The sequence below is a fragment of the Pseudomonas sp. B40(2017) genome (assembly GCF_002112855.1).
GTDB lineage: Bacteria > Pseudomonadota > Gammaproteobacteria > Pseudomonadales > Pseudomonadaceae > Aquipseudomonas > Aquipseudomonas pharyngis.
This window is the reverse complement of the sequence record NZ_NEIT01000008.1, coordinates 112541-227883: the sequence shown is the minus strand read 5'-3', so window position 1 is coordinate 227883 and position 115343 is coordinate 112541. Positions and strand designations below refer to the sequence as shown.

Below are 115343 nucleotides of genomic sequence, written 5' to 3'. Positions count from 1 at the left end.
CCATCGGCCGCGTGTTGCTGCGCCGGACGCCGAGCAGACACGTCAGGCACTGCACGCCCGGCGACTGGCCGAGAACACGCTGGTGCGGTTGGCTTGTCAGCATGCGCAGGCTGAAGATCTGAAGCGCCTGCGCGCCTTGATCGAAGGTGAGCGCCAGGCTGTGGATAAAGATCGACGCGGGGCGGCGATTCGCCTGTCCGGGGAGTTTCATTTGCAGCTGGCGAAAATGGCGCGGAATGCACCGTTGACGCATTTTCTCGGCACGCTGGTGCCGCTGACCTCACTGGCGATTGCGCGATGCGGTAAGCAGACGCACAGATGTTGCGCATGGGAGGAACACCTTGAAATTGTAGAGGCGGTGGAGCGCGGAGATATTTCAAAAGCCGGCATGCTGATGAATCGGCATCTGGAACATCTTGAGCAGACGTTGCTGGGTTCAGAATCTGAATATTGTGTTGCTGGTTAGAACGCCTTCGCGAGCAAGCCCGCTCCCACAATGAACTGCATTCTTCCTGACAGAATGCGATCTACTGTGGGAGCGGGCTTGCTCGCGAAGAGGCCCTTCGAGCCTCCACAAATTCAGTTTTGCTGTGCAGCCACCCTGGCAAACCCCGCCCGGATTTTCTCTTCCGGCAAATCGTCAGCGATAAACACGATCACGCTTTCCCGAGCCTCGCCCTCGGCCCACTCGGTGTCCCAGTCGAAGCCGTAGAGTTTCAGCACACCCTGAAACACCAGCCGCCGATCTTCGCCCGCGATGTTCAGCACGCCTTTGTAGCGCAGCAATTGCTTGCCGTGATCTTCCAGCAATTCATTCATGAATTCGCTGAGCTGATCGATATCCAGCGGCTGGTCGGTACGCAGCACCAGACTGGAAATCCGGTCGATGGACGGCGCCTTGCTGACCGGTCGCAGACTCACCCCGCCGCCGAGATCGGCGTTCAGATTGAAACCGCGCACATCGAGCAACTCGGCCAGATCGATGTTGCCGTGCTCTACCACGCGGATCGGCGCACGGCGGTTGATGCGGGTCAGGCGTTCCCTGAGCGCGGTGAACGCCGCCTCGTCCACCAGATCGGTCTTGCTCACCAGCAAGCGGTCGGCAAAACCGATCTGCGCTTGGGCGATGGTCTGGGTCAAGTGCAGCTCGGCGTGGGCCGCGTCGACGAGGGTGATGATGCCGTCGAGCAAATAGCGTTCGCGCAGTTCTTCGTCGATGAAAAAGGTCTGCGCCACCGGAGCCGGGTCGGCCAGGCCGGTGCATTCGATGACCAGCCGATCAAAGGCGATTTCGCCGCTGTCCAGCCGTTCGAGCAGCAGGTACAGGGCCTTGGTCAGGTCGGTGTGGATGGTGCAGCAGACGCAGCCGTTGGCCAGGGTCATGACTTGCACCGGCTCGTCGCCCAGCAATTGGGTGTCGATACCGGCATCGCTGAATTCGTTTTCGATCACGGCGATTTTCAGGCCGTGCTCAGCTTTCAACAGATGGCGCAGCAAGGTGGTCTTGCCGGCGCCGAGGAAACCGCTGAGCACCGTGACAGGTATTGGAGAAGACAACATCGATCCCCTTCACAAAATTGATGAACAACACAAAACAAATGTGGGAGCGGGCTTGCTCGCGAAGGGGGTCGTGTCAGTCGACATCATTGCTCAATGACACACCGCTTTCGCGAGCAAGCCCGCTCCCACAGTTGGGGACTGCATCAACCGAAGGCTGTCAGATCAACAGCACTTCGGCCCACCCTTGCCACCGTAACGGGCTTCCTGACGTTCACGAAAGAACATCTCGTAGCTCATCACCGGTTTGTCCGGGTGTTTGGTCTGCATATGCTCGACGTAGGTGTCGTAGTCGGGCATGCCGACCATCAGGCGCGCGGCCTGACCGAGGTATTTACCGAGGCGACTCAGGTCATTGAACATGCTGCAATCCTCTGGTTACGCGTCCGGCAGGGCCTGGAATGGCGATTCTTTGTCCGTACGCTCTTTTTTGCCCCAGGCGGCGATGCCGACCTTGAGCGCATAGAACAGGATGCTGAATACCACGAACAGGAACAGCGCGGTCAATGTGGCGTTGGTGTAGGCGTTGAAGATCACGTGCTGCATCTGCTCGACGTTCTTGGCCGGAGCGAGCACCTGACCCGCGGCCAGTGCGTCGTTGTATTTCTTGGCCAGCGACAGGAAGCCGATCGCCGGGTTGGCGTCGAACAGCTTGATGAAGCCTGCGGTCGTGGTGCAGATCAGCAGCCAGGTGGCCGGCAACAGGGTGACCCAGATGTAGCGCTGGCGCTTCATCTTGATCAGGACCACGGTGCCGAGCATCAGCGCGATACCGGCGAGCATCTGGTTGGAGATGCCGAACAGCGGCCACAGGGTGTTGATACCACCCAGCGGATCGATCACGCCCTGATACAGCAACCAGCCCCACATCGCCACACAACCGGCGGTGGCGATCAGGTTGGCGGTCCAGGATTCGGTACGTTTCAGTGCCGGTACGAAGGAGCCGAGCAGGTCCTGCAGCATGAAGCGCCCGGCACGGGTGCCGGCGTCCACAGCGGTCAGGATGAACAGCGCTTCGAACAGGATCGCGAAGTGGTACCAGAACGCCATGGTGTTTTCACCCGGCAGGACACTGTGCAGGATCTGCGCGATACCGACCGCCAGGGTCGGCGCACCACCGGCACGGGCCAGGATGGTGGTTTCGCCGATGTCATGCGCCACGGCTTGCAAGGCTTCCGGGGTAATTGCAAAGCCCCAGTTGCTGACTGCGGTTGCCACGGACACCACGTCACCGCCGACCACGGCGGCCGGACTGTTCATGGCGAAGTACACGCCCGGCTCAATTACCGAGGCAGCGACCATGGCCATGATGGCCACGAACGATTCCATCAGCATGCCGCCGTAACCGATGTAGCGGGCGTTGGTTTCGTTATCCAGCAGCTTCGGCGTGGTCCCGGAAGAGATCAGCGCGTGGAAGCCCGATACCGCACCGCAGGCAATGGTGATGAACAGGAACGGGAACAGACCGCCCTTCCACACCGGACCGGTGCCGTCGACGAACTGGGTCAGCGCCGGCATTTTCAGCTCGGGCATGGTCACCAGGATGCCGATCGCCAGAGCGACGATGGTACCGATCTTGAGGAAGGTGGAGAGGTAGTCACGCGGTGCAAGGATCAACCACACCGGGAGCACGGCGGCGACAAAGCCATAACCGATCAACATCCAGGTAATTTGCACACCGGTGAAGCTGAAGGCTTTGGCCCAGACCGGATCGGCGGCAATCTGCCCACCGAGCCAGATCGAACCCAGCAGCAGCAACACGCCGACTACCGAGATCTCGCCGATGCGGCCCGGACGGATGTAGCGCATGTAGATGCCCATGAACATCGCGATCGGGATGGTCGCCATCACGGTGAAGATGCCCCATGGGCTTTCAGCCAGGGCCTTCACCACGATCAGCGCCAGCACCGCGAGGATGATGATCATGATCAGGAAGCAGCCGAACAGGGCAATGGTGCCGGGGATGCGGCCCATTTCTTCACGCACCATGTCGCCCAGGGAACGGCCGTTGCGACGGGTGGACATGAACAGAACCATGAAGTCCTGCACCGCGCCCGCCAGCACCACGCCGGCGATCAGCCACAGCGTGCCGGGCAGATAGCCCATCTGCGCCGCCAGTACCGGGCCGACCAGCGGCCCCGCGCCGGCGATGGCTGCGAAGTGGTGACCGAAAAGAATGTGTTTGTTGGTTGGAACGTAGTCCAGACCGTCGTTGTTGAGCACGGCGGGGGTGGCCCGACGCGGATCGAGTTGCATCACATTGTTAGCGATGAACAGACTGTAGTAACGGTACGCAACCAGATAAATGGCCACGGCGGCGACCACAATCCACAAGGCGTTGATCGCCTCGCCTCGGCGCAATGCCACTACGCCCAGGGCGCACGCTCCTACGATTGCCAGCAGCAGCCAGGGTAAGTGGCGTAGCAGGCTATTATTATTTTTCATTTTATTATTCCAGCCAGGGTGGACAAGAAAGACAGCCACCCCGAGTTTAGCGCTGTTGGCGGCAAAGGCCATACCCCGACATTGGTCTAGACAGTCCATTCGTTGGCAACACCCCGCAGGTCGGGTCTATAGTCAGCTGACCTTCCTGAGGATTGCGCCATGAGCGAGCACCCGTCCGAGCGTCGCCGCTTCAAACGTATCGCTTTCGATGCCCGAACCGAATTGAGCCAGGGCGAGTACATCTGGCCGGTGAAGCTGATCGATCTGTCGCTCAAGGGGCTGTTGATCGAGCGGCCCGAGCCCTGGCTGGGCAATCCCGAGCAGGATTTTTTCGTCGACATTCATTTGAGCGAGGACGTACACATCGAGATGGATGTGCAACTGGCGCATGAAGATCACGGCCAGCTCGGTTTCGTGTGCCGGCATATCAGCCTGGAGTCGATTCAGCGCCTGCGCCGCCTGATCGAACTCAATCTGGCGGACGAAACCGAACTGGAGCGCGAGCTCGGGGCGCTGATCGACGTCTGATCACTCGAACAACGAGTCCAGCGCCTGCTCCAGGCGCGTCACCGCAATGATCTGCAAGCCTGGCGGCGCTTCCTTCGGCGCATTGCCCTTGGGCACAATCGCGCGCTTGAAACCGTGCTTGGCAGCTTCCTTCAACCGCTCCTGACCGCTCGGCACCGGGCGCACTTCGCCGGACAGGCCGACTTCGCCGAACACCAGCAAGTCATGGGGCAAAGGACGGTTGCGCAGGCTCGACATGACGGCGGCCATCAAGGCCAGGTCAGACGCGGTTTCCAGCACCTTCACCCCGCCGACCACGTTGAGGAACACGTCCTGATCGTGAGTCGGAATGCCGCCATGCCGGTGCAACACCGCCAACAGCATCGCCAGACGATTCTGGTCCAGACCCAGCGTGACCCGACGCGGGTTGGCCAGATGGCTGTCATCCACCAGCGCCTGAACTTCCACCAGCATCGGCCGGGTGCCTTCCCACGTCGCCATCACCACACTGCCCGGAACTTCTTCCTGAGCACGGGTAAGAAAAATCGCCGAAGGGTTGGAGACTTCCTTCAAGCCCTTGTCGGTCATGCCGAACACGCCCAGCTCGTTGACCGCGCCGAAACGGTTTTTCACCGCTCGCAGCAAACGCAACCGACCGTCGGACTCGCCTTCGAAATACAGCACGGTATCGACCATGTGCTCCAGAACCCGCGGCCCTGCGAGCGCGCCTTCCTTGGTCACGTGGCCGACCAGGAAAATCGCCGTGCCGCTTTGCTTGGCGTACCGCACCAGCAACGCCGCACTTTCGCGCACCTGGGATACGCCGCCCGGCGCCGATTGCAATTGTTCGGTGAAAATCGTCTGGATCGAGTCGATCACCATCACCTTGGGTTTTTCCTGGCGGGCGGTGGCGATGATGGTTTCGATACAGGTTTCGGTCATGACCCGCAGTTGATCCTGCGGCAGACCCAGACGACGTGCACGCATGGCGACCTGTTGCTGGGATTCCTCACCGGTAACGTAAAGCGCCGGCATGGTCTTGGCGAGGTTGCACAGGGTCTGCAGCAGAATCGTCGACTTGCCAATGCCCGGGTCGCCGCCGATCAGCACCACCGAACCGTCCACCAGACCACCGCCGAGCACGCGGTCGAGCTCGCCGGAGGCTGTGGAAAAACGTGGAATCTCTTCGATGCTGACTTCGGCCAGGGTCTTGATCTGCGCTTGCTGCCCGGCCCAACCGGTGCGCCCGCTCGGGGCGGCGGCAGCGCCGCTCTCGACCATGGTTTCGGTCAGGGTGTTCCAGGCGCCGCATTCGCCGCACTGCCCGGCCCACTTGGGAAAGGTTGCGCCGCACTCGGTGCAGCCGTACATGCGCTTGGCCTTGGCCATCTGAACCCCCGACAAAAACCGCGATGATAACGCAGCCATCGTCGATCAGCGCGGCGCAGCGGGATGGATTTCTCCGCTGGCCAGACGCGCGGCGCTGCTGTCGGTCAATCCCCGACAATTGCCGGGGCTTGAAAGGGTCGCTGTCAGTCGACCAGTTTGGCGGCCAGGGCCTTGACCCGCTCCAGGTCACCCTTGGCCACTTTGGTCACACCGGCGCCGTATTCCGGATCCGCCTTATAAAGGAAGGACAGCATGATGTGCTTGCTCTCGTCGTCGGTACCCGCCAGCGAACCGCCGAAGCTCTCGATCAGGTCCTGACGTTCCTTCTTGCTGAACGAGCGATACAGATCGCCAGCCTGCTTGAAGTTCTGCTCACGCTGGATCTTCGCCTGTTGCGTGCTGCCCTGCAGCGCGGTCTGGCTGTAGCGCGCACCTGGCGTCTCTTCACGTGATTGCAGACGGCTTGGCTGATAGTTGACGCCCGAGGTGCTCGCACCGGCATTCATCGCGCCATCCTGATTGCCATTGTTGACTGCAGTTTTGGCAGCATTGATCGGCAATTGCAGGGCATTGGCGCCGAGGCGATACATTTGCGTATCGGCATAGGCAAATATCCGACCCTGAAGTAAACGGTCTTCCGAGGGCTCGATGCCCGGAACAACATTTGAAGGCGCCATGGCCACTTGTTCGGTTTCCTGGAAGACATTAGAAGGATTGCGGTTCAAGACCATTTGTCCAACTTTTCGCTCTGGAATACCTGGCCAGATCTTGGTTGCATCAAGAGGATCGAAATCAAACTTGGACAAATCTTGCGGATTCAAGACCTGGATGTACAAGTCCCACTTAGGAAAGTTGCCGCTGTTAATATTTGTTACTAAATCGTGAGTCATGTGACTGTAATCACGGCCCTGAACTTGCGCAACTTGTTGCGGATCGAGATTCTTGATGCCCTGCAAACTTCTCCAATGGAACTTCACATAGTGCACATCGCCTTTGGCATTGATCAGTTTGTAGGCGTGCACACTGTTACCGTCCATCTCCCGATAACTGGCCGGAGTTCCCGAGTTGGAATACAACTCGGTCAATGTGCGGGTGGCTTCCGGTACATGGGAGAAGAAGTCGAAGCGGCGTGAATCATCGTCAAGGTTGGTACGCGGATCAGGCTTGAAGGCGTGCACCATGTCCGGAAACTTGATCGCATCGCGGATGAAAAACGTCGGGAAGTTGTTGCCCACCAGATCCCAGTTGCCGTCAGCGGTGTAGAACTTGGTGGCGAAACCCCGTGGGTCCCGCAGGGTTTCCGGTGAATGGTTGCCATGCACCACCGCGGAGAAACGCACGAACACCGGCGTGACCTGGCCGACAGCGAACACCTTGGCCTTGCTCAGATCACTCAGGTCATTGGTCGCGGTGAACGTGCCATGAGCCCCGGTGCCACGAGCATGCACGACGCGTTCGGGAATGCGTTCGCGGTCGAAGCGTTGCAGCTTCTGGATCAGTTGCACGTCCTGCAACAGTACCGGGCCGGTTGCGCCGGCAGTTTGTGAGTTCTGGTTGTCGCCGACCGCCGCACCGTTATCCCGGGTCAACGGCGCCGCACTCGCGGAAAGGGTCAGTAGGCCGGCAGTCAATAAACCGAAGGTATGACGAAGGGAAAAGGCCCTCAGGCCATGCATGGAATTCATTTCAGACTCCTCTGTTATTTTGAGGCGCATCCAGGTGCGCCTGCCAGAGGCTAGAAGCTCAGCTTGCCAAACATAAATAGAAAGTTCGTAACGCGACGATTGAGCATTTTTTCTTGAAGATCAGCACGTTGCAGCGTATTTCGCGCGCGATTAGTGGCACTTTGCAAACTAATTGCGAAATGGTGTGTCGATAAAAGCGGGCTTTGTAAGAAGGTGTTTCGCGCAGGACGCGTTATGCTGATTTACACTGCGTACACCAAACTCATCTGTAACAAGGAAATAACTATGGGCGTGCTCAGCGAGTTCAAGGCCTTCGCGGTCAAAGGCAATGTGGTCGACATGGCCGTCGGTATCATCATCGGCGCGGCCTTCGGCAAGATTGTTTCGTCATTTGTCGGCGACGTGATCATGCCGCCAATCGGCCTGCTGATCGGTGGGGTGGATTTCAGTGACCTGGCGATCACCCTCAAGGCTGCCCAGGGCGATGCCCCCGCCGTGATGCTGGCGTATGGCAAGTTCATCCAGAGTGTTCTGGATTTCGTGATCGTCGCCTTTGCGATTTTCATGGGTGTCAAAGCCATCAATCGCCTGAAGCGTGAAGAAGCCGTGGCTCCTTCCTTGCCACCGGTGCCGACCAAGGAAGAAGAACTGCTGGGCGAGATTCGCGATCTGCTCAAGGCCCGGAACAACCAGCCTTGAAGACTGAAACGGCGCCTTAGGGCGCCGTTTCCTTACCAGTAGTTTTCCACTGCCACCTGCCCCGGTCGCCGGGTCAGGCTCAAGGCCATACCGCGTTGCTTGAGCAAGGCCCGGGTGTCATCGATCATCTGCGGATTGCCGCAGAGCATCACCCGGGAATGCGCCGGCGTCAGCTCCACACCGGCCATCTTTTCCAGTTCGCCATTTTCGATCAGCGTAGTGATGCGTCCGTTGAGGGCGCCGGCATACGGCTCACGCGTGACCACCGGAATAAACTGGAACTTGTGGGCGTATTCCGCGAGGTAGTCGCGCTGTGTCAGTTCCGCGATCAGCTGTTGATAAGCCAGCTCCCGAGACTCTCGCACGCTGTAGACCAGGATGATTCGCTCAAACTTCTCCCAGACCTCGAAGTCCTGCAGGATCGAAAGAAAGGGCGCCACACCCGTGCCTGTGGATAACAGCCAGAGATCACGACCATCAATGAATCGATCCAGCGTCAGATAGCCAAAGGCCTGGCGCTCGATCAGCAAGCTGTCCCCCACCTTCAGGCGGCTCAGTTCGCTGGTGAACTCGCCCCCCGGCACCACAATGGAAAAGAACTCGAGAAATTCGTCGAACGGCGAAGACACCATCGAGTAGGCGCGCCACACCGTGCTGCCATCCTCACGGGTCACGCCAATCCGGGCGAATTGTCCGGCTCGGAAGCGAAAACCGGCATCCCGTGTGGTACGCAGGGTGAACAGACTGGGGGTCAGCGACTGTACATCGAGCAATGTCTGGCGGCTGAATTTTTCGCTGCTGGCGGTCATTGGGTCACTCCATCAACAAATGAATGAATTGTTACGCATTAATCCTCATTGGAACACCGACGGTTTGTAATGCTATTTCAATGTGCCATCACCCTGAGAAGGAGTAGTAGATAACATTCAAGCGATGCAATTCTTTAAATGATCCTCCGCATATAAATCGACATCTGATATTCCCGTTTCAAGCATCGCTCAAGAGCAAAACAATCCAACAGATTTTTGGGAATCCTCCTACACTTCCATCCGTGTCGGCGCCTTGGATCCAATCCAGCATTCTCACGAAATAGGAAGAGATGGAGAACTCTCGAAATGGAAAGGTGGAAGGAGTATCAAATAGAACAGCTTACGCGCGCGAAGAATATTGAAAACGCATTCCCGATCTTGAGAAATTTTGCCAACAACATCGGTTTTCAATTCTGCGGTATTACAATCTCGCGGCCTGACTCCCAGTCATTCAAACCGTTTTATATCAATAACTTCACAGAGGCGTGGAACGACGAATACGAAAAACAGTGCTGTGAAAGCGACCCGATTGCGGCTTTTTGCCATCAATCAATGTTGCCGTTTCTCTGGACCAGGAAAGCATTTTCCAAGACACCGAAAATGTGGAGTGCACTTCAGAACCACGGGATGGAACATGGCTGGTCACAGTCGTATCTCGACGAAGAGAACGACCTGTGCTGCACAATCAGTCTGGCGCGAACCTACTGCGAAATCTCTGCATTGGAGCTCTACGAACAATACGGTGTGATGCACTTCATCACGCAGCATTTGAGTGAAATGATCGTTCGCGCCCTCCCGCCAGCACAGGCCAAATCACCGCCCGTACGATTGTCTACCCGAGAGCTCGAAATCGTGAGGCTGTGCGCCTTGGGCAAGACCGCCTGGGAAATCGGTCAGATTCTGAATGTGGCCGAACGGACCGTGCACTATCACATCAAAAACCTGATTGTTAAGTTCAACGCCTGCAACAAGATGTCAGCCGTCATCGCCGCCACCAGGGCCGGGTTCATTCCCAATCACCCTTGCTGAAATCAGACGAGTATTGCCAATAAAAAAAACGTACCATTTGCAACCTTCCTGAGTGATGACGCGATCTTTTGCGCCGCTGTCCACTCGGACGGTTCCGCCGCACTACTCCTGGGCCGCGGGACACCCGTCGATTACCCAGAGTCCCCGCCCCATGCCTTTGCTCGATACGCCCTTCGCCCAGCTCGATCTGATCCGCCAGCCCGAACAGCAGAAGGAACCGCTGCAAGCCTTCGACGCAGCCGACGAATACCTGCTCAATCATCTGGCCGAACAGAACCTGCCGATCGAGACACGGGTTCTGGTACTTAACGACAGCTTCGGCGCCCTGGCCATCAGCCTCTCGGGCAAACTGCAGGTCAGCACCAGCGGTGATTCATTCCTGGCGTTTCAGGGGCTGGAAAAAAACCTGCTGCGCAACAGCAAGGCGTTCGATGCTGTGCGCGGTATTCCCGCCAGCGCGCCATTGGTCGGGCCGTTCGACCGGGTGCTGATCCGCGTTCCGAAAACCCTGGCACTGCTGGAAGAACAATTGATTCGCCTGCAAGGCCAATTGGCGCCCGGTGCGCAAGTGGTGGCAGCCGCGATGGTCAAGCATTTGCCCCGTGCCGCCGGTGATCTGCTGGAACGCTACATCGGCCCGGTTCAGGCTTCGCTGGCGGTGAAGAAGGCCCGACTGCTGATCGCCACGCCCGAGCCCAAGACACCGGCCGTCTCGCCCTACCCGACCCGCTATCACCTCGACGAGCCGGCCATCGAACTGCTCAACCACGCCAACGTGTTCTGCCGCGAAGGGCTGGACATCGGCACCCGTGCCTTCCTTGCGCACCTGCCGAAAAACCTCGGCTCGGCACGAGTCGCCGACCTCGGCTGCGGTAACGGCGTACTGGCCATCGCCAGCGCCCTGCAAAATCCTGAAGCGCATTACACGCTGGTGGACGAATCGTTCATGGCCGTGCAATCGGCAGCCGAGAACTGGCGCGCGGCGTTCGGTGAACGTGACGTGATCGTACGCGCCGGCGACGGTCTGGCCGGTCAGGAAGCGCAATCACTGGACGTAGTCCTGTGCAACCCGCCGTTCCACCAGCAACAGGTGGTCGGCGATTTCCTCGCCTGGCGCATGTTCCAGCAGGCCCGCGAAGCGCTGGTGGTCGGTGGCGCGCTGTACATCGTCGGCAACCGTCACCTGGGTTATCACAGCAAACTGGCGCGACTGTTCCGGGGTGTCGAGCAAGTCGCCGCGACTCCGAAATTCGTGATCCTCAAGGCGCGCAAATAATCCGGGCAAAAAAAACCCTCCGGTCGGAGGGTCAAAAATCCGTGCCGCAAGGCAGCGGGATGGGAAGTCTCAGTGCGTGGTCAGACCTGCGGCGTTCATGAACATGCGCATCAGGCTGGCGACGATGAACAGAGCACCGACGCTGCCGACCCAGATCATGGCCAACCAGCCGAGCCGCTGCCACAGCGGCTTTTTTTCGGCTTCTTCAATATCGTGCAGGGAATGTTTGCCGGTCATGCTTGCATCCTCCGGTTGCGGGAGATGGCGCCGCGCTCGGCGCCATCGTGATCACCATTAGTGATAACCGTCTTCGTGGGTGACCTTGCCGCGGAACACGTAATAGCTCCAGAAGGTGTAACCCAGGATGAACGGGATGATGAACAGCGTGCCCACCAGCATGAAGCCCTGGCTTTGCGGCGGCGCGGCGGCGTCCCAGATCGAGATCGACGGCGGCACGATGTTCGGCCACAGGCTGATGCCCAGACCGCTGTAGCCGAGGAAGATCAGCACCAGGGTCAGCAGGAACGGCATGTAGTTGGCGTTTCGCGCCACCGCACGGATCAGTGCGTACAGCGTCACCAACACCAGAATCGGCACCGGCAGGAACCAGAACAGATTGGGCAGGCTGAACCAGCGCTCGGCGATTTCCGGGTGAGAGAGCGGCGTCCACAGGCTGACGATGCCGATCACCGCCAGCAACACGAAGGCCAGCGGGCGCGCCAGGTCATGCATCTGCTCCTGAAGCTTGCCTTCGGTCTTCATGATCAGCCAGGTGCAACCGAGCAGCGCATACGCCACAACAAGCGCGGCGCCGCAGAACAGCGTGAACGGCGTCAGCCAGTCCAGTGAACCGCCGGCATATTGCCGGTTGACCACGGGCAAGCCGTCGATGAACGCACCGAGCGCCACGCCCTGGAAGAATGTCGCGGCAATCGAACCACCGATGAACGCCTTGTCCCACAGGTGACGCTTGTCATCCTTGGCCTTGAAGCGGAACTCGAACGCCACGCCACGGAAGATCAGTCCGATCAGCATGAATATCAATGGCAAGTAAAGCGCCGACAGCACGACCGAATAAGCCAGCGGGAACGCGCCGAACAACGCCGCGCCGCCCAGTACAAGCCAGGTTTCATTGCCGTCCCACACGGGGGCAACGGTGTTCATCATCACGTCGCGGTCGGTCTTGCCGGGGATGAACGGAAAGAGAATCCCGATCCCAAGGTCGAAACCGTCCATGACCACGTACATCATGATGCCGAAGATGATGATCACGGCCCAGATCAGCGGAAGATCAATACCCATGATTCAAATCTCCTTGGTCAGGCTGCGGTCGTGTTCGGCGCCATCGTCGTCGGCAGCGGACAACGGACGGGCCGGCGTACGTTTCTGGCCAGGACCACCTTCGTTGGTTTCCTTGCCTTCGTCGGTCTTCGGTCCTTTGCGCACCAGGCGCATCATGTAGCCCAGCCCCGCACCGAACAGCGCGAAATACACCACCACGAACATGATCAGCGTGATGCTCATCTGCATGAAACTGTGGTTGGAAGACGCATCGGCCGTGCGCATCAGCCCGTAGACCACCCATGGCTGACGACCGATTTCAGTGGTGAACCAGCCCGCCAGGATCGCGATCAGGCCGGACGGCCCCATCCACAGCGCCAGGTACAGGAACGGCCGCGAGGTGTAGAGCGTGTCGCGCTTGCGCAGCCAAAGGCTCCAGAGGCCGGTGAAGATCATCAGGAAGCCGAGGCCGACCATGATCCGGAACGACCAGAACACAATGGTCGAATTCGGCCGGTCTTCTGGCGGGAATTCCTTGAGCGCCGGGACTTGCTTGTCCAGCGAGTGGGTCAGGATCAGGCTGCCGAGGTACGGGATCTCGACGGCGTACTTGGTTTTCTCTTCCTTCATGTCCGGCCAGCCGAACAGGATCAGCGGCGTCGCTTCGTTGCCGACGTTTTCCCAGTGACCTTCGATCGCGGCGATCTTCGCCGGTTGGTGCTCAAGGGTATTGAGGCCATGGAAGTCGCCGATGACTGCCTGGATCGGCGCAACGATCAGCGCCATCCACATCGCCATCGACAGCATGGTGCGGATCGCCGGGTTGTCCTTGCCGCGCAGCAAGTGCCAGGCTGCCGACGAGCCGACGAAGAAAGCCGTCGCGACGAACGCCGCCGTCGCCATGTGCATCAGGCGATAGGGGAATGACGGGTTGAAGATGATTGCCAGCCAGTCGGTTGGAATGACCTGACCGTTGACGATCTCGAAGCCCTGCGGGGTCTGCATCCAACTGTTGGAGGCGAGAATCCAGAACGTGGAAATCAGCGTGCCGATGGCCACCATCACCGTGGAGAAAAAGTGCAGGCCGCGCCCGACCTTGTTCCAGCCGAACAGCATCACCCCGAGGAAACCGGCTTCGAGGAAGAACGCCGTGAGCACTTCATACGTCAGCAACGGGCCGGTGACTGAACCGGCGAAGTCCGAGAAGCGGCTCCAGTTGGTGCCGAACTGGTAGGCCATGACCAGCCCCGAGACCACGCCCATGCCGAAGTTCACGGCAAAGATCTTCGACCAGAAATGGTAGAGGTCACGGTAGGTGTCATTGCCGGTTTTCAGCCACAGGCCTTCCAGCACCGCGAGATAGCTCGCAAGACCGATGGTGATCGCCGGGAACAGGATGTGGAATGAGATGGTGAACGCGAACTGAATTCGGGCGAGATCCAGGGCCTCTAAACCGAACATAAGCTTTCCTCTATCAGATAACGGTTCCAGGACTGGCGGCCTTGAACCACTGCCCCCACGGGTATGGAGTGCGGCGAACTCGAATTCGTTCTTCTTTTTACAGGCATCGCGACGCAGGGAGTCTGCCGACGGGTCCGGGATCAGTTCCGCGATGGGTCTTGATCTGGATCAATCAACGTTGAAAGAGTAGTCCCATTTCCGAGGGAGAACCGCGTGGTCTTTTGCCGCGTGACAAGTTGCCTCACAGACCTGGCAACGCCCTGAAATACATCCGAGGCCGGGGTTCGCGCCACGGCGGGGAAAAATCGATGTCTGGCTAACTAAATTTTCTGTCATAGCAACTTCCTGTTACAGACTGGTGATAATCTCGCGGTTCCCCTCGATCAAGATCGGCCCGCAAATGCCCAGCCAAGAGCCCTTGCTGTTACGTCACCACCGTCCCTTCGTTGCGTTCTGGTTGGCCCGGATCTTCACCGCCAGCGGTTTTCAGATGCTCACCGTGGCGATCGGCTGGAACCTCTATCAACTGACCGGCAATGTGCTCGACCTGGGTCTGGTCGGGTTGGTGGAATTCGCGCCACGCGTATTGTTCATGTTGCACACCGGCCACGTTGCCGATCGCTACGACCGGCGCAAGGTCGCGGCGATCTGCCAGTCGCTGCAGGCCCTGATCGCCCTGGCACTGGCCATCGGCAGCGCCACTGACCATGTCACCCGGGAAATGATCTTTATCCTGGCGTTCCTGCTGGGCGCCGCACGCTCCTTCGAAATGCCGACCACCCAGGCGCTGCTGCCGAGCATCGTGCCCAGCGCGCTGTTTCCACGGGCGGTTGCCGCTGCGCAATCGGCGCAGCAATCGGCCACCATCGTCGCCCCGGCGCTCGGCGGTCTTCTTTATGCCTTCGGCAGCGTGTGGGTCTATGGCCCGACGGTCATTCTGTATGTCATCGCCTGCACGCTGATGCTCAACCTGCCCGCGCGGCAAACACCGCTGAACAAAGGCAAGGCGACGCTGGATTCGTTGCTGGCCGGAATTCGCTTTATCCGCAGCCGCCCGGACATTCTCGGGGCGATTTCGCTGGATCTGTTCGCCGTGTTGCTGGGTGGCGCCACGGCGCTGTTGCCGGTGTTTGCCAAGGACATCCTGCTGACCGGGCCGTGGGGCCTCGGGCTGCTGCGTTCGGCGCCGGCGGTCGGGGCGTTGATGATGTCGCTGTTCCTGGCGCGGTTTGCCGTTGAGCGAAACGTCGGCCGGGTGATGTTCACTGCCGTTGGCGTGTTCGGTGTTGCCACTATCGCCTTCGGCCTGTCGACCTCGTTCTGGTTCTCCCTGGCGGTGCTGGTGGTGCTCGGCGCGGCGGATATGATCAGCATGGTGATCCGCGCCTCGTTCGTGCAGCTGGAAACCCCGGACGAAATGCGCGGCCGGGTCAGCGCGGTGAACGGCCTGTTCATCGGTGCCTCCAACCAGCTGGGCGAATTCGAATCCGGCCTCACCGCCCACTGGTTCGGCACCGTGCCGGCGGTGGTGATGGGCGGCATCGGCACGCTGGTGGTGACCGGAACCTGGATCAAACTGTTCCCGACCCTGGCCAACCGCGACCGGATGCATGTGCCGGTGGAAGAGGTGAAGGCCTGACGCTCTCAGGCCAATAACTCCCCCGCCACCTTCGCTCTGACGGCCTTGCCCGCCAGTTGCTCGACCAGTGTCAGCGCAAATGCCAGCGCGGCGCCGGAGCCTTGGGCGGTGATGCAATTACCGTCGACCACTACGGGTTGATCAACAAAGGTGCAACCGGAAAGGTTATGACTGCTAAGGGGCAGGCAGGTCATCCGGCGTTGACGTAATACACCGAAGCTTTGCAGGGCGACCGCCGGGGCTTCGGCGATGGCGGCGAACAGGCGTCCGGCGCTGGCTTGGTCCTTGAGTAATTGTTGCAAGGGCTGATGAGCCGCCAGGTGTTGCGCGCCGACAGCGCCGCCGGGCAGGACAATCAGGTCGAAGGTCTGGGCCAGCACATCAATGAGCATGCCGTCGGCGGTCAATCGCGTGCCTCGGGCGCAGGTCAGCATGCGCCGGCCCTCGATGCTGGCCGCCACTACTTCGATGCCGGCGCGGCGCAGCACGTCGATCAGGGTCACGCATTGCAGATCATCGATGCCCTCGGCGAGGGTAATCAGGGCTCTAAAGGTCATGGGCGCCATCCGCTGGGTGATCCTTAAAGCGTAGTCAGCTTTGTCCTGCCCTGTTCGGCGACAGCCGTTACTTGATGTAAAGCTGGGTCGACAGCGTGTTGCGCGGGGCGTTGATCGAGGTATTGCTGAAGGTAAAGGTGCCTTCCTGACGGGCCGCCAGATCGAAGGTGTACAGCGAACCGACGGTTTTCGCGCCTGGCGTGCATTCGGTCAGGTTGCCGTTATCGAAAGCACAGACCGGGCTCCGGGTGCCGTTCACTTCAAAGCCGTCCAGCGCTGCCTGAGGCTGGCTCTGGCCGTAACCGATTTCCAGCACATACACCTTGATGCCCGGCGCGCTGTGATCGCAGCGGGTCTGCACCTGGCCATCGGTAATGTCTTCGAGCCCGCAGGACGATGACTGAACCTTGATGACTTTCACCTCGCTCAATGACGGTGCCGACGCCGCGAGTGCCGTCGGTACACCGGCCAGCAGCAAGGCCATCAGTCCAGCGGTCTTCATCCAACCCTTGTTCATGCGATCCATCCCCGAAAAAACAGCGCGCAGTATGGCGTACTTGGCCGTGGTGCAAAACTTCGCCGACGATCGACACCAACATCCGCCATCTTCCTCACGCTGCTGGTATGATGCGCGGCTTTTTCCGGCCCACCACAATTTTCCAGGCGCTTGCGACGGTCTGTGCTTTGCTGTTGAGGTCGATACATTCACGGCGCCACGCGCGCCACGGGGAGCAGACATGCTGGAAAGGCTGTTTCAACTCAAGGCACATAACACCAACGTGCGGACCGAGATTCTTGCGGGCGTCACGACCTTCTTGGCCATGGCCTACATTCTGTTCGTCAACCCGAGCATCCTCGGCGAGACCGGCATGGACAAAGGTGCGGTGTTCGTCGCCACGTGTCTGGCAGCCGCCATCGGCTCCACGGTCATGGGCCTGATCGCCAACTACCCGATCGCCCTCGCGCCGGGCATGGGGCTGAACGCCTTCTTTACCTACACCGTCGTGCTGCACATGGGCCACACCTGGCAAGTGGCGCTGGGCGCGGTGTTCATTTCGGCCGTGTGCTTCTTCCTGCTGTCGATCTTCCGCATCCGTGAATGGATCATCAACAGCATCCCGCTGCCACTGCGCTCGGCGATTGCCGCCGGTATCGGCCTGTTCCTGGCGCTGATCGCCCTGCACAACGCCGGCATTGTGGTCAGCAACCCGGCGACCATGGTCGGCCTCGGCGACCTGAAACAACCGGCGCCGATCCTCGCCACCCTCGGTTTCGCCCTGATCGTCGCCCTTGAGGCCCTGAAAGTACGCGGCGCGGTGCTGATCGGCATTCTCGCGGTGACCATCGTTTCGATCGTGATGGGCTTCACCCCGTTCGGCGGCGTGACCTCGATGCCACCTTCGCTGGCCCCGACCTTCCTGCAACTGGACATCAAGGGCGCGCTGGACATCGGTCTGGTCAGCGTGATCTTCGCTTTCCTGTTCGTCGACCTGTTCGACAACTCCGGCACCCTGATCGGCGTCGCCAAGCGCGCCGGCCTGATGGGCAAGGACGGCCACATGCCGAAAATGGGCCGTGCACTGATCGCTGACAGCACCGCGGCCATGGCCGGTTCGCTGCTGGGCACCTCGACCACCACCAGCTACATCGAATCCGCTGCGGGCGTGAGTGCCGGCGGCCGCACCGGCCTGACCGCCATCGTCGTCGCGATCCTGTTCCTGCTGGCGCTGTTCTTCTCGCCACTGGCTGCCAGCGTACCGGCGTTCGCCACCGCACCAGCGCTGCTGTTCGTCGCCGTGCTGATGACTTCGGGCCTGGCGGAAATAGACTGGGAAGACATCACCGTCGCCGCGCCGGTCGTGGTCACCGCTCTGGCGATGCCTTTCACCTATTCCATCGCCAACGGCATCGCCTTCGGCTTCATCGCCTGGACTGCGATCAAACTGCTGTCCGGCCGCGCCCGTGAGCTGAACCCGGCGCTGGTGATCCTGTCGATTCTGTTCGTGATCAAGCTGGGTTGGTTCAACGCATGACTTTTGATTCCCAGGCTTACGCCGCACAACTCGAAGACAAGGTCACGCGCCTGCGTGACCTGCTGGCCCCGTTCGATGCACCGGAGCCAACGGTGTTCGACTCGCCGTTGCAGAACTTCCGCCTGCGCGCCGAATTCCGCCTGTGGCGCGAGGCCGGCGAGCGGCATTACGCGATGTTTTCCCAGGACGACAAACGCACGCCGATCCTGATCGAAGAGTTCCCGATCGCCAGCCTGCGCATCAACCAGTTGATGCCGCAATTGAAAGCGGCCTGGCAGGCCAGCGCGGCGCTGAGCCACAAGCTGTTCCAGGTCGAGTTTCTGACCACCCTGGCCGGCGACGCGATGATCACCCTGTGCTATCACCGTCCGCTGGACGAACACTGGCACGCGGCGGCGACCCAACTGGCGACGGATCTGGGCGTCAGCATCATCGGTCGCTCCAAGGGCAAGCGCGAAGTGCTCGGCCTCGATTACGTGGTCGAGAAACTCGACGTCGGTGGTCGTACTTTCAGCTACCGCCAGCCGGAAGGCGCGTTCACCCAGCCCAACGGCACCGTGAACCAGAAGATGCTCAACTGGGCATACGAAGCACTGGGTGATCGCAGCGACGATCTGCTGGAGCTGTACTGCGGCAACGGCAACTTCACCCTGCCGCTGGCGACCCGCGTGCGCAAAGTGCTGGCCACCGAAATCAGCAAGACCTCGGTCAACGCCGCGTTGAGCAACCTGGCCGAAAACGCTGTGGATAACGTCACGCTGGTGCGCCTGTCCGCCGAAGAGCTGACTGAAGCACTGAACGAAGTTCGCCCGTTCCGTCGCCTGCACGGTATCGACCTGAAAAGCTACGAGTTCGGCAGCGTGTTCGTCGACCCGCCACGGGCCGGCATGGACCCGGACACCTGCGAGCTGACCCGTCGCTTCGACAACATCCTGTACATCTCCTGCAACCCGGAAACGCTGGCGGCCAACATCGCCCAACTGCACGACACGCACCGCATCACCCGCTGCGCGCTGTTCGACCAGTTCCCCTGGACTCACCACATGGAATCCGGCGTGCTATTGACCCGACGTTGATCGCAAGTGCCAGAAACAAGAAAGCCGTCCTCATCGACGGCTTTTTTGTGCCTGTTCATGGCACGGGATCGATCTTGCGCGGACGCCCGCCCTTCCTGCCGTTGGCCCGTGCAGCTTCAGCTTTCGCAGTGCTGCTCTGGCGGCCATTGCGCGAAGCGATCACCGAGGCAGCCATGGCCATCAGTGGCTGACTGGCGGAGATCATCCCGGCGATGGAAACCTGCAGGTCCTTGCCGTCGTGGCACAGCGCGGTGCCAGCGAAGCCGACGTTCAATCCGCTGAAGTCTTCCGGTTCGAAGTCATCGAATTCGCGGTAGAGATTCACTGGGAGCAGCACGCCGCTGTCGTCCTCGAAGTGAATCACCAGGCAGGGTTTCTGAAAGGCCACCGACACGGCTTGAAGGCTGCTGCGTCGGCGCACGCCACCACGGTCGACAGCTTCATCCAGACGTTTTTCCGTGACGGGCCGATCCGCGTGCAACGCGGCTTTGACTGTTTTCATAGTTCTATTTCCACTCCTTCGTGAGCGCCGACCAGGGCCAACAGGGTTTTGTTGACCTCCGGCTCGTAATACGCCGACCCAATCCTGAAACTCGTGCTGGTGACTTCCCGCAGCACCGCCACCTGATTCGACTGCCCGTCCCACCATTGATTGTCGAGACAGGCCGTTCGCAACCGAGTCCACCAGATCCAGCGCGCCCGCCGCAGATGTTCGGTTTCACGCAGCGACTGGCGCAGCCCTTCAAGCAGGCTGACCGGCGGTCGATGCGACAACGGCACCACATCCCACAGTTCAACGCCGTTGTGCCAGAAACTGAATTTGAAGCGGGCGCTCCAGGCGCCTGCATCCACATGTGCGTGGGGCGGACAATGTTCGTCATGCAACATGATCACCACTGACAGTCCTTTGTAACTGCATACTTTCATGCTACCCATCCGTTAGGTTTAAAGTTTCAACACTTGCCATTCCCTGGCAAATCCGACCATCGGCGCCAACGCATGCTGTGGCCGTTACCTTTCGAGCCTAGTGCGGGAGCCGTAAAAGCCCCGCGCAAAATGGTAAGCAGTTCTTTCGCAGCGGCCGCGCATTTGCTACATACGAAGACTCATTCCCCGGCGCAATCAATCATGCAGAGACACTTCGACGATCTTCAGCTGGGCAGCATCGAGCTGTTTTGCCTGGCCGCCGAGTGCGGCAGTTTCACCGGCGCGGCGCAGGCGGCTTCGGTGACGCCGGCAGCGGTGAGCCGCTCGGTATCCCGCATGGAGGAACGCCTGGGCGTGCGGCTGTTCGCGCGCACCACCCGCAGCGTGAAACTGACCGACAGCGGCCGGCGCTACTACGAAGAATGCAGGCAGGCGCTGGCGCAACTGGTCGAGGCGCAACGGGAAGTCATGGGCCAGCAGCAGGAACCGTCCGGCACCCTGCGTATCAGTATTCCTACAACCTACGCCCATCACCGGATCCTGCCGCTGTTGCCCGCGTTTCGTGCGCGCTTCCCGCAGGTGAAGGTCGACATGCACATCAGCAACCGCAACATCGACTTCGTCGGCGAGGGCTACGACATGGCGATCCGCGTGCGGGCGATTCCCGATTCCGGCCTGATCGCCAGACATCTGGAAGACGCGGCGCTGGTGATGGTCGCCAGCCCCGACTACCTCAAACGCGCCGGCACGCCGCAGACCCTCGAAGACCTCGAACAACACGAGTGTATTCAGTACGAATTGCCCAGCAGCGGGCGGCGGATCACTTGGCTGTTCTATGAGGAAGACGCGCCACGGGAAATCCTCGCCGAGGGCAACTTCTGCTGCTCCGATGACGTGCTCGGTGGCGTGACCCTGGCCAAACATGGCGCCGGGTTGTTCCAGACGTATCGCTTCATTGTCGAAAAAGAACTGGCCGACGGCTCGTTGGTGGAAGTGCTCCAGCCCTACAGCGGACGCTCGCGGCCGTTCACTTTGCTGTACCCGCAGAATCGCCACATGCCGCTGCGCGTCAGGGCTTTCATTGATTTTCTGGTCGAGCAGTTGCCGCATTGATTTCACCTGTGTGCGATCACCGCACACAAAACCGGGCTGTCGATGCAGAGCAATTGATTAAAGTAACCATCTAGTACAATTTAACTCCACAGGTCGAAACCCTCGGCCCAAGCCAAAAACAATAAGTGGAGTTTGCCCCCATGCCCCCTATCGTTCTGGTGCTCAACGGCCCGAACCTGAACCTGCTCGGTACCCGTGAACCGGCAACCTACGGTCACGAAACCCTGGCCGACATCTCTGCCCTGTGCGGGCGCGCCGCCGAAGAGTTCGGCCTGGCCGTGGAGTTTCGCCAGACCAACCACGAAGGCGAACTGCTCGACTGGATTCACGGCGCCCGCCAGCGCTGCGCCGGCATCGTGATCAACCCGGCCGCCTGGACCCACACTTCGGTAGCGATCCGCGACGCCCTCGTTGCCAGCGAATTGCCGGTGATCGAAGTACACCTGTCCAACGTCCATGCCCGCGAGCCGTTCCGTCATCACTCGTTCGTCTCGGCCATCGCCACCGCCGTAATGTGCGGCTTCGGCAGCCACGGTTATCGCCTGGCCCTGGAACATTTCAGCCAGCGGCTGAAGGGGCGAACCGCATGAATCGTAACAACGTGATACTCGCCGGGCTGATCGGCGCCGGCATCCAGGCCTCCCGCACCCCGGCGCTACACGAACACGAAGGCGACGAACAGGGCCTGCGCTACTTGTACCGGCTGATCGACCTCGATCAACTGCAATTGGACAGCAGCGCCCTGCCCGATCTGTTGCAGGCCGCCGAACGCATGAATTACACCGGGCTGAACATCACCTTCCCGTGCAAGCAGGCAATCATCCCGCTGCTCGATGAATTGTCCCCGGAAGCCCGAGGCATCGGCGCCGTGAACACGGTAGTACTGAAAGACGGTAAACGCGTCGGCCACAACACCGATTGCCTGGGTTTTGCCGAAGGTTTTCGTCGCGGCCTGCCAGACGTTACCCGCGAACGTGTAGTCCAGATGGGCGCCGGTGGCGCAGGCGCGGCAGTCGCCCACGCCTTGTTGAGCGAAGGCGTACGGCAACTGAGCATTTTTGATGTGGACGTGGAGCGCGCCGAAAGCCTGGCCAACAACCTCAACCAGCATTTCGGTGCCGGTCGGGCCGTGGCCGGACATGATCTGGCGAGCACGCTGAGTCAGGCCGATGGTCTGGTAAACACCACGCCGATGGGCATGGCCAAATTACCCGGCATGCCCGTGCCGGCGGCGTTGCTGCGGCCCGAGTTGTGGGTGGCGGAGATCGTGTATTTCCCGCTGGAAACCGAACTGCTGCGCAACGCCCGCGCCCTGGGTTGCCGAACCCTGGATGGCGGCAACATGGCGGTGTTTCAGGCAGTGAAGGCGTTTGAGCTGTTCAGCGGCAAGGTGCCCGATGCGCAACGAATGCTCGCGCATTTTCAAAGCATGAATGGATAAAACAGTGAGGGGGCCTGGCCCCCTCGACTTCGGTCACGCCTGCAAGTAGCGCAGTACCGACTCACAAATCATCTCGCGATGACGTTGCTTGATGCTTTCGTCCGGCAGGTCGATCTGGAAGATCTCACCGAAGGTATGGCGGTTCGATACGCGATAGAAGCAGAACGAACTGATCAACAGATGCACGTCCAGCGCGTCGAGCCCGGCGCGGAACACGCCTTCTTCAGCACCCCGACGCAGAATCTCGCCCAGGGAATCGAGGATGGTGTTGTTCATCGCCTTGATCGCATCGGAACGCTTCACGTACTCGGCGTTGTGGATGTTTTCGATGCTGACGATCCGCACGAAATCGACGTTGCGGTCGTGGTGATCGAAGGTGAATTCCACCAGACGCCGGATCGCTTCCACCGGCGGCAATTCAGCCAGGTGCAGGCGGTTTTCGGTGCTGCGGATATCACCGTAGAGCTTCTCCAGCACCTCGACGTACAACTGCTCCTTGCTGCCGAAGTAGTAATAGATCATGCGTTTGGAGGTGTGGATACGCTCGGCGATCGCATCGACGCGAGCACCGGACAGCCCCTGCTGGACGAACTCGACGATCGCCTCCTGCAGGATGTTCTCGCGGGTCTTTTCCGGGTTGTTCTTACGACTTTTGCGCGGCTCTACCGCGGGTAGAACGGGAGCTGCGGAAAGTTCTGAAGTCATTGTCATTGCGGGCTCACGGCCATCACTGCACAGGCTGGCGATTATGGGCCGCGCGACCCAGTGAAGGAAGCCGCGCGACCGGTGTTTAATCCCGCGTTTACGAATTTCCTACAACTTCGCCTGGCGAACCGCGCCACTGCGTGATTTGGCCATCGCCGCCAGCCGCACCGCGACGTTGGCGGCGCCATAACCGGCGTAACCGTTCTTGCGCTGGATGATCTCGAAGAAGAAGCGCCCCTCGAACGGCTCGGTATAGACGTGAAACAACTCGCCGCCCTGCGCATCGCGGTCGTACAGCACGTTGTAGTACGCCAGTTCGCTGAGGAATTCGTCATCGAAATCGAAACGCGCCGCGAGGTCATCGTAATAGTTCAGCGGGATGTCCAGCAGCGGCACGCCTGCCTCTTTCGCCCGGCTGACTTCGGCGAAGATATCGTCGCAATCGAAGGCGATGTGATGCACCCCGGAACCGCGATAACTCGACAGCGCGTGTGAGATCGCGGTGTTGCGGTTCTCGGAAATGTTCAGCGGCAGACGGATCGAACTGTCGCGGCTACGCAGGGCGCGGCTCTTCACCAGCCCGTACGGATCGGGCAGCACCACTTCATCGTCAGCCTCGAAATCCAGCAGGCTCTTGTAGAACAACACCCAGCTGTCGAGGCTGTCTGCCGGCAGCGCCATGGCCATGTGGTCGATGCGCTTGAGGCCGCCGCGCGCCACCGCGTCCGGCAGCAGATTGAAGTCGGTGCCGTAGACATCCGCCTCCTGATCCACCAGATAAATCAGGCTGCCGTCCGGTGCACGCACCGCCGCCAGTTCCAGTTCATTGGGGCCGACCAGTCCGCGATACGGCTGACCTTTATAGGCGACGGCGCGGGCCAGCGCGCTGGCGCTGTCCTTGACCCGCACGGCAGTAGCGCACAGTGACGGGCCGTGGGCCTCGAAAAAGCTGTGGCCGAACGAATAGGGTTCAGAGTTGAGGATCAGGTTGATATCGCCCTGGCGCAACAGGCTGACGCTCTTGGAGCGATGCTGGCCGGCCTTGACGAAACCCAGCCGTTCCAGCCAATTCGACAGCTTGGCACCCAGGCTTTCATCCACGGCGAACTCAAGAAACTCGATGCCGTTGTATTCACTGGCCTTCGGCGTTTCGAAGAGGATTTCGCGGTTATCCACAGGACGGATTTCCTGCTCCAGACGCTGGCGGGTTTTCTCCTCCAGATAAAGGAGCGAACGCAGACCATCGGCGGCATTGGCCCGAGGCGGCGCGGCGCGGAAGCCGTCGTTGAAGATTTCCAGCGACAGCGGCCCGGTGTAGCCGCTCTGGATGATCGGAGCGAGGAAGCCCGGCAGATCGAATTCGCCCTGCCCCGGGAAGCAGCGGAAATGCCGGCTCCACTCCAGCACGTCCATCGCCAGGATCGGCGCGTCGGCCATCTGTACGAAGAAAATCTTGTCGCCGGGAATCTCGGCAATCGCCCGTGGATCGCCCTTGAGCGACAAGGTGTGGAAGCTGTCGAGCAACACGCCGAGGGCCGGGTGATCGGCCTGACGCACGATGTCCCAGACCTGTTGATAAGTGTTCACATGACGGCCCCAGGCCAGCGCCTCATAACCGATGCGCAGGCCACGGGCACCAGCGCGCTCGGCCAGCAGGCGCAGGTCGTCGATGAGGATCTGCTGATCGCCGAGACTGTCGGGGGAGGCGTTGCTGCAGACCAGCACCAGGTCGGTGCCCAGTTCCTGCATCAGGTCGAACTTGCGCTCGGCCCGCTCCAGATTGCGCTCCAGACGATCACGGCGGCAGCCTTCGAAATCGCGGAACGGCTGAAACAGGGTGATGGCAATCCCGAGGTCGGCGCACATCTGCCGGATTTCCCGGGGGCTGCCGTCGTAATACAGAAGATCGTTCTCGAAAATCTCCACCCCGTCGAACCCGGCGGCGGCAATGGCTTCGAGTTTTTCCGGCAGGGTTCCGCTCAAGGAGACGGTGGCAATGGATCGCTGCATGTTTCAACTCCCGGTGGAGACGTCGGCTACGGAAATTGCGCCGCTTTTATAGGGTGAGCGAATTATTGGTCCCGGTTTTTCATTGAGCAATTTAAACTGTACTACCCGGTTAGTTTTGCGTGCGATTATCGAACAGAATGCCGGTTTGGCGAATTGACGATTTTTCGTCCACTGCCCAACATCCGTCTCACCTTGAGTCCGGAACTGAACCACCGGTCGCAGCGTGCACAAGAAAAGCACACCAAATAACAAATCCAAAAACGGGTGGAACACATGATTCCTTCACAGACTTCCCGCATGGCTCCGGCCATGAGCACTGCCACGGGTGGCATCGGCGACAAGATCCGCGGCGCCATGGCCGTCGGCAAGACCCGTTGGGGCATGCTGGCGCTGGTGTTTTTTGCCACCACCCTGAACTACATCGACCGCGCCGCCCTCGGCGTCATGCAGCCGATCCTCGCCAAGGAAATGAGCTGGACGGCGATGGACTACGCCAACATCAACTTCTGGTTTCAGGTCGGCTACGCGATCGGTTTCGTGCTGCAAGGACGGCTGATCGATCGGGTCGGCGTCAAGCGCGTGTTCTTCTGCGCGGTGCTGCTCTGGAGCCTGGCCACCGGCGCCCACGGTCTGGCGACCTCGGCGGTGGGCTTCATGGTCTGCCGATTCATCCTCGGTCTGACTGAAGCGGCCAACTACCCGGCCTGCGTGAAGACCACGCGCCTGTGGTTCCCGGCCGGCGAGCGCGCCGTGGCCACCGGCATCTTCAACGCCGGCACCAACGTCGGCGCGATGTTCACCCCGATGCTGCTGCCGCTGATCCTTCACGTGTGGGGCTGGCAGGCTGCGTTCCTGTGCATGTCGGCACTGGGCGGGATCTGGCTGCTGTTCTGGGGCCTGAAGTATTTCAACCCGGAAGATCACCCAAACGTTAAGCAGTCGGAGCTGGAATACATCCAGAAAGAAGTCGAACCGGAACAGGCCCGCGTGCCGTTCTCGAAAATCCTGCGGATGCGCGGCACCTGGGCCTTCGCCCTCGCCTACTCGCTGACCGCGCCGGTGTTCTGGTTCTACCTGTACTGGCTGCCGCCGTTTCTCAATCAGCAATACAACCTGGGCATCAACGTCACCCAGATGGGCATTCCGCTGATCATCATCTATGTCACCGCTGATTTCGGCAGCGTGGGCGGCGGGATTCTGTCTTCGTTCCTGATCGGTCGCGGCATGAACTCGATCAAGGCGCGGCTGCTGTCGATGTTCCTGTTCGCCTGCTGCATCATCGGCGTGGTCATGGCCGCCGGTTCCGCCAACCTGTGGATTGCCGTCGCCGCCATCTCCCTGGCCATCGGCGCGCATCAGGCCTGGACCGCCAACATCTGGAGCCTGGTGATGGACTACACGCCCAAGCACATGATGAGCACGGTGTTCGGTTTCGGCGGCATGTGCGCGGCGATCGGCGGGATGTTCATGACCCAGATCGTCGGCCACATCCTGACCGTCACCAACAACAATTACACCGTGCTGTTCACCCTGATCCCGGCGATGTACTTCATCGCGCTGACCTGGATGTACTTCATGGCACCGCGCAAGATTCCTACCGTCACCGAGTAGCCCTTCAATACTGAGAAGCCGTCCTGCACCGACCGGCCTGATTTCAGGCCGGTTTTTCTTTCAGCGCCGGCTCTGCTGCCACGCTGCCGCCAGCCCGCTGCAACAGATCACTACGATCCCGATCACCGTCATCAGGGTTGGCGTGTGCGCAAACAGCAACCAGCCCAACAACCCCGCGAACACGATCTGGCAATAGCCGAACGGCGCCAGCAGTGCTGGTGCGGCATGGCGGAACGCCTGGGTCAGAAACAGATGCGCGGTCATTCCGCAACTGCCCAGCGCCAGCATCAACAACGCATGGCCCAGGCTCGGCACTTGCCAGAAGAACGGCACCAGCGCACTCATCACCAGCGTGTTGCACAGCCCGGCGAAAAAGTTGCTGGTGGTCGGGCTGTCGACTTCGGCGAGCTTGCGGGTGAGCAATTGATAGAAGCAGAAAAACAGCGCCGAACAGAATGGCAGGAGAATCGCCGGGGTGAACAGGTCACCGCCCGGATGGACGATGATCAGCACCCCGATGAACCCGCACACCACCGCGATCCACTGACCGCGCGTCACCCGCTCCTTGAGCAGCGGCACCGACAGCGCCGTCACCAGCACCGGCGCAAGAAAGTTGACCGCCGTGGCTTCGGCCAGCGGGATGTACAGCAACGCCGTGGTGAAAAACAGGCTGGTGCCCAACAGGCACAACGCCCGCGCCAACTGCCACAACGGGCGTTTGGTGCGCAGCACACGCAGCCCGGACTGCGGCAGGAAAATCCCCGCCATCAGCAACGTGTGCACCAGATACCGTGCCCACACCACCATGACGATCGGATAAAAACCCGAGAGGTATTTCGACAGCGCGTCGTGACTGGAAAACAGGAAGGTTGCCACGACAATCAGCAAGATCCCCTTGAAGGGTTGGTTGACGCCGGAAAGCGGAGTGCTGACGGTCATGGGCTCTCTCTGAATGAAAAATAAACGGTGACGAGGTCGCGTGCGCCCTCGCCCCTTGAAGCAGACTTAAAGCCGGGCCAACAATTCCCGCGTCCGGTCGATTGCCATTTGCGCCCGCTGCAATCCACTCACGCCTTGCTCCAGCAATTTGACCGTGGGAATTTCCAGACTCAGGGGAAGGTTAGCCGGAAGACTGCGCAACAAGCCGCTCAAGTCACAATCGCCCTCGCCGGGAAACCGTCGTTCATTGCGGGCCTGACGCAAGATCTCGGCCATGTCCGTCGGCCTCGGCCCGGCAACATCGCACAACTGTGCATAGCGCAGCCGTGAGGGCGGCACGCCATCCAGATCTTCCAGCCGCGATCCGGAACGGTCGAAGTGAAACGCATCGACCAGCACCGCACCGTTTTCGCGCCCGGCGTTGGCGACGATGCGCAACGCCTGCTCAAGATTGCGTGCATCGGTCCAGGGCATGAACTCCAGATGCGGATGCAAACCGTAACGCGCCGCCAGATCGCAGAGTGCCGCAAAATTATCGGTGAGCCGCTGCTCGTCAGGATCGTTACCGGCGACCAACAACTCACTGGCACCGAACTGCGCGCCGACGCTGAGCAGTGGCTCGAAATCCGCGACCACTGTCTGCGGCTTCAATCGAAGGATTTCCACGTCGAGCACGCCGACTCCGGTGTCACGCAAACGCGCCAGTGTCTGACGCCGCAAATCGCCATCGGCTACCAACGGAAAGTGATATTCCTCGGGCGTCGCCGGCTCCAGACGCAGGCCGACATGGCTGTAACCGGCACGGGCGGCAACCTCGACCATCTCGGGTGGCGACAACTCCAGCACGGTCAGGCTGGCCAGGGACAGAATTCGTTCGCTCATGTTCAGGCCTCGATCTGCGCGGGTTCGGTGGCGCGACCGCTGGCCGCCGCTTCACGGATGGCCTCGACCAGCGCCAGCGTGCGGGCGGCGTCGGCGGCACTCACCAATGGTTCGACTTCCCGCCGTACCACGCGGACGAAATGCTGCAACTGCAACCGGAGGGCTTCGTCCGGTGTGAACGGTTCATCAACGGACAGCAACGGCTCATGCCAACCGGCATCCACCTGCTCGGCGCGGTAATGCCAGCGCTTGAGTTGCGGAATGCTCAAGGCCCCGGCCGTTCCCGCCAGTAAATAGCACGGCTGATCCGCCTGACGTGGATAGACCGGGTTCTCACCGGAGTTCAACTCCCAGCTCCATGGAGCCGCCACCGCATCGGAACCGGTCAGCGTGCCCAGCGCTCCCCCGGCAAATTGCAGCAGAATCGCCGCGCTGTCTTCATTGGCAAAACCGCGCACCGAACGGTCGGTGATCGCCTGCACCGAACGCACTTCACCACACAGGTGACGCAGCAGATCGAGGTCGTGAATCAGATTGGTCAGCAGCATGCCCGCACCTGCTTCGCGCCGCCACGCGGTTTCGAAATACTGGTCAGGCTTACGCAGCTGGAACAACGCAGTCACCAGCGTCAGCCGTCCCAACGCCCCATCCTTGACCAGCTCATGAGCACGCACGATCAATGGATTGTGCCGCCGATGATGGCCGACCAGCACCGGTACGCCGCTGCGCTTCACCGCCGCCACCAATTCCCGCGCTTCATCCAGGTTTACGCCCACCGGCTTTTCCAGCAACACCGGAACGCCTGCAGCCAGGCAGTCCAGCGCGGTGCTGACGTGCTGATCATTCGGATTGGCGACGATCACTGCATCAGGCCGATTCTGCTCCAGCATCTGACGGTGATCGGCGAAATGCGCCACACCCCACTCCGCCGCCAGGGCCGGTGCCTGAGGGCCGGGGTCGGCCACGGCGCATAACGTGGCCTCAGTGAGATTCTTCAAGTGCCGGTAATGTTGCTGGCCCATGTTGCCGGCGCCGATCAGGGCAATTCGAAGGGGCGGGTTCAAGGTGCGATCCTTTTGTGATTGTTGTGGGAAAACTCACTCCATCAACAATTTAGAACCGGGTTCCAGATTCTCACACCCACCCGACCGAAAAGTGGGCGAACAGCGCACAGCTTTGCTTAAACGAACAATTCCGAGGCCAGGCTGGCCGCCGACAGCTCCTCGGTAAACGTCAGCAGCAACGGCGCGAGTTCATGCAATCGCGCCGCCGACATCCGTGCGCTTGGCCCAGCAATGCTGAGCACGCCAATCACCCGACCATCGGCGGGATGTTTCACCACGGCAGCAATCGCCGAAGTGCCCACCGCCGAGCTTTCTTCCACACAGGCATAGCCCTGTTCCCGGGCCACGCGCAGGCGTTCGAGCAGTTCAATGTTGGAGCGCGGCGCATTGGGCCCGATATCCGCCGGCACCTCCGCGCCCTGGCGCTCGACCAGCGACAACGCCTCGGCGTCGCTCATGCACGCCAGCCACGCATGGCCCGACGCGGTGTAGAACAGCGGCGCGTCGCGGCCCATGTCCGGGTCGTAACGCAGACCGCTGCGAGCGCCCTGGGCCTTGGCGATCCAGGTCTGGCGCTCGCCGTCGATCACCCCCAGACGCACCAGCTCACCGGTCTCCTGGGCCAGTCGATCGAGCACCGGCTGCACAATGTCGGCACCGCTGCTCGACAGATATTGAAAGCCCATCGCCACCAGTTTGGTCGACAGGTGATAACGCAACGTCTCCGGGTTCTGCCGCACATAACCCAGGCGGATCAGCTCGGCGAGCAGGCGGTGCGTCGCGCTCTTCGGAATGTCCAGTTGCTCGGCCAGGGTCTGCATCGGCAGCCCGCGCGGATCACTGGTGAGGCTTTCCAGCACGCTGAAAACCCGTTCGATTTGACTGCCAGCCATGGTGCGCTCTCGGTGAAATTTCGCCGATTCTAGAAGACATCCCGAGGAATGCGAAATCTGGAACCCGACGTCCGATAACCGCCCACTTTGCGCGTCAGTCGGTTGATCTGCTTCGCCCGCACTGGTTATTTTCTGGAACATGATTCTAAAAACAATTGATTGCTGGAGCCCTTGCTGATGTCTGCCCTTCCCGATATCGACTGCGACGTTCTGGTGGTCGGCTCCGGCGCCGCCGGTTTGTCGGCCGCCGTCACCGCCGCCTGGCATGGCTTGAAGGTCATCGTGGTGGAAAAGGATCCGGTGTTCGGCGGCGCCTCCGCGTGGTCCGGCGGCTGGGCGTGGGTGCCGTGCAATCCGCTGGCCCGGCGCGCCGGGATCGTGGAAGACGTGGAATTGCCGCGCACCTATCTGCGCCACGAACTCGGCGAGCACTACGACCCGGCCATGATCGACGCCTTCCTTGAAGCCGGCCCGCGCATGGTGGCGTTCTTCGAACAACACACCGCCCTGCAATTTGCCGACGGCAACGCCATCGCCGACATCCACGGCGAAACACCGGGCGCCGGCACCGGCGGACGCTCGGTGATTGCCGCTCCCTATGACGGGCGAAAGGTCGGGCGCCTGCTCAAGCGTCTTCGCACAACCATGCGCGAAACTTCATTCATGGGCATGCCGATCATGGCGGGGGCGGATCTGTCGGCGTTTCTCAATCTGACTCGCTCGTTGTCGGCGGCCTGGCACGTGACCCGGCGTTTCACTCGCCACCTGCTGGATCTGGCGTTGCATGGCCGGGCGATGCAATTGGTCAACGGCGTGGCGCTGGTAGCGCGGCTGGCGAAATCCGCCGAAGACCTCGGCGTGCTGTTGTGGGAGTCGGCGCCGGTGACGGAACTGCTGCGCGACGAATCACGCATCACCGGCGCTCGCGTGCACACCGCGAAAGGCCCGGTCACTGTCCATGCGCGCAAGGGCGTGGTGCTCGCGGCCGGCGGATTTGCCAACGACATCGAGCGGCGCAAAGCGTTGTTCCCTCGCACGCCCACCGGTCATGAACATTGGGCGCTGCCACCCTTGGGAGTGAATGGCGACGGTCTGCGACTGGGTGAAACCGTCGGAGGCCGGGTCAATACCGATGTGGCCTCGCCCGTGGCGTGGGCGCCGGTCTCGCAGGTGCCACATTCCGACGGCAGCATCGGCCATTTCCCACACATCATCGAGCGCGGCAAACCGGGCGTCATCGGCGTACTGCGCAACGGCCAGCGGTTTGTCAACGAAGCCAACGGCTATTACGACTACGTCAGCGCCATGGTCGCCGCCGCCCCCGAGGGCGAAGAGGTCGCGTCCTGGCTGATCTGCACCCGCGCGTTCCAGCGGCGTTACGGGCTCGGCATGTCTCGGCCGTTTCCGGTGCCGGTGTCAGGTTTTATCCGCAGCGGCTATCTGAAAACCGGCGACACCCTGGAGGAATTGGCCGCTGCATGCGGCATCGACGCGAAGGGTTTACGCGTCACCGTCGATGACTACAACCACCATGCCCGGCACGGCGAAGACCCGCTGTTCGGTCGCGGCTCGACCCCGTACAACCGCAAACAGGGCGATCCGGCGCAACAGCTCAATCCGTGCGTGGCGCCCATCGAACAAGGCCCGTTCTACGCGGTGAAGGTGCAGCCGGGCTGCTTCGGCACCTTCGCCGGGCTCAAGGTCAATCCGCATGCGCAAGTGCTCGACGCCGGAGACCGGCCCATCGCCGGGCTCTACGCGGCGGGTGGCGACATGGCCAGCATCATGGGCGGGCATTATCCGGCAGGCGGGATCAACCTCGGCCCGGCCCTGACTTTCGGTTACATCGCCGCCCGGCACATGGCGGGCGTCACGGCTTTCGAACAGGAGATCGACCATGCAGCACATCGTTAACAGACAAGGACTGAACCTGCCGAAACTCGGCCTCGGCACTTGGCCGATGCTCGGCGACGAATGCACCCGCGCCGTAGAGCAAGCCCTGGAACTCGGTTACCGACACATCGACACGGCAGCGGCCTACAACAACGAAGACGCAGTCGGACAGGCGCTGGCGAATACGCCGACACCCCGCGAGCAGATCCACGTCACCACCAAGGTCTGGTGGGATCAGTTGCAACCGGACGCCATGCGTCACTCGCTGGATCGCAGCCTCAAGGCCTTGCGCAGTGAATACGTCGACCTATTCATGATCCATTGGCCAACCACCGACTGGGACCTGCCGCGCACCCTTGAAGCCCTCGCGTCGTTCAAGGAGCAAGGTCTGGCTCGCAACATCGGTGTGGCGAATTTTCCGCTGCCGCTGCTGCGCAAAGTCGTCGAGGAATACGGCATTCCTCTGTCAGCGATCCAGGTCGAGTACCACGTCCTGCTCGGACAAAACGCCCTGCTCCACTACGCCCGTCAACACGATCTGGCGCTGACGGCCTACACGCCACTGGCACGCAACAAGGTCTCGGAAATTCCGCAGATTCAGCAGATCGCCGAAAAACACGGCGTGCTGCCGACTCAGGTCGCGCTGAAGTGGCTGCTGGATCAGGACAACGTGGCGGCGATTCCCAAGGCCAGCAGCAAGACCAATCAACTGGCCAACCTGGCGTCACTGCAGGTCGAACTGGACGATGACGACCGGGCGCTGATCGCCGCGCTGCCCAAGCGCGAACGTCAGGTCAGCCCGGACTTCGCGCCGGTGTGGGATTCGTTTGATCGCTAACCGTCAATGCAGGGCGCGTCATCGCCACCAGTAAAGGGATGAACTGGCAAACGCGTATATGGCTGCGCCCGATGCAATGCCGTTCAGTGTCAGCGTCACATTTGCGAGATATTCATCGTAAAGGGGGTCCATATCGAGTCGATAGTCGGTTCGAGCCTGATGGGTCCACCCTCTGGCCACGTAGGTGGCCAGAGCCATTTTCCTGGGATGTCGATATCCGTTCTTGTAACCCACAGATACAGCAACTCGCGCAAAATCCGAAAAAGTCGACGGGCACCCTTCATATGTGAATGCTGCACCGTGATGAGTGGCTACAAGGCCATTGAACTTATAGGGCACCCTGCTTCCGTGCAGGATCGGGATATTGATAAAGTCAGCGTCTCCTGGCAGCAAAATGCCTTTTAATTGCGCGGTATCAGAAGGTCGCCACTCATGCACCACCATGGCCAGTCCATTTTGATTCGGATCATTGGCGCGACGTCCTCTGCTGATCTCGCGAGTCCGATAAATCGACACGTGGTCAAACTCCATTTCGGAACGGGACGCGGGCCACAAATACAACTGTCCACGTCGATTGAGCTCTCGGACAAATCGCCAATGCAACGGTCTGAGCTTGACCCCGCCCCAATCTGACCCGATACCCGGCACAATCCACGGCCTCTCCAGCGCCGGAATGTGCCAGGTAATGGTCGAACCTCCACCACGATGGAAAACCACAGTGTCTATTGCCATGCCCCAGTGATCCCAATCCCAGTGAGAAAGCACCACAGGTGCTGTCCTTTCACTACCGCTGGATAAATCCGGCTTGAACCGAGGCAAGCCTGCTCGGTCTTGAAACGTCGTTGGCCACCCCAAATCAAAAAATAGATGGGTGTCAGACCCACTCTGAATCGCGTTCAAGTTTCCTTGCCCGACATCGACGACATTGACCCGGATGGATTGGCTACCAGCAATGCGAAAGGCTCTGCCGATGTTTGCTCCCTCGAACAGTGGCGCAGTCGGAAGTTGCGTCAACGCATCAAGCGATTCATTCACTGGAGGGTCAGCCGGGGTAATGCTGATCACTCGATAAACATTGTTCAGCTGCACATTGTCGTCAGACAAAAGAAATCGAACGGCCACCCCATCGTTGGTTGATGCCCGCAGGATGATTTTCCACCAGGACTGAGAGTTGAACTGCTGGACGGTCACCTGCAAGATTCGCCAGGCCTCGCGTCGGCTTATCGCAAACAACGCGACCGGGTAACGTTTGTCATCGTCCAGGCTATCTTGCCCAAGCGCACCCGCCTCTGCTTTTCGCTCGCACGATTCGTGAAAGGCATCAAAAACAATTTCACCGCCCTCGAAATTGCCCAAGGGGTCGATGGTGGACAAGTTCATCAGGCCATAAAAAACCAGTGTTTCTTCAACCGCATCCATTCGTGTCATACCCTTTCGATCATCCCTGTTTAATGGCATCGGACGTTAAACCCTCGATTAGAAGCCGCTTGACCAGATCAGCGAATACCTGGTGGGGAGCTAAAGCAAATAACAGCATTTCGATTTTGCAGTGTTGATCCTTTTCCAATTGGAGGTAGTCGCCGATCAGCGCCACCAACCGCACATACTCTCGATAGGCAGATCTCACCGGTATGTGAAACTGAGGTCGTATTTCCTTACCTACATGCGCGCTGAGCAAGATGCTTGAATCCAACGCCCCAGAGCGCAGGTTCGACAAGAGAAACAGGCTTTCCAGATTAATCAGCGACAAACGGGCTCCTCGACCGACGGGCATTGGAAAAAACGCCTCGGTATCACCGTTCATGTAATTGATTGCATTGATGGAGAATGCGACGCGGGAATCGTAGATCGGCGCCCAGTCATACAGACATGAGACAACCTTTGACCAGGAGCTCACACCGGTCAGTGAGATGTCATCCATCTTCTCCGGCCCCTTTTCAAGGCTACAGCAGGCTTTAATCACCCATTCAGACAGTTTTACGCTGGGGGTAATCCCGCCCCACTCACCCACCAGAAAATGTGCGGCATCCAATCCTTCTTTGCTCTTCGGATCTGCCAGCATTGGGCGCAAACACGCCTTCATTTTCAGGGTCTTTTCATAGGCACTGCCGATCTCCGAAAAGTCCTGTTGAGTAAAATCGCTAATTTTTTGGCAATTGATCGACCACTGATAATACTCATCCACCTTACCGATGCTTGGGCTCAAGTAGTCACCCAACGTCTGCGCCATCTTTCTTATCGATGTTGCTTGCCCTTTTTTTATCGACATTCCTTGTATGCTCACTGTCTGAATTCAAAACCTTGCCGGACGATCGGACTGGCGCCAGCATCACACACCAGCAACACTCATCACCACGAACAAACAGAGGATTCCCACATGCTATGGAAAAAAGGCCGACGCAGTGACAACGTCGTCGATGCCCGTGGCGATGACATGGGTGGTGGCGGCGGCATGCGCTTCGGCGGTGGCAAGGGGCTGAGCCTCGGGGCGATCCTGCTGATCGTCGGTATCGGCTGGATCACCGGGCAGGACCCGCTGCAGATCCTCGGCCAGCTCACCGGGCAGATGACCGAACAATCGGCCCCGACTTCGCAAACCCGTCAGGCACCGCCGGCCAACGATGAACAGGCCGAGTTCGTGCGCTCGATTCTCGGCGACACCGAAGACACCTGGGGCGCGATCTTCCAGCAGGCCGGCCGGCAATATAAGGATCCGACCCTGGTGCTGTTCAGCAACCGGGTCAATTCCGCCTGCGGTCTGGCAACCTCGGCCACCGGCCCCTTCTATTGCCCGGCAGACCAGAAGGTCTATCTGGACATGGCGTTCTTCCAGGAAATGGCCCAGCGCTTCAAGGCCGCCGGCGACTTTGCCCAGGCCTACGTGATCGCTCACGAAGTCGGACACCATGTGCAGACGCTTCTCGGCGTCTCGGCGAAAATTCAGACAGCCCGTCAGCAAGGCCGGCAGATGGAAGGCGACGGCGGTCTGCTGGTGCGTCAGGAACTGCAAGCCGACTGCCTGGCCGGCGTCTGGGCCTACAACGCCCAGGAGCGCCTGAACTGGCTGGAACCGGGCGACATCGAAGAAGCCTTGAACGCGGCGAACGCCATCGGTGATGATCGCCTGCAACAACAGGGTCAGGGCCGTGTGGTGCCGGACTCGTTCACTCACGGTACGTCGGCGCAAAGGGTGCGCTGGTTCAAAACCGGATTCGCCCAGGGCCAGGTCGGCCAGTGCGATACCTTTGCGGCGAAAAACCTGTAAATGCATAAATGGCTGTTGGCTTTACTGTTCATCGGCGGCACCGCCCAAGCGGCCGGCGTCGACGCAATCAGTCCCGGGCGCCTGCAATTGCAGGCCGGCGAAATGGCGGTGGGCATCGGCCCGGCGCCGGCGAAAATCGAGCGCGTGCTGATCGTCATTCATGGCCGTCTGCGCAACGCCGAGACCTATCGCAAAAGCGGTGAAGTCGCAGCGGAACTGGCCGGGCAAACCGCCAACACCCTGGTGATCGCCCCGCAGTTTCTCAACGAAAGCGATGTGTCGCTCTACTCGTTACCCGCCAGCGTGCTGCGCTGGCAAGGCAACGAATGGATGGGTGGCGGGTTATCCACAGGGCCGAACCCGCTGAGTTCCTACGCCGCACTGGACGAAATCGTCGGAAGGCTGAGCGATCGCAAGCAGTTTCCGGACGTGAAGCAGATCGTGATCTTCGGTCACTCCGGCGGCGCGCAGGTGGTGCAGCGTTACGCGCTGCTGGCCCAGGAACAACCGGCGCTCAAGACCGAGGGCATTCGCTTGCGTTATGTGGTGGCCAACCCGTCGTCGTACGCCTACTTCAATGAGCAACGCCCGGTAGCTTTCGATCATGCGAAGTGCCCGGGTTTCAACCGCTGGAAGTACGGTCTGGTGGACCCGCCGATCTACGCGGGTGGGCAAACGCCCGCGCAGCTTGAAGGCCGTTACGTCAAACGCGAGGTGATTTATCTGCTGGGCCAGCAGGACACCGACCCGCAACACCCGGCGCTGGACAAGAGCTGCGCCGCCAAAGCCCAGGGGGCTTATCGACTGGAGCGCGGGAAGCTGTTTTTCGGTTACTTGCTGCGTCGTCACCCTGAAGGAGTCAATCAGCGACTGATCGAAGTGCCCGGCGTCGGGCATAACGGCGACGGCATGCTGACCTCGCCGGAAGGCCAGAAAGCACTATTCGAGCAATAAAAAACGGGGGCCCAAGCCCCCGTTTTTTTAGGCGAACAGTATTCGCCGCAACTCGACACAATCCTTCGCATGCCAGTCGGTCAACTCCGGCCATGGATTGTCCGGCAGGTTCACCAGTACCGTGCGTGCGCCCGCCGCCCGGCCGCAATCAAGATCAAACCGGTAATCACCGACCATCACCATCTCGTTCGCCGGCACTTGCCAGGCCTCGGCCAGTTTCAGCAGACCACCCGGATGCGGTTTTGGCTGTGCTTCATCGCGGCCCAGCACATCCTCCACCGCAAAACAGTCAGCCAGGCCGATGGCCTCCAGCGTCACGTGGGCCAGCTCCCGCGCATTGCGGGTCAGGATGCCGAGGCGATAGCCTCGGGCGTGCAGCTCGCGCACCAGCTCCACCGCGCCGACCGCCGGGGTCGAGCCGAGCGCCAGATCGCGCTCATGTTCCAGCAGCCATGCATGTTTCGCCGCCGCTTCCTCGGCGGGCAATGCCGCGAGGTGGGTGAGGATGTCGTCCTCCGGCGGGATCGACAGCGCCACGCGAATCGCCGCGAAATCATGCACGGCGACGGTCAGGGTGCCGTCCATGTCGAACACCCAGTGCCGCACATCCGCCAGACTCATGCCCAGTCCTTGCGATGACGGATCAGGCCTTCCTGGGTCACCGACGCCACCAGTTGCCCGGCGCGGTTGAACACGCTGCCACGGGAGAACCCGCGAGAGTTACCGGCCCACGGACTGTCCATGGCGTAGAGCAACCAGTCATCGGCGCGCAGGTCGTTGTGGAACCACAGCGCGTGGTCGAGGCTGGCGACCTGCATGTCTTTCTGCCAGACCGATTTGCCGTGCGGCAACATCGAGGTGGTCAGCAGACCGAAGTCCGAAGCGTACGCCAGCAGGTATTTGTGCAGCGCCGGGATGTCGGCCAAGGCGCCGTCGGCGCGGAACCACACGTACTTGATCGGATCCGCCGGTTGCGGGTTGTACGGGTCTTTTTCAGTGACCGGGCGCACTTCGATCGGCTTCGGGCACAGCAGCTTTTCGCGCATGTGTTCCGGGATCAGGTGCGCGCGTTGCTGGGTCAGTTCCAGCTCCGACGGCAGGTTTTCCGGGCCGACCACTTGCGGCATCTGGCTCTGGTGCTCGAAGCCTTCTTCGTCGTACTGGAACGAAGCGCTGCAAGTGAAAATCGGGTGGCCCTTCTGGATCGCGGTCACGCGGCGGGTGCTGAAACTGCCGCCGTCGCGCACGCGGTCAACCGAATACACCACCGGCAACTTGGCATCGCCCGGACGCAGAAAATAACCGTGCATCGAATGCACATGGCGCGCTTCTTCAACGGTCTGACTGGCCGCCGACAGCGACTGGCCGAGCACCTGGCCGCCGAACAACTGGCGAAAGCCCAGATCCTGACTGCGACCACGGAACAGGTTTTCCTCGATCGGTTCGAGGGTCAGCAGATCCACCAGATCTTCCAACACTTGGCTCATTCAGACTCTCCTCACACAACGCTATGCCGCGCAGCCCTGGCTGCGGCGGCCAATTCAGATTCTGGCGCGAGCCACTGATCGCGCCATTGTAAACGTCCGTGTCGGCTTAGCCATGCAAGGTCTGCAGCCATTGCTCCCGGGTGATGCGGTACAACACATGTCGACTCAACGGATGGTCGACAGCCAGTTTCGGGTGATCGAAATCGTCGGCTGGATCGTGATGCATGCCGATCGCCTGCATGACTTTTTCCGACGGCAGATTGCTCTGCGCGGTGAAGGACACGATCTCCTTCAGGGACAAACGGTCAAAGCCGCAGCGCAGTGCAGTCCACGCCGCTTCGCTGGCATAACCCAGGCCCCAGTGCTCCTTGGCCAGCCGCCAGCCGATTTCCACCGCCGGCGTGAACGGCGCGTCGAAACCGACCACGCCGAGGCCGGTAAAACCGATGAACTCGCCGCTGTCCTTGCGCTCCAGCGCCCACAGGCCGTAACCGTGTTCGGCAAAATGCCCGCGCACCCGGCCGATCAGCGCGGCGCTTTCCAGCCGGCTCAAGGGCGCGGGGAAGTAGCGCATCACCTGCGGATCGGCGCACATGGCCGCGAACGCCGGCAAATCCTCGTCCTGCCATTGGCGCATCAGCAGCCTTGCGCTTTGCAGCTCCAGTATCGGTTCCATCCCGCCCCTCCGCTTGATGCCGTCAGTCTACATCGCTGTTAGGCTTTGCACTCTTTCCTGCAGCCTTTATGAATAGTCCACCATGCCGTTGCCGCTGATCTATCACGAAGACTACAGCCCGGAATTTCCGGCGGATCACCGCTTCCCCATGGACAAGTTCCGCCTGCTGCGCGATCACCTGGTGGACAGCGGCCTGACCCGCGACGAAGACCTGCTGCGCCCCGAGCTGTGCCCTGCCGACATTCTCGCCCTGGCCCATGACCGCGGTTATATCGAACGCTACATGAGCGGCGAGTTGTCCCGCGAAGACCAGCGGCGCCTCGGTCTGCCGTGGAATGAAGCGCTGGCGCGACGCACGGTGCGGGCGGTCGGCGGTTCGATTCTGGCAGCGGAAAAAGCCCTGGAACATGGCCTGGCCTGTCACCTCGCCGGCGGCACCCATCACGCCCACTACGACTACCCCGCCGGGTTCTGCATCTTCAATGACTTGGCAATCATCAGCCACTACCTGCTGCAAAGCGGCCGGGTGAACCGGGTGCTGATCTTCGACTGCGACGTGCATCAGGGCGACGGCACCGCGCGGATTCTGCACAACACCCCGGAAGCGATCACCGTTTCCCTGCACTGTGAAAAGAACTTTCCTGCACGCAAGGCCGAAAGCGACTGGGACATTCCGCTGCCCAACGGCATGGGCGACGCCGACTACCTGAAAGTTGTCGACGACGCACTCAACTATCTGCTGCCGCTGTATCAGCCTGATCTGGTGCTGTACGACGCCGGTGTCGACGTGCACAAGGACGACGCCCTCGGTTATCTGCAACTGACCGACGAAGGCGTCGCCGCCCGCGACGAAAGCGTGATGCGCCACTGCCTGGGCCGCGACATCCCGGTGGTCGGGGTGATCGGCGGCGGCTACAGCAAGGACCGCCACGCCCTCGCCCGCCGCCACGGCATCCTTCATCACAGTGCGCAGCGCGTCTGGCAGTCATCGGGTTGTCATTGAGTTGTGCTGCGTTACCCACAATGGCTGTGGAACGGCCTGTGGATAACCTGAGCGAAAGGGACTACAGCCCACGCTGAACATGGCCTGCAGCACGCTGGTTGTTTTTTGATCAGGCCTGAAGATGGTCGCTGCTGCTAGAATGCGCGGCTTATTCCGCCACGCTATTGCCGCTGCCATGACCCAGACCTCTGCCGCCCTTCCCGCTCACGTCGCCATCATCGGCGGTGGCCCCGCCGGCCTGATGGCCGCCGAAGTGCTGAGCCAGGCCGGAGTTCGCGTCGATCTGTACGACGGAATGCCCTCGGTAGGCCGCAAGTTCCTGCTGGCCGGGGTCGGCGGCATGAACATCACCCATTCCGAAGCCTACCCGGCGTTCCTCTCGCGCTACGCCGAACGCGCCGCGAACATCGCCCCGCTGCTGCGCGCGTTCGACGTCGACGCACTGTGCCGCTGGATTCACGAACTGGGGATCGAAACCTTCGTCGGCAGCTCCGGCCGGGTGTTCCCCACCGACATGAAAGCCGCGCCATTGCTGCGCGCCTGGCTCAAGCGCCTGCGCGACAGCGGCGTGGTTATCCACACCCGCCACCGCTGGCTCGGCTGGGACGAAAACGGCGCGCTGCGCATCGACAGCCCGGAAGGCGAGAAAACCCTTTCCCCCGACGCCACCCTGCTCGCCCTCGGCGGCGGCAGCTGGTCGCGACTGGGCTCCGACGGCGCGTGGATGCTGCCGCTGGAGCAACGCGGTGTAGGACTGGCGCCGTTGCAGCCGAGCAATTGCGGCTTCGATGTGCAGGCCTGGAGCGAAGTGATGGTCAGCAAATTCGCCGGCGCGCCGCTGAAAAATATCGCCATCGGTTTGAACGACGATGTTCCGCGTCTGGGTGAATGCGTAATTACTGCAACCGGCATCGAGGGCAGTTTGATCTACGCGCTGTCAGCGCCGATTCGTGAGGCGATCAATGTGCACGGTGCCGCGACCATTCACATCGACCTGCTGCCCGGCCGACCTGTGGATAAATTGCAGGCGGCGTTGAGCAAACCACGGGGATCGCGCTCGATGGCCAAGCACCTGCACAGTCAGGTCGGGATTGATGGGGTGAAAGCGGCGCTGCTCCGAGAGCTCACTGACGCCGCGACGTTTGCCGATCCGGCGTTGTTGGCCCGGGCGATCAAGACCTTGCCACTGACACTGGTGAAAACCCGTCCGCTGGACGAAGCGATCAGCAGTGCCGGTGGTGTGACATTCGAGGCGATGGATGAGCGCTTGATGCTCAAGGCGTTGCCGGGGGTGTTTTGCGCGGGGGAGATGCTGGATTGGGAAGCGCCGACTGGCGGCTATTTGCTGACGGCGTGTTTTGCCAGTGGCCGGGCGGCGGGGTTGGGAATGCTGGACTGGTTACGACGTAAAAGCTGAGTCGCCCTCACCCCAGCCCTCTCCCGGTGGGAGAGGGAGCCGACCGAGGTGTCTGGCGTCATACATCGACCTGAAAGACCGAGTCGATTATGGATTCATCGATCAGGTGCTTTTCATAACCTGAGTTCGACTCGATATTTCAGGTCGGCGTAACTCGCAAAAACAACCCCGTCAGTCCCCTCTCCCTCCGGGCGGTCCGACGTTTCGGGAGGGTTAGGGTGAGGGGCTTTTGATCTTCAAGGCAATCTTTAAGGCTTACGCTTGCGCGGCCCGGTATTGAACACCGGCACCTTTCGCACAGGCTTGATCGCCACCTCAGGCGCCGGGGTATCCCCGCTGTCCACCCACTTGCCCAGATTGCGCTTGCCACCGCCACCACCGGAAGCTTTCGGCTTCTTCGGTTTCTTCGGCTTCTTGATCACCTGGCCACTGGCATCGGTGTCCGGCACGCGGTGCTCGGGCACGAAATCCGGCTCAACCTCACGCTTCAACGTGCTGCGGGTCAGCATTTCAATCGCCGACAACATGTTCACTTCATCGGCGCACACCAGCGAAATCGCCTTACCGGTCGAACCCGCGCGGCCAGTCCGGCCGATACGGTGAATGTAATCCTCGGCCACGATCGGCAGATCAAAGTTGACCACCAGCGGCAGGTCTTCGATATCCAGACCACGGGCCGCCACGTCGGTGGCCACCAGAATCTGCACTTCGCTCAGTTTGAAGCGGTCCAGCGCCCGCTGCCGGGTCGCCTGCGGCTTGTCGCCGTGGATGCCGTCGGCGTTCACGCCCAGGCCCTGAAGTTTCTCGACCAACGCGTCCACACCATTACGGGTCTTGGCGAACACCAGCACCTGCTTCCACTTGTTCTTGCGCATCAGGTGCACGAACAGTTCCGGCTTGCGCTTCTTGTCCACCGTCACCACCCATTGCTTGACGGTGTTGGCGGCGACGTTGCGCGGGCTGACTTCGATGCTCTGCGGATCGTTGAGCATCTGCCCGGCCAGCAGGCGGATGTCATCGGAGAAGGTCGCGGAGAACAGCAGCGTCTGCCGCTTCTTCGGCAGCGCGCGATAAATGTTCGCCAGCTCTTCGGAAAAGCCCAGGTCGAGCATGCGGTCGGCTTCGTCCAGTACCAGGGTTTGCAGCTGGTTGAACTTCAGCGCGTTCTGGCGGAACAGGTCGAGCAGACGGCCCGGGGTCGCGACCAGCAGATCGACGCCGCCGCGCAGCTTCATCATCTGCGGGTTGATACTGACGCCGCCGTACACCGCATAAGTGCGCAATGGCAGGTTTTCAGCGTACTGGCGCACGGCTTCGTGGACTTGCTCGGCCAGCTCGCGGGTCGGCACCAGAATCAGCGCGCGCACCGAGTTGGCGGTGACTTTCGGCCCTTCCATCGCCAGCAGTTGCAGCAGCGGCAAAGCGAAACCGGCGGTCTTGCCGGTGCCGGTCTGGGCCGCAGCCATCAGGTCGCGACCGGCCAGCACGGCCGGAATGGCTTGCGCCTGCACCGGCGTCGGGGTCTGGTAGCCGAGCTTCTCGAGGGAGCGCAGCAAGGGTTCGATCAGGCCAAGGGTGGCGAAAGTCATGGGAGTACCGTAGGAAAAAATCAGAGCAAGTGTGCGATGGCGCGCAGTTTACCCTAATTCGCACGTTGCTCCGTCGCTATGACCTTCGCTGCGGCAGCCGGCTCGCTGACCACCGGCGACCGCGCCGGACGCCGCCACTGCGGCAGACTGATCAGCACCACCGCGCCGATGATCACCAGCATCGCCAGCGCCTCTTCGATGCCGATGGTCTCGCCGACAAACACGATCCCCAGCAACACCGCCACCGCCGGGTTCACATAGGCATAACTGGTGGCCGCCGCCGGACGAACGTTTTTCAACAGATACATGTAAGCGTTGAACGCGATGATCGAGCCGAAGAAGATCAGGTACGCCAGCGCCAGCCAGCCTTCCAGCGGCGGCATGGCCTGCAGGTGTTCACCGCTGGCCGCGCTGCCGATCAGCAGCACGACGCCGCCCACCAGCATTTCCACGGCACTGGCCATTGCGCCCTGAGGCAGCGGCAAGTGTTTGCTCCACACCGAGCCGAACGCCCAGCTCGCCGCCGCGAAAATCAGCAACGCCGCGCCCAGTGGACTCGATTGCAGGTTGGAGCCCATGTTGAGCATCGCGATACCGATAATCCCCATCACCACCCCGGCCCACTCCAGGCGAGTGTTGCGCGCGCCCCAGAAATAACCGCAGAGCAAGGTAAACAGCGGCACCGTCGCTACCGCCAGCGCAGCAACACCCGACGCCACGCCGCTGTGCTCGGCCAAAGTCACCGCGCCGTTGCCGAAGCTGAGCAACAGAATCCCGATGATCCCCGCCGCCTTCCACTGCGCCCAGGTCGGCGCCGGTGCACCGCGCCAGCGCAGAAACGCGTACATGAGCGTGCCGGCAATCACGAAGCGCACGCCACCGAGCATCAGCGGCGGCCAGTACTCGACGCCGATGCGGATCACCAGATAGGTCGATCCCCAAATCACGTACAACGCAAAAAACGCAGCGATCAAGGGCAGGGAAAAACGGCGCAAGGCAGACATGGGCAGCTCGAAAGTCAGACTCAGGGGATGGGTTATTCTAGAAAGGCCAACCGCTAAAAATAAGTTACAAAACCTGTTTATAGCGCCGGTACACTTTTGAAAACACGGAGATCGACGGCCAAAACCGCGATTTCGAAAGTCTGGCATTTTCAGGAGTCCGACCTTGGACAAATACGACCGCATGCTGCTCAGCGCCCTGCTCGAAAACGGTCGCGCGTCCTACGCCGACCTCGCCCGCAAGGTGAACCTCTCTGCCCCCGCCGTCGCCGAACGCGTGGCCAAACTCGAGGCAGCCGGAGTAATCACCGGGTATCAGGCGAACATCGACCTGTCGAAAATCGGCTTGCCGATCCAGTGCGTGATCGAATTGCGCCTCCACCAGAACGGCAGTCAAAAGGTCTACGACGAACTGGTGAAAATTCCGCAACTGACCGAGTGCTTTCGAGTGACGGGCGATCCGTGCGTGATCATGAAGGCCGCGGTGGGTTCGATGCCGGAGCTGGAGGATTTGATCAACCGGGTGGCGAAATTCGGGTTCAGCAAGACGTCGATCGTGTTGTCGAGTGCGATCGAGAAGCGGGTGCCGCTCGGCCACATTGAAGGCAACGGCAAACCCTGAGACAAGCCCGCTCCCACAGGGAAATGTGTTTGCCTGAAAATCAGCGATAGCGCTGGAGGTGCTCGCCGACTTTAGCGGCCGGGACTTTCTGCAATTTGCACAGCAGGTCGTGCGATAGCTCCCGCACCCCATGCTTGCGCCGCAACTCTTCAGCCATGTGCGCCATCAGGTTCGCCGCCATCTCCGCATCCGCCATCGCCCGGTGCGCCTGGCCGGTATGCGGCAGTTGAGCGAAGGTGGTGAGCGTGCCAAGCTTGTGGTTCGGCGCCGCTGGCATCAGGCGGCGCGCCAGCAACAGCGAGCAGGCAAAGTTCTGCAAACGGGTGCGTTTGATCCGCCCCAGTTCAAAGTCCCAGAACTTCTGGTCGAACGCGGCGTTGTGCGCCAGCAGCGGCGTGCAGCCGACGAATTCGTTGACTTCGTTCATCACCTTTTCGGCCGAAGGCGCGGTGCGCAGCATGGCGTTGCTGATGCCGGTGAGTTGTTCGATGAAGGCCGGGACGCGGACGCCGGCGTTCATCAGGCTCTGGTAACGCTCGACGATGCGGCCGTTTTCCAGCATGACCACGGCGATTTCCGTGGCCCGGCAGCTGCTGCTCGGCGAGATGCCGGTGGTTTCAAAGTCGATGACTGCAATGCGTTCCAAACCGGGTGGTACTCCGTCCAAATCAAGTCTTGAGCTTGCGCTCAATTTTTCAACAGCAGCGCGCCTTCGATCGGCACATAACGGCTGGCGGCGCGGATCAGCGAGTTGGCGGTCAGGCCGGGAACGCCGTAGGCCACCGCTTGCACGCCGTGTTTGTTGATGATGCGTTCGAGCAGCATGTCGAAATCGCCATCACCGGAGGCCAGGACGATTTCGTCGACGTGGTCGGCGGCGTCCATGATGTCGAGGGTGATGCCCACATCCCAGTCGCCCTTGGCCGAGCCGTCGCTGCGCTGGATGTAGGGTTTGAGTTTCACGGTGAAACCGAGGTTGCGCAGGATCTGCTGGAACTGCTGCTGTTTGCTGTCGCCCCGGTCGATCGCATAGGCGTAGGCCTCGACGATCTGCCCGTGCTGGCTGACATCCGCCCACAGCGCCGCGTAGTTGAAGTGGCAACCATAGGCCTGACGCACGGTGTAGTAGAGGTTCTGCACATCGGCGAACACTGCGATTTTTTTCACCGGAGTTCCTGTGAGCGCTGACGCGCATGAGCCGGATCAGGCACCAGGCCCGAAAAAGGCGCTCAGTATGCCAGCCCGAAGGAAGGTTCCGCGAATAATCGGCCCGGGGCGATCAGGCGCCCCGGACGAATGGTGAATCAGACGAAGGAATCGTCGTCATCGAAGAACGATGAGTTGTCGTCGCTGTAGTCGGTGTCGGCAAAGCCGCCCTGGTCATTACCGTAGGAATCGTTGTTGGCCATGCGCTGGTCATCGCCCCAGCCGTTGTTGCTCTGGTCGTTGACCTGGGCCGGCTCTTCCTTGATGACTTCAACGATTTCTTCCGGCTGCTGGTTGTGATGGAACAGGCTGCTGATGCCTTGTGCCAGCATCACGCCACCCGCCACACCGGCGGCGGTTTTCAGGGCGCCGCCGAGGAAGCTGCTGCCGGCCGCCGGGGCCGCTTGTTGCTGGCCATAACCCGGTGGTGGCGAGCCGAAGTTCTGTTGCGGCGCGGGTGCACCAAAATTCTGCTGCGGTGCCGGTTCACGCCAACCGCCGGTGGAGGCCGGGGCGCTTTGGGGCGGTGCCGGGCGCGAGCTGCTGCCACCGAAGATGCTCGACAGGAAGCCACCGCCGCTGGAGGCCGGCGGCGCGCTCTGCGCCTTGGCCGATTGCAGTTCGGCCTGCAATTGCTTGACCTGTTGAGTCAGTTGTTTGTTCTGTTCGTCGAGGCTCTTGAGGGCAGCCTCCTGCACCAGAATCGCCTGGGTCATGAAATAACCTGCGGCCGGCTGGCGCGTCAGGTGTTCCTTGATCCGCGCCTCGGCCTGGGCGTCGCGCGGGGCTGCCTCCGTTTCGGCCTGTTGCAGCCGGGAAAACAGTCCATCGATCAGGGTTTGTTCTTCGCTGTTCATGGCGACCTCGTAGATTGCCGGAGATAACGTTGCCCTCCTCCACGTCGGAGGAGGCGCACCTCTGTAATGGAGGCAGTGACAGAATGTTTCAATGACCTTTACCGAACGTTTACGTTTGCGCAGCGAAACGGATCATCGGTTAAAGTGGGCCACTGTTTTTGACCTGCGATACCGACTGATGAATGCCTTCGATGTGCTGCGCGACTCCCTGTATTTCTTCAAACGCAATCTGGGCCGGATCGTCCAGTTGTGCCTGCCGCTGGTGATTGTCGAAGCCGTGCTGCAACAGGTGGTCGACCATGCCAGCGATCCGGACGGCTACTCGGCCATCAGCGTGATCGTCGGCCTGCTGGTGTATCCGCTGTACACCGCCGCGCTGATTCTGTTTCTCGATGCCCGCACCCGCGGTGAATCCCCGCAAACCCGCGATCTGCTGGCGATGGCCGCTCGTCTTTGGCCGCGCTTTGCCCTGCTCACCGCGCTGAACACGCTGTTGATCCTGCTCGGGCTGTCGCTGTATTTCCTGCCAGGCCTGTGGCTGATGGTCACTCTGGCCTTCGGCGAATACCTGCTGGTGCTGCGCGGCTACGGCCCGTTGCAGGCGATGAAGGAAAGCCTGCGCCTGAGCCGTGGGCATTTTCTGCGGATTCTGGTGTGCATTCTGTGTGTGATGGGGCCGCTGTGGCTGCTCAAGGGCCTGACCCTGCAGGTCTATCCCGATCCGCAGAATCCGTTGATTGCGGTGCTGATCGACAGCGGTCACAGCTTCCTGCAACTGTTCACCAGCGTGGTGCTGTTCCGCCTGTTCATGCTGATCAGCGAATTGCCCGACAAACGTGACGGATTAGTCTGACTGCACCGAGCTTGGGCTGATCGATGGGTCTCGGGTATGCTCGGGACCACTTCCGTATCGCTATAAGCCGAGCCATGACCCGTCTACTGCGCTACATCCTGTTGCCCGTACTGCTCGCCCTCGCCCTGATCGGCACGCTGATCTACAGCCTGACCTGGCGCCCCGACGCCCGGGAAACCCTGTCGGTCAGCTGCTCCGGGCAACCGCCAACGCTGGTACCCGGCCAGGCTCTGAAGGTCATGACCTGGAACGTGCAATACCTGGCCGGCAAGCGCTACGTGTTCTGGAATGACCTGGCGCAAGGCGACGACGAAGCCCCGACCCCGGAAGACATGGCGTTCAGCCTCGATGAAGTGGCGCGGGTGATCCGCGACGAACAGCCCGACGTGGTGCTGTTGCAGGAACTGGATGACGGCGCCAAGGCCAGCGACTATCAGAACCAGCTCAAACTGTTGCAGGAACGCCTGACCGACCTCTACCCGTGCAGCGCCCACGCCTTTGACTGGAAGGCCGACTTCGTCCCGGAACCGCACATCTTCGGCAGCGTCGGCCGGCAACTCGCGACCCTCAGCCGCTACCGCATTGAACACGCCGAGCGCCTGCAATTGCCGGTGCAGCCGGCGAACCTCATCAGCCGTCAGTTCCAGCCGAAAGATGCGCTGCTCGCCACCACTTTACCGCTCAGCGATGGCGGGCAACTGGTGGTGTTCAACACCCATCTGGATCGCGCCGTACAGCCGGACGACACCTTGCAGGCGCAGGTGACCGCCGTGGCCAAGGTTCTCGACAAACACGAAAGCCACGGCACGCCGTGGCTGATCGGCGGTGACTTCAACCTGTTGCCACTCGGCCAGTACCGGCGCCTGCCCAACGAGCAGCGCACGCCGTACTCCGCCGACAGTGCGCTGCATGTGCTGTGGGACAAATACCCGATGATCCCGACCAACAACGAAGCCAGCGGCATCGACCGCGCCAAGTGGCTGACCCATTACCCCAACGACCCCGGCCTCAACGGCCCGGACCGCACGGTCGATTACCTGTTCTACAGCCCGAAGATCAAACGGGTCGAAGCCACGGTGCGGCAGGACGATACCTTGCGCATTTCCGATCATTTGCCGGTGATTGCCAAGTTCCTCCTGCCGCCCAACTGACTGCCTTCCCTGTGGGAGCGAGCCTGCTCGCGATGGCGATCGGTCAGTTGACGATTTGTTGCCTGACACACCGTTATCGCGAGCAGGCTCGCTCCCACACGTTCGACGGTGGTCTCAGTGAGACTCTTCAAGATCGTCGTGTAGCAAGCCGAAAATTTCGCGTTTCATGTCGATGAACGAGCGCTCCATCACCATGTCCAGCGTGCGTGGGCGTTCGATCGGCACATCGAGAATCTGCTTGATCCGCCCAGGCCGCGCGCCCATCACATACACCCGGTCGCCGAGCAGAATCGCTTCGTCGATGTCGTGGGTGACGAACAGCACGGTCTTCTTGCTGTTGCCCCACACCCGCAATAACAGCTGCTGCGTTTGCAGGCGGGTCTGGCTGTCGAGGGCGCCGAAGGGTTCGTCCATCAGCAGGATCTGCGGGTCGTTGGCCAATGCCCGGGCAATCGCCACCCGCTGCATCATGCCGCCTGACAGTTGCTTGGCGTAGTTGTCGGCAAATCCTGACAAGCCGACTTCGTGCACATAGTGATCGACAATCTCCTTGCGCTTGGCCGCCGGCATGCCCCGGCGCTTGAGGCCGAACTCGACGTTCTGCCGCACGGTCAGCCACGGGAACAGCGTGTAGCTCTGGAACACCATCCCGCGATCCGCGCCGGGGCCCTGCACTTGCTGACCGCCGACGTAGATTTCGCCGGAGCTCGGCTCGGCCAGGCCGGCGGTTAGGTACAGCAGGCTCGACTTGCCGCAGCCCGACGGCCCGACCAGTACCGCGAACTGCTGATCCGGCACCTCGAACGACACCTCTTCCAGCGCGGTGAATGTACCGCCGCCGGGTTTGCTGTAGCGCAGGCTGACCTTGTCCACCTGCAACCTTGGCGCGGCGAGTGCCGGTGCGGCGACCGGCTCGATGAAACGACGGTTGGCGGCGGTTACTGAGCCCATGCGGCAATCCTCAAACGCAAGAAGCGGAACAGTTGATCGGTGACCAGGCCGAGCAGGCCGATGATCGCGATGGCGAGAAAAATCACATCGACCTGAAAGCCGCGCATGGCCTTGAGGCTCAAGTAACCGAGACCGCTGGAAGCGGCGACCAGTTCGGCGACCACCAGATAGGTCCAGGCCCACCCCATGGTCACCCGCAAGGTATCGAGCACGCCGGGCAACGACGCCGGGGCGATCACATGCAGCACCGCGTCACGCCGGGTGGAGCCGAGGGTATAGGAGGCGTTGATCAAGTCCTTGGAGATGCCTTTGGACACGTCGGCGATCATTACCAGTTGCTGGAAGAACACACCGAAAATGATCACCGACACCCGCTGCTCCAGACCGATACCGATCCACAGGATGAACAGCGGCACGAACGAGGTCACCGGCAGGTAGCGGATGAAATTGACCAGCGGTTCGAGGAACGCCTGGACGATGCGAAAGCTGCCCATCAACAAACCCAGCGGCACCGCCACCAGCGACGACACGATGAAACCGACCATCACCACTTCGACACTGGCCCAGACATGCTGGCCGAGGGTGCCGTCGCGGCTCAGGCGCACGGCAGCTTCAACCACCGCACCGGGCGTCGGCAGGAACATCCCCGGCACGATGCCGCCGTAGGACAACCCGGCCCACAGGCCGACCAGCAACACCCAGGCCAGACCGCTGGCGCTCCACACCACCGGCACCGGCAACCCGGTCTTTGGCGTGATGCAGCGGCTCAGCCATGAATTGCGCTTGAACATGAGCAGTCTCCTAGAGCGGGCTGACGAAACGGTTATCCACCAGATCGTCGTTGCTGACGTTGTAGGGCTTGCCCTGCAATTCGCTGGCGGTTTCGTTGGCCAGTTTGATCAGCGGTGCGCTGTCACCCGGCTTGCCCGGCGAGCCAAGGAGTTTTTCGCTCATGGCCTGATCGTAGAAACGCACGCCTTGCGCGGCGGCGGCCAGTGCCTTCGGATCGGACAGGTAACCGCCGACGCCCTTGGCCATGATTTCATAGGCTTGCTGTGGATGGTCCTTGGTGAACTGCACGGCTTTGTAGAGGCCGGCGACCAGGGCCTTGACGTCTTCCGGCTGCTTCTCGATCACCGTGCAGTTGAGCGCCACCACATCGACGATCACCCCCGGCGTACTGCTGCTGTCGATCAGCACCTTGCCCTGCTGCTTGTCGCGCACCATCGACAGATGCGGTTCCCAGGTCACGGCGGCCGGCACGCGACCGGCGATGAACGCGGTGGCGGCGTCGTCGGCAGTCATGTTCTGCACGGTGATGTCGCTCATGCTCATGCCGTTCTTTTTCAACAGGTACGAGAGCCAGAACTGCGAGGTCGACCCTTCGTTGACGGCCACGGCCTGGCCCTTGAGTTCTTGCAGGCTCTTCACGTTTTTACCGACCAGCACGCCATCGCCGCCATGGCTGTCATCCAGCGCGGCCACGGCCTTGAAGCAGAACTGCGGGCGGTACTTGAGCACTTCGTCGATGGTCGAGGCCGAGCCGGACAATTGCCCGGACGCCTGGGCGGCCATGTACATCGAAGCCTCTTCGACCACCGGCAATTCGACGGTCAGGCCGTTTTCCTTGAAGTAGCCCAGATCCTGGGCCAGGTACAGGGTGCCGTAGCCGACCCACGTGGTGTGGCCGATCGACAAGGTGCCGGCTTGGGCGCCGGTGATGGAAAGGGCGGAAATCGCCAGAGGACCTGCAAGACGGGTAAACAAGGACTTGTTCATGGAGCACTCCCAACGCTGTTGATTTAGTTGTCATGGGCAGTACGGCCAGCCTCGTCGGCGCGGATGCACGCTGCGGTCTCTGCTGGACTCTGGCGGGCAATGCCTTGGCTGGCGAAATCGATGTTGACCCAGGCTTGGCCTCAGGAAAACGAGGAAATAGTTAGACGCGAACGATGAAAAAACTGGGTAGTGCGCACTGCGAAAGGGCGCGTCGGACGGGGGTGCACGGAGGGGGTGCAAGACAGCTAAAACAGTGGTGAGTCGACTGACGCAATCGCGAGCAGGCTCGCTCCCACGGGGACGGTATCGCTCACAAATTTTGTGTACGACGCTGGTCCACTGTGGGAGCGAGGCTGCTCGCGATGGGGCCCTTGAGCCCTACGAATACCTCAGAGCCGACCGTACTCCTGCGCCGTACGATCCAGCGCTTTCAGGGTCTTGCCCACCAGCTCATCGATCTCTTCACGACTGGCAATCAACGCCGGCGCCATGATCATCCGCCCCAGTGTCGAGCGAATGATCACCCCCTCCTCAAAACCGATCGTGCGGCAGCGCCAGGCGATGTCGTTCTCATTGGCAAAGCGCTTGCGCGTAGCCTTGTCTTCGGCCAGTTGCAACGCCGCGACCATGCCGGTGCCCTGGATATCACCCACCAACGGGTGATTGCCGAACACCTCGCGCAGGCACTGTTGCAGGTACGGGCCGATGTCATCCTTGACCCGCATCACCACGCCTTCATCGCGCAGGGCTTTGAGGTTGGCAATCGCCACCGCCGCCGCCACCGGGTGCCCGGAATAGGTCAGACCGTGGGCGAATACACCGCCCTGTTCCACCAGCACGTCGGCCATTTTCTTCGACAGGATCAGCCCGCCCATGGGGATGTAACCGGAGGTCAAACCCTTGGCGATGGACAGGGTGTCCGGCTCGAAACCGAAGTATTCGTGAGCGAACCATTCGCCGGTGCGACCGAAGCCACCGATCACTTCATCGGCGCACAACAGTACGTCGTATTTGCGGCAGATGCGCTGGATTTCCGGCCAGTAGCTTTCCGGCGGGAAGATCATCCCGCCCGCGCCCTGGAACGGTTCGGCGATGAATCCGGCGACCTTGTCCGCGCCCAGTTCGAGGATCTTCGCTTCCAGTTGCTGCGCCGCCCGCAGGCCGAATTCAGCCGGGGTCAGGTTGCCTTCGTGGGCGAAGAAGTACGGCTCGTCGATGTGCGCGATGTCGGGAATCATCCCGCCCATTTCATGCATGAACTTCATGCCGCCGAGGGCCGTCGCGGCCAGGGTCGAACCGTGGTAACCGTTCCAGCGGCCGATCATGATTTTCTTCTCGGGCTTGCCCAGGACCTGCCAGTAACGGCGCACGGTACGGATCAGCACCTCGTTGGCCTCGGAGCCGGAGTTGGTGTAGATCGCGTGGCTGTAGTGCCCCGGCAGCAGGCTGAACAGCAGCTCGGAGAGCTCGATCACCTGCGGGTGGGTGGTGTGGAAAAACATGTTGTAGTACGGCAGCTGCTCCAGTTGCCGGCTCGCGGCGGCGTTCAGATCCTTGCGCCCATAGCCGAGGTTGGTGCACCACAGCCCGGACATGCCGTCGAGGTAGCGCCGACCGTCGTTGTCCCACAGATGCAGGCGATCACCACGCACCATCACCCGTGGGCCTTCGTCGTTGAGGGCCTTCTGGTCGACGAACGCATGAATGTGGTGCGCTGCATCGGCGGCCTGGTAGTCGCGGGTTTCACGTGAGGTGGTCATCGCCGGATCTCCTTTCTTGTTGTGAGCGGCTGTCATGAGCGCAGTTGAAACCAGGTGGTTTTCAACTGGGTGTATTTGTCGAACGAGTGCAGCGACAGATCGCGGCCGAAACCCGATTGCTTGCCGCCGCCGAACGGCACGGTCACGTCCAGCGCATCGACGCTATTGACCGACACCGTACCGGCTCGCAATTGCCGCGCCACCCGGTGCGCGCGGTGCAGATCATCGGTCCACAGCGACGCCGCCAGACCGTAGACGCTGTCGTTGGCCAGTTGCACGGCATGGGCCTCGTCATCGAACGGCATCACCGCCAGCACCGGGCCGAACACTTCTTCACGAAACAGGGTCATGTGCGGCTGCACGCCGGTGAAAATCGTCGGCTGAATGAAGTTGTCCGAACCGTTGAAACTCAGCTGCCGCCCGCCGCAGACGCGGGTCGCGCCTTCGCGTTCGGCCTGGTTGATGAAGCGCAGAATGCTTTCGGTCTGACGGGTGTCGACGATAGCTCCGGCCGCACTCGCCGGGTCCAGCGGATCCCCCGGTTGCCAGCGCTCGGCCTGAGCCTTCAGCCCCTCGACAAACTCATCATGAATCGAGCGCTCCACCAGCAATCGCGAGTTGGCCGAGCAGACTTCGCCCTGATTGAAGAAGATCCCGAACGCGGCTTTCTGCGCCGCCAGATCCAGATCCTTGCAGTCGGCGAACACCAGATTGGCGCTCTTGCCGCCACACTCCAGCCACACTTGTTTGAGGTTCGACTGCGCGGAGTACTGCATGAAATATTTGCCGACCTGGGTCGAGCCGGTGAACACCAGACAATCGACATCCGGGTGCAAGCCCAAGGCTTTGCCGGCCTGTTCGCCGAGCCCCGGCAGCACGTTCAGCACACCGGCCGGCAGCCCGGCTTCCAGCGCCAGCTCGGCCAAACGCAACGCGGAAAACGGCGATTGTTCGGCGGGTTTGAGAATCACCGAGTTGCCCGCCGCCAGCGCCGGCGCGAGTTTCCACGCGGCCATGTCCAACGGGAAATTCCAAGGCACCACGGCGGCGACCACGCCCAGCGCTTCGCGGGTGATGGTCGCCAGTACGTTCGATGCGCTTGGCGCGACCTGATCGTAGAGCTTGTCGAGACTTTCAGCGTACCAGCGGAACACCCCGGCGGCGCCCGGCACGTCGATGTTGTAAGCGTCCATCACCGGTTTGCCCATGTTCAGCGAATCGAGCAGCGCCAGTTCTTCGCGATTGGCCAGAATCAGATCCGCCAGCCGCAGTAGCACTTGCTTGCGCTCGGTCGGTGAACGTCCGGCCCAGGTGCCTGCCTCGAACACCTGCCGCGCATTCTGCACCGCCGCATCGACGTCTTCTTCACCGCACGCGGCGACGTTTGCCAGCAACTGGCCGATGGCCGGGTTGATCGCGGCAAAGGTCTGCCCCGACTGCGCCGCACGCAGTTTGCCGTTGATCACGGCCTGGTACGGATAGCTCAATTCAGCGGCCTTGCGCTGCCAGTCTGCAAGCTCGAACACGGTGGTTGCTCCTTGGACCTTTATTCTTCTGAGAACAGTGCGGGGTCGATAGTCGCTCAGGCCCGTGCGCGCTAAAACCAGTAAAAATGTCTTCGCAGACAATAAAAAAGGTAACCAGCCGAGGGCCCCTTCACGCGCGTATGGGGCTATTGTTCAGGGACAAAAAAACCGCCTACAGAACGGAGGCCGGCGGCGTACAAATTGCTTGGATGTGCAATCCGTTCGCTTTGAGGTTCACCGTGGCCGCTTACAACCTGCGTCAGTTGAAATACTTCATCACCACCGTCGAATGCGGCAGCGTCGCCGAAGCGTCGCGCAAGCTGTACATCGCGCAACCGGCGATTTCCACGGCGATCAAGGGGCTGGAGGACAGCTTCTGCGTGCAACTGCTGATCCGCCATCACGCCCAGGGCGTGTCCCTGACGCCCAGCGGTGCGCGGTTCTTCCGCAAGGCCCAGGAACTGCTGCGCATGGCCAAGGAGTTCGAACAGAACGCCCTCGCCGACAACGACGTGGTGGCCGGGCAGATCGATATCGGCTGTTTCGAAACGGTAGCGCCGCTGTACTTGCCGCAACTGATTGCAGGCTTCTCGGCGCTGTATCCGGGAGTGAAGATCCGCATCCGCGACGGCGAACAACAGGAACTGGTGCAAGGCCTGACGTCGGGCACCTTCGACCTGGCAATCCTGTACAAGCACGACCTCGACGCCACCATCGAAACCGAACCGCTGATGCCGGCCCAGCGGCCTTACGCCTTGCTGCCGGCGGATCACCGCTTCGCCCAGCTCAAACAGGTTTCGCTGCGAGACCTGTGCCTGGAGCCGATGATCCTGCTCGACGTGCAACCGAGCCGCACCTACTTCGTCAGCCTGTTCGAAGAACTCGGCCTGTCGCCGCGCATCGAATTCAGCTCGCCGTCGATCGAAATGGTGCGCGGCATGGTCGGCCAGGGTTTCGGCTTCTCGATCCTGGTCACCCGCCCGCATTCGGAATGCACCTACGACGGCAAGAAAGTCGTGTGCGTGGACATCGTCGAAGACGTCACCGGGTCAGGTCTGGTGGCCGCGTGGCTCAAACGCGGACAGTTGACCAAACCGGCGCAGTTGTTTGCCGATTATTGTCGGGAGCAGCTGACCGCGAAGGCCAGCCGATGAAAACCAAAAGATCGCAGACTGCGATCTTTTGGTACCCAGTTTTTTATAGGCCTCAGGCTGTCGCCAGAAGGCCTACACCAGTCCCCAAAAAACCTATTGATCGTTATCCGTGCCGAGCTGAGGATCTATTTCAACGAAGTTCCGACGCAAGTAACCTTCCATGGCTATGTCTTCAATTGCCCACTCACCATGCCCGAGGTTGCCGACCAGGTCGCGGCGTTGCAAGCGCTTCAAGGCAGTCTGAACCGTCGCCGCGCTGGGCACGTGGCCACCAGGCATCTCGCTGCCAATCCACTCGCGTCCTTCGGTAGAAAAAATGGGAAGGCCCCTCACCAGCCCGATAAGTACTGTGAAATCCAAAGGTGCCATCTCCAGGATCAGGTTCTCGAAGTTGCCTTCGTCCGTCATGGTGCTCCAGGCACGATGGTCTGCATCTCGCACGCTGAGTCCCTCAGTGAGACACAGGAGGAATACGTCGCGAATGTACTTGGGCATATATCCCCGGGCAGCGAAACGCTCGAAAGCGGCGTTTACCTCCCACTCCCTTCCGGTGATTTCCTGGAACCGCTGGCCCAGATGCTGGACAAACTCCAGGCCAAGGTTAGGAAACTGGATCTCGTGGCTGAACTGATAGAACGGAGCTTTGGTACGTCGAAACATTCGATGCAGGCCATCCTGGGAGGACCCTGTAAATACTGCAAAGACTTCACCGTGCGCCTGCTGCAATAGCGAACGGAGCGTAGCAGTCAAGTCTTCGAATTCTTTCCGGCTCGCCAGATGCTGGACCTCGTCGATGATCAGCAGCGCCTTGCCGTTACCGAGTAACCGGAAGCGCTCGAAGAGCTCGATCAGGTTCAGTCCACCCTCCTTCGCCAGTTCGGCCTTCACTGTTACGCCGTCGGTACTGGCACCGGCCTCCACCGACTGGACGAGAGACCCCGGTCGCATGAGCTTCAGCCAGTTGCGTCGCAAGAACCCTGTACCGTGGATGGCCTCATACAACGCACCCGCGATCACCCGCTCAGGATGCGCCTTGTCAAACCACAGGTCTGCTGTTGCAACAATAAAGCCGTGTGCCTTGGCAATCGGTATCAGATCGTTGATCAGAAAGGTGGTTTTGCCCTTGCGCCGAGGCGCGAATATCGTCGCGGCGTTTTGCAGGCGTGACTCGAAAGTGACCAGGATTCCCTCAGCCAGATGGGTGCGAGGAAAGAGCAGCGAGTCCTTGGTTTCCGGAGTCATTATGAGCCTTTATGTCAAAATACATAATTTATGAATAAGGAAATAATTACGCATAATTGAGGAAGATGGAAGGCCTACCTGAATGCCGTCTGTTACGTGCCCCGTGGTTTTGCCCGAGCAGTGGCTTCAGCCACCAGGGGATCATCCGGCCAGTAATGCTTCGGATACCGTCCCTTCAAATCCTTCTTAACCTCGGCATAAGTGCTGCGCCAGAAGTTGGCCAGATCCTGGGTCACCTGCACCGGGCGCCGTGCGGGCGACAGCAGGTGCAGCTTGACCACTTGCCGGCCGCCGGCGATGCGCGGTGTGTCGGCGAGGCCGAACAACTCCTGCAAGCGCACGGCGAGAATCGGTGGCTGCTCGCTGTAGTCGAGGCGAATCGACGAGCCCGACGGCACGCTCAGGTGATGCGGCGCCTGCTCGTCGAGCTGTTGCGGCAGCGGCCACGGCAGCAGATTACGGACGATGCTCGACAGGTCGAGGTTGGCGAAATGGCTGAGGCGCGAAACCTTGCCCAGGTAAGGCATCAGCCAGTCTTCGAGGGTTTTCAGCAGTGTGGCGTCGCTGACATCCGGCCATTGGCTGTCGCCCTTGGCGTCCAGATCGAGCTGGCGCAGCAACGCGACTCGCGCCTGCCACTGGCGCAGTTCCGGAGTCCACGGCAGCAGCTCCAGACCTTTGCGCCGCACCAGATTGACCAGTGCCTGACTGCGGGCGTTTTCGTCGAGACCGGTCAGTGGTTCGCGGCTGAGGATCAGTTCGCCCACCTTGCGCTGACGCTCGGCGCGCAATACGCCTTCGCGTTCGTCCCAGTCCAGTTGATCGACGTTGTGCACCTGTTCGGCGAGCACCGAATCGAACAGCGCCGGATCAAAATCCGCCGCCAGATAAATCCGCTCTTCACGCTGGCCTTGGCGGCTGCCGAGGTCGGCGATCACGATCCACGGTTCCTTCATCAGGCTGTCGGCTTCGGCGAACAGCGCCGCGCGACCGTTGGCCAGACGATATTCGGCACCACCGGCCCGTCGCTGCTGGGCGACGCGATCCGGGTAGGCCAGCGCCAGCAAGGCGCCGAGCCAGCGTGGGTGATCCGGGTCGGCGACCGGCTCGCTCGGTTGCCCACGCAAGTAGCCGCGATATTGCCGCGCCAGTTGCCGGGCGCGCTGCACACCGCCCTGGGCACCACGAGCCGCGCGCTCTTCGCCGGACAGCAGCGCCAGACGACTGTGCAGATCGGCCCCGGCGCCACGCAAAATGTCGCGCTCACCGAGTAACGCAGCGACGTCGCACGCCATGTTTGCCAATCCCAGTGCCTGACCGCGCAACAGCAAATGGGCGATGCGCGGATGTGCCGGCAATTCAGCCATGGCCTGACCGTGGCGGTTGAGGCTTTCGCCGTCCAGCGCACCGAGGCGCTGCAACAGGTCTTGAGCCTGTGCATAAGCGGCGGCCGGCGGCACGTCCAGCCAGATCAGATCACTCGGCGCCACACCCCAGCGCCCGAGTTGCAAGGCGAGGCCCGCAAGATCCGCCGAGAGGATTTCCGCGCTGCCATAAGCCGCCAGTTGTTCATGCTGATCCTGCGACCACAGGCGATAACACACGCCCGGTTCCAGACGCCCGGCCCGGCCGGCACGCTGGGTGGCACTGGCCTTCGAGATGCGCTGAGTGTCGAGGCGGGTCATGCCGCTGCCCGGATCGAAACGCGGCACCCGCGCCAGCCCGGCGTCGATCACCACGCGCACACCGTTAATGGTCAGGCTGGTCTCGGCGATGTTGGTGGCCAGCACCACTTTGCGCTGGCCCGGCGGGGCCGGGTCGATGGCGGCACGTTGCGCGTTCAGGTCGAGTTCGCCGTGCAACGGGCAGAGCAACACATCGCTGCGCTCACCGATGGCGTCCGCCAACTGCTGATGAACCCGGCGGATTTCCGCCTGCCCCGGCAGAAACACCAACAGGCTGCCGGTTTCATCGTGCAGCGCTTCGAGCACCGTTTGCGTGACGTGTTGATCGATGTATTCGCCGGGCTGGAACGGCCGGCCCCAGCGCATCGTCACCGGGAACATCCGGCCTTCGCTGCGCAGGATCGGTGCGTCGTCGAGCAGCCCGGCCAGACGTTCACCTTCAAGGGTGGCGGACATCAGCAGAATCTTCAGCGGTTGTTCAGCTCGAAACAGCTCGCGACCGTTCAGACTGAGCGCCAGCGCCAGATCGGCGTCGAGGCTGCGTTCGTGAAATTCGTCGAAGATCAGCAGACCCACGCCTTCCAGCGCCGGGTCGTCCTGCAAGCGCCGGGTGAGGATGCCTTCGGTGACCACTTCGATGCGGGTGTTGGGGCCGACCTTGCTGTCGAGGCGGATGCGATAACCGACGGTTTCACCAACCTTCTCGCCCAGCTCGCTGGCCAACCGTTCCGCCGCTGCGCGGGCGGCCAGCCGACGCGGTTCGAGCATGAGAATGGTCTGCCCGTTCAGCCACGCTTCATTGAGCAGGGCCAAGGGCACGCGGGTGGTTTTACCGGCGCCGGGCGGTGCTTCGAGCACGGCTTCGTGGCGTGTCGCGAGGGCTTCACGCAGGGCGGGTAAAACGTCATCGATCGGCAAAGAAATCATGCTGGCTCCCCAGGGCGTGCCCACAGTAAATTGCGAGTCGCGTTAAAGCTGTGAGCGTGCCAGGCAAGGCGCGGGACGAAGGTAAGGGTCGTTTCCTTACCAAGTCCCGCAACGCAGCATGGCGCGCTCACAGCTTTAGCCCGGAGGGCCGAACCCCGAGAGAATTCGGTAGCCATCACGCGGTATGGATCTGGAGAAAACAACTTCAATCCTCAACGTATTTCGATAGGGGTGAGACGGGGCCGCAATTTACTGTGGGCACGCCCTGCCGCCGCGAGTATAACGGCGAACTGCTGAGCGTTCGTCAGGGTCTTAACTTCACACGATGACGCTTCGTTAACAGATGACTCAGGAGATTCCCATGCGCTTACCTTTTCGCCTGATCGGCGGTGTACTGGTTGCCACCCTGCTCACCCAGATCACCGCGTGCGGTTCGATTTTCTACCCAGACCGGCGCGGCCAGATCGACGGCAAGATCGACCCGGCGATCGCCGTGCTCGATGCCGTGGGCCTGCTGTTCTATATCCTTCCTGGCGTAATCGCGTTTGCCGTGGACTTCGCCACCGGCGCGATCTACTTCGAACCGGGCCACACGGCGCAAGTCGATCCGGCCAAGCTCAAGCAAGCCATCGGCCCGGACGGCCAGGTCGATAACCTGAAGTTGCAGGCTATTCTCGAAACGGAGCTGGGTCGTAATCTGCCGCTGGACGACCCGCGCCTGATCCAGCACAAGGGCAGCACCCAGCAACTGGCGATGTTCGGCCTGCAACCTGCCGCATAAGGAATTGACGCACCCATGACCACAAGCACCGAACACGCCCGCCTGCTGCGGCTGGCGACCCGCGCCTCGGTGGCGGTGGCCTGTACGCTGATCATCGCCAAAGCCATCGCTTGGTGGCTGAGCGGTTCGGTGAGCATGCTCGCCGGCCTCACCGACTCGGCCCTCGATGGTGTCACTTCGTTGCTCAATCTGCTGGCGGTGCATTACGCGCTGCGCCCGGCGGATGATGATCACCGTTATGGGCACGGCAAGGCCGAATCCCTGGCGGGCATGGCGCAGGCGCTGTTCATTGGCGGCAGTGCGGTGCTGATCGCGTTTCAGGCTTATGAGCGCCTGAAACATCCCGAGCCACTCGGCGCGCCGTGGCTGAGCATTGGTGTGATCGTATTTTCCCTGCTGCTGACTGTCGCACTGTTGATGCTGCAGCATCGGGTCATCAAGCAGACCGGCTCCAACGCCGTGCGGGCGGACTCGCTGCATTACCGTTCGGACCTGTTGCTTAACGGCAGCATTCTGATTGCGCTGGTATTGGCCGGTTTGGGTTTCGATCAGCTGGATGCGTGGTTCGGTCTGGGGATCGCGGCCTACATTCTGTGGAGCGCGATCCAGATCGCCCGGGAAAGTTTTTCGGTGCTGATGGATGAAGAGCTGCCGGCGGATGTCAGTCAGCACATGCTCGAACTGGCGTGCGGCGTGCCGGGCGTGTTGGGCGCGCATGATTTGCGCACGCGGATTTCCGGCAATCACTGGTTCGTGCAGTTGCACCTGGAACTGCCGGGGGAACTGACGCTGTCAGTGGCTCACGGCATCAGCGATCAGGCGGCGGATGCCATTCACAAAGCCTACCCACGGGCCGAAGTGCTGGTGCACGCCGACCCGCAGGAAGTGGTCAAAGCCGCTCGGGCTCAGTAGTTGACCTGATAACCGCGACTGCTCAGGCAATTGCCCTGGGCCTGGCGGTAGGCCTGCACCACTTCGGGCGCCGGCTGGTAAGTCGCGGTGCGCGGATTGAAGCCGCTCTGCTGCACCGCGTACTGATAGCACTCGTAGCCGTCGCGCTGAACCTGCTCCGGTGACTGACCGTTGGCCGGATAGGCCTCCACGTCATAGCCATTGCCGGTCGGCTGCGGTGGCTGCTGCACCGGCGGCTCAACCACCACGTAATCCTGGGTCGCTTCCTGATAGGCGTAGTACGAGCCGGCGGCGAGGAACAGCAACGAACCGCCGATCCACACCTCACGAGCGTAATCCGGCAGGTACTGGATGCGAATTCCGCGCGGCGGTTGGACCACGATGTAGCGCGGGCCTTGCGGGCGATACCAGTAGCCGCCGGAGTAGAAATAGTCCTGACCGCGATACGGCACGCGGTAGTCGCGATCCGGGAAACGATCGATTACATGACCCGGCCGGTATTGCGGACCGGGGCCCCAGCCGTTGCCATGCCCGTCGGGGCGACCCGGCCAACGGTTGTCGTTGGGGCGGTTGCCGGTCTGCCAGTTCTGGTGGTAGCCGTTTTGCGGGCGCTCGTCACGGTAGTAACCCTGACGGGGTTCCTGAGTCTGGCGCACGGTATCAGGGCGCGGCTGGATCGGCAGGTCATTGGCCGGCAGTTGCGGCGGCGGTGGCGGCTGGCGTACCGGGTTGGGGTTGTAGGCCGGACGTGGCTGGTTCTGGTTCTGCCACTGGCCATTGTTCGGTTGGCCGCGGTTCTGCTGGCCGTTGTGCTCGAACTGGCGGCTGTTGTCGCCACGGATGACGTCGTTGTTCTGCCGCTGCGGATTGTCTTGGCCGCGCTGCTGATTGCCGCCGCCATGGCCCTGATTGTTACCCTGATGCTCCGGCCCGCGTCCGCCGCCGTCGGGGCCGCGATTCTGCGGCTCATCCGCCAGCGCTTGCGCACCGACACTCACACACAGCAAACCAACACTGGCCAGACGCCAGATGCGCGACTTCATGGAATTCCTCACTGCGGACCAAGGCCTGAAATTAAGAGGGCGTGTAGCTAAGACCGGGGATGGACACACCGGGTTCTGCTACAGGTTATCAGTCACGTCATTTATTTATTGAGCGAGATGGGCCAAATCGCGGGCAAGAAAAAAGGGAGACCCGTCGGCCTCCCTTCTAGAGAACTTCGTCCTGGCTCGACGCTTTTGACGTCGGCTCACCTCACGCCGTCTTCTGGACAGTGTGCAGCTCGGGGGCCGGCACAACCCCGGTGGGGGTGGCGGCCGCGGCGGGCCGGATTGGGCGGGCCGCAGTGGACTGTGTTACCGAGCAGTGATTCTGGTGATAAGAATAGGCCCGGAGCCGCGACAGATGATTGCGAAGATTGCTCAAATAAACATCACTTGCGCAATTTTTAACCCTGGATAGATAATCCGCCGCAATAGTTAAGACAAAGGACCGTTTGATGAGCAAACTCGACCGTTACGACCTGAGTATTTTGGCGGAATTGCAGCGCGACGCCCGCATCTCCAACCAGGAACTGGCCGAGCGCATCGGTCTGTCGCCCTCCCCGTGCTCGCGCCGGGTCAAGCAACTGGAGGATGACGGCTACATCTCCCGTCAGGTTGCCCTGCTCGATCGCAAGATGCTCGGCCTGAGCCTGACCGCCTACGTGCTGATCGGCATGGACCGACACACGCCGGAGCGTTTCGAGAACTTCGAAGCCGCAATCCGCACTTTGCCGCAAGTGCTGGAATGCAGCCTGGTGACCGGGGTGGATGCCGACTATCAGCTGAAAGTGGTGGTGCCGGACATGGATCACTATCAGAAGCTGCTGCTGGGGCATCTGACCCGGATCGAAGGCGTGACCAGCGTGCGCTCGAGTTTTGTGCTGAATCAGGTGCTCAACAGCACTGAATTGCCTCTCACGCATCTGCGTAGCTGATCAGAGCTGCCCTCATCGGAACGCCGCCCGCCCAGCCCTCTCCCGGAGGGAGAGGGCTGGGCGGGCGGTGGGTTGCTCGAGAAGTACGCCGACCTGAACGCCCTGCTGTGAATCCATAATCGACTGGAAATTTCAGGTCGATGTATGACGCCAGACACCTCGGTCAGTCCCCTCTCCCCCCGGGAGAGGGTTAGGGTGAGGGCCAGTCGTCGGATCAGACCCAGATCAATGCCACCCCGCCCCCCTTGGCGTATACTCGCCGCGCCCTTTTAGCCCCGTGCGTGCCGGAGAACCCGATGGATCCAGCAGTATTTGAAGAGTGGATGATGACTGGCCTTGTCAGCATCCTGATCATTTTCATGGGTTTCATCGTCTGGGATCTGGCGAAGAAGTCCAAGGCCGGGCGCTTCGGCTCGTTCATTCTGTTCTTCGTGCTGGGCCTGGGCGTGGCCGCGTTCATCATCAAGAGTGTGGTGATCGGCCTGATCGAGTCCGGCGCCTTATAAGCGCGCCGGCACTTCTTTCCACTGGCCCTGATCGAGCCCTTCGATCGTCCAGTCACCAATCCTGACCCGCACCAGCCGCAACGTCGGCAGCCCCACCGCCGCCGTCATCCGCCGCACCTGGCGGTTGCGCCCTTCGCGAATCACCAGTTCCAGCCAGGTTGTCGGAATGGTTGCGCGAAAGCGCACCGGCGGATTGCGCGGCCATAGCTCGGGCTCATCCAGTTGCCGGGCTTGCGCGGGCAAAGTCATGCCGTCATTCAATTCGACGCCGTCGCGCAGACGCTGCAACTGCTCGGCCGTCGGCACGCCTTCGACCTGCACCCAATAGGTTTTCGCCAGCTTGTGCTTGGGGTCGGCGATCCGCGCCTGCAATTGGCCGTCATTGGTCAGCAGCAGTAAACCTTCGCTGTCGCGGTCCAGCCGCCCGGCCGGGTAGATGCCCGGAATGTCGATGTAATCCTTGAGCGTCGCCCGCCCTTCACCGTCGCTGAACTGCGTCAGCACATCGAACGGTTTGTTGAACAGGATCAGCTTCGGCTCAGCGGCCGGTGCCTTGGCGACACGGCGCGGGGCTGAAGAAGCTGGCTTCGCGCCGGGACGGCGGGAAGGTGGACGTTGGGGACGGGACATAAGTGCACAGGCATTTGGCGATCAGGGCTGACAATGCTAGTGCCCCGACCGCCAAATGACCACGACAAACCGTTAGCGGAACGGCGGTTCGTCGAAGCTGCGCAGTTTGCGCGAGTGCAGCGAGTTCAGTTCGGTGCGCAGCAGATCCACCGCTTCGATGCCGATCTTCAAGTGCTGGCTGACCGCACGTTCGTAGAACGCGTTGGCCGAACCTGGCAGCTTGATTTCACTGTGCAGCGGCTTGTCCGAAACGCACAGCAACGTGCCGTACGGCACTCGCAGGCGATAACCCTGGGCGGCGATGGTGCCGCTTTCCATGTCCACCGCCACGGCGCGGGACAGGTTGATCAGCGGTCGCTCCTGGGCCCAGCGCAACTCCCAGTTACGGTCGTCGTAGGTCAGCACGGTGCCGGTGCGCAGGCGCTTCTTCAGCTCTTCACCCTTCTCGCCGGTGATGTTGGCTGCCGCTTGCTGCAAAGCCAGTTGCACCTCGGCCAGCGCCGGGATCGGAATGTTCGGCGGCACCACGCGGTCAAGAATCCCGTCGCGACGCATGTAAGCGTGAGCCAGCACGTAGTCGCCGATGGTCTGCGACTGACGCAGGCCGCCGCAGTGACCGATCATCAGCCAGCAATGCGGACGCAGCACGGCCAGGTGGTCGGTGATGTTCTTGGCGTTGGACGGGCCGACGCCGATGTTCACCAAGGTCACGCCGTGGCCATCGCTGGCGATCAGGTGATAGGCCGGCATCTGGTAGCGGTGCCAGACCACGCCGGCCGCAATCGCCGAGGCTTCGCCGTGGTCCATGCCTTTTTCGATGATCACGTTGCCCGGCAACACCATGCGTACGAAACGCGGGTCGCGGCGCAGTTGCTCCAGACCATGGACGATGAACTGGTCGACATAACGGTGATAGTTGGTCAGCAGAATCCATGGCTGCACATGGCGCCAGTCGCTGCCGGTGTAATGCACCAGACGACGCAGCGAGAAATCAACGCGGGCTGCATCGAACAGCGCCAGCGGCAGCGGATCGGTGTTTTCCCAGTCGTAGAGACCGTCGGCGATGCCATCGGTGGCGGCGGACAGGTCGGTACTTGGGAACACTCGCGCCAGCACGGCGGCAGTGACACCGGAGCCGGCCAGTTCATCGCCCTGCTCGACCACGTACGGGTACGGAATATTCTGCCCGCTGACCCCGACTTCGACAGTCACGGTGAAGTCGTGCATCAGCGGCGTGAGCTGCTCGAGCAGGTATTTGCGAAACGCCTTCGGATGGGTAACGGTCACGCTGTAGGTGCCCGGCAGCTGCACCTTGGCGTAGGCGCGGGTGGTCTGCGGGACTTCGCCCTGGCAGTGGTAGGTCAGACGCAGTTCGGGATAACGGAACAGGGCACGTTGCTCGGCGTCGGGCTCGACGCGGTCCTTGAGATAACGCTTGAGCGCCGAGTTCAGCGCCGTGGTGGCCCGCTCATGCAGCTCGGCCAGACGATCCACGGCCTGTTCGGCGGTTTGAACGACAATAAACGCTTCGGTCACGATCAGCTTCCTGTGTTCTGACTTGCAGAGCTTCATCTTGCCTGCATCGTGGCGTCACGGAAACAGTGGCGTTGTGGGTTCACCCTAATCTTTCAAACAATGAAGATCCCTGTGGGAGCGGGCTTGCCCGCGATGAGGCCATCACATTCAACATCGATGTTGACTGACAGGCCGTCATCGCGGGCAAGCCAGCTCCCACAGGGTTTTGCAGTGTGTGGGAGATTTGCTTCAGAAACCCTGCGGTGTCGAGCGAGCGACGATGGCCTCGACATCCAGCCCGCGCGGCAACGCGCCGTAGACCCGGCCGCCACCGCTCAGGCGACTGGCGATAAAAGCATCGCTGACCGCCGAATTCCCGGCCTCCAGCAGCAGCTTGGCTTGCAGTCCCAAAGCGATGTCTTCGGTCAATTGCCGAGCGCGGTACTGAATGTCACTGGTGTCCTTGAACTGCACCTGCAATTGCTGAATGTGCGCGGCCAGACGCTTGTCTCCATGGCCGTCGCCCAACTCGCTGAACAACACATCGAGCACGCCCGGCTCTTTCGACAAGGCGCGCAGCACGTCGAGGCATTGCACGTTGCCGGAGCCTTCCCACGTCGAGTTCACCGGCGCTTCGCGGTACAGACGCGGCAGAATGCTGTCTTCGACATACCCGGCGCCGCCCATACACTCGGCGGCTTCGTTGATCATCCCCGGCGCACGTTTGCAGATCCAGTATTTGCCCACCGCTGTCACCAACCGGGCGAACTGCGCTTCATGGCCGTCGTCCAGATGATCCAGCGCCTTGCCCATGCGCAGGCTCAGAGCCAGCGCGGCTTCGCTTTCCAGCGCCAGATCGGCCAGCACGTTCTGCATCAGCGGTTGTTCGCTGAGCAGTTTGCCGCCGACCTTGCGATGGGCGCAGTGATGACTGGCCTGGGTCAGCGCCTGACGCATCAGCGAACTGGAGCCGACCATGCAGTCGAAACGGGTCATCGCCACCATCTCGATGATGGTCGGCACCCCGCGTCCTTCCTCGCCGACCATCCACGCCAACGCACCACGGAACTCCACTTCGCTGGAAGCGTTGGACTGGTTGCCGAGTTTGTTTTTCAGACGCTGGATGTAGAACTGGTTGCGCGTGTCGTCCGGACGATGGCGCGGCAGCAGGAAACAGCTCAGGCCCTTGTCGGTCTGCGCCAGCGTCAGGAACGCATCACACATCGGCGCGGAGCAGAACCACTTGTGCCCCACCAGTTCATAAGCCTGGCCCGGGCCACTGGCGCCGACCGGATAAGCCTTGGTGGTGTTGGCGCGCACGTCGGTGCCACCCTGCTTCTCGGTCATCGCCATGCCGATGGTTACACCAGCCTTGTGGGCCATGCCGACATTGCGCGGGTCGTATTCGGTGGCAAGGATTTTCGGCAGCCACTGTTCGGCCAGATTCGGCTGCAAACGCATCGCCGGCACACTGGCGAAGGTCATGGTCAGCGGGCAACCGCTGCCGGCCTCGGCCTGGCTGTGCAGGTAGGTCATGGAGGCGCGGGCGACATGGGCGCCATCCTGTGGATGAGCCCAGGGCAGCGAGGTCAAGCCATGTTCGATAGCGGTGCGCATCAGCTCGTGATACGCCGGATGAAACTCCACCAGGTCGATGCGATGACCGTAGCGGTCATGGCTGGCGAACACCGGTTTGTTTTGATTGGCGAGGAACCCGGCCTCCATCAACGGGCCGCCGGCCAAGGCGCCGTAAGCGTCGATCCGCGACTCGGCCCAACCGGCGCCGAACCGCTGCGACCACTCCTGCAACGGCAGGTCGATGCGGTACAGGTTGGTGCCGTCGAGCGATGGTGGCTGGTTGGTGACTTCGTGGGTTTCGGCGAACTGATGCAGGTTCATGACGGGGCTCCTTGATCGGCCAGAGCTTCAGTTAAGCACCGCCCCGGAACCGATCAAAGTGTCATATCGGCCTAAATACCGGCGCTTTCACCCTATCAGCAACTCAACACCCGCCGCTGCATCGCCACCTGCAGATCCTCGAATTTCACCGGTTTGCTCAGATAATCGATCGAGCCACCGGAGGCACAATGCTCGCGATCCGCCCCCAGCGCGATCATGAACACCGGCAGATGAGCGCATCCCGGCAGGTCACGAATCTGGCAACACAGCGATGCTCCATCCAGCGGCGGCAACTGGCAATCGATCAGCACGGCATCGAAACGCTCGCGCTGCAAGCAGTCGAGCGCCGCCGTGCCTTGGTCGACGGTGCGCACGCGGAAACCCAGCTTGAGCAACATGCCTCGCATCACCAATTGGTTGACGCTGTTGTCGTCCACCAGCAACACGGTGCAATCCTGCGGCGCACGCACGGTGTCGCGGCTGAACGCGGGCACGGCTTCCACTTCCGGCAACTCAAACTCGACATCCAGTTGAAAGCGGCTGCCACTCCCCGGTTCGGAGCGGTGTGTGAGCTTGCCACCGAGCAATTCCACCAATTGACGGCAGATCGCCAGACCGACGCCCAGCCCGCCATATTCGCGGGTCATCGAGCCGTCGAGCTGGAAGAACCGCTGATACATCGTCGCCTCGCCCAGATCGGTAAAACCGATGCCGGTATCGATCACCGCGAAGGACAGCGCCAGGCGATTGTCCGTCGACGGTTTGCCGGTGACCCGCAAGGCGAGGCCGCCGACGCGGGTGAACTTGATCGCGTTGTCCAGCAGGCATTCCAGGCATTGCGCGAGTTTGGCGCTGTCGCCATGCAGGCGATCCGGCAGGGTCGGCAGCACGTCGACCTTGAAGTCCAGCGACTTGCTCGAAGCATTGCCATCGAACTGAATCCGCAACGCCTCGACCACCCCGCGCAGGCTGAAACTGCCCGGCGTGGCCTTGAGCTTGCCGGCCTGCAATTCGGTCAGGGTCAGGATGCCGTTGACCATGCGCATCATGTCCCGGGCCGAACCGGCGGCGGTCTGCTGGTATTGCTCCAGTTCCGGATCGAGTTCGACGGTCTGCATCAGCTCCAGCGAACCGATCACCCCGTTCATCGGCGTGCGCAGTTCGTGAGTGAGGGTCGCGAGGAATTCGTCCTTGAGCTTGTTGCTGTGGGCCAGTTGCTGGTTCAGCACTTCAAGTTTCTGGCCGGCGTCGAACAGGGTCTGCGCCTGTTGTTCGCGCATGGCGTTGATGCGGTCGGCCAGCGCCAGCGACAGCAGCGCCACTTCGATGGCCGAACCGATCTGGCTGGCGTACATGGTCAGGAACACGTTGGGCAGCAAGCCCAGCACCATCATGGTGTTGACGATGCCGCCGATCAGGAACGCCGACCAGGCAATGATGAAGTAACGCGCCACCCGCAGGCCACGCCACCAGGCCAGGATCCCGGCAGCAAAGATCACCACGGTGAAGGTCAGGGCCAGGGTCGTCGCCAGACGCAGGGCCAGGCCATAACTGGTCATCAACGACAGACCGATCACCACGGCGCCAAAAACAATCAGGGCGATCAACAGACGATCGAGCCAACGGCTGTGGTTCTTCGTCTGCAGGAAACTGCGGGCGAACTGGCTGCCGAACAACCCCGCACATCCGATGAAGAACGGCGTGGCGGCGTTGGCCCACCATGGGTTGTCCGGCCAGAAATACTCGACCGCCGCGCCGTTGACCGACAGCTGATAAAGGCCGAACGAGGCGATATAGAAGATGTAATAGAGGTAACTGGTGTCGCGCACGCTGAGGTAGATGAACAGGTTGTAGACCAGCATCCCCAGCAGCACGCCATAAATGATCCCCAGCACGTACAGGCGCACCGGCTGGTCTTCGAGGTACGCGGTGCTCGACCACAACGTTACCGGCGCCTGGATCGAGCCTTCGCTGGACAACCGCAGGTAAACGGTTCGTTGCTGATCCGGCTTGAACGCCAGGTCGAACAGGTAATTGTTCTGGCGGATCTCGCGACTGGCGAACGGCAAGGCGTCCCCGGTCTGCCGCACCAGACGGTAGTCGCCGGCGGCATCGGGCAGATACAGGTCCAGATGATCGAGCGGCGGATACGCCAGTTCCAGCAGCCAGCTGCGCTGCGCCGACGGGTTGGTCGGGCGGTAATGCAGGTCGATCTTCAGCCAGAACGCCGAGCGCGAATAACCGGCATTGAGCGTGGCTTTGTCATGGGGTTTGAAGTTTCCGGCGGCGGCTTGCGCGCGGACGTCGGCAATGCTCGCCTGACCGCTCGGGTCTTCGAACACTTGCAGGGATCGACCCAGCGGGAGGCTCTGGGTGAACTCGTCGAACTCGACGGCGCTTGCCAGGAGGGGCAAGCAGAACAGCAACATCAACAAATAGCGCATTGAAGCCCCAGCGTGGCTTGGCCGGTTGTGTCAGGAAGCCCCCCATTCCCTTTGAGATGACGTAAAACCGGTATTACCTGTTATTGGTTTGGATCCACTCTAGCATAGCCGTTGATGGCCATTGAGCACCATGGAAATTTTTCCCACAAAGGCTCTAGAACGGGCGTTCCAGAGCAAAACACCGGGCTAGAGCTGTTGACTCGGTCAGATTGTGGCAAGCGCTGTGGATCTCGCAACCCGTGTTATCGGCCGCGCACTGCGCCACAACACCCGGAAAACAGGTTTGGTGGTAAGCTCGCGCACCATGAATATCTACAGCTCACGCCCCGTTGTCCTCTGTCTCTCCGGCCACGACCCCAGTGGTGGCGCCGGCTTGCAGGCAGATATCGAAGCCCTGCTCGCTCAGGGTTGCCATGCGGCTCCGGCCGTCACCGCCCTGACCGTGCAAGACACCGTCAACGTCACTGACTTTCGCGTCCTCGACCGTGAGTGGGTACTGGCCCAGGCCAATGCCGTGCTCAACGACTCCGAAGTCGCGGCGGTGAAACTGGGCATGCTCGGTTCCCTGGAAATGGTCGACACCGTCGTCGAACTGCTTCAGGCGCACCCGCACTTGCCAGTGGTCTGCGATCCGGTGCTGCGTGCCGGCGGCGGCGGACGCCTGGGCAAGGACGAAGTCGGCTACGCCATGCGCGAACGCCTGCTGCCGCTATCGATCATCGCCACCCCCAACCTTCCCGAAGCCCGGATTCTTGCCGAACTGCCAGAAGGCACCGCAGACGAGTGCGCTGAAAAACTTCTGCCATTCATCAAGAACCTGCTGATCACCGGCGGTCACGGCGACGAAACTGAAATCCACAACCGCCTGTACAGCCGTGATGGGCTGCGCGAAACCTTCAAGTGCCAGCGCCTGCCCGGCAGCTATCACGGTTCCGGCTGCACCCTGGCCAGCACCCTCGCCGGCCGCCTGGCACTGGGCGAAAACCTCGCCAGCGCGGTGCGTACTGCGCTGGATTACACCTGGCGCACCCTGCGCGATGCCGAACAGCTGGGCAAAGGCCAGTTCGTGCCGCGTCGTCTGCCGCTGGATTTCTGTTCCTGATGTTCCGAGCCTGAGGTCTGCGCGATGAAACTACGTGGCCTGTATGCCATCACCGACAGCCAGTTGCTGGCCGGCAAGTTTCTGTCCTACGTGGAGGCGGCGCTGGAAGGCGGCGTCACCCTGCTGCAATACCGCGACAAGAGCAGCGACGAGGCTCGCCGTCTGCGTGAGGCCGAAGCCCTGCGCGATCTGTGCGAGCGCTACAAGACGCAATTGATCATCAACGATGACGCCGAACTGGCCGCGCGCCTGAACGTCGGCGTGCACCTGGGCCAGACCGACGGCCCGCTGTCGCCGACCCGCGCCCTGCTCGGCTCCAAGGCGATCATCGGTTCGACCTGCCACGCGCAGCTGGAACTGGCCGAACAGGCCGCCAGGGAAGGCGCGAGTTACGTCGCCTTCGGTCGTTTTTTCAACTCCAGTACCAAACCCGGTGCACCGAGTTGCAGCCTCGATCTGCTCGACGAGGCCAAACGCACCCTGCACCTGCCGATCTGCGCGATCGGCGGCATCACCCTCGACAACGCCGCGCCACTGGTGGCCCACGGTGTCGATCTGCTGGCCGTGGTCCATGGCCTGTTCGGCGCCGACAGCAGCGCCGAAGTGACCCGCCGCGCCCGCGCCTTCAATGAATTACTAAAAGTCTGAGAGCCCGATCATGTCTCGTTCCGAAACCCTGTTTGCCAACGCCCAGAAACACATTCCCGGTGGCGTGAACTCGCCGGTGCGCGCGTTCAAGAGCGTTGGCGGCACGCCGCTGTTCTTCAAGCACGCCGAAGGCGCCTACGTCACTGACGAAGACGACAAGCGTTATGTGGATTACGTCGGCTCGTGGGGCCCGATGATCCTCGGTCACAGCCACCCGGACGTGCTGGATGCGGTGCGCAACCAGTTGCAGCACGGCCTGTCCTACGGCGCGCCGACCGCGATGGAAACCGAGATGGCCGATCTGGTCTGCTCGCTGGTGCCGTCGATGGAGATGGTGCGCATGGTCAGCTCCGGCACCGAAGCGACCATGAGCGCGATCCGTCTGGCCCGTGGTTTCACCGGCCGCGACAGCATCATCAAGTTCGAAGGCTGCTACCACGGTCACTCCGACAGCCTGCTGGTGAAGGCCGGCTCTGGCGCACTGACCCAAGGCGTACCAAGCTCGGCCGGAGTGCCGGCAGCGTTCGCCAAACACACCCTGACCCTGCCGTTCAACGACATCGACGCGGTTGAAAAAATGCTCGCCGAAGTCGGCCAGGACGTCGCGTGCATCATCGTCGAGCCAGTGGCCGGCAACATGAACTGCGTACCACCGGCGCCGGGTTTCCTCGAAGGCCTGCGCAGCCTGTGCGACAAGCACGGTGTGGTGCTGATTTTCGACGAAGTGATGACCGGTTTCCGCGTCGCCCTCGGCGGTGCCCAGGCCTACTACGGCGTGACCCCGGACCTGACCACCTTCGGCAAGATCATCGGCGGCGGCATGCCGGTCGGCTGCTTCGGCGGCAAACGCTCGATCATGGAACGCATCGCGCCGCTGGGCCCGGTCTATCAGGCAGGCACCCTGTCGGGCAACCCGCTGGCGATGGCCGCCGGCCTGACCACCCTGCGCCTGATCAGCCGTCCGGGCTTCCACGCCGAGCTGACCGACTACACCACGCGCCTGCTCGACGGCCTGCAACAGCGCGCCGATGCCGCCGGCATTCCGTTCGTGACCACCCAGGCGGGCGGCATGTTCGGTCTGTACTTCAGCGGTGCCGACGACATTGTTACGTTTGAAGACGTGATGGCCAGCGATGCAGCGCTGTTCGGCCGCTTCTTCCACCTGATGCTGGAAGGTGGCGTGTACCTGGCACCGAGCGCCTTCGAAGCCGGTTTCACCTCGATCGCCCATGGCGAAGCCGAGCTGAAACTGACCCTTGACGCCGCCGAACGCGCCTTCGCCAAGTTGAAGTAAAACGCCCCGCCGCTGACGTTGGCCATTGCCAGCGTCAGCGTTCTCCTACATCTGCACGCCTTTTCCGACACGCCTGCCAAAAATCTCCCATAAAGTGGGCGATATATTTCCCGCGCAGCAGAAAATCGAGTAAAGACTTTGTAAGGATGGCCCTGCTTATTTCATAATGCGCGCTTATTGGATCCCTCGACGGGTCCGCGCGCCCTTCAGAGGTAAGTCGATTCCCATGAACCGCACCGGCCGCACCCTTGCCTTGGGCTGCCTGTTGCTCCTTCAGCCGCTGCTCGCACATGCACAAGCAGGCGGCAACTCGTTGTTGATCCCGGCGATGGGTCGCTGCACCCTCAATACTCAGCCGCAAGATGTCACGCAGGCCCTCGCCGCCTGCCAAAAGGCAGCGGATGAAGGGGATGCGCAAGCGCAATACGAGTTGGGTGAGTTCTACTACGACGGCAAGAATGCGCCGCGCGACCTCAATCAAGCCCTGAGCTATTTCGAAAAGGCCTCGCTGCAGGGCCATGCCCAGGCGCAGTTCAAGCTCGGCACCATGTTCTTCCACGGCGAAGGCGTGCAGGCCAACAACATTCAGGCGTACATTGTGCTGAAGATGGCGGCGGTCAACGGCGCAGAAGATGCACTGGACACCGCCGACGAAGTCTCCGAAAAAATGTCCCGCGAAGATCTCGAAACCGCGACCCAGGTGCTCGGGCAAATTTTCCGTAAATACCTGATGGAACTGCAAAGCGCCGACGGGCGTACGCCGTTCTCGCCCCTTCCCTGATTTCTCTATAGATTTTTCTGGCCTCTTCGCGAGCAAGCCCGCTCCCACATTGGATTGCATTCCCCTGTGGGAGCGGGCTTGCTCGCGAATGAGGCGACTCGGTCTTACGGTTTACTTCTCAGGCATCGGCATCGGAAACGGCATCACGTTACCAACGCCGCCACGGGCTTCGCTGATCTTCGGCGTTCCCAGACGCTCGACCTCGTCGATGCGCACGATCGAGTGCATCGGCACAAAGCTGCGCACCACACCTTCGAACTGCGCCTTGAGCTTTTCTTCGCTCGGGTCGACGACCACTTGCGTGCGCTCGCCAAAGACGAACTCTTCCACTTCCAGGAAGCCCCACAGATCACTTTGATAGATCTGTTTGGCGTACATTTCGAACACCTGGCCCTGGTTGAGGAAAATCACCTTGTAGATTGGAGCTTCGCGTTTGGTCATGGCGGGCAGACAGCATCGGGGTAAAAAATGAGGGCGCAAACTATAGCATAGCCACCGGACGCACAGCGGTAGGAACCTGGGGACATGTTCCCTATAATGCGCGGTTCTTTGAACCACGTGACGACCCTATTCCATGGCCAAGAAGCTTTACATCGAAACCCACGGTTGCCAGATGAACGAGTACGACAGCTCGCGCATGGTCGATCTGCTGGGCGAACACCAGGCCCTGGAAGTCACGGCGCGCGCCGAAGATGCCGACGTGATTCTGCTCAACACCTGCTCGATTCGCGAACGCGCCCAGGACCGGGTGTACTCCCAGCTCGGCCGCTGGCGCGAACTGAAACTGGCGAACCCGGACATGGTGATCGCCGTCGGCGGTTGCGTGGCCAGCCAGGAAGGCGCGGCGATCCGTGATCGCGCGCCGTACGTCGACGTGGTGTTCGGCCCGCAGACCCTGCACCGCCTGCCGGAAATGATCGACGCCGCGCGCATCAGCAAGCTGCCGCAAGTCGACGTCTCGTTCCCGGAAATCGAAAAATTCGACCACCTGCCCGAGCCGCGCATCGACGGCCCCAGCGCCTACGTGTCGGTGATGGAAGGCTGCAGCAAGTACTGCACGTTCTGCGTGGTGCCTTACACCCGCGGCGAAGAAGTCAGCCGCCCGTTCGACGACGTGATCGCCGAGATCATCCACCTGGCCGAAAACGGTGTGCGTGAAGTGACCCTGCTGGGGCAGAACGTCAACGGCTATCGCGGGTTGACCCACGACGGTCGCCTGGCGGATCTGGCGGAACTGATCCGCGTGGTCGCGGCGGTCGACGGCATCGACCGCATTCGCTACACCACTTCGCACCCGCTGGAGTTCTCCGACAGCCTGATCCAGGCCCACGCCGAAGTGCCGGAACTGGTCAAGCACCTGCACTTGCCGGTGCAGTCGGGTTCGGACCGGATCCTGGCCGCGATGAAGCGCAACCACACGGCGCTGGAGTACAAATCCAAGCTGCGCAAATTGCGCGCCGCCGTACCGGGGATCTGCATCAGCTCGGACTTCATCGTCGGCTTCCCGGGGGAAACCGAGAAAGACTTCGAACAGACCATGAAGCTGATTGCCGACGTCGGTTTCGATTTTTCCTACTCGTTCGTCTACAGCCAGCGCCCGGGCACCCCGGCCGCCGATCTGGCCGACGACACCCCGGAAGAACTGAAGAAAGAACGCCTGAACGCCTTGCAGCACCGTTTGAATCAGCAAGGGTTCGAGATCAGCCGACAAATGGTCGGTTCGATCCAGCGGATTCTGGTGACCGATTATTCGAAGAAAGACCCGGGCGAACTGCAAGGGCGGACCGAGAATAACCGTATCGTCAATTTCCGCTGCGACAATCCGACCCTGATTGGCCAGTTCGCCGACGTGCACATCGACGCGGCGCAACCGCACTCGCTGCGCGGCTCGCTGATCCAGTAACACCCTTTGTTCAACTGTGGGAGCGAGCCTGCTCGCGATGAACGATGACGCGGTTTACCAAGTCAACCGTGGCGTGGCCATCGCGAGCAGGCTCGCTCCCACAATGGACCGGCCTGGATCTTGAGAACAGGCTCATCCATTTAAGAGCTTTCGCACCCACGCCGCTGGCGTTATCCTTCAATTCATCCCAATTGCCCCAGGGCGGCTAAATACGACCTTGAACGCACCCATCGAACCACATCGTTTCATTCTCGAGCCCTTTGAGGCTCGCCGCTTCGCCAATCTGTGCGGGCAGTTCGACGAGCACTTGCGGCTGATCGAACAGCGCCTGGCCATCGAGATCCGCAACCGCGGCAATCAGTTCGAGCTGATCGGCGAACCCAAGCACACCACTTCCGCGGAAAACCTGATTCGCCGCCTGTACCGGGAAACCAAGGGTTCAGAGCTGTCGCCGGATACGGTTCACCTGTTCCTCCAGGAATCGGCCGTCGAGCAACTGGACAACCCCGCCCCCGCCGAAGCCTCCGTCGCCCTGCGCACCAAGAAAGGCATGATTCGCCCACGCGGCTTGAATCAGCTGCGCTATGTGAAGGAAATCCTCGGCAACGACATCAACTTCGGCATAGGCCCCGCCGGTACCGGCAAGACCTATCTGGCTGTCGCCTGCGCCGTCGATGCGCTGGAGCGCGAGCAGATCCGGCGCATCCTGCTGGTGCGTCCGGCGGTCGAAGCGGGTGAAAAACTCGGCTTCCTGCCCGGCGACCTGTCGCAGAAGATCGACCCGTACCTGCGCCCGCTCTACGACGCGCTGTACGAGATGCTCGGCTTCGAATACGTGGCCAAGCTGATCGAGCGTCAGGTGATCGAAGTTGCGCCGCTGGCCTACATGCGCGGTCGCACGCTGAACAACAGCTTCATCATTCTCGATGAAAGCCAGAACACCACCGTCGAGCAGATGAAGATGTTCCTCACTCGGATCGGTTTCGGCTCCACAGCTGTGATCACCGGCGACATCACCCAGGTCGACCTGCCGCGTGGCACCAAATCCGGACTTCATCACGTCATCGAAGTCCTGAAAGATGTGCCGGGCATCAGCTTCACCCATTTCCAGCCTAAGGACGTGGTGCGCCACCCGTTGGTGCAACGCATCGTCGAAGCCTACGAGCGCTTCGAGACGCGTATCGCTGAAGAAGCGCCAAAGGACACTCGCCACGATGCTTGAGCTTGACCTGCAAATCGCGACCGAAGCGTCTGCGCCGACCGAAGCCGAATTCCGCCAATGGTGCGAACTCGCTTTGCGTCAGCGCACCGCCGACTCGGAAATGACCATTCGTCTGGTCGACGAGGAAGAAGGCCGCGAACTGAATCACACCTGGCGGCACAAGGATTACGCGACCAACGTCCTGTCCTTTCCCGCCGAAGTGCCCGACGAGTTTCTCGACATCCCGCTGCTGGGCGATCTGGTGATCTGCGTGGCCGTGGTCGAGCGCGAAGCCGCCGAACAGGGCAAGGAACTAAAGGCCCACTGGGCACATCTGGTCATTCACGGCTGCTTGCATCTGCTGGGTTACGACCATATAGATGACGAGGAAGCCGAGGAAATGGAAGCACTGGAACGCGAGTTGCTTGCCGAATTGGGTTATCCCGATCCGTACGCGGACGACGAAACCGAAACATCCCCTACTGTTACAACAAAGGATTCAGAGTAATCGCTATGAGCGAAGATCGATCGAGCAACGGGCAAAAGTCATGGCTGGGTAAACTGACCCAGGCTTTTGCCCACGAGCCGAAGAACCGCCAGGAGCTGCTTGAGCTGCTGCGCGATGCACATCAGAACAAACTGCTGGACAGCGAAGCGTTGGCCATCGTCGAAGGCGCCATCCAGGTGGCTGACCTGCAGGTTCGCGACATCATGGTGCCGCGCTCGCAGATGATCAGCATCAAGGCGACCCAGACACCCCGCGAATTCCTCCCCGCCGTGGTCGACTCGGCCCACTCGCGCTACCCGGTCATCGGCGAAAGCCATGACGACGTAATGGGCGTGCTGCTGGCCAAGGATCTGCTGCCGCTGATCCTCAAGGAGAACGGCGACAGCTTCAACATCAAGGACCTGCTGCGCCCGGCCACCTTCGTGCCGGAGTCCAAGCGCCTGAACGTGTTGCTGCGCGAATTCCGCGCCAACCACAACCACATGGCCATCGTCATCGACGAATACGGCGGCGTGGCCGGTCTGGTGACCATCGAAGACGTGCTTGAGCAAATCGTCGGCGACATCGAAGACGAACACGACGTCGAAGAAGACAGCTACATCAAGCCGCTGCCCAGCGGTGATTTCCTGATCAAGGCCCTGACACCGATCGAGAACTTCAACGAGTTCTTCGACAGCGAATTCTCCGACGATGAGTTCGACACCGTCGGCGGGCTGGTGATGAGCGCGTTCGGGCACTTGCCAAAACGCAACGAAATCACTGAAATCGGCGCCTATCGTTTCCGCATCCTGAACGCCGACAGCCGTCGGATTCATTTGCTGCGACTGACGCCCATTGCTCGTTAATTCTAAGGACTGAAATGCGCTGGACAACCCGCCCCGGCTGGCCCGGTAACCTGCTGGCCGTGGTGGCCGGTGCAATCACCACCTTCGCGCTGGCACCGTTCGATCTCTGGCCGCTGGCCTTGCTGGCGGTCGGCCTGTTCTACGCCGGCCTGCGCGAGCTGAGCCCGCGTCAGGCACTGGGTCGTGGCTGGTGCTTCGGTTTCGGCCTGTTTGGCGCCGGCACCAGCTGGATCTATTACAGCATCCACCATTTCGGCGGCGCTTCGGTGCTGCTGGCCGGTTTCCTGATGCTGATCTTCACGGCGGCCATTGCCTGGTTCTTCGCCCTGCCCGCCTGGCTCTGGGCGCGCTGGTTGCGGCGTAACGAAGCGCCGGTGGCCGACGCCCTTGCATTTGCGGCGCTATGGGTAGGCCAGGAAGCTTTCCGCGGCTGGTTCCTCACCGGTTTTCCGTGGCTGTATTCCGGTTACAGCCAGCTCGATGGCCCGTTGGCCGGACTCGCGCCGGTGGGCGGCATGTGGCTGGTGTCGTTCGTTCTCGCACTGACCGCTGCACTGATCTACAACGCACCGCGCCTGCTGCAAACCCGCCGCAAAGCCTTCATCGCTGCCGGCCTGGTATTGCTGATCGGGCCGTGGGCGGCGGGCATTGCGCTCAAGGGCCATGCCTGGACCAGCCCGGCCGGCGCGCCGCTGACCGTTGCCGCCATCCAGGGGAACGTCGCGCAAAGCATGAAATGGGACCCGGCCGAACTCAATGCGCAACTGGCGCTGTACCGCGATCTGAGTTTCCGCTCCAAACCGGTGGATCTTTTGATCTGGCCGGAAACCGCCGTGCCGGTGCTCAAGGAGTCCGCCGAGGGCTACCTGACCATGATGGGCAACTTCGCCGCCGAGCGTAAATCGGCGCTGATCACCGGCGTGCCGATCCGCGAAATGGTCCGTCACGAAAAACGCTTCTTCAACGGTATTACCGTGGTCGGCGAAGGCGACGGCACTTATCTGAAGCAGAAACTGGTGCCGTTCGGCGAATACGTACCGTTGCAGGACATCCTGCGCGGGCTGATCGCGTTCTTCGACCTGCCGATGTCCGACTTCGCCCGCGGCCCTGCCGATCAGGCGCTGTTGCAAGCGAAGGGCTACCAGATCGCGCCGTTCATCTGCTACGAAGTGGTGTATCCGGAATTCGCCGCAGGCCTGGCGGCACGCAGCGATCTGCTGCTGACGATCAGCAACGACACCTGGTTCGGTACGTCGATCGGCCCGCTGCAACACCTGCAAATGGCGCAGATGCGCGCGCTTGAAGCAGGACGCTGGATGATTCGCGCGACCAACAACGGCGTGACCGGGCTGATCAACCCGTTTGGCCAGATCACCGAGCGAATTCCGCAGTTCGAGCAGGGCGTGCTCTACGGCGAAGTGGTGCCGATGCACAACCTGACGCCGTATCTGCAATGGCGCTCGTGGCCGCTGATCATCCTGTGTGTGGTGCTGTTCGGCTGGGCGCTGATGACCAACCGGATGTCCAAGACGCTCTGAGAAATCGCCCGCTCCCACAGGTGACCACTGTGGGAGCGGGCTTGCTCGCGAAGGCGCCATCAACGACAACGCATCAATCGGTGCTGTCATTCCCTCGGTAGAACAGCGAATAGCCGATCTGCCCCACCGCCTCGTTCATCAACTGCCCGCTCTGCCAGATCGACTTGAACTCCGGCAGCCAGCCGCCGAACGGTCGTGCATTGTCCGTGCCGAGGAAACCGACCGGCGCCGGCACGACCTCGAACCCGGCCTGCTGATAACTCCACACCGCTCGCGACATATGCCAGGCCTGGGTGACCAGCACGATGCGTTTGACGCCTTCCGGCAACAGCATTTTGGCGCTGAATTCGGCGTTCTCCCACGTAGTGCGGCTCTCTCCCTCCTGCCAGCGCACGGTCACGCCGAAGTCATCGCGCAGCGAATCCGCCATCAGCTTCGCCTCGGTCGGCGGCGTACCGTAATGCAGGCCGCCGCTGGTCAGAATCGGCAGCCCGGACGCCTTGGCCAGTCGCGCCGCATAACGTTGGCGCTCAAGCCCGACACCGGTCGGTTGATCTTCACCCCAGGCCAGATCGCCGCGCTCGCGGCCGGAGCCCAGCACCACAATCGCATCGGCGCGCTGCGCCAGGCTTTTCCATGCTTCCCGGGCCAGCGGCGGCTCCCGCTCCAGGGCTTTGGCGCCCCATTGCACGACCACCGGCAGACTCATCAGCAAGAAGCCACCAAAACCCAGGGCGAAACACAGCCCGGCCAGTCGCGGCCGCGAACGTCGCAGCCACCAGGCGACGAGCAGCAGCAACAAGAGAAGGCCTGGCGGCAATAGAAGTTGTTTAACGAAATAACGAAAAGGCATCGAGCATCTCCAGAGATGCCCGAAGCCTAAGTGGGTTGATACAGCGCGACAACCAGTAGGGTCGGATCCCGTTGAAAAAGATCCGCTTTTTGACCTGCCATGCGTTTACTTGGCCTGCAGAGTCCGCACTTTGACGGCGTCTCTGCCGGGTGCCTTGTCCTTGAGCCAGATGACCTTGGCCGAATGGGCAGCATCGAGCTGTTTCACTGCTTGTGACAGGTATCCGTGGGTTTCACGCTCACTGCGATCCAGATAGGCCTTGACCAGTTTGAACTCGGCGGGACTCAAGCCACGCAATTCCAGCTCCAGGGGGCGCTCGTCGCGCAGCCTTCCAGCGGTTTTTGCCGCGTCCAGGGCCATCCCCAGACGATCGATCAACCGCTCGTACAACTCGGGTTTGGTAACGTTTTTTTGCTGTGACTCCACCATCCCTCACCTCATTGAAGATAAGACTCACTCCCCAGTTAGAGCTTAGCTTCGCTGCACAAACCGGCTGCGTGCCGCGACCAACGGCCCTCGCCGCGATTTCGGCCGGTCAAACGGCTGCAATCAGGGTTTCCCTAGGCCAAGCGCGGTCATGTATGCTACGGCGCTTCCTGTAACTCCACTTCCAGCTCGTCCGACATGCCCGGGACGTCGCATTGAAGAGGATTAGGCCACCCCTATCCAGTACAAAAGTAGCCATGCACGAACAATATCAGCCCCGTGAAATCGAAGCCGCCGCCCAATCGTTCTGGGACGAGCAAAAGTCCTTTGAAGTCAGTGAACAGCCAGGCAAGGAAACCTACTACTGCCTGTCGATGTTCCCTTACCCCAGCGGCAAGCTACACATGGGGCACGTGCGCAACTACACCATCGGCGACGTGATCTCCCGCTACCAGCGCATGCTCGGCAAGAACGTTCTGCAACCGATGGGTTGGGACGCCTTCGGCATGCCGGCGGAAAACGCCGCCATGAAGAACAACGTGGCCCCGGCCAAGTGGACCTACGAAAACATCGCCTACATGAAATCCCAGCTGCGCAGCCTGGGCCTGGCGGTCGACTGGTCGCGGGAAGTCACCACCTGCAAGCCGGATTACTACCGCTGGGAACAATGGCTGTTCACTCGCCTGTTCGAAAAAGGCGTGATCTACCGCAAGAATGGCACCGTGAACTGGGACCCGATCGACCAGACCGTTCTGGCCAACGAACAGGTGATCGACGGTCGCGGCTGGCGTTCCGGCGCGCTGATCGAAAAGCGCGAAATCCCGATGTACTACTTCAAGATCACCGCCTACGCGGATGAGCTGCTGGAGAGCCTCGACGAACTGACCGGCTGGCCTGAGCAGGTCAAGACCATGCAGCGCAACTGGATCGGCAAGTCGCGCGGGATGGAAGTGCAGTTCCCGTACAACGTCGACTCGATCGGCGAAACCGGCACCCTGAAAGTCTTCACCACCCGTCCGGACACCCTGATGGGCGCAACTTATGTTGCCGTGGCCGCCGAGCACCACCTGGCCGCTCTCGCCGCGAAGAACAACCCTGAGCTGCAAGCGTTCATCGCCGAATGCAAGGGCGGCAGCGTCGCCGAAGCCGACGTCGCCACTCAAGAGAAGAAAGGCCTGCCGACCGGCCTGTTCGTCGAGCACCCGCTGACCGGCGAAAAACTGCCGGTGTGGGTCGCCAACTATGTACTGATGCACTACGGCGACGGCGCGGTCATGGCTGTGCCGGCGCACGACGAGCGCGATTTCGAATTCGCCCACAAGTACAACCTGCCGGTCAAATCCGTGGTGCGCACCAGCTCCGGTGAAACCAACCCGGCGCCATGGCAAGACGCCTACGGCGAGCACGGCACGCTGATCAACTCCGGCGAATTCGACGGTCTGGACTTCGCTGGCGCGTTCGACGCCATGGAAGTCGCCCTGATCAAGAAAAACCTCGGCGCCTCGCGCACCCAGTTCCGCCTGCGCGACTGGGGCATCAGCCGTCAGCGCTACTGGGGCTGCCCGATCCCGATCATCCACTGCGATGCCTGCGGCGACGTGCCGGTGCCGGAAGATCAACTGCCGGTCGTCCTGCCGGAAGACGTGGTGCCGGACGGCGCCGGTTCGCCGCTGGCACGCATGCCCGAGTTCTACGAGTGCACCTGCCCGAAATGCGGTCAGCCTGCCAAGCGTGAAACCGACACCATGGACACCTTCGTCGAGTCGTCCTGGTACTACGCCCGTTACGCCTCGCCGCACTTCGAAGGCGGTCTGGTGGAAAAATCCGCGGCCGACCACTGGTTGCCGGTGGATCAGTACATCGGTGGTATTGAACACGCCATTCTTCACCTGCTGTACGCGCGTTTCTTCCACAAGCTGATGCGCGACGAAGGCCTGGTGAGCTCCAACGAGCCGTTCAAGAACCTGCTGACTCAAGGCATGGTGATTGCCGAGACTTACTATCGCCGCGAAGCCAACGGCGCCTACACCTGGTTCAACCCGGCGGACGTCGATCTCGAACGCGACGGCAAGGGCAACGTCACCAGCGCCAGACTGAAAACCGACGGTCTGCCGGTGGAAATCGGCGGCACCGAGAAAATGGCCAAGTCGAAGAACAACGGCGTTGACCCTCAATCGATGATCGACCAGTTCGGCGCGGACACCTGCCGCCTGTTCATGATGTTCGCCTCGCCGCCCGACATGAGCGCCGCGTGGTCCGACTCCGGCGTTGAAGGTTCGCACCGCTTCCTCAAGCGCGTCTGGCGTCTGGCTCAGGCCCACGTCACTCAGGGCCTGCCGGGCAAACTGGACATCGCCGGCCTGAACGACGAGCAGAAAGCCGTTCGTCGCGCGATCCACCAGGCGATCAAGCAGGCCAGCCATGACGTCGGCCAGAATCACAAATTCAACACCGCCATCGCCCAGGTGATGACGCTGATGAACGTGCTGGAAAAAGCAGCACAATCCACCGAACAGGATCGCGCACTGGTTCAGGAAGGTCTGGAAGCCGTTACGCTGTTGCTGGCTCCGATCACCCCGCACATTTGCCACGAACTGTGGAATCAACTGGGCCACGCCGACCCTGTGATCGACGCCGGCTGGCCAGTGGTGGATGAAAGCGCACTCGTTCAGAACAGCCTGACCCTGGTGATCCAGGTCAACGGCAAGCTGCGCGGCCAGATCGAAATGCCGGCCGCCGCCACCCGTGAAGAAGTCGAAGCGGCAGCCCGTGCCAACGAGAACGTGCTGCGTTTCGTTGACGGCCTGACGATTCGCAAAGTGATCGTAGTGCCCGGGAAACTGGTCAATATCGTCGCCAGCTAATTGGATCGGGCGTCAGGCGTGCCTGACGCCCAGTAAAACCTTTCGGGCCACAGAGTCGGCCCACATGGTTTCAAGGGGAGCAACACAATGATCAAACGCAATCTGCTGGTGATGGGCCTCGCCGTCCTGTTGAGCGCCTGCGGTTTCCAGCTGCGTGGTACCGGCACCAACGAACTTTCGATCAAGGAGCTCGATCTGAGCGCCCGCAACGCCTACGGCGAAACCGTGACGCAACTGCGTCAGGTGCTGGAGGCCAGCGGCGTCAAGGTCGTTTCCGGTGCGCCATACAAGCTTTACCTGTCCGATGAGCAGGAAAGCCAGCGCATCCTCAGCTACGCGGGCGCCGGTCGTACTGGCGAATATCAGGTGAGCACCGTGCTGACCTACGATATCCGCGGCGAAAAGGACCTGTTGCTCAAGAGCGACAAGCTTGAAGTGCAGAAAGTGTTCATCCACGACGGCAACAACCTCGTGGGTTCCGACCAGGAAGCCAATGATGCCCGACGTGAAACACAACGCGAGCTGGTACAGCGCATGATGCTGCGTCTGCAACAGCTGACACCGGCACAGCTTGACGCTCTGCAGCAAACCGCCAACGCACGGGCCAAGGCAGAAGCCGACGCCCTCGAAGCGGCACAGAAGGCTGAAGCGGAAACCCCGCGCCAGTCGCCGCTCGAACTGCCGCAGCAGTAAGACGTTCGGGGCGCTCAGGCGCCCCGTTCGCCCTCTCTTATGAAGCTCGCTCCCGCCCAACTCGGCAAACACCTGCAAGGCGCTCTTGCGCCGGTCTACATCATCAGCGGCGATGACCCGCTGCTGTGTCAGGAAGCCGCCGACGCCATTCGCTCCGCTGCCCGCCAGCAAGGGTTCGACGAACGTCAGGTGTTTGCCGCCGACGCCAATTTCGATTGGGGTACGTTGCTGCAGGCCGGCGCCAGCATGTCGCTGTTCGCTGAAAAGCGCCTGCTGGAACTGCGCCTGCCTTCGGGCAAGCCCGGTGACAAGGGCGCCGCCGCACTGATCGAATATTGCTCGCGCCCGGCTGAAGACACGGTGCTGCTGATCAGCCTGCCTAAGCTCGACGGCAGCGCGCAGAAGACCAAGTGGGGCAAGGCGCTGGTCGAGGGTCAGCAGACCCAGTTCGTGCAGATCTGGCCGGTGGATGCCAACCAGTTGCCGAGCTGGATTCGTCAGCGCCTGTCCCAGGCCGGCTTGTCGGCCAGTCAGGACGCGGTCGAACTGATTGCCGCGCGGGTCGAAGGCAACCTGCTGGCCGCTGCGCAAGAGATCGAAAAGCTCAAGTTGATGGCCGAGGGCGGACAGATCACCATCGAAACCGTACAGGCGGCCGTGGCCGACAGTGCGCGTTTCGACGTGTTCGGCCTGACCGATGCAGTGCTCAACGGCGAACCGGCCCACGCCCTGCGCATGCTCGAAGGGCTGCGCGGTGAAGGGGTCGAGCCGCCGGTGATCCTCTGGGCCCTGGCTCGGGAGTTACGGCTGCTGGCCAACATCTCGTTGCAATACAGCCAGGGCACACCGCTGGACAAATGCTTCAGTCAGGCCAAACCGCCGGTCTGGGACAAGCGCAAACCGCTGATGAGCAAGGCCCTGCAACGCTACTCGGCGCAACGCTGGGCACAGTTGCTGCTCGAAGCCCAGCGCATCGATGCACAAATCAAGGGCCAGGCGGCCGGCTCGCCGTGGATGAGCCTGAGCCGGTTGGCGCTGCTGATGGCCGGTCAGCGCCTGACATTGCCTGCCGAATGAATTCCGGGATCGCGCGCTGCGATCCCGTTTTTTTACCGAGTCCATTTCCTACAGAACATCCCGCCGTCGGTCCTATAGACAGACGCTCTAGATCGGCAGATTATCTGCCGCGCAAAACCTCACTCAATCGAGAGAATCATCATGAGCAAAAAGCCATCGAAACATGGCCACAACAAGGCCAAATCCATCGTCGCCCAACCCCTGTTCCGCAGCCGTCAGGAACGACCAACCAAGGGTAAAGGCAGCTACCGCCGCGAAGCCTTCCAGTCTGACAGCTGGGAGGCTTCTTACTTTCTGGCCGCTTGAAGCGCAGCACCCCTTCCTCATGTTAAGGTCTGCACCTGATTCGTATTCCCTGGACCCGTGCATGCCCCTCAGTCTTTCCCGTCGTTGGCCCTTTCGCCAACTGATCGCTGCCTCCAGCTTCGTATTGCTCGTCGCCTGCGCGGAAAAACCCACCGCCGCTGACGCTCAACCGCTTCAGACCGTCCCCGTTGCCACAGCCCCAGCGGTCATCCCGCCGGTAGTGCCGTCCGGTGACAACCTCGACCTGCAACCGACCCAGACCTTTGCCGAATGGCAGGCAGGTTTCCGCAAGGAAGCCCTGGCCGCCGGCATTCGTGCCGACCTGTTCGACCGTGCCTTCGCCAATGTCAGCTTCGATGCCAGCGTGATTCGCGCCGACCGCAGCCAGCCGGAATTCGCCCGGCCGGTCTGGGAATACCTGGATGGCGCACTGTCGCCGTTGCGCGTGCGCAAAGGCCAGGCACTGATCAGCCAGTACGCCGACATTCTGCAGAGCATCGAACAGCGTTACGGCGTCGATCGCCAGGCGCTGGTGTCGGTGTGGGGGATGGAAAGCAATTTCGGCCAGTTCCAGGGCAGCAAGTCGGTGATCAACTCGCTGGCGACCCTGGCTTATGAAGGTCGCCGCCCGGGTTTTGCTCATGCACAGCTGATCGCCGCCCTGCAGATCCTGCAGCAGGGTGATATCACGCCGGAGAAGATGCTTGGCTCGTGGGCCGGCGCCATGGGGCAGACCCAGTTCATTCCGACCACCTACAACACCCACGCCGTGGATTTCGACGGCGACGGTCGCCGCGACATCTGGGGCAGCCCGGCTGACGCCCTGGCCTCCACCGCGCATTACCTGCAAAGCTCGGGCTGGCAGCGTGGCCAGCCGTGGGGCTTCGAAGTGCAACTGCCGAGCGGTTTCAACTACACCCTGGCCGACGGCGCGATTCGTAAAAGCGTCGCTGAATGGCGGCAACTGGGCGTGATCCTGCCCAACGGCGGCCAGGCACCGGCCGGTTCCGAGCAATTGTCGGCTGCCCTGCTGCTGCCGGCCGGCTATCGTGGCCCGGCGTTCCTGATCCTCGATAACTTCCGGGCGATCCTCAAGTACAACAATTCGTCGTCCTACGCACTGGCCGTCAGCCTGTTGTCCGAGCGCTTCAACGGCGCCGGCCTGATCAATGGCACCTGGCCAAAAGACGACCTGCCGTTGAGCCGCACCGAGCGGATCGAACTGCAAAACCTGCTGACCGCGCGCAACTACGACGCAGGCACCGCCGACGGGATCATCGGTGCCAATACGCGCAAGGCGATTCGCGCTGCGCAGCAGTCATTTGGCTGGCCGGCGGATGGTTATCCGACGCACAAGCTGCTGGAAAGCCTGCGTAACCAGTAAAAACAAAAAGACCGCCGCCTCTTCAGGCGGCGGTCTTTTTTTGCGGCTCGATCAGCGAATCACCACATCCTGTTCCAGCATCAACTCCTTCTTGCCCGCATCCAGTCGAACCAACGCCCCCAGCGGCAACGTCAGGTTCGGATCGCAGTGCCCGCTGCGCCAGCCGGACAGCACCGGAATCCGCAGGGGTTCAAAGGTCTGCTTGAGCAAGCGGTTCAAGGCCTCGACATCCACACCCGCCACGTCCCCGACCAACACGCCGCGCAATCTGGCCAACTTGCCCGCCAGACGCATCTGGGTCAGCAAGCGGTCGATCCGGTACAGCGGCTCGTTGATGTCCTCGATGAGCAGAATCACCCCTTCGACATCGATTTCGTAAGGCGTGCCAAGAGTCGAGGCGATCATTGCCAGATTACCGCCCTGCAAACGCCCGTGGGCAATGCCGGGCTCCACGGTGGTCAACGGATAAGCCGCCGGATGACTCAGTACACTGCCGGCCTTCAACTGACCGCGCAGCATGGCGAAGAACGAGGTCACCGTCGGCGGTTCCTTGTCCCCCAGCAGATCGGCATTCAACAACGGCCCATGAAAGGTCACGAACCCGGCGTAGCGACTGATGGCCAGGTGCAGTGCGGTGATGTCGCTGTAACCGACGAAGGGCTTGGCATGACGGCTCAGCAGGTCGTAATCGATCCGATCCAGCAACCTTGGCGTGCCGTAACCACCGCGCAGGCAAATGATCGCATCGACCTCTTCGTCAGCGAACGCCGCGTGCAGATCGTTGAGCCGCACCTCGTCGCTGCCGGCCAGATAACCGTCCTTTTCATAGACGCCCGGGAACACCCGTAAACCGTAACCCCGGGCGCGCATCCACTGAACGGCCTTTTCGGTATCCAGCGTGCCGGGGCCGGCGGGCGCAATGACGCCGATCAGCCCTTCCGACGGCAGTGCGGGCACAGACTTGTGCGGAAAAAGGGTGTGGGTCGGTCGAACGGTCATCCATGGATCTCCCTGTGTGAAGTCATGCTCACACAGTAGTCAGGAACGGCGACAAACAGAAGAGGCTCGGCTGCGCCGCAGATTGCAGGAGAAGTCAGTAACGAGTGCAGGCCGGGCAAAAAAATGCCCGCCGGGCGATAAACCCCGGCGGGCATTCTTTCATTCAGCGCTGAATCAGGAACCGAGCAGCTCGGCCTTGACCAGTTTCGCTTGCTCGTCAGCGTGGTACGAAGAACGCACCAACGGGCCGGACGCGACGTTCTTGAAGCCCATCTTGTAACCTTCCTCGGCGAACCAGGCGAAGGTGTCCGGGTGCACGAAACGCTGCACCGGCAAGTGGCTGCGGGACGGTTGCAGATACTGGCCCAGGGTCAGCATGTCGATGTCGTGTTCGCGCATGCGCTTCATGACTTCAATGACTTCGTCGTCGGTCTCGCCCAAGCCGAGCATCAGGCCGGATTTGGTCGGGATGTGCGGCATCATCTGCTTGAAGCGTTGCAGCAGGGTCAGCGACCACTGGTAGTCCGAACCCGGACGCGCAGCCTTGTACAGGCGCGGTACGGTTTCCAGGTTGTGGTTGAACACATCCGGCGGCTCGGCCGCGGTGATTTCCAGGGCGATGTCCATGCGGCCCCGGTAGTCCGGGACCAGGGTCTCGAGCTGCACGTTCGGCGACAGTTTGCGGATTTCGCGGATGCAGTCGGCGAAGTGCTGGGCACCGCCGTCACGCAGGTCGTCGCGGTCAACCGAGGTGATCACCACGTACTTGAGCTTCAGATCGGCGATGGCGATGGCCAGGCTTTCCGGCTCGTTGACGTCCAGTGGCTTCGGACGACCGTGGCCAACGTCGCAGAACGGGCAACGACGGGTGCAGATGTCACCCATGATCATGAAGGTCGCGGTGCCGCCGGAGAAGCACTCGCCCAGGTTCGGGCAGGAGGCCTCTTCGCAGACGCTGTGCAGCTTGTGTTTGCGCAGCAGGCTCTTGATGCGGTCGACTTCCGGCGAAACCGGGATGCGCACGCGGATCCAGTCGGGTTTCTTCGGCAGTTCGGTGGTCGGAATGATCTTCACCGGGATGCGTGCAACCTTCTCGGCGCCGCGCAGCTTGACGCCGGCTTCAACCTTGGGACGCGGGGCCGGGCGCTCGGTCACGTCGAGCGTCGGGATCATGGTTTGCACTGCATCAGTAGTCATATCAGTCGATTCCGCCCGTCAGGGTCGTCTGCTCAGCATAGTCGAGGTGTTTGACGAGCTGCGCGCGCAGCCGGGCACTTACCTCGGCAAATTCAATCGATCCTGCGTGCTCGCTCAGCTGGGTCATCGCCAGCCCGGCATAGCCGCAGGGATTAATCCGTCGAAACGGTTCCAGGTTCATGTCCACGTTCAGGGCCAGGCCATGAAAGGAACAACCGTGGCGAATCCGCAAACCCAGAGAAGCGATCTTCGCTCCGTCGACGTAGACGCCGGGAGCATCCGGCTTGGCCACGGCGGTCACGCCGTAGCTGGCCAGCAGTTCGATCAGGCAGCGCTCCATGCGGCTGACCAGATCGCGCACGCCGAAACCGAGTCGGCGCACATCCAGCAGCAGATAGGCTACCAGCTGGCCTGGGCCATGGTAGGTCACCTGACCGCCGCGGTCGACCTGCACCACCGGAATGTCTCCCGGCAGCAACAGGTGCTCGGCCTTGCCGGCCTGGCCCTGGGTGAACACCGGCGGGTGTTCCACCAGCCAGATTTCGTCCGGGGCCGTGGTGCCACGCTCGTTGGTAAAACGCTGCATGGCCTGCCAGACCGGCTCGTAAGCCATCTGGCCAAGCTCGCGAAAGCCCAGCGTGCCGGGCATCACAGCACCATGTGCACGAAACCGGTAGCCCGCAGTTCGCTGTTGATGTTGTACAGCTGATCCTGGTCGGTCGCGACGATGTGCAACTGAATGGTGGTGTACTTGCCGTTGCTGCTTTGACGCTCGTCGACACGCTCATCGTTGATCCTGGCGTGTTTCTTGACGATGTCGATGATCTTGTCTTTGTTGCCGACGCCCGTATCGCTGATCACCTTAACCGGATAATCAACCTGGGGAAATTCGATCTTTGGCGCCTTTACTTCGGTATCGGTCATGGCGTAACGGCCTCGTAAGCGTAAGCCCGGTAACGAACAAGGCCCCGCTCCGGATCGGAACGGGGCCATGCAGGTCAACTCAAATCAGTTGAACAAGCCGTAGAAGAATAGACGGATGCTATCCCACATGCGGCGGAAGATACCACCCTCCTCGACAGCGTCCAGGGCGATCAGGTCGGCGCTGTGCACCACCTTGTCGTCCAGTTTCACTTCGACTTTACCGATCACGTCGCCCTTGGCGATTGGCGCGGTCAGTTGGGGGTTCATGGTCATGCTGGCAGCGAGCTTCTTCAGCTGGCCTTTCGGCAGGGTCATGGTCAGGTCTTGTGCCAGGCCGGCCTTGACTTGACTGGTAGTGCCTTTCCACACCGGGGCCTGAGCCAGTTCGGTGCCCTTCTGGTAGAAGGTCTGGGTTTCGAAGAAGCGGAAACCGTAGGTCAGCAGCTTCTGGGTCTCGGCGGCGCGAGCCACTTCGCTGTTGGTGCCGAACACCACGGCGATCAGGCGCATGCCATCACGTACGGCCGAGGACACCATGCAGTAGCCGGCTTCGTCGGTGTGGCCGGTTTTCAGACCGTCGACGGTCTTGTCGCGCCACAGCAGCAGGTTGCGGTTAGGCTGCTTGATGCCGTTCCAGAAGAACTCTTTCTGCGAGTAGATCGCGTAGTGAGCAGGGTCTTCGTGGATGATCGCGCGCGCCAGGATCGCCATGTCGTGAGCCGACGAATAGTGCTCAGGGTTCGGCAGACCGGTCGGGTTCATGAAGTGGGTATTGGTCATGCCCAGATCGGCGACGGTCTTGTTCATCAGGTCGGCGAAGGCGTCTTCGCTGCCGGCGATGTGTTCAGCCACCGCGACGCTGGCGTCGTTGCCGGACTGGATGATGATGCCGTGCAGCAGGTCGCTGACAGTGACCTGCGAGCCGACCTTGATGAACATCCGCGAACCGCCGGTGCGCCAGGCGTTTTCGCTGACGGTCACCGGGTCGTTTTCACCGATCTGGCCGCGACGGATTTCCAGCGTGGCGATGTACGCGGTCATCAGTTTGGTCAGGCTGGCCGGCGGCAGACGCTGGTCACCGTTGTTTTCCACCAGCACGTTGCCGCTGTTGGCATCCATGAGCACGTAGGATTTGGCGGCCAGTTGTGGTGGCGACGGCATCATCTCGGCCGCGAAGGCGGCTGGCGAGAGGAGCAGCGGGACTAGCAGACACAGGCGTTTGGCAAAGGTGGTGATGTTCATCCGTCTCTCGAAATCGCTAATGGAAACTGTCCTGGCGGACAAAATTTAATCAGATGTCTTTCAGGTTTTGCCCGAAACCTGCCTGCGCGACGATCATGCTGCGTTAAAAACAGATTCGGAATGCTCATGTAGGTCCCCTACACTCCGCTTCCTCACCTGTTTTTGCCTTGCCTGATCGCCGCTCGGCGAGCTTTCGAGCAAACCCTACGAGCATCGCGTGTTCAGTTGCTCACTCCAGTCACCCTTGCCGGGCTTTTGTTCTTCGACGAGCCAACAACCTGGTTCACCCCCCAATCGCTGGTGAACCGTCAATCAAGTCCTACGTTTACTCGGTGACCACACTTGGCGAACCCAGGTTGGCCAGGCGCACGCTGTTCTGCACCTGGGCAATTTCACCCGGCGAGCCGATCGGTCCCAGGCGAACCCGGTGCAGGGTCTGCTGATTGCGCACGATCGAGCTGATGAACACCGGAGCGCTCACCATCCCGCTGAGCTTCGACCTCAGGAGTTCTGCAGCGTCCGGGTTGGCGAACGCGCCCACCTGCAGATACTGGCCAGACGCTGGTGCAGAAGCGTTTTTTTTTGCATCGAGCTGGACTGGCACGACGGCCGCGGCGTGCTGCTGCGGCGGCGGAGTCCATTGCTCGACGGTGCCGGCCGAGGCCGTGATCACCGGGGCGCTATTCTGCGCGACTTGCGGCTCGTTGAGCATCAAAGGCGCCGGACGGCCCTTGGCGGCCCACCATTGCTGCGGGTCGATGCCTTCGACCTTGACCCGCGCGGTGCCGATTTCGGCATAACCGAGTTTTTTCGCGGCGGCGTAGGACAGGTCGATGATCCGGTCCGAGTAGAACGGCCCGCGGTCATTGACCCGCAGAATCACGCTCTTGTTGTTGTCCAGGTTGGTCACCCGAACGTAACTCGGCAGCGGTAATGTCTTGTGGGCGGCACTCATGCCGTACAGGTCGTAGACCTCGCCGTTGGCGGTGTTCTGACCGTGGAACTTGGTGCCGTACCAGGACGCAGTGCCGGAGGCCACGTAAGTCTTGGATTCCTGCAACGGGAAGTAGGTCTTGCCCAGCACGGTGTACGGGTTGGCCTTGTATGGGCCGGTGTGCAGGGTTGGCGTTGCATCGGGGATGCGCGACACATCGACGTCCCACCACGGCGCGCCGTCCTTGTGGGCCCGGTTGATGTCCAGGCCCGGCTGCGAACGTACGGCGGTGGTCGGCTTCTGGCTCGGCGAACGGCTGGTCGAACAACTGGCGACCAGTACCGCCAATGCAGCAAAGGCCACCAGCTTCAGGGGTTTATTGATAGGCAATGCCCGCATTACTTGACGCCCCGTGCTTGTACCAGCTGTTCAGACAGTTGATGTACGGCCATGGCGTACATCACGCTGCGGTTATAACGCGTGATCGCGTAGAAATTCGTCAGGCCCATCCAGTATTCCGGGCCATTGTCGCCTTCCAGGCGGAATGCGGTGACCGGCATGTCATCGCGCAGCGCATCATGACTCGACCAGCCCAGCGCTCGCAACTCCCCAACGGTTTTCGTCGGCTCGATGCCAGTGGTCAGGCCTTCATCCACCTGCTCGCCACGGACATCCGCGCGGCTGACTACCGGTTCACCGGCGACCCAGCCGTGACGCTTGAAATAGCTGGCGACGCTGCCGATCGCATCATCCGGGTTGTTCCAGATATTGATGTGGCCGTCGCCGTCGAAATCCACCGCGTAGGCGCGGAAACTGCTCGGCATGAACTGCGGCAGCCCCATCGCCCCGGCATAGGAACCCTTGAGGGTCAGCGGGTCGACCTGCTCTTCCCGGGCCAGTAGCAGGAACTCACGCAGCTCCTTGCGGAAAAATTCGGCACGGGGAGGATAGTCGAAACCCAGCGTGGACAAGGCATCGATCACCCGGTAATTGCCGGTATTACGTCCGAAAAAGGTCTCAACGCCGATGATCGACACAATCACCTGGGCTGGAACACCGTATTCCTGCTCGGCGCGGGCCAGGGTGGCCTCGTGCTGGCGCCAGAAGTCCACACCGCGGGCGATGCGCGCGTCGGTGATGAACATCGGCCGGTATTCTTTCCACTGCTTGACCCGTTCGGCGGGTTTGGAAATGGCGTCGAGAATCGCCTGCTTGCGCTGGGCTTCGCGGAACACGGCCATCAGTTGTTCGCCGGCAAAACCGTAGTCGCGGGTCATTTCACCGACGAATTCGGCCACCTGGGGCGAGCCTTCGTAATCGCCGGCCAACGCTTCCTGCGCGCTGCCAAGGATGCCTACCAGGCCGAGCCACGGTGCGTATCGTGTCGCCCAGTCACGCATTACTTGCATTGAACTCTTCACCTTATTCAAACCTGTGCGATCCACTTGCGATGGGTATGGATCGACATCAAAACCCCAAACGCTGACAGCAGCGTCACCAGCGAAGTTCCGCCATAGCTAATGAACGGCAACGGCACCCCCACCACCGGCAACAGGCCACTGACCATACCGATGTTGACGAAAACGTAAACAAAAAACGTCATGGTCAGAGCACCGGCGAGCAATTTGCCGAACAGCGTCTGCGCCTGGGCGGTAATCACCAGGCCACGGCCGATCAGCAACAGATAGATCAGCAACAGTGCGCAGATGCCCACCAGCCCGAACTCTTCGCCGAGCACCGCGATGATGAAGTCGGTGTGGCTTTCCGGCAGGAAGTCCAGGTGCGACTGGGTGCCAAGTAGCCAGCCTTTGCCGAACACGCCACCGGAGCCGATGGCAGCTTTCGACTGGATGATGTTCCAACCGGTGCCCAACGGATCGCTTTCCGGGTCGAGGAACGTCAGGATTCGCTGCTTCTGGTAGTCGTGCATGATGAAGAACCACATCGCCACCGACACCGGAATCGCCGCCGCCAGCACGCTGAGAATCCAACGCCAGCGCAAACCGCCCATGAACAGTACGAAGGCACCACCGGCCAGAATCAGCAGCGAAGTGCCCAGATCCGGCTGACGCACGATCAGGGCGAATGGCACGCCGATCAGCAGCAGACTGATGCCGACATGCTTGAGCTGCGGCGGCAACGTGCGTTTGGACAGGTACCAGGCGATGGTCGCCGGCATCAGGATCTTCATGAATTCCGAGGGCTGGAAGCGGATCACCCCGGGAATGTTGATCCAGCGGGTCGCGCCCATGGCGTTGTGGCCCATGATGTCCACCACCATCAGCAATACCACCCCGATCACGTAGCCGAGCGGCACCCAGCGCGCCATGAACCTTGGCTCGAACTGGGCGATGACGATCATCGACACCAGACCGATGCCGAACGACGTGGCCTGTTTGGCCAACAGGTCCCAGCTCTTGCCGCTGGCCGAATACAGCACGAACAGGCTGCCGGCCGCCAGGATCAACAACAGCACCAGCAACGGGCCGTCGATATGCAAACGTTGCAGCAGCGTCGCCCGGCGACGCATCACATCCTCGCTGGAGAGCATGCGATCGAAATTATTCATCACGGGCCGTAGCCTCCGCACTGATAGGGCTGGCGTATTCGGCCTTCAACCGTCCGTCCTGATCCAGCAGCCAGGCATCCATGACCTGGCGCACCACCGGTGCCGCGACGCCGGAACCGGACTCACCGTTCTCGACCATCACCGACACCACGATTTTCGGGTCATCCGCCGGCGCGAAACCGACGAACAGGGCGTGGTCACGGTGGCGCTCCTGAACCTTGGAGCGGTCGTACTTCTCGCCTTGCTTGATCGCCACGACCTGTGCCGTACCCGACTTGCCGGCGATCCGGTATTGCGCGCCGATCGAGGCCTTGCGCGCGGTGCCACGGGCACCGTGCATCACCTGCTGCATGCCGTGGTTGACCTTGTTCCAGTCCGAAGGATCGCGAAGGATGATGTCCGGCATCGGATTTTCATCCTTGGGCTTCTCGCCTTCGATCGTCCTGGCCAGGTGCGGGCGATTCCACACGCCCTTGTTGGCCACCAGCGCCGTGGCCTGGGCCAGTTGCAGCGGGGTCGATTGCATGTAGCCCTGGCCGATCCCGAGAATCAGGGTTTCGCCGGGGAACCACGCCTGACGCCGGGTCGCGCGTTTCCACTCGCGGGACGGCATCAGGCCGGGGGATTCTTCGAACATGTCCAGCGAGACCTTCTGGCCGATGCCGAACTTGTTCATATAGGCCGACAACCGGTCGATGCCCAGCTTGTGCGCCAGATCATAGAAGTAGGTGTCGTTGGACCGCATGATCGCCGTATCGAGGTCGACGAAGCCGTCACCGGTGCGGTTCCAGTTGCGGTACTTGTGATCGTAGTTGGGCAGCATGTAGTAACCGGGGTCGAACACCCGGCTCGACGCCGTCACCACACCCGCATCGAGACCGGCAATCGCCACCGCCGGCTTGATCGTCGAGCCCGGCGGGTACAGACCGCGCAGCACGCGGTTGAACAGCGGCCGGTCGATCGAATCGCGCAGCTCGGCGTAAGCCTTGAAGCTGATGCCGGTGACGAACAGGTTCGGGTCGAAGCTCGGCTGACTGACCATCGCCAGCACTTCGCCGGTTTTCGGATCGAGCGCCACCACCGCGCCACGCCGGCCGCCCAGCGCAGCCTCGGCGGCTTCCTGCAATTTGATGTCGAGGCTCAGGACAATGTCCTTGCCCGGCACCGGATCGGTCCGTTTGAGCACGCGCAGGACGCGGCCACGGGCGTTGGTCTCGACCTCTTCGTAACCCACCTGGCCGTGCAGCTCGGCTTCGTAAAAGCGCTCGATGCCGGTCTTGCCGATGTGGTGGGTGCCGCTGTAGTTGACCGGATCGAGGGTCTTCAGCTCTTTCTCGTTGATCCGCCCCATGTAACCCACCGAGTGCGCGAAATGCGCGCCCTGCGGGTAATGACGCACCAGTTGCGCGACCACCTCGACGCCCGGCAGGCGGAACTGGTTCACCGCGATCCGGGCGATCTGCTCTTCGGTCAGCTCGAACAGGATCGGCACCGGCTCGAACGGCCGGCGGCCCTGACGCATGCGCTTCTCGAAGATCACCCGGTCTTCCGGCGTCAGCTCCAGCACCTCGACGATCACGTCGAGCACCTGCTGCCAGTCGCCGGAGCGCTCGCGGGTCATGCTCAGGCTGAAGCTCGGACGGTTGTCCGCCACCACCACGCCGTTGCGGTCGAAAATCAGGCCACGGGTCGGCGGGATCGGCTGAACGTGAACCCGATTGTTTTCCGACAGGGTCGAGTGATATTCGTACTGAATCACCTGCAAGTAATACAGCCGCGCAATCAGCACGCAAATCAGTGCCACCACCGCAATTGCGCCGAACACGACGCGACCACGCACCAGACGGGCGTCTTTTTCGTGGTCCTTGATGCGGATCGGCTGAGACATGAGGGCGGGTTACTTGTGGTAAGGGTGGCCGGACAGCACGGTCCAGGCACGATACAACTGCTCGCCGATGAGGATGCGCACCAGCGGGTGCGGCAGCGTCAGCGGCGACAATGACCAGCGCTGATCCGCGCGGGCACAGACTTCCGGCGCCAACCCTTCCGGGCCACCGACCATGAAGTTGACCGTGCGCGAGTCCAGGCGCCAGCGATCGAGTTCGACCGCCAGTTGCTCGGTGCTCCACGGCTTGCCATGAACCTCGAGGGTGACGATCCGCTCGTTCTGCCCGACCTTGGCCAGCATGGCTTCGCCTTCCTGACGGATGAAGCGGGCCACGTCGGCGTTCTTGCCACGGGTATTGAGCGGAATTTCCACCAGTTCCAGCGCCAGCTCGGACGGAAGACGCTTGGCATACTCATGCCAGCCTTCTTCCACCCACTTGGGCATGCGTGAACCGACGGCGATCAGTCGCAGTCGCACAGCAATCCCTTACAGCTGGTCTTTGTTGAGCTTGGTGAAATGCTCGTGGGTGTTTTCCGGGCTGTGGTGCTTGGCGTCCGCCGCACGGCTCTGCTCGGCACCGGCCCACAGGCGTTCCAGGTCGTAGAACTGACGTGCCGAGGCAGTCATCATGTGCACGATCACCAGGTCCAGGTCCAGCAGCACCCAGTCGCTGTCGCCCTTGCCTTCTTCGCCCAGCGGCCTGGCGCCCTGCTTTTTCACTTCTTCGCGAACCTTGTCCAGCATCGCGTTGATCTGGCGGTTGGAGGTACCGGTGGCGATGATCATGTAGTCGGTGATGCTCTGCTTGTCGCGCACATCAATGATCTGGATGTCCTGGGCTTTCACGTCTTCCAGGGCTGCAACGGCCACCTTGACCAGTTCGTCGCCCTTCAGCGGTTCGTTGGTGTTGACCGGTTCTGGCAGCGGGGCGCTCTTGAATGTGCCTTTGCGCTTTACTTTGGTTTGGTCTTTGTCAGTCATATAAAACTCGTTTTGCTCATATTTTCGGCGGCTTGGCGACACGTGGATTCGTATCAGTGAAGCACGCCTTGTTCAGTTCGACGCACGGTACAGACCGTGCGCATCGATGTAGGCCAGGACCGCGTCGGGCACCAGGAAACGTACCGACTTACCGCTGGCCAGCAGTTGACGGATCTGGGTGGCGGAAACCGCGAGCGGTGTCTGCCAGACGAATGCAATCTGTCCGCTCGGCCCCTTCAGGGCCAGCGGGTCGCTCACCGAACGCGCTGCCAGCAGGTTGCGCAAGGCATCCGGCGGTTCGCTGTCGGCGTCCGGGCGCTGTAGCACCAGGATGTGGCAATGCTGGAGCAACTCTTCCCAGCGGTGCCAAGTGGGCAGGCCGCAAAATGCGTCCCAGCCCAGAAGCAGAAAAACCTGGGTCTCGGCGGCCATTTCGGCACGCAGCGACTCCAGGGTATCGATGGTCCAGGACGGCTTGTCCCGCTGCAATTCGCGGGCGTCCACCACCAGCGGCGGCACACCGGCCACCGCACACTCAACCATCGCCAGCCGGTCCTGCGCCGACACCTGGGGCGTATCGCGGTGTGGCGGCCGGGCGCTGGGCATCATGCGCAGCTCATCGAGCCCCAGCGCTTCGGCGACTTCCAGCGCGCCACGCAAATGGCCGATGTGCACCGGGTCGAACGTCCCGCCCAGGACGCCAATGCGCCGGGGACGGGACTTCTTGCCGGGTTTCGGCGCTTTCAGGTCGAGGTCGGACAAGTCAGACCGTCGCCTGGCCGCGCAACTGGCCATCACCGACCACGATGTACTTCTCGCAGGTCAGTCCTTCCAGGCCCACCGGGCCACGGGCGTGCAGCTTATCAGTAGAAATGCCGATCTCGGCACCCAATCCGTATTCGAATCCGTCGGCGAAGCAGGTCGGGGTGTTGATCATCACCGACGCCGAGTCGACCTGAGCCACGAACTGGCGGGTGTCGGCGAGGTTTTCGCTGACGATCGAGTCGGTGTGGTGGGAGCCGAAATGGTTGATGTGCTCGATGGCCTGATCCAGGCCATCCACCACGCGGATCGACAGGATCGGCGCCAGGTACTCGGTGCTCCAGTCTTCTTCGGTCGCCGCTACGGCTTCGATGATCGCCCGGGTGCGTTCGCAACCACGCAGTTCGACGCCTTTTTCGCGGAACTGCTTCGCCATCGACGGCAGGAAATCCTTCGCAACACTTTGATCGACCAGCAAGGTCTCCATCGCACCGCAGATGCCATAGCGATAGGTCTTGGCATTGAAGGCGATGCGCTGGGCTTTCGCCAGGTCGGCGTGTTCGCTGACATAGACGTGGCAGATGCCGTCCAGGTGCTTGATCACCGGCACCCGGGCGTCACGGCTGATGCGCTCGATCAGGCCACGGCCACCGCGCGGTACGATCACGTCGACGTATTCGGGCATGGTGATCAGCGCGCCAACGGCGGCGCGGTCGGTGGTTTCCACCACTTGCACCACGGCGGCCGGCAGTTCGGCTTCGGCCAGACCGCGCTGGATGCAGGCGGCAATCGCGCGGTTGGAATGAATCGCTTCGGAACCGCCGCGCAGGATCGTCGCGTTGCCGGACTTAAGGCACAGGCTCGCGGCATCAATGGTCACGTTGGGACGGGATTCGTAGATGATCCCGATCACGCCCAGCGGTACGCGCATCTTGCCGACCTGAATGCCCGACGGACGGAAGCTCATGTCGCGGATCGCACCGACCGGATCCGGCAGCGCTGCGACCTGACGCAGGCCGACGATCATGCCGTCGATGCGTGCCGGGGTCAGTTCCAGACGTTCCAGCAGTGCCGGCTCCAGACCGTTGGCGCGACCGGCGGCCAGATCCTGTTCATTGGCTGCCGCAAGCTCGGCGCGGGCGGCGTCCAGAGCATTGGCGGCGGCCAGCAGGGCGCGGTTTTTCTGCGCGGTGCTGGCACGGCCGATGACGCGGGAGGCTTCGCGGGCGGCGCGACCCAATCGGGTCATGTAGTCAAGAACGGACTCAGTCATGGTCAGCTGGGGTCTTGGCAAAGAGGAAAGCGGCAGATTATAGCTGCCGCGTCCCGGGACTAACAGCGGTGACGGGCGGATGGTCGAAATGGACGGCGATTTGCCGATGTTCAGCCGGGATTAAGCCGCGAATTGTTATCATCACGACCTCCTCCGCCTGGATAAACAGTGTTTGCCATGTCCAACCTGACCGTTCGCGCCACCTCCGCGCGCCAGCCTGTCGGCCTTGCGGACGCCTTTTTCGACCGTGACGCCCAGACGCTGGCCAAGGATCTGCTCGGCAAAGTCATCCGCCACCGCGTCGGCGATTTGTGGCTCAGCGCCCGAATCATCGAAACCGAGGCCTATTACTGCGAGGAAAAAGGCAGCCACGCGTCCCTCGGCTACACAGAAAAGCGTAAGGCTTTGTTTCTGGACGGCGGCCACATCTATATGTACTACGCCCGTGGCGGCGATTCGCTGAACTTCAGCGCGCAGGGTCCGGGCAATGCAGTGCTGATCAAATCGGCCTATCCGTGGGTCGACGAGATCAGTGGCCCGGCCAGTCTGGCGCAGATGCTGCTGAACAACCCGGATGCCCAGGGGCGACCGCGCCCGTCACAGAAACTGTGTGCCGGGCAGACGCTGCTGTGCAAGGCGCTGGGACTGAAAGTGCCGGTGTGGGATGCCAAGCGCTTCGACCACGAAATTCTGCTGGTGGAAGACACCGGCCCTGCGCCGACCCACGTAATTCAGACCACCCGCCTGGGCATTCCCCATGGCCGCGACGAACACCTGATGTATCGCTTCGTCGATGCCGCCTATGCCCAGTGGTGCACGCGGAACCCGCTGCGCCGGGGCCAGGTCGAAGGTCGCGATTATTTTCTGCTGTGAATGCACACCCTTCGGCTCGCCGATCAGGGACATCAATGAAATGGAGTGGTTTGTATGGGCCCATGGCTCGATAGCGTGACCGGGTGGCTGGCCGCCAATCCGCAGTGGCTGGCCGCCGCCGTGTTCATCGTGGCCTGCGTGGAATGCCTGGCGATTGCCGGGTTGATCGTGCCCGGTACGGTATTGCTGTTTGCCGTGGCGGTGCTGGCCGGCAGCGGTGCACTGTCGTTAAGCGAAACCCTGTTGCTGGGTTTCCTCGGCGGGATTCTCGGCGATGTGATTTCGTATTTCCTCGGCCGCCACTTCCACCAGAACATCCGGCGCTTACCGGGGTTGCGCCATCACCCGGAATGGATGGCCGGCGCCGAAACCTACTTCCAGCGCTACGGTATCGCCAGCCTGCTGGTCGGACGCTTCATCGGCCCGTTGCGACCGATGTTGCCGATGGTCGCGGGCATGTGCGACATGCCCTTCCCGCGCTTCGCCGCCGTGAGTCTGCTGGCGGCGGCCGGCTGGAGCCTCGCGTACCTGCTGCGGGGCTGGGCCACCGGCGCGGCGATTCGCCTGCCGTTGCCGGAAGGCTTCTGGCTGCAGGCCGGCATCGTCGCCGGCAGTATTGCGGTGATGGTCGGCCTGAGCGCCAACAGCAGCTTGCGTCGTCATCGCCGGGCGACGCTCTGGATCAGCAGCATGAGCCTGTTGATCCTGATCGGCCTGTTCATCGGCTACCCGTACCTGACCGCCCTCGATCAGGGCGTCATGACCCTGGTGCAGGAACACCGCCGCCCGGCGCTGGATGAAGTCGCGGTGGTTTTCACCCTGATCGGTGAATTCCGCAACATGCTGCTGTTCAGCGCCCTGCTGACTGCGTTGCTGTTGCTGTGCCGACAGTGGCGCCACGCGATCTTCGTGGGCGGCACCCTGCTCGTCACGGCCCTGGCCAACACCGGCACCAAAATGTTCTTCGCCCGGGTGCGCCCGGAAGTACTGACTGATCCGCTTACCAGCTACAGCATGCCCAGTGGTCACGCTTCGGGGTCGTTCGCGCTGTTCCTGGCGCTCGCCGTGCTGGCCGGACGCGGGCAGCCGCCACGGCTACGCCTCACCTGGCTGTTGCTCGGCTGCATACCGGCGCTGGCCATTGCCCTGTCACGGGTGTATCTGGGCGCGCACTGGCCAACGGATGTCCTTGCCGGCGCCATGCTCGCCGCCTGTGTCTGCGCAGCGGGGCTATGGCTGAGCCAGCGCCGTTCGCCACTCGGTGCGATGCCGCAGAAAGTCTGGTGGCTGGTGCTGCCAGCCTTGGTCGCCTTGTTCGGTTTTTTTGTATTGCGCCATTTGCCGCATACGTTGTTGCGATATTCATACTAGGCCGGGGAGGCCCATCACGAATCCGTCTAACGGACAAATCATGCAGACACGCAATTGAACACAGTGTGTCTTATATTTTCGAGGCTCTCGCACACAAAGTGTTTGAGCCTTTTTATTGCATAGCCAAAACAAAGCACACGCTCTTTGAATAGCAACTTTGTTTAAAACATCAAACAACCAGATCCAGCCAGGCACTGTTCAAACTAACGTCTTCCTGTTTAAAGCCGCTCTCTAAAGCGGACCAGACCATACACCCAATCAAACAGACGCACACTTGCAACCACACAAACAGCAAAACAAAAACCAAGTTAACCGACAACAATTCATGCCAGCTTAATCACTCAGATAATCATCACGGAGTATGAGCCTTGGCAAAACCCTTTCAACTCGACACGGAAACTATTCCTACCGAGTTAATTAAAATATCCGACATTAACGATGCTGTGACTCTTCCCGGTGTGGCAGAACATAACCGGTCCTCACCCACCCTGAGTCAGGTGGACGAACTGTTCGGCCCCTTGAGATTTGGTGAACTGACCGTGAGCCGTCAAGAACTCCAGGCCCTGGGCGCCCGACTCGACGGGCAAGCCATCACGGCCGCCGGCACCTACTTTTCCGAACCCGATCAAGCTTTCATCAATGCGCTGGAATTCGACCCGGCACAGGTCGAACAACGGATCAAGTCGGTCAATGCACAGGAAGGCCGGCTGATCCCGCCACTGCTGTACGAGATCGTCACACTGCGCTCATCGAATGCTTCACCGCTGATGCGTGAGGTGCCGACGGGCGAATCCGCCGCTGCGATGAACAAAATCATCGAGACGCTGAACGCCTCGCAGCGTCTGGACATTCGCAAGGACCCACTGGCCGGGCCGTTGCCGGACTGGGTCGACAAAGCCAAAAGTCGCGGCATGACCAGCATGGGCGTCGGACTGCAAGCGTATGGCCTTTACAGCGCTTACATCGGCGCCATCGATGCGATGAAAAAGGGCCAGACCGCCGAGGTGCTTATCAACGTGGGAGGCGGACTCGCGGAGATCACCTCGCTGGGACTGGAATACGCCCTGAACAAGACCGGCGATCAGATGATTCGCCAAGGGGCCATGGTTTTCGAGCAGTTCGGCAAAACCACCATGGGGAAGTGGCTGTGTCGCGGATCGGGACTGATCGCCAGTGTTCTCACGTTGCCCTTTGATATCTATACCGCCATCAAGTCCTTCAGTGAAGCCGCCGAGGCCCAAGGCAAACAGGCGCAGGATCTGTACGTCACCGGCGGGCTCAGCGTGTTCAGCGGCGTACTGTCCCTGACCCTCGGCTGCGCAGCATTGATGGGTTTCCAGGCGGCCGGTCCGGTGGGCATTGCCGCTGCCGCCATCATGATTATCGGCGCCCGCGTCTATGGCGCGGTACGGATGGTCGACGATATCGACGACTACATCGAGCTGAGCGTGAACGAGCGCTGGCGTTCCGGCTGGTTTGCGTTCACCGGGCAGGAGCAGGACAAGGCACTGATGGAGCGTTTCACCGTCGCCAAGACCCATGCCGACTACGCGAAGGCCTTGAAGACCAAGAGCGTTGCCTGGCTGGATCATGAACTGAAGGACAGTGTCGACACCGTGGTCAATGGCCGCTTCGACGTCAAACTGCAGCCCACCCGACTGTACAAGTACCAATGGAGCGAGGGCGAATCCACCTACACCACAAAAAATCTGCCGGTCATCGAAGAGACCGATGACACCTGGGATGCGAGTGCAGGTCTGCCGGCGGATGATGCGGTCATCAGCAAGGGCATCAATGACCCCGCCAAAGGCGTGCTGTGGAATCTGGGTGGCGGCGCCGATACGGTCAAAGGCGTAAGCGACAAACCGAACCTGTTCAGCTACGGCGCCGGTACAAAAAATCTGAGCGGTGGAATCAAGGACGACTCCTTTCTTTTTCAGTCGGCCGCCGACGGACTCGACACCACCCCCGAGCAAGTCAGCCTGTTACAAGGGGGAGAAGGTGTCGACCTGCTGTGGCTGCAGGGCAGAGAAAAGCCTGCGAGTCATGGATCTGCCGCAGCGCCCTATGTCGGGTATGACGTGAACCTGCAAGACGGCACGCTCGGATTACGTTCAGCGAACCCCGAGAAGGCCCCGGTGCTCCATACGCGTTTCGAAGCCATTGAAAAAATCGAAACACTGGCCGGGGCTTCCAACCGGGTCACGGGCTCGGCTCTGGCGGACACCATCGCTGCCAATGGCAACGACCGGGTCGAGGCTGGCGCGGGAGACGATCATATTACTGTTCGGGGCCGGCATGGCATCGTCGAGGGAGGTCTCGGCAGCGACACCTACATTCTCGATGCAACGAGTCTCAATGTTTCCATCACCGAAGACGGCCAGGATCCGAGCAAGGTGTACCTGGGCGTAGCGCTCGAGGCCATCCAGCGCTGGCAACTGCGTGACGACGCCGTGGTGATCGAGACCTTGCGCGATGACGATCCTCGCTCACGGAGACGCCAACTGGTGCTCGAGGCGGTGTACCGGACAGTCGATAACAAACGCCTGCTGCAAAATGACCAATGGACGTTCATCACACAAGACGGCTACCACCTGCAACCTGCGTGGCCAGCCGAAACCCCGGACCTGAGCGACACGCCCCTGAGCGTCGTCGTGGTCACCGCGGGTGTGTCCAGGATCTCCCCGGTTCAGCTCAACGACGCGCCTCATAAAATCTCACCCAAGCCGCACTCGTTCTATTTCGTGTCCCGCAAAAGCCATCACACCATTCTTGTAGCTCCAAAAAATGAAACGCAACGGCGCAGCACCTTGTATGTCGAATACGACAGTTCGGAAATCAACGAAGTCAGAGCCATTTATGATGTCCGCGTCTCGAATACGGGAGCCTTCACCTGGCTCGGTTACCGCAATATCCACTTCACCCTGACATTCCTGCGGGGCGGCCTGCTGTCGCTGCACGACTGCGTATTTGAAAACCCGGGCCGGAAAACCGACGTGGGTAACAGCCTTCATGCACCCGGCTGGACAATGAATCACGCTGTCACACTGGTGATGCGCGATGGCATTTCCTACCACCTCGACTTCCCCCGCACCGCTTACCTAGAGGACGCCAGGAACCCGGGATATCGACTGGTGCAAAGCCGCGAATCGCTGCGTCAGCGCGCGGGCCAATACCTGTTCGTCAGGCCCTCCATCGACAAACGCACCTTGAAGACGACCCCTCAGCGGGTGGATTTCCGAAACACTGAACATTACAGCAACCACTGGCTGGAGGGCCGATCCTCGACCTACGAGCTGTATCCCGTCCGCAACACATCCATTCGACTGTCCACCGCGACCTCAGACGCCAGTCTCACAGGCTCATCCACCTGGAACATTCATACAGCACAACTGCAGGAAGTCATCACCGACCATCAACTGACCATCAAGGACGACCTGCTCAAGGTCGGCAGCGTTCACGTGCATCTGCCCGACAGCAGCGACCCGGGATTACCGCTGGAAACCGTCAACGTCATCCTCGCCTCCGGCAACCGCTACAGCATCAACGCCTTGTTTGAAACGATCGGTCTGTATGCGGTCAACGTGGCGGGCAGCGCCTCGATCCAGTCAGTCGTAGCGTTGATACAAGAACACAAGAGCCGTGAGTTACTGGAATGGGATGAAGTTCATGTCCTGAACGTCCGATTGCCCGGCGCGCCGGCGGCCCGGATCTTTTACAACGCGTCGACCGGACACTGGACCCGGCATGACGATGCATCGAACCCCATCGACCCCGAACAGCTGACCATTGGAGAAACACCGCTTACCACCCCCTCGCCGAACTGACTCAACGCTGCACCCATCCATAATTCAATCGTCAAGGAATGACACCATGCGCCCCAAAAACCCATCATCCCCCACAACCAGAACCGACTCGACGACGCACGCACCGAGCATCAGCCGGCCACGGCCGGACGCGGACCTGCCATTGCTGCACCGGCCACCATCGGAATTGCCCGACCCTGCAGCCCCCGTTCCAAGCCCCGGCAGACTCCCTGATGCGGCCAACGTCCCTCCCAAAGTCGAGACTTCGGACCTGCCGGCCATTCAGACCGAATCCCGTGCCGGCCTGACCCCTTACCTCTTGAGCCCTGCGCTGTTGCGCAACATGCAGGCAGCCGATGACGACGGCTTTCGTTTTGTCGTCGGGCGCCGGTTCGTCGATATCAAGGATGTCGGCACGGTACATGTGGAATTCGACACGGCGCTGAACGCCTATCGAATAACGGATCTATACAAGAAACTGCCACCGGGCCCGCAGATCTTGCGCACCCCGGGTGAAACCACCTGGACCCCGGTGCAACAGGCGCAGACACCATCGCGGCACAAACATACCTCCACAGATGATGCTGCTCGCGACGCGGCCACGGCGGCCAAACGCCCGACCCTTTCCCCGCCGCCCACTCAACCGGCCAAGCCATTGCCGGCGCTGAGCCTGGGTCATTTCAATCCGGCCCACTACCCGCAAGTGCAGGTCGATGCCCAGGGTTATTATCGAAGGGAGGAAGTCGCCTTTGATCCGCAGAGGGTCACCTATCATTACGGTTTCAGGGACACCAAGGATTATTGGGTAGCGGTTGACGAGCCGCCCGCCGGCTTCAATGGCACGCCGACCCACCTGACAAACTGGACGGATCATGAAATCTGGCAGACCTACGGTCTTCACGGCCAGGCCATCTCGCGCTTTCGGCTCGACGCCCAAACTCACGGCACTCGTCCCGGTTGGGCGCGACCGCTGGAAACCGACAACCCGCGCAAGGATCTGCTCGGCGATGCCCTGAAATGGCTGCATCCACAGATGACGCCTGACGAACGAGTAGCCCATCTGCGCGCCTACAATCTGTCGCCGGGGCAGCACGCACAGTTGCGCAAGGACTTGCTCGACAATCCGCAACAAATGCCCCAATGGGCCGAGCAACACAAGTTGCGCTCTGTCGACGAGAACGACCCGACGCGTTTCGAGCCACTGCGTCAGGAAATCGAACCGCTGCTCCTGCCATTGCGCAATGGCACGATCCGACAAAAAAGCATGTTCGATCTTGATGAAAGCATAAGCCCGACTTTTTTCGCCGCCTTCTTGACCTCGTTGGGCTACAAGCGCAACGCCAGCGACTGCCTGTACCGAACAGACATTCCCGGCCTGTTCAGGGCCGATGAGCGCACACCGTTCGAGTTCAACAACGATGGCCGAATGCTGCCACGCATGCTCCATAAACGCGGTGCGACGAGCGAAAAACCGATCAGCGCCACGATCAGCCTGAAGTTGGTTCACGAGTACGCAGGACAGGGTTCGAACGCTCCTGATAAGGAATACTTGCGGTACAACAATCAGAAGAACAAGTACCCCGGAAAAAAACCCGGCGAGTCCGACAACGACTCAGGAGAGTCCGACAATGAATGGTCCGATACGTCCGATGTCGAGCTGGACGCCGAGCGGAACTATGAAACGATCCGGCACGACCAGAGTTTCATTTTCAAATACGTCATCGATACCCGAAACATGGAGGTGGTCCTGAGGGAGGAGAACCTGTTTCTGAATGGCGGCGCCGAAGAACGCGGGGCGTGGTTCCCTGAAGACGAAAACGAAGCCTTGATATCCGCCTCCAGGAGGGGCATCCCTACAGAACGGATCTGGCTGCTCGACTCAACCGGCACCCGCGCGGTGAAGGTCGACGATGTCGTCGATCAGGCGCCGTATCTCAACAGCATGGAGGAAGACACACACTCCGGCAGCGCCAACCAGCATGAATATGACGCGCTCATCGACGCAGCGACCGAGGCAGGCAAACCCGTGCTGTATCTGGACGAGGGCAAGGAGTGGTTCGCCAACGATATCGTCTGGCCTGAGTGACCGAGGCGGTCCTAGGCGAACAGTTCACCCTGCAACTCGTCGAGCAACGCCTGGATCGCATCCAGGCGTTGCTGCGGATCGTCGAGTTGCAACAGGTCGATCTTGTCTTCCTCGGCAAACGGCAGCAGGTAGGCCAACTGGTTCGCCAGCGCCTGCTGCCCCGCCGCTTCGATGCCCATGTTCAGCGCTTCGACCATCGGATGCTCGGCCAGGGCCTTGAGCAGCGCCACCAGATCAGCGTCTTCGTCCTGCAGAGGCTGCTCGGGCTCTTCATCCAGCCACTCGACCTCCGCGACGATCAGCTGATCGCGCTGCACCTCGGTGCGCAGAACATGAAAGCGCCGCCCGCCCTGCACACGAATTCCCAGCAGGCCGTTGTCCTGTTGCTGGAAATCGGTGATCCGCGCTTCGCACCCGACCATCGCAAATCCTTCGGGCGCCACTCCGACTTCGTGGCCTTCGAGGATGCATACCACACCAAACCCGCCGCCCTGTTTCATGCAGCGGCCGATCATGTCCAGATAGCGCGCCTCGAAGATCTGCAGATCCAGATTGCAGCCGGGAAACAGCACCGTGTTCAGCGGAAAAAGCGGCAGACTCATAGACATTTCCTTACACCACCATCGACACCGCCAACGGCAGGAACACCGCCGTGGCCACGCCCATCAGACTCATCGCCAGCGCCGCGAAGGCGCCGCATTCATCGCTTTCCTGCAACGCCACCGACGTACCGACCGCGTGCGCTGTCATGCCCAGCGCCATGCCGCGCGCCTCGGGGCTGTGTACGCCCAGGCGAGTCAACAGCGCCGGGCCGAAGATCGCACCGATCACCCCGGTAATCAGCACGAACACCGCCGCCAGTGCCGCGACACCGCCGATCTGCTCGGCCACCAGCATGGCGATCGGCGAGGTCACCGACTTGGGCGCCATGGTCATCAGAATCATGTGATCGGCCCCGAACCACCAGCCCAGTGCCACGCCCATCCCCGTGGCGACCACGCCGCCTATCACCAGCGTAGTAAAAATCGGCCAGAACAATTGGCGGATGCGCCGCAGATTCAAATACAGCGGCACGGCCAGCGCCACGGTTGCCGGCCCCAGCAGAATGCTGAGGATTTCCGTGCTCTTGCGGTACTCGGCGTAGGTCACGCCGCAGCCGACCAGCACGCCGATCACCAGCAGCATCGAGACCAGCACCGGTTGCAGGAAGATCCAGCGGGTTTTCTCGAACGCCGCCAGCACCAGTTGATAGGCCCCCAAGGTAATGCCGATGCCGAACAGGGGATGGTGAATCACCGAGGCCCAGGCGCCTTGCCAGTCGAACAGCATCAGGACTCCTCCGAATGCGGCGCGTGACGTTTGACCAGACGCTGCATCAGCACCCCAGCGAAAGCCATCGACAGAATCAGCGACACCACCAGCGCACCGACGATGGCCCAGAAATCCGCGGCAATCGCTGTGGCATACACCATCACGCCCACCGCCGGCGGCACCAGCAGCAACGGCAGATAGCGCAACAGGCTGCCGGCTGCGAGGTTCAGCGGCTCCCCGACTTCACCACGCACGATCAGGAACACCAGCAACAGCAAAAGGCCGATGATCGGCCCCGGCAGCACCGGCAACAGCAAATGATTGAGGGCCGTGCCGAGCAATTGAAACAGCACCAGCATGGTCAGGCCACGTAGCAACATCGGACATCTCCGTCTTACTTTCCAACCCGCAAGTCGTCGGCATTATAAGCACGCCTGCGCTATGGATCGGCATTCGCCAAAAGCATGGTCGGTTGACCTGAGCAAATCGCCATGATGATCTACAGTGGTTCGCAGGGCGGTCAAATCCCCCACCTGAAAAACTATAAAACCGATGAACCCAAGGAGAGTCTCAATGCCCTATGTTCCAGTTGCAGAGCTCAAAGATTATGTCGGCAAGGAACTCGGACGTTCCGAATGGCTCACCATCGATCAGGAGCGCATCAACCTGTTCGCCGAAGCCACCGGGGATTATCAGTTCATCCACGTCGATCCGGTCAAAGCCGCGCAAACGCCATTTGGCAGCACCATCGCCCACGGATTCCTGTCGCTGTCGCTGATCCCCAAACTGATGGAAGACATTCTGGTTCTGCCGCAAGGCGTGAAGATGGTGGTCAACTACGGCCTGGACAGCGTGCGCTTCATCCAGCCGGTCAAGGTCGACTCCAAAGTCCGACTCAAGGTCGATCTGGGTGAAGTGACCGAGAAAAAACCTGGCCAGTGGCTGCTCAAGGCCACCGCCACCCTGGAGATCGAAGGTTCGGACAAACCGGCCTACATCGCCGAACCGCTGTCGCTCTGCTTCGTTTAAGCGCCTGGATGCGAAGCGGCTCACGCTGTTTCGCATCCGCTCCTCCCTGCCGGCTGTATAAGGTCACATAGCTGCGGCATACTCGGTCGCCTAATTGCCCGGATCCCGCTATGCGCTCATTCGCCCCTCTTGCTCCCCTTGCCTTGACCCTTTTGCTGGCCGCGTGTGGCGACGGCGAATCGCTGTTGCCGCCGGATGCGCGCCTGCCCGACGGCGGCCGCTATCGCGGTGAACTGGTCGATGGCTTGCTGCAAGGCCAGGGCCGGGTCGACTACCCCAACGGCAGCTGGTACGCCGGGGCGTTCGACAAGGGGCAATGGCATGGCCAGGGCGAATGGCACGGCAGCAATGGCGAGGTCTATCGCGGCAACTTCCAGCAAGGGCTGTTCGACGGCCAGGGCACGTTGACCACCACCGCCGGCAGCTACACCGGCGGTTTCAAGCTGGGCCGGCGCGACGGCGAAGGCACCCTCAAGGAAAACGCGATGACCTATCGCGGCGAATTCAAGGCCGACCAGTACTCCGGGCTCGGTCGCCTGGAGCTGGACGACGGCAGCTCCTATCAGGGCCAGTTCGCCCACGGCAAACCCAATGGCGAAGGCCAGCGCGGCGATGCCAGCGGCAATCAGTTCACCGGCCACTTCGTCAATGGCCAGCTCGAAGGCAACGGCACCTTCAACAGCGCCGACGGCGACATTTACGTCGGCGGTTTCAAGAACAATCAACTGCACGGCAAGGGCCGCTACGAAAACGCCGACGGCGACGTCTGGCTCGGGCAGTTCAAGGAAGGCGCGCTGACCGGGAAGGGTGAATTGATCGGCGCCGACGGCAGCCACTACATCGGTTACTTCAATGATTGGCGCTTCAGCGGTCAGGGGCGCCTGAACCTGTCCGATGGCAGTTTCTACGTCGGCGGATTCGACAGCGACAGTTATTCCGGACGCGGCACCCTGGTGCTCACCGATGGCAGCGTGCTCAGCGGCACCTGGATCAACGGCCAGCGGGTACGCGATGCCGACGGCAAATTGCTGCCGGACACCCTCGAACTCGGCCTGCTGGCCCAGGGTCGCCTGCTTGACGAGGCGCTGGCCAACGTACCGGCCTCAACCCCGGCAGTGGAGCTGTACACCCTGACCCTCGGCGGCGACGGCAAACAGAGCGTGTTCCTGCGCGAATCCGATTACGTCGCGAACATGCTCACCAGCCGTTTTGGTGCCTTTGGCCAGATTCGCCTGGTCAACCACCGCGACCACCTCGGCGACCGGCCGATGGCCACCCGCGAAAATCTGCGGCGCGCCGCTCAAACCCTGGCCGAACGCAGCGGCCCGGAAGATCTGGTCTTCATCTATCTGACCAGCCATGGCACCGCCGAGCACGAGCTGGTGCTCGATCAGCCGCGAATGGAACTGGCCGACCTGCCCGCCGACGAACTCGCCGCCGTGCTCGCACCGCTGAAGAACCGCGACAAGATCATCGTCATCTCCTCGTGCTATTCCGGCGGTTTCATACCGGCGCTGAAGGACGAACGCACGCTGATCATGACCGCCTCACGCGCCGACCGCGTGTCGTTCGGTTGCTCCGAGGAGGCCAATTTCACCTACTTCGGCGATGCCCTGTTTGCCCAGGCACTGAACCAGACCGACGACCTGGAGCAAGCCTTCAAACTGGCCAAGGCCACCGTTGCCGAGCGCGAACTGGCGGACAATTTCGAAGCCTCCGAACCGCAGATCTGGGCGCCGAAAACCGTGCTGGCGCACTGGCAACTGCTGCGTAAACAACAAGCGAGAAAAGCATTGCAAAGTGCTGCGTTGAACGACGGAGCGACAAAGAGCAACTAAGCTGAACAGTATCAAGGGAGAGACACTATGTACTTGACGCCTCAGCATGTCTTGCTTGCCGGAGCCACCGGTCTGACCGGTGAACATCTGCTCGACCGCCTGCTCAACGAGCCAACGATCAGCCGTGTCCTTGCCCCCTCACGCCGGCCGCTGGCCGAACATCCGCATCTGGAAAACCCGGTCGGCGACCCACAGACCTTCCTGCCGCAGTTGGCGGGTCGCGTCGACATCGCCTATTGCTGCCTCGGCACCACCATCAAGCAGGCCGGCTCCGAAGAAGCGTTCCGCGCCGTGGATCTGGACATGGTCGTAGCCTTCGCCAAGCGCGCCCGGGAAATGGGCGCACGGCACCTGATGGTGATCAGTGCCCTGGGCGCCGATCGCCGATCCTCGATTTTCTACAACCGCGTCAAAGGCGAGATGGAATACGCGTTGCGCGCGCAGGACTGGCCGCAACTGACCATTTGTCGGCCATCGCTGTTGCTCGGCGAACGCAGCGAGCCCCGCCTGGGCGAGCAGCTTGCCGCGCCATTCTCCAAATTGATTCCTGGCAAATACCGCGGCATCGAAGCCTGCCAACTGGCCCGGGCCATGTGGCGGCTGGCGTTGGAGGAGCAGGACGGGGTACGGATCGTCGAATCGGATGAGTTGAGAAAACTCGGCAAGTAAAAACAAAAGATCGCAGCCATTGGCTGCGATCTTTTTAGAGTCCGCCAGTCGCCTGGAACCCCACGCCGATCACCGTCAGCAACGACAACGGCAACAGCAGCGTGTCGAGCAGTGCGCTGGCCGGCAGATCCACACCGGGGTAACTCGGCGCCTCGGCGCCGAATCGATCCATCGCGCAACATCCGCCATTCATCGCATACAGATCCAGCCGGGTGCCGGAATACACCACCGGCGCGCCGGGCTTGGCGGCATCCAGCGTGCGCGCCGTGGCGCAGCCAGTAAGTTGCAACACCAGCAGGATCGCCAGCAGCTTATTCATCGCTGCTCAGATGGTGTTCGCCCCAGCGCGGCAGCATGTCCTGGGGGATGCCCAGCAGGTTGAGAATCCGCGCCACCACGAAATCGATCAGGTCATCGATGGTCTGCGGCTGGTGATAGAAGCCCGGCGAGGCTGGCAGGATGGTCACGCCCATGTTCGACAACTTGAGCATGTGTTCCAGGTGAATGCTCGAATACGGCGCTTCGCGCGGCACCAGAATCAACTGGCGCCGTTCCTTCAACGTCACGTCCGCCGCCCGCTCGATCAGGTTGTTGCAGGCGCCGGTGGCGATGGCCGACAACGTGCCCGTCGAACACGGC

General features: G+C 61.3%; 109 protein-coding genes (2 of these 109 running past the window's edge). 47 read left to right on the top strand and 62 right to left on the bottom strand.

The genetic code is table 11. The annotated features are described in order from the left end of the window. Positions 1-466, top strand: partial view of a GntR family transcriptional regulator gene (locus CAF76_RS23775; RefSeq protein ID WP_085648727.1) — the 3' portion only. 245 nt of this gene lie to the left of the window's left edge; the window shows 466 of its 711 coding nt (coding positions 246-711); its start codon lies off the left edge, out of view; its stop codon occupies positions 464-466. 113 nt (positions 467-579) lie between these two features. Here CAF76_RS23775 and yjiA read toward each other — a convergent pair whose 3' ends face one another. From yjiA to CAF76_RS23760, 3 genes are all read right to left on the bottom strand, one after another. Then, entirely contained in the window at positions 580-1560 is a 981-nt protein-coding gene (yjiA, locus tag CAF76_RS23770; RefSeq protein ID WP_178076194.1) for a GTPase, read from the bottom strand. Positions 1561-1722: 162 nt separating this feature from the next. Then, positions 1723-1920 carry a YbdD/YjiX family protein gene (locus CAF76_RS23765; protein WP_003228401.1) on the bottom strand — a complete coding sequence of 66 codons (198 nt, stop codon included), beginning with the start codon at positions 1918-1920 and terminating at the stop codon, positions 1723-1725. A gap of 15 nt (positions 1921-1935) precedes the next feature. Further along, entirely contained in the window at positions 1936-4002 is a 2067-nt protein-coding gene (locus CAF76_RS23760) for a carbon starvation CstA family protein (protein ID WP_085648726.1), read from the bottom strand. Between the two features lie 159 nt (positions 4003-4161). On the opposite strand from CAF76_RS23760, the gene CAF76_RS23755 reads away from it, so the two are divergent. Further along, positions 4162-4530: a PilZ domain-containing protein gene (locus CAF76_RS23755; RefSeq protein WP_064599557.1), complete on the top strand. Its 369-nt coding sequence runs from the start codon at positions 4162-4164 to the stop codon at positions 4528-4530. On the opposite strand, the gene radA is transcribed toward CAF76_RS23755, so the two are convergent. Together radA and katB are read right to left on the bottom strand one after the other, a co-directional pair. After that, the gene (gene radA / locus CAF76_RS23750; RefSeq protein ID WP_064599559.1) at positions 4531-5898 is read right to left on the bottom strand and encodes a DNA repair protein RadA; all 1368 of its coding nucleotides are present in this window, start codon (positions 5896-5898) and stop codon (positions 4531-4533) included. 143 nt (positions 5899-6041) lie between these two features. Continuing rightward, positions 6042-7583 (bottom strand): catalase KatB, encoded by a 1542-nt coding sequence (katB, locus tag CAF76_RS23745; protein WP_085648725.1) that lies wholly within the window; start codon positions 7581-7583, stop codon positions 6042-6044. 285 nt (positions 7584-7868) lie between these two features. Here katB and mscL point away from each other — a divergent pair, with 285 nt between their 5' ends. Then, entirely contained in the window at positions 7869-8282 is a 414-nt protein-coding gene (gene mscL, locus CAF76_RS23740) for a large-conductance mechanosensitive channel protein MscL (RefSeq protein WP_064599563.1), read from the top strand. Positions 8283-8314: 32 nt separating this feature from the next. Here mscL and CAF76_RS23735 read toward each other — a convergent pair whose 3' ends face one another. Then, a complete protein-coding gene (locus CAF76_RS23735) occupies positions 8315-9091 on the bottom strand; it encodes a ferredoxin--NADP reductase (protein WP_064599565.1) in 777 nt (258 codons plus the stop codon). A 306-nt stretch (positions 9092-9397) separates the two neighbouring features. Between CAF76_RS23735 and CAF76_RS23730 the strand changes: the two genes are divergently transcribed. Next, the gene (locus CAF76_RS23730; RefSeq protein ID WP_085648724.1) at positions 9398-10120 is read left to right on the top strand and encodes a LuxR C-terminal-related transcriptional regulator; all 723 of its coding nucleotides are present in this window, start codon (positions 9398-9400) and stop codon (positions 10118-10120) included. A gap of 151 nt (positions 10121-10271) precedes the next feature. Further along, positions 10272-11396: a class I SAM-dependent methyltransferase gene (locus tag CAF76_RS23725; protein ID WP_085648723.1), complete on the top strand. Its 1125-nt coding sequence runs from the start codon at positions 10272-10274 to the stop codon at positions 11394-11396. Positions 11397-11465: 69 nt separating this feature from the next. Here the strand turns inward: CAF76_RS23725 and CAF76_RS23720 are convergent, their stop codons facing one another. From CAF76_RS23720 to CAF76_RS23710, 3 genes are read right to left on the bottom strand one after another with little or no spacing between them, the layout of a single operon-like run. Then, complete coding sequence (locus CAF76_RS23720) at positions 11466-11633, bottom strand: DUF2474 domain-containing protein (RefSeq protein WP_007950992.1); 168 nt, start codon at positions 11631-11633, stop codon at positions 11466-11468. Between the two features lie 57 nt (positions 11634-11690). Further along, positions 11691-12698, bottom strand: coding sequence for a cytochrome d ubiquinol oxidase subunit II (gene cydB / locus CAF76_RS23715; RefSeq protein ID WP_064599572.1), 1008 nt, complete (start codon positions 12696-12698; stop codon positions 11691-11693). Between the two features lie 3 nt (positions 12699-12701). Continuing rightward, a complete protein-coding gene (locus CAF76_RS23710) occupies positions 12702-14138 on the bottom strand; it encodes a cytochrome ubiquinol oxidase subunit I (RefSeq protein WP_064599574.1) in 1437 nt (478 codons plus the stop codon). A 400-nt stretch (positions 14139-14538) separates the two neighbouring features. Between CAF76_RS23710 and CAF76_RS23705 the strand changes: the two genes are divergently transcribed. Further along, positions 14539-15777: an MFS transporter gene (locus CAF76_RS23705; RefSeq protein WP_085648722.1), complete on the top strand. Its 1239-nt coding sequence runs from the start codon at positions 14539-14541 to the stop codon at positions 15775-15777. 5 nt (positions 15778-15782) lie between these two features. On the opposite strand, the gene CAF76_RS23700 is transcribed toward CAF76_RS23705, so the two are convergent. Both CAF76_RS23700 and CAF76_RS23695 read right to left on the bottom strand, forming a co-directional pair. Continuing rightward, entirely contained in the window at positions 15783-16334 is a 552-nt protein-coding gene (locus CAF76_RS23700; protein ID WP_085648775.1) for a DJ-1 family glyoxalase III, read from the bottom strand. Between the two features lie 67 nt (positions 16335-16401). Next, a complete protein-coding gene (locus tag CAF76_RS23695) occupies positions 16402-16851 on the bottom strand; it encodes a DUF4879 domain-containing protein (protein WP_085648721.1) in 450 nt (149 codons plus the stop codon). 220 nt (positions 16852-17071) lie between these two features. Here CAF76_RS23695 and CAF76_RS23690 point away from each other — a divergent pair, with 220 nt between their 5' ends. Further along, a complete protein-coding gene (locus CAF76_RS23690; RefSeq protein WP_064599583.1) occupies positions 17072-18367 on the top strand; it encodes an NCS2 family permease in 1296 nt (431 codons plus the stop codon). Then, positions 18364-19443 (top strand): tRNA (uridine(54)-C5)-methyltransferase TrmA, encoded by a 1080-nt coding sequence (trmA, locus tag CAF76_RS23685; RefSeq protein WP_064599586.1) that lies wholly within the window; start codon positions 18364-18366, stop codon positions 19441-19443. The genes CAF76_RS23690 and trmA overlap by 4 nt, the downstream gene beginning before the upstream one ends. A gap of 55 nt (positions 19444-19498) precedes the next feature. Here the strand turns inward: trmA and CAF76_RS23680 are convergent, their stop codons facing one another. Both CAF76_RS23680 and CAF76_RS23675 read right to left on the bottom strand, forming a co-directional pair. Continuing rightward, positions 19499-19945: a hypothetical protein gene (locus CAF76_RS23680; RefSeq protein WP_085648720.1), complete on the bottom strand. Its 447-nt coding sequence runs from the start codon at positions 19943-19945 to the stop codon at positions 19499-19501. After that, on the bottom strand, positions 19942-20370 hold the full coding sequence (locus CAF76_RS23675; protein ID WP_085648719.1) for a DUF4160 domain-containing protein: 429 nt from the start codon (positions 20368-20370) through the stop codon (positions 19942-19944). The genes CAF76_RS23680 and CAF76_RS23675 overlap by 4 nt, the downstream gene beginning before the upstream one ends. A 201-nt stretch (positions 20371-20571) precedes the next feature. Here CAF76_RS23675 and CAF76_RS23670 point away from each other — a divergent pair, with 201 nt between their 5' ends. The 3 genes from CAF76_RS23670 (at position 20572) to CAF76_RS23660 (ending at position 22924) form a co-directional block, all read left to right on the top strand. After that, positions 20572-21483, top strand: coding sequence for a LysR family transcriptional regulator (locus CAF76_RS23670; protein WP_085612592.1), 912 nt, complete (start codon positions 20572-20574; stop codon positions 21481-21483). A gap of 140 nt (positions 21484-21623) precedes the next feature. Next, positions 21624-22073, top strand: a complete 450-nt coding sequence (gene aroQ / locus CAF76_RS23665; protein WP_039771771.1) for a type II 3-dehydroquinate dehydratase — start codon at positions 21624-21626, stop codon at positions 22071-22073. After that, complete coding sequence (locus CAF76_RS23660) at positions 22070-22924, top strand: shikimate dehydrogenase (protein ID WP_085648718.1); 855 nt, start codon at positions 22070-22072, stop codon at positions 22922-22924. Before aroQ ends, CAF76_RS23660 begins: the two co-directional genes overlap by 4 nt. A gap of 33 nt (positions 22925-22957) precedes the next feature. On the opposite strand, the gene CAF76_RS23655 is transcribed toward CAF76_RS23660, so the two are convergent. Beyond that, a complete protein-coding gene (locus tag CAF76_RS23655) occupies positions 22958-23635 on the bottom strand; it encodes a TetR/AcrR family transcriptional regulator (RefSeq protein WP_007958797.1) in 678 nt (225 codons plus the stop codon). 102 nt (positions 23636-23737) lie between these two features. Further along, positions 23738-25639 (bottom strand): 3-dehydroshikimate dehydratase QuiC, encoded by a 1902-nt coding sequence (gene quiC, locus CAF76_RS23650; protein ID WP_085648717.1) that lies wholly within the window; start codon positions 25637-25639, stop codon positions 23738-23740. A 273-nt stretch (positions 25640-25912) separates the two neighbouring features. Here quiC and CAF76_RS23645 point away from each other — a divergent pair, with 273 nt between their 5' ends. Continuing rightward, positions 25913-27250: an MFS transporter gene (locus CAF76_RS23645; protein WP_064599596.1), complete on the top strand. Its 1338-nt coding sequence runs from the start codon at positions 25913-25915 to the stop codon at positions 27248-27250. Positions 27251-27310: 60 nt separating this feature from the next. On the opposite strand, the gene CAF76_RS23640 is transcribed toward CAF76_RS23645, so the two are convergent. The 4 genes from CAF76_RS23640 to CAF76_RS23625 all read right to left on the bottom strand — a co-directional run bounded on the left by CAF76_RS23640 (position 27311) and on the right by CAF76_RS23625 (position 31028). Further along, positions 27311-28189 (bottom strand): DMT family transporter, encoded by an 879-nt coding sequence (locus CAF76_RS23640; RefSeq protein ID WP_085648716.1) that lies wholly within the window; start codon positions 28187-28189, stop codon positions 27311-27313. A 66-nt stretch (positions 28190-28255) separates the two neighbouring features. Next, a complete protein-coding gene (locus CAF76_RS23635; RefSeq protein WP_085648715.1) occupies positions 28256-29071 on the bottom strand; it encodes a sugar phosphate isomerase/epimerase in 816 nt (271 codons plus the stop codon). A 2-nt stretch (positions 29072-29073) separates the two neighbouring features. Beyond that, complete coding sequence (locus CAF76_RS23630) at positions 29074-30135, bottom strand: Gfo/Idh/MocA family protein (protein ID WP_085648714.1); 1062 nt, start codon at positions 30133-30135, stop codon at positions 29074-29076. A gap of 116 nt (positions 30136-30251) precedes the next feature. Beyond that, positions 30252-31028, bottom strand: coding sequence for an IclR family transcriptional regulator (locus CAF76_RS23625; RefSeq protein ID WP_039771781.1), 777 nt, complete (start codon positions 31026-31028; stop codon positions 30252-30254). Between the two features lie 177 nt (positions 31029-31205). Here CAF76_RS23625 and CAF76_RS23620 point away from each other — a divergent pair, with 177 nt between their 5' ends. Further along, a complete protein-coding gene (locus CAF76_RS23620; protein WP_178076193.1) occupies positions 31206-32942 on the top strand; it encodes an FAD-dependent oxidoreductase in 1737 nt (578 codons plus the stop codon). Then, positions 32926-33759 (top strand): aldo/keto reductase, encoded by an 834-nt coding sequence (locus CAF76_RS23615; protein ID WP_085648713.1) that lies wholly within the window; start codon positions 32926-32928, stop codon positions 33757-33759. Before CAF76_RS23620 ends, CAF76_RS23615 begins: the two co-directional genes overlap by 17 nt. Positions 33760-33777: 18 nt before the next feature. Here the strand turns inward: CAF76_RS23615 and CAF76_RS23610 are convergent, their stop codons facing one another. Then, entirely contained in the window at positions 33778-35178 is a 1401-nt protein-coding gene (locus tag CAF76_RS23610) for a hypothetical protein (RefSeq protein ID WP_143491843.1), read from the bottom strand. Between the two features lie 19 nt (positions 35179-35197). Continuing rightward, positions 35198-35989: a hypothetical protein gene (locus CAF76_RS23605; RefSeq protein WP_085648711.1), complete on the bottom strand. Its 792-nt coding sequence runs from the start codon at positions 35987-35989 to the stop codon at positions 35198-35200. A gap of 147 nt (positions 35990-36136) precedes the next feature. Between CAF76_RS23605 and CAF76_RS23600 the strand changes: the two genes are divergently transcribed. Further along, a complete protein-coding gene (locus CAF76_RS23600; protein WP_085648710.1) occupies positions 36137-37024 on the top strand; it encodes a neutral zinc metallopeptidase in 888 nt (295 codons plus the stop codon). After that, positions 37025-37978, top strand: coding sequence for a hypothetical protein (locus CAF76_RS23595; RefSeq protein ID WP_085612583.1), 954 nt, complete (start codon positions 37025-37027; stop codon positions 37976-37978). A gap of 27 nt (positions 37979-38005) precedes the next feature. Here CAF76_RS23595 and CAF76_RS23590 read toward each other — a convergent pair whose 3' ends face one another. The 3 genes from CAF76_RS23590 to CAF76_RS23580 all read right to left on the bottom strand — a co-directional run bounded on the left by CAF76_RS23590 (position 38006) and on the right by CAF76_RS23580 (position 40141). Further along, entirely contained in the window at positions 38006-38599 is a 594-nt protein-coding gene (locus tag CAF76_RS23590) for an HAD family hydrolase (RefSeq protein WP_085648709.1), read from the bottom strand. Then, positions 38596-39465: an acyl-CoA thioesterase II gene (gene tesB, locus CAF76_RS23585; RefSeq protein WP_039771793.1), complete on the bottom strand. Its 870-nt coding sequence runs from the start codon at positions 39463-39465 to the stop codon at positions 38596-38598. Before tesB ends, CAF76_RS23590 begins: the two co-directional genes overlap by 4 nt. Positions 39466-39571: 106 nt before the next feature. Continuing rightward, complete coding sequence (locus CAF76_RS23580) at positions 39572-40141, bottom strand: GNAT family N-acetyltransferase (RefSeq protein WP_085648708.1); 570 nt, start codon at positions 40139-40141, stop codon at positions 39572-39574. An 82-nt stretch (positions 40142-40223) separates the two neighbouring features. Here CAF76_RS23580 and CAF76_RS23575 point away from each other — a divergent pair, with 82 nt between their 5' ends. Together CAF76_RS23575 and CAF76_RS23570 are read left to right on the top strand one after the other, a co-directional pair. Continuing rightward, complete coding sequence (locus tag CAF76_RS23575; protein WP_007958746.1) at positions 40224-41144, top strand: histone deacetylase; 921 nt, start codon at positions 40224-40226, stop codon at positions 41142-41144. 175 nt (positions 41145-41319) lie between these two features. Next, complete coding sequence (locus tag CAF76_RS23570) at positions 41320-42561, top strand: TIGR03862 family flavoprotein (protein ID WP_085648707.1); 1242 nt, start codon at positions 41320-41322, stop codon at positions 42559-42561. Between the two features lie 248 nt (positions 42562-42809). On the opposite strand, the gene CAF76_RS23565 is transcribed toward CAF76_RS23570, so the two are convergent. Beyond that, positions 42810-44150, bottom strand: a complete 1341-nt coding sequence (locus CAF76_RS23565) for a DEAD/DEAH box helicase (protein ID WP_085648706.1) — start codon at positions 44148-44150, stop codon at positions 42810-42812. A gap of 53 nt (positions 44151-44203) precedes the next feature. Next, a complete protein-coding gene (yedA, locus tag CAF76_RS23560) occupies positions 44204-45154 on the bottom strand; it encodes a drug/metabolite exporter YedA (protein WP_039771798.1) in 951 nt (316 codons plus the stop codon). 163 nt (positions 45155-45317) lie between these two features. Here yedA and CAF76_RS23555 point away from each other — a divergent pair, with 163 nt between their 5' ends. Further along, positions 45318-45773 (top strand): Lrp/AsnC family transcriptional regulator, encoded by a 456-nt coding sequence (locus CAF76_RS23555; protein WP_064599615.1) that lies wholly within the window; start codon positions 45318-45320, stop codon positions 45771-45773. A 40-nt stretch (positions 45774-45813) separates the two neighbouring features. Here the strand turns inward: CAF76_RS23555 and CAF76_RS23550 are convergent, their stop codons facing one another. The 3 genes from CAF76_RS23550 to CAF76_RS23540 form a co-directional block, all read right to left on the bottom strand. Further along, positions 45814-46419 (bottom strand): PolC-type DNA polymerase III, encoded by a 606-nt coding sequence (locus CAF76_RS23550; protein ID WP_085648705.1) that lies wholly within the window; start codon positions 46417-46419, stop codon positions 45814-45816. A gap of 41 nt (positions 46420-46460) precedes the next feature. Beyond that, complete coding sequence (locus CAF76_RS23545; protein ID WP_007958730.1) at positions 46461-46940, bottom strand: NYN domain-containing protein; 480 nt, start codon at positions 46938-46940, stop codon at positions 46461-46463. A gap of 137 nt (positions 46941-47077) precedes the next feature. Then, positions 47078-47836, bottom strand: a complete 759-nt coding sequence (locus CAF76_RS23540) for a DUF2076 domain-containing protein (RefSeq protein WP_085648704.1) — start codon at positions 47834-47836, stop codon at positions 47078-47080. A gap of 178 nt (positions 47837-48014) precedes the next feature. On the opposite strand from CAF76_RS23540, the gene CAF76_RS23535 reads away from it, so the two are divergent. After that, on the top strand, positions 48015-48689 hold the full coding sequence (locus CAF76_RS23535) for a YciC family protein (RefSeq protein ID WP_218190803.1): 675 nt from the start codon (positions 48015-48017) through the stop codon (positions 48687-48689). A gap of 74 nt (positions 48690-48763) precedes the next feature. Beyond that, the gene (locus CAF76_RS23530) at positions 48764-49840 is read left to right on the top strand and encodes an endonuclease/exonuclease/phosphatase family protein (RefSeq protein WP_085648702.1); all 1077 of its coding nucleotides are present in this window, start codon (positions 48764-48766) and stop codon (positions 49838-49840) included. Positions 49841-49954: 114 nt separating this feature from the next. On the opposite strand, the gene CAF76_RS23525 is transcribed toward CAF76_RS23530, so the two are convergent. The 5 genes from CAF76_RS23525 to CAF76_RS23505 form a co-directional block, all read right to left on the bottom strand. Continuing rightward, positions 49955-50791 (bottom strand): ABC transporter ATP-binding protein, encoded by an 837-nt coding sequence (locus tag CAF76_RS23525; RefSeq protein WP_085648701.1) that lies wholly within the window; start codon positions 50789-50791, stop codon positions 49955-49957. Then, on the bottom strand, positions 50779-51582 hold the full coding sequence (locus CAF76_RS23520; RefSeq protein ID WP_085648700.1) for an ABC transporter permease: 804 nt from the start codon (positions 51580-51582) through the stop codon (positions 50779-50781). Before CAF76_RS23520 ends, CAF76_RS23525 begins: the two co-directional genes overlap by 13 nt. 10 nt (positions 51583-51592) lie before the next feature. Beyond that, positions 51593-52570: an ABC transporter substrate-binding protein gene (locus CAF76_RS23515; protein ID WP_085648699.1), complete on the bottom strand. Its 978-nt coding sequence runs from the start codon at positions 52568-52570 to the stop codon at positions 51593-51595. Positions 52571-52959: 389 nt separating this feature from the next. Continuing rightward, positions 52960-54330 carry an aspartate aminotransferase family protein gene (locus CAF76_RS23510; protein ID WP_085648698.1) on the bottom strand — a complete coding sequence of 457 codons (1371 nt, stop codon included), beginning with the start codon at positions 54328-54330 and terminating at the stop codon, positions 52960-52962. Between the two features lie 32 nt (positions 54331-54362). Beyond that, positions 54363-55856, bottom strand: coding sequence for an aldehyde dehydrogenase (locus tag CAF76_RS23505; RefSeq protein WP_085648697.1), 1494 nt, complete (start codon positions 55854-55856; stop codon positions 54363-54365). Between the two features lie 239 nt (positions 55857-56095). Here CAF76_RS23505 and CAF76_RS23500 point away from each other — a divergent pair, with 239 nt between their 5' ends. Continuing rightward, positions 56096-57010: a LysR family transcriptional regulator gene (locus tag CAF76_RS23500; protein ID WP_085648773.1), complete on the top strand. Its 915-nt coding sequence runs from the start codon at positions 56096-56098 to the stop codon at positions 57008-57010. Positions 57011-57103: 93 nt separating this feature from the next. Here CAF76_RS23500 and CAF76_RS23495 read toward each other — a convergent pair whose 3' ends face one another. Beyond that, a complete protein-coding gene (locus tag CAF76_RS23495) occupies positions 57104-58252 on the bottom strand; it encodes a hypothetical protein (RefSeq protein ID WP_085648696.1) in 1149 nt (382 codons plus the stop codon). Positions 58253-58344: 92 nt separating this feature from the next. Then, positions 58345-60864 (bottom strand): ATP-dependent helicase HrpB, encoded by a 2520-nt coding sequence (gene hrpB, locus CAF76_RS23490; RefSeq protein ID WP_085648695.1) that lies wholly within the window; start codon positions 60862-60864, stop codon positions 58345-58347. Between the two features lie 361 nt (positions 60865-61225). Between hrpB and CAF76_RS23485 the strand changes: the two genes are divergently transcribed. Together CAF76_RS23485 and CAF76_RS23480 are read left to right on the top strand one after the other, a co-directional pair. Continuing rightward, complete coding sequence (locus CAF76_RS23485) at positions 61226-61645, top strand: hypothetical protein (protein WP_039771823.1); 420 nt, start codon at positions 61226-61228, stop codon at positions 61643-61645. 15 nt (positions 61646-61660) lie between these two features. Next, positions 61661-62557, top strand: coding sequence for a cation diffusion facilitator family transporter (locus CAF76_RS23480; RefSeq protein WP_074691557.1), 897 nt, complete (start codon positions 61661-61663; stop codon positions 62555-62557). Here the strand turns inward: CAF76_RS23480 and CAF76_RS23475 are convergent. Further along, complete coding sequence (locus CAF76_RS23475) at positions 62551-63600, bottom strand: DUF6515 family protein (RefSeq protein WP_085648694.1); 1050 nt, start codon at positions 63598-63600, stop codon at positions 62551-62553. The two genes, CAF76_RS23480 and CAF76_RS23475, sit on opposite strands and share 7 nt — an antisense overlap. 455 nt (positions 63601-64055) lie before the next feature. Here CAF76_RS23475 and CAF76_RS23470 point away from each other — a divergent pair, with 455 nt between their 5' ends. Then, complete coding sequence (locus CAF76_RS23470) at positions 64056-64535, top strand: Lrp/AsnC family transcriptional regulator (protein ID WP_007909658.1); 480 nt, start codon at positions 64056-64058, stop codon at positions 64533-64535. Between the two features lie 296 nt (positions 64536-64831). After that, a complete protein-coding gene (locus CAF76_RS23465) occupies positions 64832-65041 on the top strand; it encodes a DUF2788 domain-containing protein (RefSeq protein ID WP_003228500.1) in 210 nt (69 codons plus the stop codon). Here the strand turns inward: CAF76_RS23465 and CAF76_RS23460 are convergent. From CAF76_RS23460 to CAF76_RS23445, 4 genes are all read right to left on the bottom strand, one after another. After that, positions 65036-65671 (bottom strand): pseudouridine synthase, encoded by a 636-nt coding sequence (locus CAF76_RS23460; RefSeq protein WP_085648693.1) that lies wholly within the window; start codon positions 65669-65671, stop codon positions 65036-65038. The two genes, CAF76_RS23465 and CAF76_RS23460, sit on opposite strands and share 6 nt — an antisense overlap. 72 nt (positions 65672-65743) lie before the next feature. Continuing rightward, the gene (gene amn / locus CAF76_RS23455) at positions 65744-67243 is read right to left on the bottom strand and encodes an AMP nucleosidase (RefSeq protein ID WP_011336076.1); all 1500 of its coding nucleotides are present in this window, start codon (positions 67241-67243) and stop codon (positions 65744-65746) included. Positions 67244-67435: 192 nt separating this feature from the next. Then, positions 67436-69085: an acyl-CoA dehydrogenase family protein gene (locus CAF76_RS23450; RefSeq protein ID WP_085648692.1), complete on the bottom strand. Its 1650-nt coding sequence runs from the start codon at positions 69083-69085 to the stop codon at positions 67436-67438. Between the two features lie 95 nt (positions 69086-69180). Beyond that, positions 69181-71529, bottom strand: a complete 2349-nt coding sequence (locus tag CAF76_RS23445; protein WP_085648691.1) for a hybrid sensor histidine kinase/response regulator — start codon at positions 71527-71529, stop codon at positions 69181-69183. A 304-nt stretch (positions 71530-71833) separates the two neighbouring features. Between CAF76_RS23445 and CAF76_RS23440 the strand changes: the two genes are divergently transcribed. The 4 genes from CAF76_RS23440 (at position 71834) to CAF76_RS23425 (ending at position 75354) form a co-directional block, all read left to right on the top strand. Next, positions 71834-72631 carry a hydroxymethylpyrimidine/phosphomethylpyrimidine kinase gene (locus tag CAF76_RS23440; protein WP_039771996.1) on the top strand — a complete coding sequence of 266 codons (798 nt, stop codon included), beginning with the start codon at positions 71834-71836 and terminating at the stop codon, positions 72629-72631. A 24-nt stretch (positions 72632-72655) separates the two neighbouring features. Next, on the top strand, positions 72656-73279 hold the full coding sequence (gene thiE / locus CAF76_RS23435; RefSeq protein WP_085648690.1) for a thiamine phosphate synthase: 624 nt from the start codon (positions 72656-72658) through the stop codon (positions 73277-73279). Positions 73280-73289: 10 nt separating this feature from the next. Then, a complete protein-coding gene (gene hemL, locus CAF76_RS23430) occupies positions 73290-74573 on the top strand; it encodes a glutamate-1-semialdehyde 2,1-aminomutase (RefSeq protein ID WP_064599654.1) in 1284 nt (427 codons plus the stop codon). 226 nt (positions 74574-74799) lie between these two features. Further along, the gene (locus CAF76_RS23425; protein WP_003228518.1) at positions 74800-75354 is read left to right on the top strand and encodes a tetratricopeptide repeat protein; all 555 of its coding nucleotides are present in this window, start codon (positions 74800-74802) and stop codon (positions 75352-75354) included. Positions 75355-75465: 111 nt separating this feature from the next. Here CAF76_RS23425 and CAF76_RS23420 read toward each other — a convergent pair whose 3' ends face one another. Further along, entirely contained in the window at positions 75466-75795 is a 330-nt protein-coding gene (locus CAF76_RS23420) for a DUF1820 family protein (RefSeq protein WP_027617776.1), read from the bottom strand. A 133-nt stretch (positions 75796-75928) separates the two neighbouring features. Here CAF76_RS23420 and miaB point away from each other — a divergent pair, with 133 nt between their 5' ends. From miaB to lnt, 5 genes are all read left to right on the top strand, one after another. After that, positions 75929-77257: a tRNA (N6-isopentenyl adenosine(37)-C2)-methylthiotransferase MiaB gene (miaB, locus tag CAF76_RS23415; protein WP_064382169.1), complete on the top strand. Its 1329-nt coding sequence runs from the start codon at positions 75929-75931 to the stop codon at positions 77255-77257. A 217-nt stretch (positions 77258-77474) separates the two neighbouring features. Next, a complete protein-coding gene (locus CAF76_RS23410) occupies positions 77475-78479 on the top strand; it encodes a PhoH family protein (RefSeq protein WP_064599656.1) in 1005 nt (334 codons plus the stop codon). Continuing rightward, a complete protein-coding gene (gene ybeY / locus CAF76_RS23405; protein WP_007958682.1) occupies positions 78472-78966 on the top strand; it encodes an rRNA maturation RNase YbeY in 495 nt (164 codons plus the stop codon). The genes CAF76_RS23410 and ybeY overlap by 8 nt, the downstream gene beginning before the upstream one ends. 5 nt (positions 78967-78971) lie before the next feature. Further along, positions 78972-79811 (top strand): HlyC/CorC family transporter, encoded by an 840-nt coding sequence (locus CAF76_RS23400; RefSeq protein WP_007909641.1) that lies wholly within the window; start codon positions 78972-78974, stop codon positions 79809-79811. Positions 79812-79825: 14 nt separating this feature from the next. Then, positions 79826-81349 (top strand): apolipoprotein N-acyltransferase, encoded by a 1524-nt coding sequence (gene lnt / locus CAF76_RS23395; protein WP_085648689.1) that lies wholly within the window; start codon positions 79826-79828, stop codon positions 81347-81349. A 73-nt stretch (positions 81350-81422) separates the two neighbouring features. Here the strand turns inward: lnt and CAF76_RS23390 are convergent, their stop codons facing one another. Beyond that, the gene (locus CAF76_RS23390) at positions 81423-82202 is read right to left on the bottom strand and encodes a YdcF family protein (protein WP_085648688.1); all 780 of its coding nucleotides are present in this window, start codon (positions 82200-82202) and stop codon (positions 81423-81425) included. A gap of 105 nt (positions 82203-82307) precedes the next feature. Continuing rightward, positions 82308-82631, bottom strand: coding sequence for a hypothetical protein (locus CAF76_RS23385; RefSeq protein WP_039771843.1), 324 nt, complete (start codon positions 82629-82631; stop codon positions 82308-82310). A 254-nt stretch (positions 82632-82885) separates the two neighbouring features. On the opposite strand from CAF76_RS23385, the gene leuS reads away from it, so the two are divergent. From leuS to CAF76_RS23360, 5 genes are all read left to right on the top strand, one after another. After that, on the top strand, positions 82886-85492 hold the full coding sequence (gene leuS / locus CAF76_RS23380) for a leucine--tRNA ligase (protein WP_085648687.1): 2607 nt from the start codon (positions 82886-82888) through the stop codon (positions 85490-85492). An 87-nt stretch (positions 85493-85579) separates the two neighbouring features. Beyond that, entirely contained in the window at positions 85580-86185 is a 606-nt protein-coding gene (gene lptE, locus CAF76_RS23375; RefSeq protein WP_064599662.1) for an LPS assembly lipoprotein LptE, read from the top strand. Between the two features lie 39 nt (positions 86186-86224). Next, positions 86225-87262, top strand: coding sequence for a DNA polymerase III subunit delta (gene holA, locus CAF76_RS23370; protein ID WP_039771848.1), 1038 nt, complete (start codon positions 86225-86227; stop codon positions 87260-87262). Positions 87263-87403: 141 nt separating this feature from the next. Next, positions 87404-87568, top strand: coding sequence for an alternative ribosome rescue factor ArfA (gene arfA / locus CAF76_RS23365; protein ID WP_007958672.1), 165 nt, complete (start codon positions 87404-87406; stop codon positions 87566-87568). 61 nt (positions 87569-87629) lie between these two features. Continuing rightward, on the top strand, positions 87630-88952 hold the full coding sequence (locus tag CAF76_RS23360) for a lytic murein transglycosylase (protein ID WP_085612552.1): 1323 nt from the start codon (positions 87630-87632) through the stop codon (positions 88950-88952). A gap of 51 nt (positions 88953-89003) precedes the next feature. On the opposite strand, the gene CAF76_RS23355 is transcribed toward CAF76_RS23360, so the two are convergent. The 13 genes from CAF76_RS23355 to CAF76_RS23295 all read right to left on the bottom strand — a co-directional run bounded on the left by CAF76_RS23355 (position 89004) and on the right by CAF76_RS23295 (position 101721). Further along, positions 89004-89951 (bottom strand): LD-carboxypeptidase, encoded by a 948-nt coding sequence (locus CAF76_RS23355; RefSeq protein ID WP_085648686.1) that lies wholly within the window; start codon positions 89949-89951, stop codon positions 89004-89006. 174 nt (positions 89952-90125) lie between these two features. Then, positions 90126-91124, bottom strand: coding sequence for a lipoyl synthase (gene lipA / locus CAF76_RS23350; protein WP_162130488.1), 999 nt, complete (start codon positions 91122-91124; stop codon positions 90126-90128). Between the two features lie 25 nt (positions 91125-91149). Next, positions 91150-91797: a lipoyl(octanoyl) transferase LipB gene (gene lipB, locus CAF76_RS23345; RefSeq protein WP_039771855.1), complete on the bottom strand. Its 648-nt coding sequence runs from the start codon at positions 91795-91797 to the stop codon at positions 91150-91152. Next, on the bottom strand, positions 91797-92072 hold the full coding sequence (locus tag CAF76_RS23340) for a DUF493 domain-containing protein (RefSeq protein ID WP_011336094.1): 276 nt from the start codon (positions 92070-92072) through the stop codon (positions 91797-91799). The genes lipB and CAF76_RS23340 overlap by 1 nt, the downstream gene beginning before the upstream one ends. Positions 92073-92156: 84 nt before the next feature. After that, positions 92157-93314 carry a D-alanyl-D-alanine carboxypeptidase family protein gene (locus tag CAF76_RS23335; RefSeq protein WP_011336095.1) on the bottom strand — a complete coding sequence of 386 codons (1158 nt, stop codon included), beginning with the start codon at positions 93312-93314 and terminating at the stop codon, positions 92157-92159. Between the two features lie 325 nt (positions 93315-93639). Beyond that, positions 93640-94647 carry a septal ring lytic transglycosylase RlpA family protein gene (locus tag CAF76_RS23330; RefSeq protein ID WP_011336096.1) on the bottom strand — a complete coding sequence of 336 codons (1008 nt, stop codon included), beginning with the start codon at positions 94645-94647 and terminating at the stop codon, positions 93640-93642. Beyond that, complete coding sequence (gene mltB / locus CAF76_RS23325; protein WP_085648685.1) at positions 94647-95657, bottom strand: lytic murein transglycosylase B; 1011 nt, start codon at positions 95655-95657, stop codon at positions 94647-94649. The genes CAF76_RS23330 and mltB overlap by 1 nt, the downstream gene beginning before the upstream one ends. A gap of 17 nt (positions 95658-95674) precedes the next feature. Continuing rightward, complete coding sequence (rodA, locus tag CAF76_RS23320; protein ID WP_050761190.1) at positions 95675-96778, bottom strand: rod shape-determining protein RodA; 1104 nt, start codon at positions 96776-96778, stop codon at positions 95675-95677. 31 nt (positions 96779-96809) lie between these two features. Next, on the bottom strand, positions 96810-98705 hold the full coding sequence (gene mrdA, locus CAF76_RS23315) for a penicillin-binding protein 2 (protein WP_039771860.1): 1896 nt from the start codon (positions 98703-98705) through the stop codon (positions 96810-96812). Positions 98706-98714: 9 nt separating this feature from the next. Further along, positions 98715-99182, bottom strand: coding sequence for a 23S rRNA (pseudouridine(1915)-N(3))-methyltransferase RlmH (gene rlmH, locus CAF76_RS23310; RefSeq protein ID WP_009051038.1), 468 nt, complete (start codon positions 99180-99182; stop codon positions 98715-98717). 9 nt (positions 99183-99191) lie between these two features. Continuing rightward, the gene (gene rsfS / locus CAF76_RS23305) at positions 99192-99686 is read right to left on the bottom strand and encodes a ribosome silencing factor (RefSeq protein ID WP_064382180.1); all 495 of its coding nucleotides are present in this window, start codon (positions 99684-99686) and stop codon (positions 99192-99194) included. A 72-nt stretch (positions 99687-99758) separates the two neighbouring features. Further along, on the bottom strand, positions 99759-100481 hold the full coding sequence (gene nadD, locus CAF76_RS23300) for a nicotinate-nucleotide adenylyltransferase (RefSeq protein WP_064599670.1): 723 nt from the start codon (positions 100479-100481) through the stop codon (positions 99759-99761). Next, positions 100450-101721, bottom strand: coding sequence for a glutamate-5-semialdehyde dehydrogenase (locus tag CAF76_RS23295; protein ID WP_085648684.1), 1272 nt, complete (start codon positions 101719-101721; stop codon positions 100450-100452). The genes nadD and CAF76_RS23295 overlap by 32 nt, the downstream gene beginning before the upstream one ends. A 177-nt stretch (positions 101722-101898) precedes the next feature. On the opposite strand from CAF76_RS23295, the gene CAF76_RS23290 reads away from it, so the two are divergent. The 4 genes from CAF76_RS23290 (at position 101899) to CAF76_RS23275 (ending at position 109857) form a co-directional block, all read left to right on the top strand. Then, entirely contained in the window at positions 101899-102594 is a 696-nt protein-coding gene (locus CAF76_RS23290; RefSeq protein WP_085648772.1) for a DNA-3-methyladenine glycosylase, read from the top strand. 54 nt (positions 102595-102648) lie between these two features. Further along, positions 102649-103965, top strand: a complete 1317-nt coding sequence (locus CAF76_RS23285; protein WP_085648683.1) for a bifunctional DedA family/phosphatase PAP2 family protein — start codon at positions 102649-102651, stop codon at positions 103963-103965. A 368-nt stretch (positions 103966-104333) separates the two neighbouring features. Next, the gene (locus CAF76_RS23280; protein WP_178076192.1) at positions 104334-107792 is read left to right on the top strand and encodes a calcium-binding protein; all 3459 of its coding nucleotides are present in this window, start codon (positions 104334-104336) and stop codon (positions 107790-107792) included. Positions 107793-107838: 46 nt separating this feature from the next. Beyond that, a complete protein-coding gene (locus CAF76_RS23275; RefSeq protein WP_143491842.1) occupies positions 107839-109857 on the top strand; it encodes a hypothetical protein in 2019 nt (672 codons plus the stop codon). Positions 109858-109868: 11 nt separating this feature from the next. Here CAF76_RS23275 and CAF76_RS23270 read toward each other — a convergent pair whose 3' ends face one another. Genes CAF76_RS23270 through CAF76_RS23260 form a run of 3 tightly spaced genes read right to left on the bottom strand, consistent with a single transcriptional unit; the run spans position 109869 to position 111548 of the window. Then, positions 109869-110459 (bottom strand): LON peptidase substrate-binding domain-containing protein, encoded by a 591-nt coding sequence (locus CAF76_RS23270; RefSeq protein WP_064599681.1) that lies wholly within the window; start codon positions 110457-110459, stop codon positions 109869-109871. Positions 110460-110469: 10 nt separating this feature from the next. Then, complete coding sequence (locus tag CAF76_RS23265; RefSeq protein ID WP_064599683.1) at positions 110470-111186, bottom strand: LrgB family protein; 717 nt, start codon at positions 111184-111186, stop codon at positions 110470-110472. Then, positions 111186-111548: a CidA/LrgA family protein gene (locus CAF76_RS23260; protein ID WP_007958636.1), complete on the bottom strand. Its 363-nt coding sequence runs from the start codon at positions 111546-111548 to the stop codon at positions 111186-111188. The genes CAF76_RS23265 and CAF76_RS23260 overlap by 1 nt, the downstream gene beginning before the upstream one ends. 193 nt (positions 111549-111741) lie before the next feature. Here CAF76_RS23260 and CAF76_RS23255 point away from each other — a divergent pair, with 193 nt between their 5' ends. From CAF76_RS23255 to CAF76_RS23245, 3 genes are all read left to right on the top strand, one after another. Further along, entirely contained in the window at positions 111742-112197 is a 456-nt protein-coding gene (locus CAF76_RS23255) for a MaoC family dehydratase (RefSeq protein WP_064599685.1), read from the top strand. Between the two features lie 110 nt (positions 112198-112307). Next, positions 112308-114035, top strand: a complete 1728-nt coding sequence (locus tag CAF76_RS23250; protein ID WP_064599687.1) for a C13 family peptidase — start codon at positions 112308-112310, stop codon at positions 114033-114035. Positions 114036-114062: 27 nt separating this feature from the next. After that, positions 114063-114704: an oxidoreductase gene (locus CAF76_RS23245; RefSeq protein ID WP_085648681.1), complete on the top strand. Its 642-nt coding sequence runs from the start codon at positions 114063-114065 to the stop codon at positions 114702-114704. Between the two features lie 34 nt (positions 114705-114738). On the opposite strand, the gene CAF76_RS23240 is transcribed toward CAF76_RS23245, so the two are convergent. Continuing rightward, positions 114739-115023, bottom strand: a complete 285-nt coding sequence (locus tag CAF76_RS23240; protein WP_074691595.1) for a YceK/YidQ family lipoprotein — start codon at positions 115021-115023, stop codon at positions 114739-114741. Continuing rightward, positions 115016-115343 carry the 3' portion of a flavin prenyltransferase UbiX gene (gene ubiX / locus CAF76_RS23235; protein WP_039771880.1) on the bottom strand. Its footprint extends 320 nt past the window's final position, so only the last 328 of its 648 coding nucleotides appear in the window; the start codon falls outside the window, past its right edge; the stop codon is at positions 115016-115018. The genes CAF76_RS23240 and ubiX overlap by 8 nt, the downstream gene beginning before the upstream one ends.

Coding starts and splice junctions, on each gene's coding strand:
- yjiA (WP_178076194.1), bottom strand. CDS start 1,560: ATGTTGTCTTCTCCAATACCTGTCACGGTGCTCAGCGGTTTCCTCGGC.
- CAF76_RS23765 (WP_003228401.1), bottom strand. CDS start 1,920: ATGTTCAATGACCTGAGTCGCCTCGGTAAATACCTCGGTCAGGCCGCG.
- CAF76_RS23760 (WP_085648726.1), bottom strand. CDS start 4,002: ATGAAAAATAATAATAGCCTGCTACGCCACTTACCCTGGCTGCTGCTG.
- CAF76_RS23755 (WP_064599557.1), top strand. CDS start 4,162: ATGAGCGAGCACCCGTCCGAGCGTCGCCGCTTCAAACGTATCGCTTTC.
- radA (WP_064599559.1), bottom strand. CDS start 5,898: ATGGCCAAGGCCAAGCGCATGTACGGCTGCACCGAGTGCGGCGCAACC.
- katB (WP_085648725.1), bottom strand. CDS start 7,583: ATGAATTCCATGCATGGCCTGAGGGCCTTTTCCCTTCGTCATACCTTC.
- mscL (WP_064599563.1), top strand. CDS start 7,869: ATGGGCGTGCTCAGCGAGTTCAAGGCCTTCGCGGTCAAAGGCAATGTG.
- CAF76_RS23735 (WP_064599565.1), bottom strand. CDS start 9,091: ATGACCGCCAGCAGCGAAAAATTCAGCCGCCAGACATTGCTCGATGTA.
- CAF76_RS23730 (WP_085648724.1), top strand. CDS start 9,398: ATGGAAAGGTGGAAGGAGTATCAAATAGAACAGCTTACGCGCGCGAAG.
- CAF76_RS23725 (WP_085648723.1), top strand. CDS start 10,272: ATGCCTTTGCTCGATACGCCCTTCGCCCAGCTCGATCTGATCCGCCAG.
- CAF76_RS23720 (WP_007950992.1), bottom strand. CDS start 11,633: ATGACCGGCAAACATTCCCTGCACGATATTGAAGAAGCCGAAAAAAAG.
- cydB (WP_064599572.1), bottom strand. CDS start 12,698: ATGGGTATTGATCTTCCGCTGATCTGGGCCGTGATCATCATCTTCGGC.
- CAF76_RS23710 (WP_064599574.1), bottom strand. CDS start 14,138: ATGTTCGGTTTAGAGGCCCTGGATCTCGCCCGAATTCAGTTCGCGTTC.
- CAF76_RS23705 (WP_085648722.1), top strand. CDS start 14,539: ATGCCCAGCCAAGAGCCCTTGCTGTTACGTCACCACCGTCCCTTCGTT.
- CAF76_RS23700 (WP_085648775.1), bottom strand. CDS start 16,334: ATGACCTTTAGAGCCCTGATTACCCTCGCCGAGGGCATCGATGATCTG.
- CAF76_RS23695 (WP_085648721.1), bottom strand. CDS start 16,851: ATGAACAAGGGTTGGATGAAGACCGCTGGACTGATGGCCTTGCTGCTG.
- CAF76_RS23690 (WP_064599583.1), top strand. CDS start 17,072: ATGCTGGAAAGGCTGTTTCAACTCAAGGCACATAACACCAACGTGCGG.
- trmA (WP_064599586.1), top strand. CDS start 18,364: ATGACTTTTGATTCCCAGGCTTACGCCGCACAACTCGAAGACAAGGTC.
- CAF76_RS23680 (WP_085648720.1), bottom strand. CDS start 19,945: ATGAAAACAGTCAAAGCCGCGTTGCACGCGGATCGGCCCGTCACGGAA.
- CAF76_RS23675 (WP_085648719.1), bottom strand. CDS start 20,370: ATGAAAGTATGCAGTTACAAAGGACTGTCAGTGGTGATCATGTTGCAT.
- CAF76_RS23670 (WP_085612592.1), top strand. CDS start 20,572: ATGCAGAGACACTTCGACGATCTTCAGCTGGGCAGCATCGAGCTGTTT.
- aroQ (WP_039771771.1), top strand. CDS start 21,624: ATGCCCCCTATCGTTCTGGTGCTCAACGGCCCGAACCTGAACCTGCTC.
- CAF76_RS23660 (WP_085648718.1), top strand. CDS start 22,070: ATGAATCGTAACAACGTGATACTCGCCGGGCTGATCGGCGCCGGCATC.
- CAF76_RS23655 (WP_007958797.1), bottom strand. CDS start 23,635: ATGACAATGACTTCAGAACTTTCCGCAGCTCCCGTTCTACCCGCGGTA.
- quiC (WP_085648717.1), bottom strand. CDS start 25,639: ATGCAGCGATCCATTGCCACCGTCTCCTTGAGCGGAACCCTGCCGGAA.
- CAF76_RS23645 (WP_064599596.1), top strand. CDS start 25,913: ATGATTCCTTCACAGACTTCCCGCATGGCTCCGGCCATGAGCACTGCC.
- CAF76_RS23640 (WP_085648716.1), bottom strand. CDS start 28,189: ATGACCGTCAGCACTCCGCTTTCCGGCGTCAACCAACCCTTCAAGGGG.
- CAF76_RS23635 (WP_085648715.1), bottom strand. CDS start 29,071: ATGAGCGAACGAATTCTGTCCCTGGCCAGCCTGACCGTGCTGGAGTTG.
- CAF76_RS23625 (WP_039771781.1), bottom strand. CDS start 31,028: ATGGCTGGCAGTCAAATCGAACGGGTTTTCAGCGTGCTGGAAAGCCTC.
- CAF76_RS23620 (WP_178076193.1), top strand. CDS start 31,206: ATGTCTGCCCTTCCCGATATCGACTGCGACGTTCTGGTGGTCGGCTCC.
- CAF76_RS23615 (WP_085648713.1), top strand. CDS start 32,926: ATGCAGCACATCGTTAACAGACAAGGACTGAACCTGCCGAAACTCGGC.
- CAF76_RS23610 (WP_143491843.1), bottom strand. CDS start 35,178: ATGGATGCGGTTGAAGAAACACTGGTTTTTTATGGCCTGATGAACTTG.
- CAF76_RS23605 (WP_085648711.1), bottom strand. CDS start 35,989: ATGGCGCAGACGTTGGGTGACTACTTGAGCCCAAGCATCGGTAAGGTG.
- CAF76_RS23600 (WP_085648710.1), top strand. CDS start 36,137: ATGCTATGGAAAAAAGGCCGACGCAGTGACAACGTCGTCGATGCCCGT.
- CAF76_RS23595 (WP_085612583.1), top strand. CDS start 37,025: ATGCATAAATGGCTGTTGGCTTTACTGTTCATCGGCGGCACCGCCCAA.
- CAF76_RS23590 (WP_085648709.1), bottom strand. CDS start 38,599: ATGAGTCTGGCGGATGTGCGGCACTGGGTGTTCGACATGGACGGCACC.
- tesB (WP_039771793.1), bottom strand. CDS start 39,465: ATGAGCCAAGTGTTGGAAGATCTGGTGGATCTGCTGACCCTCGAACCG.
- CAF76_RS23580 (WP_085648708.1), bottom strand. CDS start 40,141: ATGGAACCGATACTGGAGCTGCAAAGCGCAAGGCTGCTGATGCGCCAA.
- CAF76_RS23575 (WP_007958746.1), top strand. CDS start 40,224: ATGCCGTTGCCGCTGATCTATCACGAAGACTACAGCCCGGAATTTCCG.
- CAF76_RS23570 (WP_085648707.1), top strand. CDS start 41,320: ATGACCCAGACCTCTGCCGCCCTTCCCGCTCACGTCGCCATCATCGGC.
- CAF76_RS23565 (WP_085648706.1), bottom strand. CDS start 44,150: ATGACTTTCGCCACCCTTGGCCTGATCGAACCCTTGCTGCGCTCCCTC.
- yedA (WP_039771798.1), bottom strand. CDS start 45,154: ATGTCTGCCTTGCGCCGTTTTTCCCTGCCCTTGATCGCTGCGTTTTTT.
- CAF76_RS23540 (WP_085648704.1), bottom strand. CDS start 47,836: ATGAACAGCGAAGAACAAACCCTGATCGATGGACTGTTTTCCCGGCTG.
- CAF76_RS23535 (WP_218190803.1), top strand. CDS start 48,015: ATGAATGCCTTCGATGTGCTGCGCGACTCCCTGTATTTCTTCAAACGC.
- CAF76_RS23530 (WP_085648702.1), top strand. CDS start 48,764: ATGACCCGTCTACTGCGCTACATCCTGTTGCCCGTACTGCTCGCCCTC.
- CAF76_RS23525 (WP_085648701.1), bottom strand. CDS start 50,791: ATGGGCTCAGTAACCGCCGCCAACCGTCGTTTCATCGAGCCGGTCGCC.
- CAF76_RS23520 (WP_085648700.1), bottom strand. CDS start 51,582: ATGTTCAAGCGCAATTCATGGCTGAGCCGCTGCATCACGCCAAAGACC.
- CAF76_RS23515 (WP_085648699.1), bottom strand. CDS start 52,570: ATGAACAAGTCCTTGTTTACCCGTCTTGCAGGTCCTCTGGCGATTTCC.
- CAF76_RS23510 (WP_085648698.1), bottom strand. CDS start 54,330: ATGACCACCTCACGTGAAACCCGCGACTACCAGGCCGCCGATGCAGCG.
- CAF76_RS23495 (WP_085648696.1), bottom strand. CDS start 58,252: ATGACTCCGGAAACCAAGGACTCGCTGCTCTTTCCTCGCACCCATCTG.
- hrpB (WP_085648695.1), bottom strand. CDS start 60,864: ATGATTTCTTTGCCGATCGATGACGTTTTACCCGCCCTGCGTGAAGCC.
- CAF76_RS23485 (WP_039771823.1), top strand. CDS start 61,226: ATGCGCTTACCTTTTCGCCTGATCGGCGGTGTACTGGTTGCCACCCTG.
- CAF76_RS23480 (WP_074691557.1), top strand. CDS start 61,661: ATGACCACAAGCACCGAACACGCCCGCCTGCTGCGGCTGGCGACCCGC.
- CAF76_RS23475 (WP_085648694.1), bottom strand. CDS start 63,600: ATGAAGTCGCGCATCTGGCGTCTGGCCAGTGTTGGTTTGCTGTGTGTG.
- CAF76_RS23470 (WP_007909658.1), top strand. CDS start 64,056: ATGAGCAAACTCGACCGTTACGACCTGAGTATTTTGGCGGAATTGCAG.
- CAF76_RS23465 (WP_003228500.1), top strand. CDS start 64,832: ATGGATCCAGCAGTATTTGAAGAGTGGATGATGACTGGCCTTGTCAGC.
- CAF76_RS23460 (WP_085648693.1), bottom strand. CDS start 65,671: ATGTCCCGTCCCCAACGTCCACCTTCCCGCCGTCCCGGCGCGAAGCCA.
- amn (WP_011336076.1), bottom strand. CDS start 67,243: ATGAAGCTCTGCAAGTCAGAACACAGGAAGCTGATCGTGACCGAAGCG.
- CAF76_RS23450 (WP_085648692.1), bottom strand. CDS start 69,085: ATGAACCTGCATCAGTTCGCCGAAACCCACGAAGTCACCAACCAGCCA.
- CAF76_RS23445 (WP_085648691.1), bottom strand. CDS start 71,529: ATGCGCTATTTGTTGATGTTGCTGTTCTGCTTGCCCCTCCTGGCAAGC.
- CAF76_RS23440 (WP_039771996.1), top strand. CDS start 71,834: ATGAATATCTACAGCTCACGCCCCGTTGTCCTCTGTCTCTCCGGCCAC.
- thiE (WP_085648690.1), top strand. CDS start 72,656: ATGAAACTACGTGGCCTGTATGCCATCACCGACAGCCAGTTGCTGGCC.
- hemL (WP_064599654.1), top strand. CDS start 73,290: ATGTCTCGTTCCGAAACCCTGTTTGCCAACGCCCAGAAACACATTCCC.
- CAF76_RS23425 (WP_003228518.1), top strand. CDS start 74,800: ATGAACCGCACCGGCCGCACCCTTGCCTTGGGCTGCCTGTTGCTCCTT.
- CAF76_RS23420 (WP_027617776.1), bottom strand. CDS start 75,795: ATGACCAAACGCGAAGCTCCAATCTACAAGGTGATTTTCCTCAACCAG.
- miaB (WP_064382169.1), top strand. CDS start 75,929: ATGGCCAAGAAGCTTTACATCGAAACCCACGGTTGCCAGATGAACGAG.
- ybeY (WP_007958682.1), top strand. CDS start 78,472: ATGCTTGAGCTTGACCTGCAAATCGCGACCGAAGCGTCTGCGCCGACC.
- CAF76_RS23400 (WP_007909641.1), top strand. CDS start 78,972: ATGAGCGAAGATCGATCGAGCAACGGGCAAAAGTCATGGCTGGGTAAA.
- lnt (WP_085648689.1), top strand. CDS start 79,826: ATGCGCTGGACAACCCGCCCCGGCTGGCCCGGTAACCTGCTGGCCGTG.
- CAF76_RS23390 (WP_085648688.1), bottom strand. CDS start 82,202: ATGCCTTTTCGTTATTTCGTTAAACAACTTCTATTGCCGCCAGGCCTT.
- CAF76_RS23385 (WP_039771843.1), bottom strand. CDS start 82,631: ATGGTGGAGTCACAGCAAAAAAACGTTACCAAACCCGAGTTGTACGAG.
- leuS (WP_085648687.1), top strand. CDS start 82,886: ATGCACGAACAATATCAGCCCCGTGAAATCGAAGCCGCCGCCCAATCG.
- lptE (WP_064599662.1), top strand. CDS start 85,580: ATGATCAAACGCAATCTGCTGGTGATGGGCCTCGCCGTCCTGTTGAGC.
- holA (WP_039771848.1), top strand. CDS start 86,225: ATGAAGCTCGCTCCCGCCCAACTCGGCAAACACCTGCAAGGCGCTCTT.
- arfA (WP_007958672.1), top strand. CDS start 87,404: ATGAGCAAAAAGCCATCGAAACATGGCCACAACAAGGCCAAATCCATC.
- CAF76_RS23360 (WP_085612552.1), top strand. CDS start 87,630: ATGCCCCTCAGTCTTTCCCGTCGTTGGCCCTTTCGCCAACTGATCGCT.
- CAF76_RS23355 (WP_085648686.1), bottom strand. CDS start 89,951: ATGACCGTTCGACCGACCCACACCCTTTTTCCGCACAAGTCTGTGCCC.
- lipA (WP_162130488.1), bottom strand. CDS start 91,124: ATGATCCCGACGCTCGACGTGACCGAGCGCCCGGCCCCGCGTCCCAAG.
- lipB (WP_039771855.1), bottom strand. CDS start 91,797: ATGCCCGGCACGCTGGGCTTTCGCGAGCTTGGCCAGATGGCTTACGAG.
- CAF76_RS23340 (WP_011336094.1), bottom strand. CDS start 92,072: ATGACCGATACCGAAGTAAAGGCGCCAAAGATCGAATTTCCCCAGGTT.
- CAF76_RS23335 (WP_011336095.1), bottom strand. CDS start 93,314: ATGAACATCACCACCTTTGCCAAACGCCTGTGTCTGCTAGTCCCGCTG.
- CAF76_RS23330 (WP_011336096.1), bottom strand. CDS start 94,647: ATGCGGGCATTGCCTATCAATAAACCCCTGAAGCTGGTGGCCTTTGCT.
- mltB (WP_085648685.1), bottom strand. CDS start 95,657: ATGCAAGTAATGCGTGACTGGGCGACACGATACGCACCGTGGCTCGGC.
- rodA (WP_050761190.1), bottom strand. CDS start 96,778: ATGCGTCGCCGGGCGACGCTGCTGCAACGTTTGCATATCGACGGCCCG.
- mrdA (WP_039771860.1), bottom strand. CDS start 98,705: ATGTCTCAGCCGATCCGCATCAAGGACCACGAAAAAGACGCCCGTCTG.
- rsfS (WP_064382180.1), bottom strand. CDS start 99,686: ATGACTGACAAAGACCAAACCAAAGTAAAGCGCAAAGGCACATTCAAG.
- nadD (WP_064599670.1), bottom strand. CDS start 100,481: ATGGCCAGTTGCGCGGCCAGGCGACGGTCTGACTTGTCCGACCTCGAC.
- CAF76_RS23295 (WP_085648684.1), bottom strand. CDS start 101,721: ATGACTGAGTCCGTTCTTGACTACATGACCCGATTGGGTCGCGCCGCC.
- CAF76_RS23290 (WP_085648772.1), top strand. CDS start 101,899: ATGTCCAACCTGACCGTTCGCGCCACCTCCGCGCGCCAGCCTGTCGGC.
- CAF76_RS23285 (WP_085648683.1), top strand. CDS start 102,649: ATGGGCCCATGGCTCGATAGCGTGACCGGGTGGCTGGCCGCCAATCCG.
- CAF76_RS23275 (WP_143491842.1), top strand. CDS start 107,839: ATGCGCCCCAAAAACCCATCATCCCCCACAACCAGAACCGACTCGACG.
- CAF76_RS23270 (WP_064599681.1), bottom strand. CDS start 110,459: ATGAGTCTGCCGCTTTTTCCGCTGAACACGGTGCTGTTTCCCGGCTGC.
- CAF76_RS23265 (WP_064599683.1), bottom strand. CDS start 111,186: ATGCTGTTCGACTGGCAAGGCGCCTGGGCCTCGGTGATTCACCATCCC.
- CAF76_RS23260 (WP_007958636.1), bottom strand. CDS start 111,548: ATGTTGCTACGTGGCCTGACCATGCTGGTGCTGTTTCAATTGCTCGGC.
- CAF76_RS23255 (WP_064599685.1), top strand. CDS start 111,742: ATGCCCTATGTTCCAGTTGCAGAGCTCAAAGATTATGTCGGCAAGGAA.
- CAF76_RS23250 (WP_064599687.1), top strand. CDS start 112,308: ATGCGCTCATTCGCCCCTCTTGCTCCCCTTGCCTTGACCCTTTTGCTG.
- CAF76_RS23245 (WP_085648681.1), top strand. CDS start 114,063: ATGTACTTGACGCCTCAGCATGTCTTGCTTGCCGGAGCCACCGGTCTG.
- CAF76_RS23240 (WP_074691595.1), bottom strand. CDS start 115,023: ATGAATAAGCTGCTGGCGATCCTGCTGGTGTTGCAACTTACTGGCTGC.